Below are 112,690 nucleotides of genomic sequence, written 5' to 3' on the forward strand. Positions count from 1 at the left end.
GTTGATTGCGTGGTCGATTTAAGGTTGATTTAAGTTTTTTACCGTTGTCACATTCCTGTGCGGCGCGCCACATTTTTGAGTTGAAAAACCCTTCGAATCTTATGTGACAGAAGCCGGAAAAAGACTAAATCCGCGCCCGCGGAGAAACTTCCCAATTAGCGGAAACCCGCATGGGATGGGGCTTTCCGGCTCGCTCGCCCAAGCCGCGAGCGGCTCGCGCAGGAACTGCGCTATTAGTGTTGTTCCCACTTTCTCAAAAAACTCCCGCAAATTAATTTGTTGGCCTACACTTGCGCGCAAGTACGGTTTGCCAACTGTCACAAACAGTCCGGTAAACGTACTGGCCAAGTGCATGAACGATGCAACCGGCGTGGTCGTCCACGGGACTGAGCGACACGTGTAGGGGAAGCGGGGCACAGGGCGATTACGTTGTTTTGACCGAAACTGGAGACTTACATGAGCATCAAAATTCAAAAGCTGTTGCCGATCAGCGCTGCCGCTCTGCTGTTCGCGACGTTGGCAACATCGGCCGCGGCCGACACGGTCATCAAGATCGGTCACGTTGCGCCGTTGACTGGCGGTATCGCTCACCTGGGTAAGGACAACGAGAACGGCGCGCGCCTGGCCGTTGAAGAAATCAACGCGAAGGGTCTGACGATCGGCGGCCAGAAGGTCACGCTGCAACTCGACGCGCAAGACGACGCGGCTGACCCCCGCACGGCTACGCAGGTTGCGCAGAAGCTCGTCGACGACAAGGTCGTCGCCGTGGTCGGCCACCTGAACTCGGGCACCTCGATCCCGGCATCGAAGATCTATAGCGATTCGGGCATCGTGCAGATCTCGCCGTCGGCAACGAACCCGGCCTACACGCAGCAAGGCTTCAAGACGACCTACCGCGTCGTCGCGACCGACGCTCAGCAAGGCCCGGCACTCGCGAACTACGCGGCGAAGGGCATGAAGGTGAAGAGCGTCGCGATCGTCGACGACTCGACCGCTTACGGGCAGGGTCTCGCGAACGAGTTCGAGAAGACGGCGAAGGCGCTCGGTCTGAACGTCGTATCGCACGACGCGACGAACGACAAGGCCGTCGACTTCCGCGCGATTCTGACGAAGATCAAGGGTGAAAACCCCGACGCGATCATGTACGGCGGCATGGACGCAACCGGCGGCCCGTTCGCCAAGCAGGCAAAGCAGCTCGGCCTGCGCGCGAAGGTGCTGGCAGGTGACGGCGTGTGTACCGACAAGCTGTCGGACCTGGCCGGCGACGCAACCGACAACATCGTCTGCTCGGAAGCCGGCATGGCGCTCGAAAAGATGGCAGGCGGCAAGGCGTTCGAAACGAAGTACGAAAAGCGCTTCGGCCAGCCGATCCAGATTTACGCGCCGTTCACGTATGACGCTGTGTACATCATCGTCGACGCGATGAAGCGCGCCAACTCGACCGAACCGGCGAAGATCCTGGCAGCGATGCCGGCGACCGACTACAAGGGCGTGATCGGCGAAACGACGTTCGACTCGAAGGGCGACCTGCAGCACGGCGTGATCTCGCTGTACAACTACAAGCAAGGCAAGAAGACGCTGCTCGACGTGGTGAAGATGTAAATTCAGTGTGATCGAAGGCGGCGTCGCGCCGCACTTCGATTCGCAGCTTGAGAGGCACGTGGGCCGCGAGGCTTGCGTGCCTTTTCTTTTGTTCACCGCTCCTGTCAGATCTTCAAACGCCGCAGCACCTTCGGCCCGGCGAAGGCGATCATCGCGGCGCACACCGCGACGACCGACAGTCCGATCGTCAGATTGGTCACCTGCGCGACGGCGCCGATGATCACCGGTCCGAGCAGCAAGCCGAAATAGGCCAGCCCCGCCACGTGCGCGAGCCCTTCGGCCGCGTGGATGCCCTTCACGCTCGCCGCCGCCGCGAACAGCACCGGCATCATGTTCGCGAGGCCCAGGCCGATCAGCGCAAAGCCGGCGAGCGCTGCCACCGGATTCGGCAGCAGCAGCGCGTCGACCATCCCGGCGCAGGCGAGCGCCGCGCTGATCATCACGAGCTGGGGTGCGCCGAAGCGGGCGCGCACCGCGTCGCCGGCAAAACGCGCGACTGCCATGCCGCCGGAAAACGCCGCGTAGGCGGCGCTGGCGAGCGCGGGCGTCGAGAGCACGACATCGCGCATATAGACCGTGGCCCAGTCGTACATCGCGCCTTCGGCGATCAGCGCGACCAGCGCCATCGTGCCGAGCGCCCACAGCGCCGGCGAGCGCCAGCGGCTCGCACGTGGCGTCGCCGCATCGGGATGCTCGGCGTGCGGCACGTGCGGCAGCACCGACGGGCACGCGAGCAGCAGCACGAGCGCACTGCTCGCCGCGGCGAGCGCGAGATGCAGAGCCGGCGCCATGCCACGCGACAGCAGCGCCCCACCGACCGCTGCGCCGAACATGCCGCCAAGACTGAACATGCCGTGCAGCGAGGACATGATCGGCTTGCCGAGCGCCTTTTCGACGGCGCTCGCTTCGGCGTTCATCGCGACGTCGAGAGTGGCCATGCCGGCGCCGAAGACGGCCAGCACGACCAGCAGAATCCAGTACGCGGGCACGGCCAGAATCAGCGCCGCGCAGGCGGCCATCGCGAGGCCGCCGGCCAGGCAGGCCCGGCGCGTGCCGACCCGCGCGATCCACGACGCATTGGTCACCATCGCGCCGATCGATCCGCCCGCCACCGCGAACAACGCGAACGACAGCATCGCCGGATTCAGATGGAAGCGGTCGCGCACCGTCGGCACGTGCACGCCCCACGACGCGTACATCATGCCGGCGATGAAAAACAGCGCCATCGTGGCGATCCGTGCGCGTTGCCGTGCGGTGACGGACAAGTTGCGATGGGCGGCGGGGAGGACGGCGAATTCGGAGGCGTGGTGATCGGGCACGGAGGTCTCGAGGCGGAGGGCGCGAGAAAGCGCATTGAAAGCGGATCTCCGATTTTATCGAAGCGTGGTGGCTAACGCTTGGAGCCGTGGGATCGGGCGCATACGATTGATGGGCTGGAGATGCAACGAAGCGGGATTGCTGGATGTCATGCTTTGGTGCGTCGCTCTCGCTTTTTGCATTGCTGCGCGTGACGGCTTTTGTGCCGCTCACCGCTCTCCTGTTCATTCCAAATTCACCCGAGGAACGCTCAGTTGAACATTCCCGCTCACGCTCCGCTGCATCTGCTGCACACGGCTGCGGTCGGCACGCTCGCCACGCACGCTCGCCAGCCCGAGGGCTTTCCGTATCCGTCGGTGCTGCCGTTCGCGCCGGACGCACGGCATCGTCCGACGATCCTCGTGAGCCGGCTCGCGGAGCACACGCACAACCTGCACGCCGATCCGCGCACCGGTTTCCTGGCCGTCGACGCACCCGATGGCGACGTGCTGGGCGGCCAGCGCGTCACGCTGCTCGGCCGCTTCGAGCCGGTCGACTCGAACCCGGAACTGGTGCGGCGCTACCTGCGCTATCACCCGGACGCGGAGCGCTATCTGGCGTTGGGCGATTTCACGTTCTGGATCATGGAGATCGAGCGGCTGCGCTACATCGGCGGCTTCGGCGCGATGGGCTGGCTCGACGGCGCGCAACTCGATCCGCTGCCACCGCTTGCCGCCAGCGACGAGGACGCGCTGATCGCGGAGTTCGGTCGCCGGTTTAGTGGCGCGGGCGGCGTCGAATTGCTGGGCGTCGACCGTTATGGCGCCGATCTGAAACGCGACGGTGTGCGCCGCCGCTTCGCATTCGATGACGCGCGATCCGATACCGGAACATTGCACGCGGCGCTCGAAGTCTGCATCGAGCGGCATGCGGATTAAGCATTTATCGTTTATCGGAAAAACAAGCGTGCGCCAGTCGCAACGAACGGACGCCTGTATCAAAAGTGCGTGCTTATCCGAGCCAAAGCTTTCATGCCGTGAAATGTTTGATGCGCAATAGACGGCTCAAGTCTCATTTTCTGATAGTTAAATCGGATCAATATGCAGACTGGGGAATTTTTTCAGCGACGTGCGAAATCACCTATTTGAAAGGCCGTAGTCCGACGCACAAGGGACGCAGGAAACTTTTTGAAACGAATTTAAATTAATTTTTCCGGGCGCTTATCCAGCCTTTCTATTTTGTGTTAATCTCGCCATCAAATTCCGAGGCATGAAACCTTCAAAGGCGAGTCGGCAAAAGACCGGCGTCATTTATCCATACCACAAGGGAACCTATGTCTTCTTACAAGGAACTACTCGCGCAGCGCGAGAAGCTCGAAAAGCAGATTGAAGAAGCGAAGTCGCGCGAATACGCGGAAGTCTTGAATGAAATCAAGCAGAAAATGGCCGACTACGGCATTTCGCTGAGCGAACTCGGCGGCGGCCGCGCACCGAAGGGCGCTAAAGCGAGCCGGCCGCGCGCAGGCGTCGCGCCTAAATATCGTGATCCTGAAAGCGGCAGCACGTGGTCCGGTCGCGGCAAGCCGCCGCGCTGGATCGCCGGTCTTGATCGCGAAAAGTTTCTGATCCAGAAGTAATCGCGATCCGGCGGATGGTAAGGGTTTGCCTGCACGTAATGCGAATACTGGCGGTCCACCGCGTTTATAGCCTGCTGCAGGATCTCAAAAAGCCGCGCACCGTTCAGGGCGCGGTTTTGTCATTTGCGGCACCGGGTTTCTGTCGCATGCACTTCAGGTAGCTGGAACGCGAATGCTTTTCGTTTAGATAAGCGACTGATTTAAAAAGGTTTTTTTCGGGCTTCCCTGCGCAGGCGAATCGTGGCGGGTACAATAGCAACAACTGACCTTTCCGCCTTTTCAGCATGCCGTCCGCCGCGATCGCCCAAACCGCCGAGAAACAACGCGTTGCACGCAAGAGTACCTTTGCGAGTATTGCGGTCAATACCGTATTGATGACGCTGCAAATCATCATCGGTACGATCGCGCACTCGCAGGCGCTGGTTGCCGACGGTGTCCATTCGCTCGCCGATCTCATTTCCGATTTTGTCGTGCTGATTGCCAATCGGCATAGCGGGGCAAAACCCGACGCCGATCACAATTACGGACATAGCCGTTATGAGACGGTGGCGTCGTTATTTCTCGGCGCGCTGCTGATCTCGGTCGGCGTCGGTATGTTGTGGCGCGCCGGTACGCGGCTCGCCGATCTACAAAATATTCCCGCCGTGCATATGAGCGCGCTCGCGGTCGCGGCGCTCGTACTGGTCTCGAAGGAAGCGCTGTTCCGCTACATGCTGCACGAGGCGAACCGGGTGCGTTCCGCGATGCTGATCGCGAACGCATGGCACGCCCGCTCGGACGCGGCGTCGTCTCTGGTGGTGGGGATCGGCGTGGTCGGCAGTCTCGCCGGCCTGCGGTTGCTCGACCCGATCGCGGCGGCTATCGTCGGCTTCATGGTCGCGCGCATGGGCTGGACCTTCGGTTGGGACGCGTTGCAGGATCTGTCGGACCGTGCGCTCGACGAAACCGCCGCCGCCGACATGCGCGCGCTGCTGATGTCCACCCCGGGCGTGCGTGACGTGCACGAAATGCGCACGCGCAAGACGGGCGATTTCGCGCTCGTCGACGCGCATATCCTCGTCGATCCGATGATTTCGGTGTCGGAAGGCCATTACATCGCGGAGTCGGCGCGTCTGCGCGTGCTGACCGACAAGCGCGTGCTCGACGCGCTGATTCACGTTGACCCGGAAAACGACGCGCTCGCGCATCCACCGGTCGATCTGCCGCCGCGCGAGCGCGTGACCGCCGAGGTCGACGAAGCGCTGGCTGCCGGTGGCTTGCGGGCCGCTGCGGTGAATCTGCACTACCTGAGCACCGGGCTCGACGTGGAGGTGGTGTTGCCGGCGGCGGGGTCTGCTGAAGGGCGCGCTGCGGAGGGTGCCGAAGTCGCTCGTTTGCTGGAGAGCGAGGCACAGTCGCTCGGCCGCGTCGATCTGACGGCGCTCAAGCGTCGTCTCGGCGCACGCAAGCTCGACGTGCTGCTGCAACGGGATATCTCGGCCGCGCAAGGCGGTTCGGCGGCGGAGCTCAAGACCGGCACCGCTCCCGCCGGTCGGTCAACCGCCACCGAGCCTCACAACGCCACCTGAGTTTGGTCAGTTTCGGACGCCCGAAACCGCGAACTTCCATGCCGCCCGCGGCGGCGGCATCCGTCACAACGGCAACTGCGTATCGAACTTGATTTCGCGTAGCACCACGCTCGTGCGCACCTGCGCGACGGCCGGAATCTTGAAAATGCGTTCGTGCAGGAAGCTGTCGTACGCCTTGATGTCGGGCGCGACGATCTTCAGGATGTAATCGGATTCACCCGTCGTGCTGTAGCACTCGGTCACTTCGGGGCAGGTAGCGATTTCCCGCTCGAACTGCTCGACGCCGCCTTCGGTGTGACGAGTCAGATGGATATGCGCGAGCGCGCACACGTGCAAGCCGAGCTTTTCGCGATCGAGCAGCGCCGTGTAGCGCTGGATCACGCCCGACTGTTCCATATCCTTGATGCGCCGCCAGCACGGCGTGCTCGACAACCCGACCTGGTCGGAGATTTCCTGCACGGAACGGCGTGCGTCGAGCTGCAGCAGGCGCAGGATCTTCTGTGAGAACGTATCGAGTGTCAACTGCGCCTCCGTTAGCGTCGCCGTATCAACGAATGGTAGAGGGCGCGAAAACGAAACGCAATGTAAAACGGCTCGCGCGAGCGAGATTGCCTAATTTACCGGGTCCGGAGCGGCGTTTTGCCCTGAGCCGTCCCCATCATCCTTGCCGTCCCCCGACAGCTCGGGCTGACGCGCGCGCAAGTCCTTCAGCATGTTGCAAAAGAGGGCACCCTGCTCGATTGCGTCGTCGAGCGCGACGTGCGTGTGCGGATGCTCGTCGAACCAATGTTTCGGAAAGCGCGGCTTGATGTTCTTGCGGTACGGCAGGCCAGTCATCGCAAAGGCGAGCGTCTTGATATCGAGCGCCGACCACGAGAACGGGCAGCGGCCGACGAAGCGCATCATGTACCAGAACATATAGGTGAAGTCGAAGCCAGCCGGCATCGCGACAAACACGGGCTTGCCCGGCAGCGCCTCGACCCAGTCGACATAGGCGCTCAGGGCGGCCTCGGGCTTCTGCAAGTCCTGACGGCAGGCCGCCCATGCTTCCGGCTGGGTCTTCCACCACGCTTCTTGCACTGGATGCGGCGCCGCGCCTTCCAGTAGTTCGAGATTCGCCGAGAACGTCGCGATCAACTGCTTGTCCTCGGTGTATGCGGCGGATGCGAAGCTCAGCATCGAATGCGGGCCTGGGATCGGGCCGTCCGCTTCGACGTCGGTACTGACATAGATTTCGCTGCTCATGCGCCCACTCCGTCGGCGACATAGGGATTCGTGCGGCGCTCGGCGCCGAACGTCGAGGTCGGGCCGTGGCCCGGCACGAACGTGATGTCGTCGCCGAGCGGCCAGAGTTTGTCGCGGATCGAGCGGATCAGATCCGCGTGGTTGCCGCGCGGGAAATCCGTGCGGCCGATCGAGCCGGCGAACAGCACGTCGCCGACCAGCGCAAGCCGGTGCGCCCGGCTGAAGAAGACCACGTGGCCCGGTGTGTGGCCGGGGCAGTGGTACACCTCGAAGGTTTCGTCGCCGAACTGCACGGTGTCGCCGTCTTGTAGCCAGCGGTCCGGCTCGAAGGCATCGGCCGCGGGGAAGCCGAAGCGCGTGCTTTGATCCGGCAGTTTGTCGAGCCAGAAGCGTTCGTCGGGATGCGGACCTTCGATCGGCACGCCGTAATGGGTGGCGAGCGTCTTCGCGCCGGCGCAGTGATCGATGTGGCCATGTGTCAGCAAGACCTTCTCGACCGTCACGTTCTGCCGCGCGACTTCGCGTTGGATCATGTCGAGGTCGCCGCCCGGATCGACGACGGCCGCGCGCCCGGTGGTCTCGCATACGAGCAGCGAGCAGTTCTGCTGGAACGGCGTGACGGGGATCAGGGTGACTTTCATGGCTGGAACGACGCGATGGAAAAACGTTGATTGTACCGGCCTCGCGACAGTCGCCGTCGCCGACGCGACGGGCTTGCGCATGGCATTGTCGCGCCTGTCGCATGCCCATTTTTGCGATAAATGTGAAGATTGATCAAGGATTGTGGGTGCTCGCCATCCGAAAATTTTTTTTTGGGTATAATGGAGTCCATGCACAAGAGTTGTGCAGCCACAAGGCGACGCATCCCCACAAAACGGAGATGCCGCTCGCTATTCAAGTAAGGGCTGTCGGAATGCCGACGGCCATCAAGTATCGATGCGTTCGATGCACACGTCTTGCCCAGCCAGGCGCCGCGCGCCTGCTACGGAAGTAACCTCCGTGACGCTGGGTGGGGCCTACGCCGCCGTTCCTGCGCGCTGAGTTGCGCGCGCAAGAACGTGTTTGCCACGTTCGATTGGCGGCATGTGGGGTCTGGTCAGGCTGCCGGGGACAGGTTGCGCCAGACGTGAAAATTAACCGTGCGGTAGCGGCTGAGTGAGCCGTATCCGGGCTTTGACGTACTGCGCTTTTTCGCGCGGCGCGTTGTCGTCCCTACCGCCGGAGCCGCAAGCAACATGCCCAGCAGTTTCGCGGGTGACGCGGCTCGACTATGTGTTTGCACGTCTTATGAAAACTCGGCTATCCCGTGGTCTAGGGACTCTTTTTGCCTTTTTTGTGCTGGCCGGCTGCGCCACGCCTCCGGGTGCGAGCGACACGTCCGCGAACGACACGCCGCAACGTACGAAGAACATGCACCTGAGTTCTTTTGGACCGCAATCGTTCGGTAGCGCGCCGGCCTCGAGCCCGAGCACGTCGGACGCGCCTGCGCCGTCGCTGGCTGACGCAAAGCCGCTCACCGACGACGGCGTCGACGTTCCGGACTTCCATCAGATTGGACGTGCGTCGTGGTACGGACGCTTCTTCCACGGCCGCCGCACCGCCAACGGCGAGCGTTACGACATGCACGCCCTGACGGCCGCGCATCGTACGCTGCCGCTCGGCTCGTACGTGCGCGTGACCAATCCGGCCAATTCGCGCTCGGTGATCGTACGGATCAACGACCGCGGTCCGTACGCGCGCGGCCGCGTGATCGACCTGTCGATGGCGGCCGCCGGCATGCTCGACATGCGCCACAGCGGCACCGCGCGGGTCAAGATCGAAGGGCTCACGCAGCAGGAAGCGCGTGCCGAGCTGAACGAGACGCTCGCGTCGAACTCGGATCCGAACAAGTGATGTGACGTGACGGCGGCGGTGATGCCGCGTCGGCTGAACCAACCGTCTGTAGACAAGCGAAGGGCCGCGACATGCGGCCCTTTTCTCTTTCTCTTCCGCCTTTTGCCCGCCCGGCTTTGTCCTCAGGTGTCGGGCTTGTCTTGCTTCAGCGCGAGCGCGCGCGTGTACAGCGCGTTGCGCGATGCGCCCGTCAGCGCCGCCGCGACCTTCGCGGCGCTGCTCACCGTCAATTCTTCGAGCAGGATGCCGAGCAGCGCGTCGTGATCGTGCTCGCCGACCTCTTCGGGCGACGCGCCTTCGACCACCAGCACGAATTCGCCCCGCTGCCGGTTTGCATCGGCGGCGAGCCACGTTGGCCCTTCGGCCAGGGTGCTCTGGTGCAGCGCTTCGTGTAACTTCGTTAGTTCTCGCGCGATCAGCAGACGACGCGTGCCGCCGAACGCATCGGCGAGCGCCTGCACCGTCTCGATGATCCGGTGCGGTGCTTCGTAGAACACCATCGCGTGAGGGTGCTGCGCGAGCGCTTGCAAGGCGGCGGCGCGCGCCTTCGGCTTCGGCGGCAGGAAGCCGAGGAACGAGAACGTCGCGACCCAGTCGCCGGTCGCGCTGAGCGCGGTGGCGAGCGCGCTCGCGCCGGGCAGCGGGACCACCGCGAAGCCGGCCTCGCGCACGGCATCGACGAGCTTGGCCCCCGGGTCCGAGATGCCCGGCGTGCCCGCGTCGGACACATAGGCCACACGCTCTCCGGCCTGCAGATACTCGATCACGCGCTGCGCGGCGGCGCGCTCGTTGTGCTGATGCACGGCGACGAGCGGCTTCGAGATGCCGTAGCGCGCGAGCAGTTGACCGGTGTTGCGGGTGTCCTCGGCGGCGATGCGATCCGCGAGTCCGAGCACGTGCAGCGCGCGCAGCGTGATGTCGGCGATGTTGCCGATCGGCGTGGCCACCACATACAGCGCGGCGGCGGGGTACTGCTGCCCTTGCGCGAGTTCGGAGAGAGGAGTCATGACACGGAAGACACAAAGAGACGGAACGAGGCCGACATTGTGCCATGTGGGCTTGCGCGAGCAGGTCGCGCCGAAGACTGCGCAAAAGACCTCCATCAACGTCAGGCCAAAAACCGCCCACAACTTTTCCTGCGCGCATCAGTCCAAATCCGTCGGCGCCGCTTTCGAAGCACGCGCACGAGAGTTTTTGCAGCGTCAGCGTCTGCGCTTCGTCGCGAGCAACGTGACGTGTCGGGGAGGCGAGATCGATCTCGTGATGAGTGATCGCGACGGCGCGCTGGTGTTCGTGGAAGTTCGCGCGCGTGCGCAGCGGCATTACGGCGGTGCTGCCGCGAGCATCGGTTGGCAGAAGCGGCAGCGCATCGTGCGAGCGGCGCGGCACTATCTCGCGACTCGCGCCGCGACGAACCGCGCCCCGCGCGATGAACCCGCGTGCCGTTTCGACGTCGTCGCGTTCGAGAGCGGCAGGCTCGTGTGGTTGCGCGATGCATTTCACGCCGACGAACTCTGACGGCCCGCGCGGACAACGCGCGTGAGTGCGATAAACTTGCGCTCGCGTGCCGCGCGAGCGCAAGTTTATCGGCGGCCACAGCCTGGCAGTATGACTTCACAACACGGCCGCACAGTGCGGTCCATTCGCGGTAGAAGATAGAGACTCGATGTCAGTCGAACGCATCCAACAACACTTCCGCGACAGCGCGGCAGTCAAACTCGAAGCCCTCGAAACCCTCTCGATGCCGATCGCCGCCGCGATCGACACGATGTTCGCCGCGCTCGCCAACGGCAATCGCATCCTCGCGTGCGGCAACGGCGGTTCGGCCGCCGACGCGCAGCATTTCGCGGCCGAGCTGATCGGGCGCTTCGAGCGCGAGCGGCCAGGTCTGCCTGCCATTGCGCTCAGCACCGACACCTCCGTGCTCACCGCGATCGCCAACGACTATTCGTTCGAACAGATTTACGCGAAACAGGTCTGGGCGCTCGGTCAGCCCGGCGACGTGTTGCTCGCGATCACCACATCTGGCAATTCCGCGAACGTGCTCGCCGCGATCGAAGCCGCGCATGAGCGCGAAATGATCGTCGTTGCGCTGACCGGCAAGGGCGGCGGACGCGCGCAGGAAGTGCTGAGCGACACCGACATCCACGTATGCGTGCCGTCCGAACGCACCGCGCGCATCCAGGAAGTGCACCTGCTGACCATCCATTGCCTGTGCGACGGCATCGATGCCATGTTGCTCGGCGAAGACTGAGACTGATTTCGAAGGAGAGCTAGTTGATGAGCGTATTCCGCATCAAGAAGACACTGGTGAGAACCGTGCTCGTGGTCGGGTTCGCGGCGGGGCTGTCGGCCACGCTGCAAGGCTGCTTTCTCGCCGTCGGGGCCGCGGCGGGCGGCGGCGCGCTGATGGCGACGGACCGCCGCACGCTCGGCGCGCAGACCGAGGATCGCGAGATTCAGGTGAAGGCGCTGTCGCAGATCAGCCAGAATCTGCCGGACTCGGCGCACGTCAACGTCACGGTGTTCAACCGACGCGTGCTGCTGACCGGCGAGGTCGCTGGCGAGGCGTCGAAGCAGCGCGCCGAGAGCATCGTGCGGAACCTGAACAACGTGAATACGATCGTCAATGAACTGGCGATCATGCCGGCGAGTTCATTCTCGTCGCGCACCAACGACACCTATCTCGAAACGCGCGTGAAGACCGCGCTGATTGCCGAGAAGAACATTTCGGCGAACAACTTCAAGGTCGTGGCCGAGCGCGGCAACGTTTATCTGATGGGCCTTGTCACAATGGATGAGGGCAAAATCGGAGCCGACGTCACGAGTCGCGTGCCGGGCGTCGTGCAGGTCGTCAAGGTGTTCCAGTACATCCAGCCGCAGGAAGCGGAGGCCGCTGCGGCCGCGAGCGCGACGGCGCCGGTGGGCGCCTCGCAGCCCGAGGTTGGTGAGCCGACCGTCGGCGCGATTCCCGATTCGGGGGTGAGCGCGCGACCGCTCGATCAACAGGCGCCTGCGCCGGTTAATTCGTCGACGGCGGTTCGGCCGGGCAATCCGAAGGCGGTGCCTTGATGCGGGGTGTGACGCTTGGGGGTGTTGTATTCGCGGTGGTGGTCGGTGCGATGGCGGGCACGATGACGTCGGGTGCTTGCGCGGCTGAGGCCGCACCTCGCGGCCAGCAGGTCGCCGCGGCGAATGCGTGCATGGGCTGTCACGCGGTGGATCGCAAGTTGGTCGGGCCGTCGTTCCACCAGGTCGCCGCGAAATATAAGGGTGACGCGCAGGCGCCGGCCAAACTCGCGCGCAAGGTGAAGGACGGCGGCGTCGGCGTATGGGGCATGATTCCGATGCCAGCCCATCAATCGATGAGCGATGCGGATATCCGCACGGTGGTCGACTGGGTGCTCGCGGGCGCGCCGTCCAGATGAGGTTTTCCCGAGGCTGGAGGCTTGGCAAAAGGGAAAATGGCTGTGCTAGAATTATTTTCGTCGGGGGGGTAGCTCAGCTGGGAGAGCGTCGCGTTCGCAATGCGAAGGTCGAGGGTTCGATCCCCTTCCTCTCCACCATCGATTTCCCTTTAAAACCGGTCACTTAGGCCGGTTTTTTCATTTGGGCGCTACTTCCGTCGTCTTCGGTTTGACACCCCGCAGGGTGACATCAGGGTGACAGACAGATGCCTGTCTGGTGCCAAGGATGACATAGGGTCTGCGGCAGGGTCAATCCTCCGCTTGGCGTCGCCGCGTTGCGTCCCGCGATCCGACCGCCGCGCCTAGATCGGCCTCACTTCCGATGCGCTTCCTTTCGGGTATGCCTAGACTTGATCTTTCAGGTCGGAGCACAAGGGAGGTCGGCATGCGCGAACGAAGGCTTGGACCACTCAACCATGAAGCCGCTTCTTCCCAACTTCGAGGTATGCAGGGCAGCTTTAGCAATCCCAATCCGGGTGATGCGCGGCTGCTGGCACGTTTATCTCCTAACGCAGTAACCCACTGGCCCAGTGTGGCACGACAGTTGTCAGACGCAGGTCTGCTTGATTCAGTAGACGGGGAACTGCTGCTTTGCTACTGCGAAGCATACGCAAAGTGGTGCGCAGCTGGAGACCAGCTTGCAACGATGCTGATTGCCTTGGGATTGTCGGCAGGCCACCATGCACCTGAGCGAGCAGATCATGTGCAAAATGTCTCACGTCCTACTTCGGGGACGGAAGCAAAACCGGAGCCGATCCAACGAGCGCCTAACGCCATCATGCGTCGTGCCCAGGTCGAAAGGGAAACAGGCTTGTCTCGGTCAACCATTTATCAGCGCATGAAAGCCGGAACCTTTCCGCCCTCTGTGCGGCTTGGAGCCGGAGCGGTGGGCTGGCGTGCCGCCGACATCGACGCATTCCTGGCATCGCTGGCCGACTACAAGGCGCCGGACGGTGGCCTCGAAGAAGCGAACGATGGACGTGGCCTACCCGGTGCGCACCGTCCTGCTGTCCATAGAGGCTGAGCCGTACTGAGAGGCTCTTCCGAAGCGCCGACGGTCCTGCATTTTCGCTCCAAGGCCGCCGCATGTTACCGGGTGACAGACCCGCGCTGCCACCCTTCTCCTCAGATGACCTCTTTCCAGTACAGCTCGTGTCCTCACTGGGGAGGTGTGTAGGCTGGCAGCAAGAACCCGTCTCCTCGTCGCCTCGCGTCTCGTCCGCCAACCGCTGCGAAGATAGCCGCACTCTCAATGGAAATACAGTGTCCTCTAAGGTTAATTCGTACGCTGATTGCAAGTCGACCGCAAACGGCATAATGTCGGCCTGCACCAATCTAGAAGAAGACCAGCAATGATCGAGGACATTAGAAAAACGCTGTGGGCCGCAGCCGACAAGCTTCGTGCCAACATGGACGCGGCCGAGTACAAGCACATCGTGCTGGGGCTTATTTTTGTCAAGTATATTTCAGATACCTTTCAGTCCCGGCGAGAGGAACTGACCTGCCGCTTTCTCGACAGCGACGATGACTACTTCCTGCAGGATAGCGACGACGAAACTATCGCTACCGAGCTCGAAGATCGCGACTACTACACGGAGGTCAATGCGTTCTGGGTGCCGGAGGCTGCACGTTGGGAAAGCCTGCGGGCCCAAGCGAAGCAGGCGGATATAGGGAAGCGCATTGACGAAGCTTTGGCTGCCATTGAAGGCGAGAACCCAAAGCTCAAGGGCATTCTTGATAAGCGCTACGCCCGTGCGCAGTTGCCGGACGGCAAGCTCGGCGAACTCGTCGACCTGATTTCACAGATCGGCTTCGGCAGCGACGCAAACATCGCCCGCGACATTCTCGGCCAGGTCTATGAGTACTTCCTCGGTCAGTTCGCAAGCGCCGAGGGCAAAAAGGGCGGCCAGTTCTACACGCCCGCAAGCATCGTCAAGACGCTCGTTGCTGTCCTGGCTCCGCATCACGGCAAGGTCTATGACCCATGCTGCGGTTCGGGCGGGATGTTCGTGCAGTCAGAGAAGTTCATCGAAGCTCATGGCGGCAAACTGGGCGACGTGTCCATCTATGGCCAGGAGTCGAACCCGACTACGTGGCGACTCGCAGCGATGAATCTGGCGATTCGTGGGATCGACTCGAACTTGGGTAAGGAACCTGCCGACAGTTTCACTCGCGATCAGCACCCAGATCTTCGTGCTGACTTCATCCTAGCGAATCCGCCTTTCAATGTGTCGGACTGGTGGCACGGAAGTCTCGAAGGTGATCCTCGCTGGGCTTATGGCACACCGCCGCAGAGTAATGCGAACTATGCGTGGTTGCAGCACATGCTCTATCACCTGAAGCCCAATGGGCGAGCAGGCATCGTGCTGGCGAACAGTTCGATGAGTTCAAGCCAGAACGGCGAAGGTGAAATTCGAGCCGCGATGGTCGAGGCCGATATGGTCGAGTGCATGGTCGCGTTGCCGGGGCAATTGTTTTTCAATACGCCGATCCCGGCCTGCCTTTGGTTCCTCGCCAAGCAGAAGACGACGCGCAAGGGCGAAATACTGTTTATCGACGCTCGCAAACTTGGACGGCCCGTCAGTCGCGTGCAGATCGAGCTACCAGACGAAGACATCGCGAAGATTGCCGACACCGTATCCGCGTGGCGTCGCGACTTCGAGGCGAAGTACACGTATAGCGACGTGCCGGGATTCTGCCGCAGCGTGAGCCTCGCCGAAATCGCTGAACATGGGCATGTTTTGACGCCGGGCCGTTACGTCGGTGCGCAGGAGGTGGAGGATGACGATGAAGCTTTCGCTGACAAAATGCAGAAGCTGACAGAGAAGTTGGGCGAGCAGATGGCGAAGGGGACCGAACTGGACGCGTTGATTCGCCAGAAGCTGGGGGGGCTGGGGTATGAGTTCTGACTTTGAGCTGCCGCCGGGCTGGTCATGGGAAACGATCGACACGTTGAAGGCGGAAGGTCGGTCAGTCGTCTCGGGGCCTTTCGGTTCGAATATTGGAAAGAGGTTTTTCGTCGAACACGGCGTTCCCGTCATCCGAGGCAATAACCTAACCCTTGACATGGAGCGCTTCCTCGACGTTGGATTCGTGTTCCTGACGGATGAAAAGGCCGCTGAGTTCACAAATTGCGAGGCACACCCGGGCGATCTGATTTTTACTGCGGCAGGCACAATTGGGCAGGTTGGAATCATTCCCCGCACGCCGAGATATTCGAAGTACATCATCTCCAACAAACAGCTGCGGGCTCGGTTGGATTCGGCAAAGATCTTGCCGTTGTACGCGTACTATTGGCTGGCATCGCCTCCAATGGTCGCAATGATACAAAGCAGAAATACGGGATCGACGATTCCCCTTATAAACCTATCGGTATTGAAATCGCTGCCTGTACCGGTTCCTCCGCTTGCGGTTCAAAACGAAATCGTGGGCGTTCTGTCTTCACTCGATGACCGAATCACCCTGCTTCACGAGATCAACGCTACTCTCGAAGCCATCGCCGAGGCTTTATTTAAATCTTGGTTCGTCGACTTCGACCCGATTCGAATGAAGGCAGAAGGCCGTGAGCCGGACGGGCTTGACGCGGATACGGCTGCGCTGTTCCCGGATGGGTTTGAGGAGTCGGCGCTGGGGCCGGTGCCGACAGGGTGGAGCGTCGGCAAGCTAGGCGACCTTGCCGAAACAGTTCGTAGTCAGCGTCAACCGTCCGAACTGAACGATGACACTTACTACATCGGGTTGGAGCATATCCCTCGTAAGTCGTTGAGTCTCGAAAACTGGGGTACGGCGGGCGGTCTTGAGAGCGCAAAGTTTTCGTTTACGCGCGGCAATATACTGTTCGGGAAGCTGCGACCGTATTTCCACAAGGTGGTGATTGCACCGTTTGATGGGGTTTGCTCGACGGACATCCTTGTTTGCAAGCCTAAGGCGCAGTCATATTATGGCATGGTGACGATGCATCTTTTCAGCGAAGCATTGATCGATTATGCGGACCGCTTATCGAACGGTGCGAAGATGCCACGAGTAAATTGGAAGGACCTCGCCGCTTACCCAATTGTCGTCCCACCGATAGCCATTGCTGAGCAATATTGGATCACAATTCGCCCGCTGCTCGATGGAATCGTTGACAACGTCCACAAAGCGACGACTCTTGCTGCACTACGCGATGCGCTACTACCACGCCTTATTTCCGGGCAGCTTGATATTGTTGAGGCAGAGGCAATGCTGGAAGGCGTCGCATAGAGCAAAGCACAAAAGGGGGCCGAGAGAGCCATGACCGAAGATCAATTAGAACAAGAAGCACTCGACTGGCTGAGGCAAGTTGGTTACAACCATCTCTACGGCCCCGATATCGCCCCCGATGGCGACTCGCCGGAACGTCACGACTACCGACAGGTATTGCTTGTCGATCGAGTACGCGATGCCATCGCGCGGCTAAACCCTACGATCCCTTTTGCAGCTCGCGAAGATGCATTGCGACAGGTTCTCAACCTCGATACGCCGGTCCTGCTTTCGGCCAACCGCAACTTCCACAATCTGCTCGTGAACGGCGTTCCAGTGGAGTACGAGAAGGGTGGCGAGACGCGTGGCGACTTCGTGAAGCTTGTCGACTTCGAAGATGAATCTGCTAACGAGTGGGTTGCCGTTAACCAAATGCGCATCGAAGGGCCGAGGCAGCCTCGCCGCCCTGACATCATCCTCGTCGTGAACGGCTTACCGCTAGTCCTGCTGGAACTGAAGAACCCGGCTGATCAGAATGCCGACATTTGGAGGGCGTACGACCAGATCCAGACATACAAGGAGCAAATTCCCGACATCTTCGAGTACAACGAGATCCTCGTCATCTCCGATGGTAGCGAGGCGCGGATGGGCTCGCTATCCGCGAACGCGGAGCGCTTCCTTGCATGGCGAACCATCGACGGCAAGACGCTCGACCCGCTGGGTCAATTTAACGAACTCGAAACATTGATTCGTGGCGTCCTCGCTCCCGGTTACCTGCTCGACTACCTTCGCTTCTTCGTGCTCTTTGAGGACGACGGCGGCCTAGTTAAGAAGATCGCCGGATACCATCAGTTCCACGCGGTCCGAGCGGCTATTGCACAAGTGGTCGAATCATCGAGACCGGGCGGTAGCCAGAAGGGCGGAGTTGTTTGGCATACGCAGGGTAGCGGCAAGAGCATCACGATGACCTGTTTCGCTGCTCGAGTCATGCGGGAAGAGGCGATGAGGAATCCCACCGTCGTTGTCATCACCGATCGCAACGACCTCGACGGCCAGCTATTCGGTGTGTTCTCGCTTGCGCAGGACCTTCTTCGTGAGGAGCCGGTTCAAGTTACCACCCGGCAGGACTTGCGGGACAAGCTGGCGAATCGTCCATCGGGCGGCATCGTTTTCGCCACGATCCAGAAGTTCATGCCGGGCGAGGATGAGGATACGTTCCCTGTACTCTCTGACCGTCACAACATCGTCGTCATCGCGGACGAAGCACACCGCACGCAGTACGGATTCTCAGCCAAGTTCAAGGGTGAGGAGAAGGGCTATCAGGTCGGCTATGCGCAGCACCTACGCGATGCACTGCCTAACGCTACCTTCGTAGCCTTCACGGGCACGCCTGTCTCGAAAGAAGATCGTGATACCCGCGCGGTGTTCGGCGACTACATCCATGTCTACGACATGCAGCAGGCCCGCGATGACGGGGCCACGGTTCCTATCTACTATGAGTCGCGCCTTGCGAGGCTCGGGCTGAAGGAGGAGGCGTTGCCTGAGATCGACGAAGAGGTCGATGAGCTGGCAGAGGATGAAGAGGCCGACGAACAATCGAGGCTGAAGACGCGTTGGGCCGCGCTCGAAAAGGTGGTCGGTGCCGAGCCCCGAATCAAGAGCATTGCGGCCGATCTCGTCGCGCACTTCGAAGAGCGTAACAAGGCTATGCCTGGAAAGGCCATGCTCGTCGCTATGAGCCGGGAGATATGCGTTCATCTCTATGACGAGATCGTGAAGCTGCGCCCCGAGTGGCACGACCCCGATCCTGAGAAGGGGGCCGTCAAGATCATCATGACCGGGTCGGCGTCGGATAAGGCATTGCTGCGCCCGCATATCTACCCGAAGCAGGTCAAGAAGCGGCTAGAGAAGCGTTTCAAGGATCCTGCCGACCCACTGCGGCTCGTGATCGTGCGTGACATGTGGCTCACCGGCTTCGACGCGCCGTGCGTACACACCCTTTATGTCGACAAGCCGATGAAGGGGCACAACCTGATGCAGGCCATCGCCCGCGTCAATCGAGTCTTCAAGGACAAGCAAGGCGGCTTGGTGGTCGACTACATCGGCATCGCCAATGACCTGAAACAAGCTCTCAAGGAATACACAGCCAGCAACGGCCGTGGGCGGCCTACTGTCAATGCACATGAAGCCTACTCCGTGCTCGAAGAGAAGCTCGATGTGCTGCGGGCCATGCTTCACGGTTTCGACTACAGCGACTTCATGACTGGCGGGCACAGGCTGCTAGCTGGTGCGGCCAACTTCGTCTTGGGGCAGAAGGACGGCAAGAAACGATTCGCCGATGTTGCGCTGGAGATGAGTAAGGCGTTCACGCTGTGCTGTACGCTCGATGAGGCGAAGGCAGTGCGTGAGGAAGTGGCCTTCTTTCAAGCTGTAAAGGTGCTGCTGACAAAGCGGGAGATCAGCGAGAAGAAGCGCACGGACGAGGAGCGAGAGCTAGCAATCCGGCAGATCATCGGCTCTGCTGTAGTGTCGGAAGACGTTGTCGATATCTTTCAGTCAGTCGGCCTCGACAAGCCGAACATCGGTATCCTCGACGATGACTTCCTCGCCGAAGTGCGGAACCTTCCCGAACGTAACCTCGCCGTCGAGCTGCTAGAGCGTCTGCTCGAAGGGGAGATAAGGAGTCGCTTCGGCAGCAGCGTCGTGCAGGAGAAGAAGTTCTCGGAGCTGCTCGTCAGCGTCATCACCCGGTATCAGAATCGCTCGATTGAGACCGCGCAGGTGATCGAAGAGCTGATCGAGATGGCAAAAAAATTTCGAGAGGCCGCGAATCGAGGCGAGGAGCTAGGGCTCACTGACGATGAACTGCGCTTCTACGATGCGCTCGCAAACAACGAGGCCTCTGTGCGGCTACTGGGCGACGAGACATTGAAGAAGATCGCCCACGAGCTGACGGAGAATCTTCGAAAAAGCGTGAGCGTCGACTGGGAGAAACGCGAGAGCGTGCGGGCAAAACTGCGGCTGATGGTGAAGCGGATTCTGCGAAAATACAAGTATCCGCCTGATCAGCAGGACGAGGCCGTGCAGACGGTTCTGCAGCAGGCTGAAAAGCTGAGTGCGGAGTGGGCGGCGTAGAGGGCAGCCTAACAACGTAAGTGGAGCGGGCTGATTGCTGGAAACGGCCAATAGTCACATTCCGAACTCGGGCCCCTACCCTGGGTCTCCCCTTTGGAAAGCATAGTGTCCCTGTTCTGCAAGTGCCCCCCGGAGGGTGTGGGGGTACCTTGTCAGCTAGTCTTGAAATCTTGTGGCGGCGGACTCTCATTCACAAAGCTCAACAACAACGAACAACCGAGAGCCTTTAGCGGGTTTTTTGAAGTCGTCTGGAATCGAGCATGGGGGGTACTACGCGCCGCCGGATTCGCAACCAAGCGAGCACGCGGGCGAGAAGCATGTGAGTATCGACCGGCGCAGATAAATTTTCCTGCATCCAAATGTCGAACTCGTCTTAAATGCTAGGATGACTCGAGAGGTAAACCCTCGCCTAAAGTGCTGTGAAAACGGTGAAAAACCTCTAATAGGCGATACCGTGCCGCGACGGATAAAACTGTACAAAACCATGTTGTACAGAAACAAGAATAAACGTTGGGAAGAGCAGACCGCAGACGCTACTAAGTACCCCCAGGGATATTTCAATCCGAAACCCTGCCGCCGCTGTGGCACTGTCTTCACGCCGAAGGCGCCGAGCAACCTTTATTGCTCGCAAGCGTGCTCAGACTACGGAGTGGTGTCTGCGTACCTAAATCGCTGCTACGGTATCGACTACGATGCCTACCTGTCGATGCTTGCCGAGCAGAGCGGGGTCTGCGCGTTGTGTGGCGGTGAGGGATTCGTCATGGCGGGGCACCACAAGCTGAAGCTGGTTGTCGACCATTGTCACAAGACCGGACGCATACGCGGGCTTCTGTGTCACAACTGCAACCGTGCGCTCGGGCTTCTCCAAGACGATACCGACGTGATTCGCAAAGCTGTTGGCTATCTGGAAGGTGTAGCGACCATCCCGCAAGGGCGTAGGCCCAAGCGGGCCAAAGCGCAGCGCCCCCGCTAACTCGCGGAGTGGTGAGATAGTCGGCGACATGCAGTGGTGCCGCAATGGCACAGGGCGGAATTAGCGAAGCGGCGTCATGAACCCACTGATGCCGTGGAATTTCTGTGGCTCACAAGGTGTACCAATTGCGCTATCGCAACAGTGGGTAAGATCGTTGGCTCAAAAGGTTGACTGTGATTTGAGCCACCCGTAGTATTGAGCTATCGGAGTTTTGAGCTATCTACGGACGAGACCACTATGAAGACTGTCTACTACGGGCGCATTTCGACGACTGACGGCCAAACGTCAGCGAGCCAGTACGATGACGCAGCGAAGCAGGGCGTGCATGCCAAGCACGTTCACATAGACGAGGGCGTAAGCGGCTACCACGTAGCCCCAGAGGAGCGCCTCGAATGGAAGCGCGTGCTCGACAAGCTCTCGGACGGGGGTGTGCTCTATGTTCGCTGGCTCGACCGCATCTCTCGCCGTTATGACGAACTCCACCGCACCATGCGTCAGCTGATGGACGCGGGTGTTAAGGTCGTCTGCACTATGAACGGGATGGTCTTCGACGGCACTGCTACAGATGCGATATCGAAGGCCACTCGGGACGCCGTGCTGGCGTTTATGGCCGCACAGGGTGAAGCGGACTACCTGAATCGCCGTGAAATGCAAAAGCGCGGAATTGAGACTGCCAAGGCGGCAGGAAGGGACATGGGGCGACCCAAGGTGGCTGACGCCGTTACGGTCGCGGCTTGGCGTCAAGAGCAGGGAGCGAGCATTGTGCAGACTGCGGAGAACTTCGGGATTAGCGTTGCTACGGTGAAGCGGTACTGCGCGGACCAGAAGCAGGTCGCGTGAACGGCACGGCCAAGGCGGCTTCCGAACTGCCACCCGTTGCCTCGTCTTCACTGTCGCAATCCCCCGGCGTTCTTCGACCGGCGGCGAGTTACACCACGGCCGTCATAGGCGCGATTGGTAATACTTATTGCGGTTCTGGCAGGCTTCTTTGTGCACTAAACACAGGTTCGTTAACATATTCGACGACGAATTCACGGCTTGTTATCGGAAAAGCGAAGAAAAATGGTGACCTGTTAACAGGAACCGCGACGAATATGCGATTTCCTGGAACGCCATTGTTATTTCATCGGTGAGCGCCGGAAACGGTAGTAAACGTGCGGGCGCACTGTTAACCTTCGATCTCCCAGGGCCCATGGGGGAGTTGCTTCACCGCCAGACCGGACACGGTGTGAGCGACAGTGAGGCCAGACCATTTCGGAGAGTTATGAACGATGAAACCAACCAAGTCGGCAATGGCCCGTGCCGCCCGCGAGCGCGGCGAGCGAACCTTTATGGCGACCTGCATCCGCCACGGGGAACAGTCGCACTACGCAAGCACCCGAGCATGTTTGTTGTGCCAGTCGGAGCGTAACGCACCCAAAAATGTAACAGCCGCTGAGCGCTACCGAAGCGACCCCGAGTACCGCGCCCGCTGGCGCGAGCGATCGACGACAGCACGGAGGAAACGCAGGAAGGACCCGGAGTACCGTGAAGCAGAGAACGCAAAGGAACGGGAATGGAGGTCGCATCGCTTCGCCAACAATGCCGAATTCCGGGGGCGCAAGCGCGAGGGTGTCGCAGCAAATAATTGGCGCAAGGCCACAGGCGGCAACATGACCGGATGGTATGGCCTAGAACGCGAAGCGCTCCAGCAAAAATACGGGGAATGCCCCGAGGGATTCGACATGGACCACGCGATCCCGAAGATCGCCAAGGCTGTCCGGGGTAAGCAGGTCGCGAGCGGGCTCCATTGCTGGGCGAACGTGATTCAGACACCACGAGCGGTCAACAATATGAAGCGAACGCAATTTAACCCCGATAACAACCGCCTTCAGAGGCCTGCCAACCGATTTCCGGGCGGTGCATTCGACCCAACACCCACGGAGCCAGAGTGGTCACTGATCAAGGCCGCCGCTGAAGACCTCAAGTCAGTGGTGAACATCGATGGCGTGGAGTACGTGGCCGACGTAATACCAGGAACCCCTGTGGAGGTCTGCTTGGCGGTCCTACGAGAGGCGCTGGACCGGGAAGCCCTAGCCTACGAGGACCATGTAGCGATGATCGAGCAGAAGCTGCCGGAGTGTTAAGGGCTTACAGGGCAACGTAGGTGGAAGACCATCAATGGCGACCATCGAAACGAGATACTAACGCAAACCAAAGCTACCCTGGAAACGTCTGTGGCATAACATAAGTACTCCTAATGTAATGAGATGTGATTCCGGGGTCAGTGGGTATGCCTTAGTTGATCCAGTATCGGTGATTCCGTTATCGGTTATCCACCTAAGATGTAATTCCGTAAGGTTGCTGATATGTGTCTGGACTTAGGGTTACTCAATTTACGTCAAATTGACGGTCTTTTTGGGGCGGCTCATTGCTGACAGCGTCAATCAACAGGTGAAAATTCAACGATATGGCAAGCAATAAAGCAAAGATCATTCAATCTGTCCGCAACCAGGCCGAGGAGGTTGCCAAGGAACTAACGGAGGCGGCAGCACAGCAGGACGTCAAGCTGGTCGCGAAAGTGTCGGTCGTACCAGCCAGCAACTTCCCCGACTGGCCGACCAGACTGGCCGAGGCGCTATGCGATAACCCAGCACTGGCAGGACAATCCAACCAACAATTGGCGTCTGTGATCGAGGCCAGGAGCGGAAAGACCGGGTTTAACACCACGCTGATCTCCAAAGACCTAAGCCAAGGGCAACGCACTCACGCAGCCGCTATCCTGAGCAAGCACGGGTACTCGACGACAACGCTGGTCAAGGGAACGGACATCAAGCGCATTGTCAGAGACCAGGTGCGCGACGCAACGCCAGAGGCGGCGACTGCGGAAATCAGCACGGTCTTCTTTCCGGATGGAGTCGCCATTGATGGCAAGACCTACAAGTACCGGCAGAGAAACAACACGCCCACCGGCCTTCCATGGAATGACCTGTGTATCCGTCTGGCGGGAGTTGAGATTCCCCTGAACTCGGTACTGAAGCTGCGTGGCGTCAGTATCGGAGAGTTCCAACTCAAGGACGCAGCCGCAAGGGAGTTCGCACGTACGGAGCAGACAGTGCGTAGGCAGGAGTTGGACAGGGAGCCCAAGACGGCACGGACCCTTTCGGAGCTTGCCAGGGCCGTCACAGCGAACCACCGTACGGTGAGCCCAGCTGCCTACACCGGCAGCCAGCTTGCCGAGCTTATCCGTACGTGGTTCTACAATGTCACGGTGGAACAAGGCCAGTATGTATGCCTTGGCGACCTGTTGAACTCCATGCAGGAGAACCCTGAGATGGTAAAGGCGTTGGAGGCTTTCGTTAGTCGGTCTTATGACGATGCTGCCAATGATGGAGAAACGGAGGCAGCTTAATCCAGCGGCAAACGCTGCGCGATAGCGCCAATCCGCCAAATTTTCCACGGAAAGATACTCGATGAAGATTTGTGCATCGGCCATTAAACAAGAAAGCAGGACTGGGGAGCGACGCGTCCCTACCGTCGCCAGAGTCTGAATACGAGGTAGAACAATATGAAACGAACACTGTGGACGGCTGCGCTAGGTCGCGACTGGTGCCCACCGTGGACTTGCCCTGTCTGCGATACGGGGACGGTGGCGCTGCTAAAGGACTCCATGGTTTTTGAGGAGACGGCGGAATCGCGTCGGTGGCAAGCTGATGACGACTGGGATCCGGACTGGACTCGATACACCTTCACGGCTTGGGGCGAATGTCAGCACTCGACCTGCAAACAGCGGTTTGCCATATCTGGGACTGGCGGGGTTGGGCCGGAAGTTGGAGAGGAGGGCGAGACAATTTGGGACGATTACTTTTTGCCGGCTGCTTGCCACCCCATGCCGAGGATTATTGATCTGCCCAATAAATGTCCCGACGAAGTGAAACGAGAGCTTCGATCCGCGTTTGAACTCTTCTGGTCGCATCCCGAAGCCTGTGCGGGGCGCATCCGCGTTGCCCTCGAACTTCTTATGGATCATGTCGGGGTGCCTCGGAAGAAAACGGACGACAAGGGAAAGGAACGTCCGCTCGATCTCCATGCTCGAATTGATTTCTATTCGTCGCGAGCTACCGAAGCTGGCGCACAGTTGATGGCGCTGAAGTGGTTGGGTAACACAGGCAGTCACGGTGGGGCTGTCGGCAAGTCAGATCTGTTGGACGCCTTCGAGGTCTTGGAGCACACATTGGCGGAAATCATAGAAAAGCGCTCAGAAAAAGTAGCGCTCCTCGCAAAGAAACTGACGCAGAAGCACTCAAAGAAGAAGTAGCGCGTCATTAACCTTCGCCAGTGTTATGGATGCGGCGCATGGACAAGACCAAGGAGAAGCATCGGCATCGACGGCAGCGCGAACTGCTGAGCCGGTACGGGCGTATCACAGATTGGAATGTGAGTCTGTCCGAACGTGCAGACCGGCCTCGGGGACTTCCTCCGGTGCGAGCGAGCCGTGCAACCGTTCTGATCGAGGGAGAGTTCACCGAACCGGTAGGCGAGGTGGCCCGATTTCTGATCCAGGTCTCGCCGACCGAGAAGCCCGAACTTGGTAACGTCGAAGTCCCAAACGTTGGGGTGTTCATATCGGTTAAACCGGAAATGCAGGGCGTCGTTGATATGACGGAGGTCCGGTTGCAGGAGTTGCTGACCCTCGCCGCGTCCGGTCGTCTGGCTTGGTGCTTCGTTGCATTCACGGCGCCGTTTCGCCGCTCAGCCTTTATCGTCAATATCGACTTCAACACGCAAGGGCCGGAAGACGAGGGTTAGCTGGCTAGAGCTGAATTGACCCGCCCCACATCGGCGACGGGCCATGGGAGTCCGAGATGCTCAGCCGAGCTTCATCGCCAAATCGCCAGCGTCAATCGAGACATACCGCTGGAGCATGTTCGCGGTCGTGTGACCGGATATGGCGCGAAGTTCGAGGACCGAGAGGCCCTGCCGCGCCAGTCTTGTCAGCGCATCATGTCTCAGGTCGTGGAACGTGAAGTCCGTGATACCAGCCCTCGCAACTGCTCGCTGGTACGCTTGCTTTACGGCTTCCATGGAAACAGGGAAGACCCGTCCGTCAAGGCTGCGAGGTAGCGATTCGAGCATTCCGGCACACGTCGACGAGAGCGGAATCCGTCTCGGCTGTCCGGTCTTCGTCACCTGTAGCCTGGCCGTTCGGTGCGCCAGATCGACGTCTTTCCATAGCAGCGCAAGGATTTCACCGCGTCGAGCTGCGGTCTCCAGCGCGAAGATGACGACGGGCTTGATCCACGGGTTCTGGCACTGATCGCAAGCGGAGATGAGTGCGGCCCTTTCCGGTGCTGTCAGTACTCGGTCCCGAGGCTTGCCGGATTTCGGCTTTCTGATGAGGCCGACAGGATTGGTCGGGATGCGAAAGCCCCATTCCCGGATGGCGATGCTGAAAACGTGTCCTAGCAGCTGGATTTCCCGCAATGCAGTCCCCGACGAAACTTCGCTCAGACGCGCATCGCGCCAGGCCGCGACCATCTGCGGCGTGATGGTGGGCAGTGCATGTTTCGCGAGGCTGTGCTTCTTGAAGGTTTCAATCCGGTAGGACTCGGCGCGACTTCCACGCTTCCCGTTACTGACCTCCTTCGCGTACCGGTCCAGGAGTTCTCCCAGGGTCGCCTGGTGGTCCGAGGGAGTCTCGATCCACTCTCCGGCATCGATAAGGCGTTCCTGCAGTCTTGCCCACTTCTCCGCATCTTTCTTGAGGGTGAACGTCTTCGATTGGCTCGGGTAGCCTGTGCGCTTCACAATCGCTTGCCAGCGGTCGTTTCGTTGTCGAATGGTTGCCATCACTGCTCCAAGGGTGACAGCAGGGTGACAAACCAGTCTGACGAACGGGGGCACGTAACGCTAACCCCTTGATTTAACGCTTCGTCGGGGGGGTAGCTCAGCTGGGAGAGCGTCGCGTTCGCAATGCGAAGGTCGGGAGTTCGATCCTCCTCCTCACAAAATAGCCGTACGCGATGCTCACCGCAATCCAGTGACGAGCGATGCCATCTTTCACCGACAAGGCCTGCATTATCGAAGACAGGGAGCCGCCTGGCTTTCGCGGGTAGCGATTGGCTACACAACTGGGAGAGCAGCCAGGTAGCACGCAACGTTTGAACGTGACAGCCTCGATTGAATACCCAGGTGACGAGGCCAACTATCCAGCCAATACGCATTTGCCATCCAAATAATTGGACGACGCCTGGATAACCCAGCGATCAGGCGCAACCCCCCGTCGGACGGGGCTTCTGGCGCGCCGATTTTGCGCATTCGGGCGAAAATCCGTCTATGCAAACGTTTGCCGATGCGCCACGTCTGCTACGCTAACGCTTTCGTAGGTCGCGAAATTACCGGTACTGCCGGGACGCGGCCGCCTCTTCACGCGCCACCTTCAGCGCAAGCCAAAAACCAAAAACGCATGTTGACGCGCGGACCGAACAACGTGATTGCGATCAGCGTCTTGCTGGCCGGCGCGATCCTCGCGATCGCCGTGTCGCTGCTCGCACAGATGCGCGAAGATGCGTTGCGCCGCGCGCAAGACTCCATCGCCAACATATCCCTGCTGGTCCAGCGCGACGTGTCGCGCAATCTCGAGATCTACGACCTGTCATTGCGCGCGGTGATCGACGGACTGAAGCAGCCGGGCGTCCTCGATCTGCCGCCGGCGATCCGCCAGATGGTGCTGTTCGACGGCTCGATCAGCGCACAGGACATGGGCTCGGTATTCGTGCTCGACGAGAACGGCAACGTGCGTTTCGATTCACGCGCGTGGCCGCCGCGCGAACAGAGCCATGCCGACCGCGACTACTTCAAGACACAGCGCGCTTCGCCCGACGTCGGGCTGTACATCAGCCGCCCGTTCAGCCGGAACGGTACCGACGAGGACCTGCGCATCGCGCTGAGCCGGCGCATCTCGAGGCCGGACGGCAGCTTCGGCGGCGTGGTGGTCGGCACGCTGCGGCTCACGTATTTCCATCGGCTGTTCGACGGCATGAAGCTCGGGCCGAGCGGCTCGATGGCATTGATGCTCAGCGACGGCACGATGCTGATGCGCCGTCCTTACGACCCGAAAACGATCGGCATCAACCTGACCGGCACGGCCAACTTCTCGCGCTTCGTCAAGCAGCCGAGCGGCGACTTCTTCGGCACCGCGGCGATCGACCGCGTCGAGCGCTGGTACGCGTTCCGCCATATCGACGGCTTTCCGCTGATCCTCGACGTCGCGCTGTCCACGCGCGACATCTACGTCCAATGGCGGCGGCGCGCATGGGTCATCGGCACGCTGATCGTCGCGCTCGACGTGACGATCATCGCGCTCGCGATCCTGTTCTCACGTCAGTTGCGTCTGCGCCGCGCGGCCGAGGAAGAGTTGCGCGAACTGGCACGCACGGACGGGCTGACCGGCCTGAACAACCGCCGCACCTTCGAGGAGCACGTGAACGACGAATGGCGACGCGCACAGCGCAACGGCAGGCCGCTGTCGCTGCTGCTGATCGATGTCGACAACTTCAAGGGCTTCAACGACCTGTACGGTCATTCGGCCGGCGACGAAGCGCTGATTGGCGTCGCGCGCTGCATCGCGCAGAACGCGCGGCGTCCGGGCGACACGGCCGCCCGCTTCGGCGGCGAGGAGTTCGCGGTGCTGCTGCCGGACACGGATGCGACGGGCGCGCAGCGGATCGCCGAGCAGATCCGCGCGGCGGTGCAGGCGCTGCAATGCCGCCACGTGGCCAGCACGCATCACGTGCTGACGGTGAGTGCCGGAGCAGTAACGGCGCAGGACGCGGCGTTCGCGACCAGCCGCGCACTCGTCGACGCCGCCGACCAGGCGCTGTATCGCGCGAAGGATGCCGGTCGCAATCGGGTGATGGCCTACGGCGCGGCGACGGACAACTCCTCGCGGGCCGGCTCCGCGGTGACGCCGGACATCGACGCGCGCGGCGCGAAGTGACGCGCACCCGGGCCGTGCTTGTCGGCCCGCTTCATGGCCTGCTTCATAGCCTGCTTGCCAGCCCTTATTGCTCTCCGTAAACTCGCGCGTAACTTTGCCGGACCCACGCCGCAGCGCGTGATCGGCACACACCACGCCGACCCAGAGGAGAATCCCCGCGATGGCCGCATCCTATTTCCCCCGCTGGCGCCGCCAGCCTGCCGCCGCCGAGGGCGGCATCGTCGGCATCGACGAGAGGCTCGGGTGGCCGCAGATGTTCGCGATGGGCGTCCAGCACGTCGTCGCGATGTTCGGCTCGACGGTGCTCGCGCCGCTGCTGATGGGCTTCGATCCGAATCTGGCCATCTTCATGTCGGGGATCGGCACGCTGCTGTTCTTCGTGCTCGTCGGCGGGCGCGTGCCGAGCTATCTCGGTTCGAGCTTCGCGTTCATCGGTCTCGTGATCGCGGTCACCGGCTACGGCGGACACGGAGCGAATCCGAACATTCCGGTCGCGTTGGGCGGCATCATCGCGTGCGGTGTTGCGTACGGGGTGATCGGTCTGATCGTGGCGGCGGTGGGAACGGGCTGGATAGAAACGCTGATGCCGCCGGTCGTGACCGGCGCGATCGTCTGCGTGATCGGTCTGAACCTCGCGCCGATCGCCGTGCATGGCGTGAGCGGCAGCAATTTCGAGTCGTGGATGGCGCTCGTCACGGTGCTGTGCGTCGGCGCGGTCGCGGTATTCACGCGCGGCATGCTGCAGCGTCTCTTGATCCTGGTCGGCCTGCTGCTCGCCTACGTGATCTACGCGATCGTCACGAACGGCCTCGGCATGGGCAAGCCGATCGATTTCTCGATCGTCGCGAACGCTGCGTGGTTCGGCATGCCGCACTTCATGTCGCCGGTGTTCGACCCGCACGCGATGACGCTGCTTGCACCGATCGCGGTGATCCTCGTCGCGGAAAACCTCGGCCACATCAAGGCGGTCAGCGCGATGACGGGCCAGAACCTCGACCGCTACATCGGCCGCGCGTTTCTCGGCGACGCGCTCGCCACGATCGTGTCGGGCTTCGCGGGCGGCACCGGCGTGACCACGTACGCGGAAAACATCGGCGTGATGGCGGTCACGAAGATCTATTCGACGCTGGTATTCGTGATCGCCGCGTTGATCGCTCTCGTGCTCGGCTTCTCGCCGAAGTTCGGCGCGGTGATCCAGACGATTCCGGGACCGGTGCTGGGCGGCGTGTCGATCGTCGTGTTCGGCCTGATCGCGGTGACGGGCGCACGCATCTGGGTCGTCAACAAAGTCGACTTCTCCGATAACCGCAACCTGATCGTCGCGGCAGTCACACTCGTGCTCGGCGCCGGCGACTTCTCGCTGAAGCTCGGCAGCTTCGGGCTCGGCGGCATCGGCACCGCGACGTTCGGCGCGATCATTCTGTACGCGCTGTTGAGAAGGAAGCCAACGCAAGGGCCGGTGGCCTGAGCTTCTTTTACCGGCACCGGCGTTTCGAGCGCCGGTGCCGAGCCTGATCCAGCAGCGACCTCCTACCTTTTGCGCGCGGTCAGCGCTGTCTCCGACAGATCCACTTCACGCATCAGCTTGTTCATCGTCTCGTCGTTGATGCGCTGGGTGTCGCGCAAATCGAGCAGTGTCTTGCGCTCGGCACGCATCGCCGCGAGCTTCATGCGGAATTCGAGCGCATCGGCACGGCGCGCGAGTTCGCGTGGCGCCTGGTCGTCGTCGAGTGACGCGAGGCGGCGGCGGTACAGGTCCATCACGCGCGCAGTCACGTCGGTTGCATAGGCCTGAGCCGATTCATCGAGGTCCGCGCACTCGGTGTCGTGCAGATGATCGATCGCGCGAATCGCCGATTGAGCGGCCAGCGTGCGCGCGAGCGCTTCCTCGGCCGCGTGCGGGTCCTTGCCGCGCCGCCAGCCGCGCAGCAGCAGCGGCAACGCGGCCACCGCCACCAGCAGCGACAGCAGGATCACGCCCGACGCGATGAAGATCGCGAGATCGCGTCCCGGCAGCGGCGTGCCGTTCGGCAGAACCTCCGGCAGCGACAGCACGCCCGCGAGCGTCACCGCGCCGCGCACCCCGGCCACGGTTGTCACCGACACCATGCGCAACCCCGGCACCGCGTTCGCGACACCATGTTTCGTCGCGCCGCGGCTAGCGAACCAGCGCAGCAGCCACACCCACGCGAAGCGCATCGCATATAGCGCGAGCGCCACCGCAACGATATAGCCGATCAGCAGCACCACCTGCGCGTCGTTGGTTTCATGCGCGTCGAGCAGCGCGCGGCCGAGGATGTGCGGAAACTGCAGGCCGAGCATGATGAACACCATGCCGTTGAACACGAACTCGATCATCGTCCACGTGCTCGTGGCACGCACGCGCGAGGCGACCTGCCACTTCTCCATGATGCTTGCGTAATTCATCATCATGCCGGCGGACACCGCGGCGAGAATGCCCGACAGCTCGAAGCGCTCGGCGGTCAGATAGGCGGCGAACGGAATCAGCAGCGTCATCACGACACCCGGCGCGGGATCGCCTTCCTCGGTGAGATTCAGGAAACGCGCGGACACGAAGCTGAACACCGCGCTCACCGCTGCACCGACCGCGAGGCCGCCCACCGCGATGATCACGAAGCTAACCGACGCTGCACGCAGCGAGAACGCCCCGGTCAGCGCGGCGGCGATCGCGAACTTCAGCGCGACGAGGCCCGACGCGTCGTTCATCAGCGCCTCGCCTTCGAGGATATGCATCAGCTGCCCCGGAATCTTGCCCTTGCCGGCGATACCGGACAACGCGACCGCGTCGGTCGGCGACAGCACCGCGGCGAGCGCGAACGCGACCGGCAGCGAGATCTGCGGCACCAGCACGTGCACGAAGTGACCGACCACCAGCACCGTCATGAACACGAGGCCGAGCGCGAGCATCAGGATCGCGCGGCGCGCCATGAAGAACTCGCGCTTCGGAATGCGCCAGCCATCCGCGAACAGCAGCGGCGGAATGAACAGCAGCATGAAGATTTCCGGATCGAACGCGACGTGCAAATCGAGGCGCGGCCACGCGAGCATCGCGCCGATCGCGATCTGCATGAGCGGCAACGGCAGCTTGAACGGCAGTGCGCGGGTCAGCACGCCGGACGCGGCGACGGCCAGTAGCAGGATCAGAACGGTGAAGACAATTTCCATCGTGTATTCCGGGTGGATGAAGGGGGCAATCCGCGCACCGCAACGGTGCGCGCCACGCCCCCGGGCGGCGCACGAACGCTGTCGCCGGTGCAATCTTTCGGGCGAATTACAGCACAGTGTGCGCCAGCGTGCGCATGGAGCTTGCTTAACCGGTAACGATGACGCACATTTTGAGAGACGGTGTCGGTCTCGTTGCCGTTCTCGTTCTGACCGACCGGTTCTCGCGTGAGAGGATTGCATGACGATTGCGCAACAGGATAGGGCGGCGGGCGTGCCGCACGGCTTCGAGGTCGAGGTGACCTCGGGCCTTCGACGCTATTCGGTGCAGCACGGCGAACTGACGCTGACTAGCGTGTTTCAGCCGATTTTCAGTCTGTCGCACCTGCGCGCGGTCGGCTACGAGGGCTTGCTGCGCGCACACGACGCGCTCGATCGCGCGGTGTCGCCGCTCGACGTATTCGGCGACGCCGCGCGCCTCGGCGACGCGCTGCAGATCGACCGGCTCGCGCAGACGCTGCATCTGGAGAACTTCAAGGTGCTCGGCGCGGAGCGCGAATGGTTGTTTCTGAACGTCCACCCGGGCGTTCTGACCGACCCGTATCTGTCGGCCGCTTTGCTCGCGAATCTGCGGCGGCTCGATCTGTCGCCGCGGCGTGTGGTGCTCGAAGTGCTCGAGCAGAGCGCTGAAGATCTTGACCGTCTCGCCGACGCGGTGCGCGAGTTTCGCGAGCGCGGCTTCCTGATCGCGCTCGACGATTTCGGCGCCGGCCATTCGAACATCGAGCGGATCTGGCAACTGAATCCCGACATCGTGAAGCTCGACCGCATCATGCTGTCGCACGCCGCGCATCGCGCCGACATGGCGACGATCCTGCCGGGGCTCGTGTCGCTGCTGCATGAGGCGGGCAAGCTCGTGCTGATCGAGGGCGTCGAAACCGAGCACGAAGCGCAGATGGCGCTCGCCTGCAATGCGGACTTCGTGCAGGGGTTTTTCTTCGGCCGGCCGAGTCCGGGTATTGCCGATGCGATCCACACGGCGATTTGCATCGGCGAAGTCACCGAGCGTTATCGCGAGCAGGCCGAGGCACGCGAGCGGCGCAGCGCCAGCCGGCTCGCGCCGTATCTGCGCGCGTTCGAGCGCGCCGCGGAGCGTCTCGCCGCTGGTGAGCCGCTCGACGAGGTGTGCTGGAATTTCCTCGCGCTCGATCACGCGGCGCGCTGTTTTCTGCTCGATGCGAAGGGCCGCCAGGCGGGCCGCAACGTCGTGCTGCGCGCCGATCGCGCGGCGCAGGAAACGCGCTTCCTGCCGCTCGCCGACGCGCAGGGCGCGAACTGGCTGCGTCGCCCGTACTTCAGCGTCGCGATCAATGCGCCGGAGCGCGTGCACGTGACCCGGCCGTATCTGTCGATCAACGAGGCGTTGCCGTGCGTGACGCTGTCGGTGGCGACGCGTGTCGGCAGCGAGACCTGCGTGCTGTGCGGCGATATCGACTGGGTCGAGGAAGAACGCGACGCGCGCATCTGACATGATGTCGCTTTAATCGAAATCAGGTTGCGTTCATGTCCGTGCTGCTCGAAGTGATTGCCCCGACCGTCGCCGATGCGCGTGCGGCCGCGCAAGCCGGTGCCGATCGTCTCGAACTCGTGACCGCGATGGGCGAGGGCGGTTTGACGCCGAGTGTGGGCTTGATCGAGGCGGTGGTAGCCGCGGTCGGCATACCCGTGAACGTGATCGTGCGGCCGCATAGCCGCTCGTTCGTCTACGACGCCGACGACTACGCGGTGATGCTGCGCGACATCCGTGCGGTGAAGGCGGCCGGCGCGAACGGCATCGTGATCGGCATGCTCGATGCCGAGCGCACGATCGACCGCGAAGGTCTCGCGCGGGCGTGCGAAGCCGCCGATGGACTCGCGATCACGTTCCATCGCGCGTTCGACGAGGCGCGCGATCTACGCGAAGCGCTCGACGTACTGCTCGGCTTCGAGGCGGTGACGAATGTGCTGACGTCGGGCGGAAAGCCGTCGGTGCTGCAGGCGCAAGCCGTGGTCAGCGAACTGGTGCGGCAGGCTGACGGTTCGCCTTGCACGGTGCTCGCCGGTGCCGGCTTGACGGTCGATGCGGTCGCGGACTTCGTCAGCAACACGCACGTCGAGGCCGTCCATTTCGGCTCCGGCGTGCGCGTGAACGGCAACGGACTCGCGCCCGTCGATCAGGCGAAGGTGATGCAGGTGAGGGCGCTGCTCGACGCGACTTGAGCCGAACAGCGCAACGAACCTACTTCGCGACCACCACCGGAATGCCGCGCAACTGCCCGGCGCCTTTCATTTCCTCGAGCGACTTCTTCACCGCGACACCGGTCGCCGCATCGATGCCGAGGCGCGCGGCGAGGTCACGCTCGCCGCGCTTGACGCCCGCCAGATTCGCGAGCTTTACGTGCCCATAACCGCGCACGCGCGCATACAGTTCTGCGAGTTTCGCGACTTCGTCGAGATGGCTCGCGTCGAGTTTCGCTAGCGCACGTTGCAGCGTGGTTTCGTAATCGCTCGCGAGCTCGCGCTCCATTTTGCGCTCGAGCGTGCGGCCGAACGGATCGAGCGCCGTGCCGCGCAGACCGCGCCATTTCGCGAGCAGGCCGAGCACGGGCCACATCCACTGACCATAGGTCTTCTTCGTGGGCACGGCACCGGGCTGCGCGCGCGTAAGCGTCGGCGGCGCGAGGTTGAAGCGGATTGTGAAGTCCTTGCCGGCGACGCCCTCGAACTGCGCTTCGAGCGCATCGCGGAACGCGGCATCCGTATGCAGACGCGCGACTTCGTACTCATCCTTCACCGCGAGCAGCCGATAGAACGTCGTCGCGACCGCGCGCGTCACACGCTCGCTCGCCGCATCGACGGCGGTTTCCGCGCGCCGTGCCGCATCGACGAGCGCGCGATAGCGCTTCACATAAGTCACGCCACCATACGCGAGCAGACGTGCTTCGCGATGCGCGATCAGCTCGTCGAGCGTATCGACTCGCACGCTCGGCTTCGGCGCATGTCGCGACTGCCACAGCGATTCGAGCGCGGCGGGATCGGCCGCGGCCATGCGCCCGATCGAGAACGCGAGTTGATTCATCTGCACAGCGACGTTGTTCAGTTCGATCGCGCGCATCATCGCGGCGAACGACACCGGCACCAGACCGAGTTGCCATGCGAAGCCGAGCATCAGAATGTTCGCGCCGATCGTATCGCCGAGAAAACGCGTTGCGAGCGCTTGCGCGTCGCACGTCGACATGCGCTCTGCACCCGCCGCGTGACGCATCTTGTCGATCAGCGCATCGGCATGCAGCGTCGCGTCGGGGTTCTGCACGAAGCTCGCGTTCGGAATCGCATGCGTGTTGACGACGATGCGCGTGCGGCCATGCCGCACCGTCTGCAGTGCATCGGCACTCGCGCCGACCACCATGTCGCAGGCGAGCAGCACGTCGGCCTGCTGCGTGTCGATGCGCACCTGGTTCAGCCATTCGTCGCGCGCGGCAAAGCGCACGAACGACAGCACCGAGCCGCCCTTTTGCGCGAAGCCCATGAAGTCGAGCACCGACGCGCTCTTGCCTTCGAGGTGCGCGGCCATGCTGATCAATGCGCCGACCGTCACGACGCCGGTACCGCCCACTCCGGTGACGAGGATGTCGTACGGCGCGGCATCGAGTGGCGTCGCGGGAATCGGCAACGCGTTGACGTGGGCAGCGAGCGCCTGCGGATCGAACGCGACGCCCGCGGCCTTTTTCAATGTGCCGCCTTCGACGGTGACGAAGCTCGGGCAAAAGCCGTTCACACACGAGTAGTCCTTGTTGCACGACGACTGATCGATGCGGCGCTTGCGACCGAGCGTGGTTTCCACCGGTTCCACCGACAAACAGTTCGACTGCACGCCGCAATCGCCGCAGCCTTCGCAGACTTCTTCGTTGATGAAGAGCCGCTTGTTCGGATCGGGGAATTCGCCTTTCTTGCGCCGGCGGCGTTTTTCGGCCGCGCAGGTCTGGTCGTAGATCAGCACGGTCACGCCGTCGGTGTCGCGCAACTCGCGCTGCACGGTGTCCAACTCGCTGCGATGGTGAAACGTCGTGCCCTGCGGAAACTGGCCGTGATGACCGTCGTATTTCTCGGGCTCGTCGCTGACCACGACGAAGCGCGACACGCCTTCGGCTTCGACCTGTCGCGCGATCTGCGGCACCGAGATGCTGCCGTCGACGGGTTGACCGCCCGTCATCGCGACCGCGTCGTTATAGAGGATCTTGTAGGTGATCGTCGCTTTCGCGGCGACCGCCTGGCGAATCGCGAGAATGCCCGAGTGAAAGTAGGTGCCGTCGCCGAGATTCTGGAACACGTGGCGGGTCTTCGTGAACATCGAATGCGCGGCCCAGTCGACCCCTTCGCCGCCCATCTGAATCAGCCCGGTCGTGTCGCGCTCCATCCACGACGCCATGAAATGGCAGCCGATGCCCGCCTGCGCGATCGAACCGTCCGGCACTTTCGTCGACGTGTTGTGCGGACAGCCGGAGCAGAAGTACGGCGTGCGCTTCACGCTGTCCGCCGCGTTCGACAGGATCTGCGGAGCGACCAGATCGACGACGCGTTCGCGGCGATCGAGCGCCGGCTTGTGCTTCGCGAGCCAGTTCGCGAACACCGGCAGAATGCGCGACGGCCGCAATTCGCCGAGCGACGACAGCAGCAACGTGCCATCTTCGGCGTGCTTGCCGATCACGACCGGCCGCGTGCCTTGCGTGCGGTTGTACAGATAGTCCTTGATCTGCTGCTCGATGACGGGGCCCTTCTCTTCGATCACGAGCACTTCGGACAGGCCCGACACGAACGCGTCGATGCGCGTCATCTCCAGCGGAAACGACAGTCCGACCTTGTAGATGCGCACGCCCGCCGCGTCGAGATCGGCGACGGTCAGATCGAGCCGGCGCAGCGCTTCCATCAGATCGAGATGCGCCTTGCCGCACGTGACGATGCCGACGTTCGCGTGCGGGCTCGGCGCGATCCATTTGTCGATGCTGTTGATGCGCGCAAACTGGCGCACCGCGTCGAGCTTCGCGTGCAGACGCGCTTCGATCGTCAGGCTCGGCAGATCGGGCCAGCGGTTGTGCAAACCGCCGGCTGGTGCTTCGAATTCCTGCGGAGGTGTCCATTCGGTTTGCAGCGCGTCGAGATCGACGGTCGAGCCCGATTCGACGGTCTCCGAAATCGCCTTGTAGCCGACCCACGCGCCCGAGAAGCGCGACAACGCCCAGCCGTACAGGCCGAACTCGAGCATGTCCGCGATGTTCGACGGATTCACCACCGGCATGTGCCACGCCATCATCGCGAAGTCGCTCTGATGGGGCATCGACGACGACACGCAGCCGTGATCGTCGCCGGCGACCACCAGCACGCCGCCGTGCGGCGACGAGCCGTACGCGTTTCCGTGCTTCAGCGCATCGCCCGCGCGGTCGACGCCCGGGCCCTTGCCGTACCACATCGCGAATACGCCATCGACGGTACGCTCGGGATCGGCTTCGACGCGCTGCGTGCCGAGCACGGCGGTGCCGCCGAGTTCTTCGTTGATCGCGGGCAGAAAGCGGACGTCGCTCGCGGTGAGCAGTTTTTTCGCCTTCCACAACTGCTGATCGACCATGCCGAGCGGCGAGCCGCGATAGCCGCTGATGAAGCCGGCGGTGTTCAGGCCGCGGGTTTTGTCGAGCGCACGCTGCATCAGAGGGAGGCGCACGAGCGCCTGGGTGCCGGTCAGAAAGATCCGGCCGCGCGTCGCGGTGAGATTGTCGGAAAGCTTGTAGTCGGCGAGAGCGGGCGTGCCGTCGATGGGCAGGCGAGCGGTCATGGGGGGTCTCCAATGTTCTGGCTCGGCGCGCGGGTGGTGGGGTCACCGATACCGCGCAGCGAAAGAGACTCTATTTTTTAGCGCTCGCGGGAGTGAATTATTGCTTCTTTAATCGGGCGTGCGCGAATGGGCGCGATGACTCGCGCGTTTCGGCCCGCTTTTGAGCCGGATTTGCCAGGCGGCGGCGCGCTTCGGGTATGCCCTGGGTATCGCGGGGCGTCGAATGGGACTGTGGCTATTGCTACTGCGCGGTGTTCGCCGCGATGTCCGGTTGGAGCGGCGCCGCATCGAGCGGCACGATTTCGTCGAAGTGCGAATAGTCGATGTGGCTCACGCCGTCTTGCTCGCTCATGATGTCGACGAACCGGTGCTGCCAGACGATCTGGTCGCAGGTCCACATGTGGCGCGCCTGCATGGTTTGCGACGTCGATTCGTCGATGCCTTCGAGCGTGAGCAGCAGCGACACGTCGCGGCCCTTCAATGATTCGGCGTTTTCGCCGAACAGCGGACTCGCTTCGTCGATGATGTGCATCAGCGTCCAGCCGAGCTTGAACACCGGGTGCTGGTCGCGTACCAGCGAGAGGTCGTAGAGCTTGCGCAGCGTAAAGCCTTCGATCGACGTCTCCAGACGCATGATGCGCAGCCGCGCGCGTGCCTCGGCGATCACGTTTTGACGCGCGTTGGCCGAGCGCACCATCAACGTCATGCGGCCGTCGATCGGCCGGATCACCGCATAGCGCGCGAACATGATCTTCGCGTGCGGCCGCGAAAAGCGCGCGAAGATCAGCCCGGTCGCCAATGCGATGCTGGACATGCCGATGAAGATTTCGAGCGTCGCGATCCAGTGCGCGTAGACGGTTTGCGGATGCATGTCGCCGTAGCCGACCGTCGCGAGCGTTTCGACGCTAAAGAAGAACGCGCCGCCGAAGCCCTTCGGAAACTGATTCGCAATCGGCGCGTCGCCGAGCATGTAGAGCACGGCGAACACGGTGTTGAGCAGCAGAAACAGCAGCGCGAGCGACACGAAGAACACCGGCCAGCGCACGCCGAGCGCGCGGTGATACAGGTCTTGCCACAACGGCGTCGGCATACCGTGCGCGATCACCATGCGATCGTCGAGACGCATTTCGCGGCTGCCGCGCGGGTGGCGCCTCGGCGCGCTGGTGTCGGTGTCGGGGTCGCCGAGCGTGGAAAAACGGTCTGACGGTTCGCTTGCCATCACGCGCTCGTGGGGATCGATACAGGTACAGCGTAGCATGGCGCGAGACTCATGCAATTGACTAGAGCGTGCCGATCAGCTTGATTTCCCTCGTAACTAGCACGGTATTGACGAAGGCTATATTTTTATTCAAAAAAGCTATCTCTATTTAAAATGTTTTCGAGATAATAAAATATCTTGGTTTGTTTTGGATTTGCTGTATGATTTCTAAATCAAAATATGATCGAGATAATTTGATATGTCATGAGAAAATATCTGGCGATTTTTGTTGCCGCGCTGTTGCTGATTTTTAACGGCACCTCATATGCAGGAAACGCGACCCACGCCGAACAAGCAACTCCCGAGACCCGCGTAAGAGATTTCTACGCATGGTTCATTCCGCGCCTGGCCGCAGACCGCGACTATCCGATCATGGAAAAGGAGATATACAGGCACGTTGGAAAACCAACCGTCGATTTATTGCGAAAGCAATATCAGGCCAACAAATTGTCCGAAGATGCGGAGTACTTCACGAAAGTGCAAGACTTCGACGAGAAAGATTGGGCCGGGCATATAGCGGTGCATCCAGTCTTCATGCTCGACGGCGTGGCGCTCGTGGCTGTTACGTTCGGCTCGAAAGACAAACAGACCAATATCGTGTTTTTGCGCCAGGAGAACGGAGTCTGGAAGATCACCAAGGTCGTAGGCACGCTCGACTATCGCTGACAGCTCAGCGTTACCTTGCGTGGCGACGCGCAGCGCTCAAGGCCGCCACGGCGAATCTCGACGCGATCTCAAAAAGCGTGTCGACAACCGCTTACGGAAACACGTGCGGCTTCGGAATTCCCGCGCCATGCTCGATATCGTCGACGGCCTGCCGATGCGCGCTTTCCACCGCTTCCGCTTGCTCTGCAAAGCCCGCGTCGCCGCCGACCGTGGTCCACGGCTTGACGGCCTTCTCGCGATGACGGATTTCGTACTCCGCGTCCCAGCGCGCGCCGCTCAGTTCGAGCGGACGAACGTGAATCGAATACACGCCGTATTGGAACAGCTGTTCAGCCATGATCGCCTCCAGCCGGTCGACCCCGCAGCGGCGCGCCGATGCGCGAGCACGCGCGACGCGCTGCCCCTTGGTTCGGCCTACAGTTCGATTTCCCCGAGGATACGATGTGCGAGCGCTTTGGCTTCTTCGAGCGCTTCTCCCGGCGTCGACGACGTCGAGTCGACTTCGTAGAGCGTGGTCTCCTGATCGTCGCTGGGTTCGCCCTCGTCGCGCGCGAGGGTGACGACACCTTGAAAGGCGTCCTGTGCGACTTCCCTTATCGACGCAGTGGCCGTGTAGATCCCTTTGGTGTAGGTGACGTCCTCCATGGCCTCGCTCCTTTTCGCAAAGGTTTCGATATTTTCATCCTAGCACGGCGTGGCGGGATCGGTTCCCGCCCAGGGCGGCTTCGCGCCGCGCGACGCGCTCGGCATCCGTTACGCTACGCGCGTCCCAAGGCAGCAGAATTACAGAGCCGCGTTTTACAGCAGCGCGACCACCTCGTCGAGCGTCGGCGCGTGCGCGCCGGCGTGGCCGCAAGCCGCCGCGCCGGCCGCGAGCGCGAATGCGAGATGCTCGGGCCATCTGCGTTGCGGCGCGCTCATCAGGCTGAACAGCAGACCGCCGATCGACGCATCGCCCGCGCCGACCGTATCGACCACTTGGACGCGCGGCGGCTTCGCCTCGATCACCGCGGCGCCGTCGAGCAGCATCGCCGCGTCGGGGCCGCGCGTGACGAGCACGGTGGCGGCCGGATTCATCGCGCGCAATTGCGCGAGCGCGGCGGCTTCGTCGCTGGTCCTGAAGAACATGCGCAAGTCTTCGTCCGAAACCTTGATCAGATCCGCGAGCGCGGCCATCTGGCGCAATGTCGGCTCGTAGCCGTGCTCCATCAGATTGCGATAGTTCGGATCGAAGCTGATCTTCACGCCGTGCGAACGCAACTCGGCAGCGAGCGCCGCGAGCGTATCGCCGAGCGGCTGACGCGCGAGGCTGATGCCGCCGAAGTGCGCCCACTTCACTGCGTTCATCCAGCCGGCCGGTAGCCGGGCTGGATCGAACGCGAGATCGGCGCTGTTCTCGCCCATGAAGAAGTAGGCCGGCGGATGCGTCTGATGCACGATCGCGAGCAGCGGCGGGTGCTCGACGCGCTGCAGGAAGCGCATGTCGAGCCCGGCGGCGACGCTCGCGTCCCACAGTTCGTCGGAAAAATTATCGACACCCAGCGAGCCCGCGCACGCGGTCGGCAGGCCGAGCCGCGCGACGCAGCGCGCGACGTTCCAGCCCGCGCCGCCCGGACGCGACAGCCAGTGCGATGCGCCGGTGCGCACGAGATCGGTGAGGATGTCACCGGCGGACACGAAAACGGGGAGTTCGGTGGTCGCGCTCATTGTGCTTTCTCCGCTGAAACCGCTGCGGCGGGCGCGGTCGATCCAGCCGACGCGTCTTCGCCGAGCGCATGGGCGAGCACTTCGTAGCACGCGCCCATCGTGTGATAGTCGGTCTTGCCGGCCGGGCTCTTTTCGTCGCTGTACTTGCGGTTGTCGCAAGTCAGGATGCGATACCACGCGCCGTACTTGTGGTCGACGAAGTGCGTCCAGCTATAGCGCCAGATCTCGTCGTACCAGTCCCAGAAGCGCTCGTTGCCGGTGCGCTTGCCGAGCAGCGCGGCGGCCGCGAACGTTTCGGCCTGCACCCAGAAATACTTGTCGTGATCGCACACGGTGCCGTCGGGGCCGAAACCGTAGTAGAGGCCGCCGTGGTCTTCGTCCCATGCGTGCGTCATCGCGGCGTCGAACAGTTCGATCGCGCGCGGCAGCAGCCACGGCAACGGACGGAAGCGTTCGAGAATCAGCAGCAGCTTCGCCCATTCGGTCTGATGGCCGGGCTGAAAGCCCCACGGACGGAAGATGTCCGAGCTGTCTTCCTCGTTGTAATGCCAGTCGACCGACCAGTCCGCGTGAAAGTGCTCCCACACGAGCCCCTGCGACAGCTTCGCCTGGCGCAGCGTGATGTTCGACGCGACGCGCTCGGCGCGATCGAGATACACCAGATGACCGGTCGCCTCGTGCGCGGCGAGCAGCGCCTCGGTGGTATGCATGTTCGCGTTCTGCCCGCGATACGTGCTGACGCGCCAGTCGGCCGATGCGTCGTCGGCATAGAGGCCGGCGGCGGCGTCCCAGAAGCGGTGCTCCATCAGTTCGAAGGTCGCGCCGATCATCGGTTTCGCTTCTTCGATGCCGGCCATCGCCGCGTGCGAGTACGCGAGCAGCACGAACGCGAGGCCGTAGCAGTGGCGCGTCGCGTCGAGCGTGCGCTTTTTGCCGTCGCGCCATTCGATTTCCCAGTCGTAGCCCTCGTGCTGCGAGTCCCAGTGCGCGTCGCGCAGAAAGCGCAGGCCGTGGCGCGCGTATTCGAGGTGCTTGGGGTCGCCGAACTGCCGGTACGCCATCGCGTAGTTGAACACGTAGCGGCAGCTGCTGACCAGGTGGCGCGTGGTGCGGTTGTAGACCGAACCGTCGTCGCTGAAGAAGTGGTAGAAGCCGCCGCTCGGATCGAGCACGTTCGGCGCATAGAAGCGCAGCGTGTCCTCGATGTGCGCGAGCAAAAACTCGCGCTTGCGGAAGCTGGCGACCGGCGGCGCCTTCGCGACGTCGGTGGAAGGGTGATGCGGATCGGTTTTCGTCATGGCGTTTTCACCAAAGTACTGGCACGGGCAACGAGTTGAACGGGCAAGCGGACTTCGAGTTCGGCGGGCGAGTCTTCGAGCAGCAGTTCGACGCCGCGTCGGCCGAGCGCCTCCTTGTCGACTGCGATCGTCGATAGCGGCGGGGTGGCGTGGGCGGCGGCGGGGATGTCGTCGAAACCGATGATCGCGATGTCGTCGGGCACGGAGAGGCCGCGCGCGAGGCACACGCGCAGCGCGGCGAGCGCGGCGGCATCGTTGAATGCGAATACGGCGTCGGGGCGCGGGCCCGGCGCGTCTAGCAGGCGCTGCATCGCGCGCGCGGCGCCGGTGTCGGGATCGAGCCCGGCGTCGATGTTCACTTCGAGCGACGGGTCGAACAGCAGCCCCGCTTCGAAGAACGCGCGCCGGTAGCCGAGCGCGCGCTCGGCGATGCTGAAGTGCGCAAGCGAGCCGCCGATGAACGCGACGCGCTTGCGCTGCTGCTCGAACAGATGGCGCATCGCAAGGGTGGCGCCACCGGCGTTGTCGAGATTGACCGAGCGCAGGCCCGGCGACCATAGATCGATCAGCACCAGCGGGCGTTGCATCGCGACCAGCGTGGCGAGCGTTTCGGGCTCGACGAAGCCGGCGATCGCGACGGCGTCGGGCGCGTGCAGGCGCATCTGGTGAATCACGTCCTCGGTCGGCCCGGCGGTCAGCACCGACGGCACGATGCCGCGCTCGCGGCAAGCGTCTTCGACGCCGTGCAGCACGTGCGAGAAAAACGGGCTGGCGGCGAAGTTGTTGTGCTGACGATGCAGCAGGAAAGTCAGGCGGCGGATGCGCGGACGCAACTGCGCCGAATCGTAGCCGAGTTGGCGCGCCGCTTCGACGACGCGTTCGCGCGTGGCCTCGGAAAGGCCCGGCTGATTTTTGAGCGCGCGCGACACGGTGCCGATCGAAACGCTGGCCGCGCGGGCGACGTCGCGGATGGTTGTGGCCATCGAATGAAGCTGCCGCGCGAGGCGAGGCAGCACGGATTCAGGTCGGGCGATTGTATAGTAAAACGCTGCTAAAACAGCCCGAAAAACGCCCGCGCAACACCGGTAAATACCCGTATTTAATGGAGTTGTCTGAAGTTAGATTGTTTAGTAAAAAAGACTAAACATACGGCGAGTCGCCGTTTTAGAGGCACATCCAGAATCGTCCTATGCCATCCGGCCGAGGCGACAACGAGAGCGTTTGCGCGTGAAATAACGACAACGGCCAATGAAGAGCCAAAAGAAAAAGCCGCCCGAAGGCGGCTTGCTTCACACGATCAAAACGACGCTCAGGGAGGGCGCTTATGAATGTCCGGTTCGCATTGCGAGTGTATTCAACGGCGCGCGACGGCGGCGGCGGGTCGCCGCGCCGCTGCCTCGCTCTCGCCGCTGAGGTCGCGGGCGCCCCAGCGCTGCGCGAGCGCGGCGCAGACCATCAGCTGGATCTGGTGGAACAGCATCAGCGGCAGCACCACGGCGCCGACCGCGTGCGACGCGAAGATCACCTGGGCCATCGGCACGCCGGCGGCGAGGCTCTTCTTCGAGCCGCAGAAGATGATCGTGATCTGGTCCGCGCGGTTGAAGCCGAGCCGCTTGCTCACGAAGATCGTCACGCCCAGTGCGAGCGCGAGCAGCACGCAGCTCACCACGACGAGGCCGCCGAGCGCAGAGAGCGGAATCGTGTGCCACAGGCCTTCGGTCACGGCCTCGCTGAACGCGCCGTACACGACGAGCAGGATCGAGCCCTGGTCGACGAACTTCAGCACGCCGCGATTCTTCTCGATCCACTTGCCGATCAGCGGGCGCAACAGTTGGCCGGCCACGAACGGCACGAGCAGTTGCAGCACGATGTTGCCGATCGTATGCCACGGCGAAGTGCCGCCGCTCGCAGCCTGATTCGTCACGATGAGGCTGACGAGTGCTGGGGTGACGAAGATGCCGAGCAGGCTCGAGGCGGACGCGCTGCATACCGCGGCCGGCACGTTGCCCTTGGCAATGGACGTGAACGCGATCGACGACTGGACCGTCGATGGCAGCGTGCAGAGGAAGAGGACGCCGGCGTAGAGCGACGGCGTGACCAGCGGCGAAAGGACCGGTTTAAGCGCGAGGCCGAGCAGCGGAAACAGCGCGAACGTGCTCAGCAGCACCACCAGGTGAAGGCGCCAGTGCGTCGCGCCCGCAATGATCGCCTCGCGTGACAGCTTCGCGCCGTGCAGGAAGAACAGCAGGCCGACCGCGATATTCGTCACCCAGTTGAACCCCACCGCGGCCTGGCCATGAACGGGCAGCAGGCTGGCGAGGATCACGGTGCCGACGAGGCACAGGGTGAAGTTATCGGGAAGGAATCTCGGACGGGCCATGGCGCAATCTCAATTCAATGACGCGGTGTGAGCACGGGACGGGCCTGTCAGGGCGCGGTGCGTGCCAATGGGAAACGACTATTGTTGTCGAAAGTCGATTGAAAACGCAAATTCATTTGCCGAATCGATTAATGAAGTTTGTGCATTGACTCGCGTGGCGCACTCGATTCAGTATTGGCGACGTGCTCACGCGCCACAAACCGTTTAACCCTTGACGTTGCAAGCGGCGTTTATTTGCAACAAACGGGGTTCGCGCGGAGTAGGCGAAAACGCCTCGAAGCATGCCCCAAAGGCGTACCCGAACAAGGGCTCCAGCGCGGAAAACGCCGCAGTAACAGGGTGTTACATCCACCGACGAGACCTAACACTTTTTGGCTCGACACCCTCTGCCCACGCCCATAAATTACTCAGTCAAAGGCCGCAGGGATGCCTGCGCCGCGGCAGGCACGCGGCGCTTTTCTCCTCCCGCAACAGGTCCATCGCAGCTCGAACGGTGGATTTCAGGCAAGTCTTCGGGCGTGAGAGTCACAAGGTGGACGGGTTGTCGAGAACGAGGCACTGGGCGTGGGGCGCGGTCATCGCCGTGCTGTGCTCGTTCGCCTATGCGAAGGGGCAAGGTGTGCCACATGGCGGCGGTGGCGCCGTGGGCGGCGCTTATTCGCACCACGTTGGCGGGCACGCGCCGCGCATGGAGATCCGCGGCGACGGCCATTACGCCGTCGCGGGTGGCGCGCCTGCTCCGCGCGGCTCGCGCAATGCGACGGCTTGGCGTGACGCACGCGCACAGCGCGGCAATCCGAACATCCCGGACGCCAATTTTGGTTATGGCTTCGGCAGCTACAAGTCCGGCATGCGCCGTGTCGGCGAGCCGTCCAGCTATGCCGGCGCGATCACGCCCGTCAGTGCGGAAGCGCGTCCGGTACCGCATCCACCGTCCAACATGCCGATGCGCAACGGCTCGATCCGCGCCGACGTCGCCCGCTACAACGAAGAGCGCGGCGCCGCGCGTCCAATGCAACGTCCGTCCGACGATCCGCGGCAACCGGGCGGTTCACCCTATCGCAATTAGCTGAGCGCGATTTACCTGATCGATTCGCGTCACGTGGGCAACGTTCGCCGCTACCTGAACGGGTGAGGCTGCCGGCTTTACACGCAACGCGACCGCATATCACCTGTCGCAAAACCCGTTCTCCAGATCCCTTCCCGCGATCCCCCGCGCGCCTTCCTCTGCGCCCGAGCTCCGAATCTGACGTTTCGACGCCACACTTTTTTGAAAACGCTCGGCATCGAAGTATCGGTCAGCGTCAAATCTTGGCATTCTGCCGCGTCGCGTCATCGGCCCGTCATTTAAGGCGTTCCCGCCCCCCTGGCGCGCGGTTCGCCGCATGCCGCATGGCATCCGGGGCGCCGGCCGCAGTCCAGCTGAAAGTGTCTTATCAAGCCGATAACCGACCAAACTAATCAGACCGATATACCCGCAATAAGCAGCGATATTTTTGTTTATAAAAATGGTCCGCAAAGATGGACCCGCCCAGATTGACTCGACGATCGAACGGATAACAACAACGTTTCGCGCGAGCGCCCCCTTTCGCACAGCCACACCTTTTTGACAAAGATTGGAGAACCAATGAACACAAGCCTCAGCACCGCGCTGAAGACTACTCTCAAGGCCACCGCATGCGTCGCCGCGCTGGCGAGCGCATCGTCGGCATTCGCGCAATCGAGCGTGCAGCTCTACGGCCAGGTCGACGAATGGGTCGGTGCGCAGAAGTTTCCGGGCGGCAAGACCGCGGTAGTCGTGTCGGGCGGTGGCATGTCGACGTCTTACTGGGGCTTCAAGGGGACCGAGGATCTGGGCAACGGCTACAAGGCGATCTTCACGATCGAAGGCTTCTTCCGCGCGCAGACTGGCGAGTTCGGCCGCTTCACCGGCGACACGATGTTCTCGCGCAACGCGTACGTCGGCATCGAATCGCCGTACGGCACGGTGACGGCCGGCCGTCTGACGACGCCGCTGTTCGTGTCGACGATCCTGTTCAACCCGTTCATCGATTCGTACGTGTTCTCGCCGATGGTTACCCACGTGTACCTCGGCCTCGGCACCTTCCCGACCTACACGACCGATCAGGGCGTGACCGGCGACTCGGGCTGGAACAACGCGGTGTCGTATTCGACGCCGAACTTCAACGGCCTGTCGGCGACGGCGATGTATGCGCTCGGCAACACGACCCAGAACGGCGCGAAGAAGTGGAGCGGGCAGGTGCTGTACTTCCACGGCCCGTTCGCGGCGACCGCGGTCTACCAGTACGTGAACTTCAATAACGTGCCGGGCGACCTCGGCAGCTTCGAAACCTCGGGCGTGCCGGGTCTGCGCAGCCAGAGCGTTGCGCAGGCGGGCGTGTCGTACGACCTGAAGTTCGTCAAGCTGTACAGCCAGTACATGTACACGTACAACAACCAGCAGGTGACGAGCTGGCACGTGAACACCGGACAGGGCGGTGTCACGGTGCCGTTCGGGCCGGGCTCGGTGATGGCGTCGTACGCGTATTCGCGTAACGGCGGCGGTTCGAACCAGACGCGCCAGACGGCGGCGGTCGGCTACGACTATCCGCTGTCCAAGCGCACCGACGTCTATGCCGCGTACATGTATGACCACATCACCGGTCAGTCGAGCGGCAACACGTACGGCGCGGGGTTGCGCGCGAAGTTCTGATCCCAGCCTACGGTTTCACCGCAAAGCCCGCGTTCCGCCCGGAACGCGGGCTTTGTCGTTTTCAGCGCAGTCGAATACAGGTGTTTGCTGCCGTTCCTTTGATAAACCCGGCAAAATGGCGTCGATTGATTCCTGAAGCGAGCGACTGAGATGGACACCCTCGTCAGCATGAAAGTGTTTCGCCACGTGGTCGAAGCAGGTAGCTTCGTCGGCGCGGCGGACAAGATGGAGATGTCCGCGGCGATGGCGAGCAAGCACGTGATGCATCTGGAGCAGCAGCTCGGCGCGCGGCTGCTGAACCGCACTACGCGCCGCGTCGCACCGACCGAGGCGGGCCGCGAGTATTACGAGCGGCTCAGCCAGGCGCTCACCGAGCTCGACGAGGCAGGCCAGGCGGTCGGCGCGGCGAGCGTCGTGCCGCACGGGCGGCTGCGGGTGTCGTCGCTATCGGCGTTCGGCCTGAATCACGTGATGGCCGCGGTCGCGGACTACGCCGAGCAGTATCCGCAGGTCACCGTCGATATGACGCTGTCCGACCGCGTCGTCGAGCTGATCGACGAGGGTTTCGACGTCGCGATTCGCGCGTCGCCGGGCGGGCTCAAGTCGTCGTCGCTGATCGCGCGGCAGATCGCGACCGCGCATCTGGTGCTGTGCGCGTCGCCCGCCTATCTGCGCAAGCATGGCACGCCGAAGCGCGTCGCCGATCTCGCGCGCCACAACTATCTGCAGTACGCGGGCGTGTCGGCACTCGAAGTCGCGACCGGCGACGCGAGCTCGCGCGTGCGCCTGTCGGGCAACCTGATCGTCAATCAGCTCGAGGCGCAGCGCGTGGTCGTGCTGCACGGCGCGGGCATCGCGATGCTGGGCACCGAGGTGATCGGCAGCGATCTCGCCGAAGGGCGGCTCGTGCCGCTGCTCGTCGACGAAGTGCCGCCGCGCGAACTGCCGATCCACGTCGTCTACACGAGCCGGCGGCATCTGTCGGCCAAGGTGCGCTCGTTCGTCGATTTTCTGGCGGCGCGATTCGCGAACGAATCGCTGTGGCCGTCGCTTGATGAGATCAAGGCGTTGGCTGTGCGGTAGTGTTTCACGAAGCACCTAACAGGCGCCGCCAATCGGCCGCCCGGCGCCCCGGCGCCGTCTTACCCCGTTTCTATATACTGATTGTCAACACCCATCAGTTAAATGAATTGGGGGAGACATGACCGATCTGTCCACGCCGCAGCGTGCCGGCAGCCACGAGCTGCCCGCGGGCCGGCGCCTGCGCTTCGTCACCGCCGCCGCACTGTTCGACGGCCACGACGCGTCGATCAACATCATGCGGCGCATCCTGCAGGCGAGCGGCGTGGAGGTGATCCACCTGGGCCACAACCGCTCCGTCGCCGAAGTCGCGACCGCCGCGCTCAACGAGGACGCCGACGGCGTCGCCGTGTCGAGCTACCAGGGTGGTCACAACGAATACTTCCGCTACCTCGTCGAGTTGCTGCGTGCGCGCGGCGGCGAGCGCATCAAGGTGTTCGGCGGCGGAGGAGGCGTGATCGTCCCCGAGGAGATCGCCGCGCTGGAACGCGACGGCGTCGAAAAAATCTACTCGCCGCACGACGGTCAGCGGCTCGGCCTGCAAGGCATGATCGACGACATGATCGCGCGCTGCGTCGAAGGCGCGCGCGCGGCCGAGGCGGCGCGGCCGACGCCGGTGCGCGAATGGCTCGCCGAATTGGCCGCGCGTCCATTGCCGCTTTGCGTCGAGGCGGATGCTCCACACGGCCGCACTGCCCCCGGCTCGTACCCTGCCGATCCCGCCGCGCCGATCTTCCGCCGCCTCGCGCAACTGATCAGCGCGTTCGAAACGAACACCGTCGACGCCGCCGCACGCGATCAGCTATCGACGCTCGCGCAGACCACCCGGGTTCCCGTGCTCGGCATCACCGGGACCGGCGGCGCGGGCAAGTCGTCGCTGACCGACGAGCTGATCCGCCGCTTCCGGCTCGACTACGACGACACGCTGAACATCGCCGTGCTCGCGATCGATCCGTCGCGCCGCAAGTCCGGAGGCGCGCTGCTCGGCGACCGCATCCGCATGAACGCGATCGGCGACTGGGGCGGCGGCGCACGGGGCGGCGCACGGGTGTATATGCGCTCGATGGCGACGCGCGAGGCATCGACCGAACTCTCCGACTCTCTGCCCGCCGCGCTGATGCTGTGCAAGGTCGCGGGTTTCGATCTGATCGTCGTCGAGACCTCGGGGATTGGTCAGGGTGATGCGGCGATCGTGCCGTTCGTCGACGAATCGCTGTACGTGATGACGCCGGAGTTCGGCGCCGCGAGCCAGCTCGAGAAGATCGACATGCTCGACTTCGCGAGCTTCGTCGCGATTAACAAGTTCGATCGCAAGGGCGCGCAGGATGCGCTGCGCGATGTCGCGAAGCAGGTGCAGCGCAACCGCGCGGACTTCGCGACATCGCCCGATGCGATGCCGGTGTTCGGCACGATCGCGTCGCGTTTCAATGACGACGGCGTAACCGCGCTGTACCTGCGCATCGCCGCTGCGCTGCGCACCCACGGCCTGCGCGACGGCGGCGCCCGGCTTAGTGCTCCCGAAGGTCTGCGCTTTTCGAGTAACCTGCACGCGATCGTGCCACCCGCGCGCGTGCGCTATCTGGCTGATATCGCGCAGACGGTGCACGGCTATCGCGAGCGGGCCGACGCGCAGGCGCAGATCGCGCGCGAGCGTTGGCAGCTCGTCGAGACGCGCCGCATGCTCGGCGAAGCGGGCAACGACGCCTCATCGCTCGACGCGCTGATCGAGCAACGGAACACCGCGCTCGGCGAGCGCGAACGCAGGCTGCTCGATGCGTGGCCGCAAACGATGGCCGCCTATACCGGCGACGAACACGTGGTGCGCATCCGCGAACGCGAAATCCGCACCGCTCTGACCGTGACGACGCTGTCCGGCTCCGAAATCCGCAAAGTGTCGCTGCCGAAATTCGTCGATCACGGCGAGATCCTGCGCTGGCTGATGCTCGACAATCTGCCCGGCTATTTCCCGTTCACCGCTGGCGTGTTTCCGTTTCGCCGCGAGAACGAGGACCCGACGCGCATGTTCGCGGGCGAGGGCGATCCGCAGCGCACCAATCGCCGCTTCAAGCTGCTGTCGGAAGGCATGCCGGCCAAGCGGTTATCCACCGCATTCGACTCGGTAACGCTGTACGGCGAGGAGCCGCACGAGCGCCCGGACATCTACGGCAAGGTCGGCAATTCGGGCGTGTCGGTCGCGACCCTCGACGACATGAAGACGCTCTACGACGGCTTCGACCTGTGCTCGCCGGAAACATCGGTGTCGATGACGATCAATGGCCCCGCGCCGACGATCCTCGCGATGTTCTTCAACGTCGCGATCGACCAGCAGCTTGCTTTGAAAGAGCAACAGCAAGGCCGTCCGCTGACCGAAGCCGAACTCGCCGCAACGCGCCGTGCGGCGCTCGAAAACGTGCGTGGCACCGTGCAAGCCGACATCCTGAAGGAAGACCAGGGGCAGAACACCTGCATCTTCTCGACCGAATTCAGCCTGAAGGTGATGGGCGACATTCAGACGTATTTCGTCGAACACGGCGTGCGCAATTTCTACTCGGTGTCGATCTCCGGCTATCACATCGCCGAAGCCGGCGCGAACCCGATCTCGCAGCTCGCCTACACGCTCGCGAACGGATTCACGTACGTTGAGGCATATCTCGCGCGCGGCATGTCGATCGATGACTTCGCGCCGAATCTGTCGTTCTTCTTCTCGAACGGCATGGACCCGGAGTACACGGTGCTCGGCCGCGTCGCGCGACGCATCTGGGCGATCGCGATGCGCGAGCGCTACGGCGCGAACGAGCGCAGCCAGAAGCTGAAGTATCACGTGCAGACGTCAGGCCGCAGCCTGCACGCGCAGGAGATCGATTTCAACGACATCCGCACGACGCTGCAGGCGCTGATCGCGATCTACGACAACTGCAACTCGCTGCACACCAATGCGTTCGACGAAGCGATCACGACGCCGACCGAGGAATCGGTGCGCCGCGCGGTCGCGATCCAGCTGATCATCAATCGCGAATGGGGGTTGGCGAAGAACCAGAATCCGAATCAGGGCAGCTTCGTGATCGACGAACTGACCGATCTGGTCGAGGAGGCGGTGCTTGCCGAGTTCGAGCGGCTCACGGAGCGCGGCGGCGTGCTCGGTGCGATGGAAACCGGTTATCAGCGCGGACGAATTCAGGACGAGTCCATGTTGTACGAGCATCGCAAGCATGACGGCTCGTATCCGATCGTCGGCGTGAACACGTTCCTGAGCGCGCATCCGCACGAAGCGCCGCGTCCGCTGGTGCTGGCGCGTTCCACCGACGCGGAAAAGCAGAGTCAGCTGCGGCGGTTGCGCGATTTCCAGACGCGCCACCGCGACGCCGCGCCTGAGGCGCTCGAACGCCTGAAGCGCACGGTGATCGACGACGGCAACGTGTTCGCGGTGTTGATGGACGTGGTGCGCGTGTGTTCGCTTGGGCAGATCACCCACGCGCTGTTCGAGGTGGGCGGGCAGTATCGTCGGAATATGTAGGCCGCGAGGGGCGGCCCGGCCCGCCCCCGTTCAAGACCTTCAGCGCGCGATGCCGAGCCGCGCCTTCGCGTCGTCGTATTCCTTCTTCAGACGCCGCACGAGTTCGGCGACGTCCGGCACGTCGTCCATCAGGCCGACGCCCTGGCCCGCGCCCCAGATGTCCTTCCACGCCTTCGCCTTTTCGCTGCCGAAGTTCATCTTGGTCTTGTCCGATTCGGGCAGCGCGTCCGGGTCGAGCCCCGCGTTCTGGATGCTTTCGCGGATGTAGTTGCCGTGAACGCCGGTGAACAGGTTCGTGTAGATGATGTCCGACGCCTTCGCGTTGATGATCGCCTGCTTGTAGCTGTCAACTGCATGCGCTTCTTTGGTCGCGATGAAGCGCGTGCCCATGTACGCGAGGTCCGCGCCCATCGCCTGCGCGGCGAGAATCGAGCCGCCGTTCGCGATCGAGCCCGACAGCACGATCGGGCCGTCGAAAATGCGCCGCACCTCGCCGACCAGCGCGAACGGCGAGGTGGTGCCCGCGTGACCACCCGCGCCCGACGCGACCAGAATCAGCCCGTCGACGCCAGCGTCCAGCGCCTTCTGTGCATGGCGCAGATTGATCACGTCGTGCAGCACGATGCCGCCATAGCTATGCACCGCATCGACGATCTCGCGCGCCGGCGCGCGCAGGCTGGTGATGAAGATCGGCACTTTGTGCTCGACGCAGACGCGCACGTCATGTTCGAGCCGCGCATTCGACTGATGGACGATCTGATTGACCGCGATCGGGCCGATCACCGCATCCGGGTTCGCGGCCTTGTGCTCGGCGAGTTGCGCCTGGATCTGCGTGAGCCACTCGTCGAGCAACTCGGCCGGACGCGCGTTGAGGGCAGGGAACGAGCCGACGATACCGGCCTTGCACTGTGCCAACACGAGTTCGGGATAGCTGACGATGAACATCGGTGAAGCGACAACGGGCAGCGCGAGGTTTTGCAGAACGGCGGGCAGTGCCATGGTGCGAATCTCCAGATTGGGCCAACCGGTGCGGCGCGCGCCCGGCGGATAGATGAGTTTAGCGGCGGGACACGGCTTGCGGCGTGTCGGGCGGCGAATGCGTGTGGCAATCGCACGAAACCGGCATGCCGTAGTCGCGACAAACATTTAAGAACGATCGTTCGATTATAGGCGAAATGGACGACCACCGCGCGTTAGGGCCATCCGAAGCGGTTCGAAGGAGTATTCAGGTTCCACGTCTGCGTGGGTTATCCCACCTCGCACGGACTTGTCGGCCTTCTACAATGCACGGACCTCAAACGATCAACGAGACGTCATGGCCTTCGAAAATTTCACGCCTTTTCGTGTCGCCGTGGGCGATGTCGATATTTTCGGAGTGAAGGGCGGCGCCGGGCCGCCTCTGTTGCTGCTGCACGGCCATCCGCAATCGCATCTGATCTGGGAGCGCTGCGCCGCGCCGCTCGCGCAGCACTTCACGGTGATCGCAGCCGATCTGCGCGGCTATGGCGCGTCAGGCAAACCACCGAGCGATGCGACGCACACGCCGTATTCGAAGCGCGTCATGGCGGCCGACCAGGTCGCGGTGATGCGCCACTTCGGCTTCGAGCGCTTCCTCGTTTGCGCGCACGATCGCGGCGCGCGCGTCGCGCACCGGATGGCGCTCGATCACGCCGAGGCCGTGGAGCGTTTGATGCTGCTCGACATCGCGCCGACGCTCGCGATGTACGAAGCCACCGACCGCACGTTCGCGACGCACTACTTCCACTGGTTCTTCCTGATCCAGCCCGAGCCGCTGCCCGAAACGTTGATCGGGGCGAATCCGGCCGCCTATGTCGACGCGGTGATGGGCGGACGTCACGCGGGCCTCGCGCCGTTCGACCCCGCCGCGCTCGACGCCTATCGGGCAGCGCTCGCGCAACCGGGCGCGGTGCACGCGATGTGCGAGGACTATCGCGCGTCGGCGAGTATCGACCTCGAACATGATCGCGCGGATATCGAGCGCGGCAACAAGATCGGCTGTCCGCTGCGCGTGCTGTGGGGCGACAAGGGCGTGGTCGAAAAATGCTTCGATGCGCTCGACGAATGGCGGCATGTCGCGCGCGACGTGAGCGGCCGCGCGCTATCGTGCGGGCACTATCTGCCCGAGGAAGCGCCGGACGAACTGGTCGCCGAGATGCTGTCGTTTTTCGAGGCGGTCGAAAAATAAGCGCCGGGCCGCTTCGCGCGGCCTTGGTGCGACCTTGGTCAGCCGAGCGGCGGCAGCCGCCGCGCGACCGGCGTCGACTTGACGATCGCGGTGCTGGTTTCCGCGCGCTCGGTCACTTTCGACAGGATCTCGTCGAGCTGCTCGATCGAATGCAGGTAAAGGCGGCAGATGAAACAGTCGTCGCCGGTCACCTTGTCGCATTCGACGAACTCCGGAATGCGCCGGATCACTTCCTCCACCAGATGCAACTGGCCGGGCAGCGGCTTCACGCGCACGATCGCCTGCAGCGTGAAGCCGAGCGCACGCGGATCGATCTGCACGGTGAAGCGTTCGATCACGCGCTGCGCTTCGAGCCGCCGCACGCGCTCGGCCGTGCTTGGCGCCGACAAGCCGACGACGCGCGCGAGTTCGCTGACCGTCTGGCGCGCGTCCTGCGCGAGCGCGGCGAGCAGTGCGCGGTCGGTGTCGTCGAGTGCGACCGGTGCGATCGATGCAAGGCGTTTGCTCATGATGGCCTTCGTTTATGAGGTGAAAAAGCAATAACGCTTAAGTTTAGCCATGTATTCGCGTGGGTGGATTAATTACACTGCCAGTTATGCAGTCATCAATCCGGGATCGAATCATGGCTTCAAACAAGGCTTCAGCGACGAGCTCGAGCAGTTCGTCCAGCGACATCCGCCGCGGCGCGGCCGAGATGAGTATTGCGATGCTGATGTCGGGCACGATCGGCTGGCTCGTCGTGTCGTCGCAGCAAAGCCCTTTTAACGTGGTGTTTTTCCGCTGCATTTTCGGCGGCGCGACGCTCGCGCTCGTGTGCGCGGTGCTCGGCCTGTTTCGCCGCGAGCTGTTTTCGTGGAAGATGCTCGGCCTCGCGTTAGTCGGCGGCGCGGCGATCGTCGTGAACTGGGTGCTGCTGTTCGCCGCGTATTCACGCGCGTCGATTTCAATGGCGACGGCCGTCTACAACACGCAGCCGTTCATGCTGGTCGGGCTCGGTGCGCTGGTGTTTCGCGAGCGCATCAGCGCGTCGACGATCGCGTGGCTCGTGGTCGCGTTCGTCGGGCTCGTGTTCGTCGTGAAGGTCGAGCCGGCCGTGCTCGCGGTGCCGGGGCAATATCTGGTCGGCGTCGCCTATGCGGTCGGCGCGGCGGCGATGTACGCGGTGTCGTCGATCATCACGAAGCGGCTGAAGGGCACGCCGCCGCATCTGCTCGCGCTGATCCAGGTGTCGCTCGGCGTGTTGTTGCTCGCGCCGTTCGTGCGCTTCGACGCGTTGCCTGCAAGCGGGGTGCAGTGGCTCGAACTGGTCGTGCTCGGCGTCGTCCATACCGGTCTCATGTACGTGCTGCTGTATGGCGCGATTCAGAAGCTGCCAACGTCGATGACGGGCGCGTTGTCGTTCATCTATCCGGTGGTCGCGATCATCGTCGACCGGATTGCGTTCGGACAGACACTCGCATGGATTCAGGTGCTGGGCGCCGCGCTGATTCTGCTGGCGGCGGCGGGCGTGAATCTCGGCTGGCGGATCGTGCCGCAAAAGAAGTGCTTATCGTCCACGTAATACCGATTTGACACTCGATCGGATATTGCCAGGGATTCCGGAATAAAGTGCGCGCATTCGAACGCCTAACGCGGCTTGATGACAGAAGATGTATGCATTTGTAAAACGCGGTGTCAATTTTCTGTAGGGAAATCACCGATGCGTTGCGAATATTCGTGCGCGTATCATTGATGGCGACGCTGATCACGTCCACACAGATGTTCCGCCGCTCGCCTCGTCGAGCGGCTTTCTTTTTGTCGGTACGGTTTTGGTTCCGGTGCGCTTTTCGACTGCACCGGCTGCACGGCCCAATCACACGTTCAACGCCGCGCGAGAATGCGCGTGCCGTCCACTTCGAGCGGTCCACCATTTGCCGCGAGTTTCCCGATCATTCCCGTTAGCAACGCTGGCCATTCGCTGCGTGGCTTCAGCATCGACGCGGCGGCGCGCATCACGGACGCGTCGTCGAGCATGCGCAAAAGCGTGTCCACGCTCATCTCGCGAACTTCGAGCAGCTTGAATACGATCAGCACCTTCAGCGCGTTCCTAGCGTTGCGCGCGGGATCGGCACGCAACCAGGCTACGCGCGACATCGCGCGGTCGAGCGCCGGTTCGACATGCGTGAACGGCGCGCCGTGGCCTGGGATGACCACGCGCACGTCGAGTGTCGCGATCATGTCGAGCACGGCCTGCTGCTCGGCAAAGCCGCTTTCGCCTTCGAGTTCGGGAAAGATCACGCCGAAACCGTTTTCCCATAGCGCGTCCGCGCTGATCAGCAAGCGTTCGTCCGCGCAATAAAGCATCAGCGAATGCGGATCGTGGCCCGGTGTGCCGAGCACCTGCCAGTCGAGTGCGCCGAGCCGCAAGCGTGCGCCGGGCGCAAGCGTGCCGGTGAAGCCGAAGCGCTCGCAGGTTTGACCGGTCGCGCGAAAGCTGAGGCGCGCTTCGTCCCAGTCGCGTACGGCATCGGCTTCGGATGACGGGATCAGCGTGCGACACGACCATGTGGCCTGCAACAGCGTGTTGCCGCCGCAGTGATCCGAATGCAGATGCGTGTTGACGATCAGATCGAGCGGCCGCGTGTGCAACGCATTGCGCACCAGCGCGACCGTCTGCGAAGCGTGCGTCGCATAGCCGGTATCGACGAGCGCTGCGCATGCTTCATCGACGAGCAGCACATTGTTCGACGACAGCCAGCCGCGCTCGAACACCTGGATCGATGCGGGCAGCGCGATCATGGTGCGGCCGTTTTCGATTGCGCGTGCTCGAGCGCGTCGGGCTTCGGCATCACGAGGATCGTCGAGGTGCCCGTCAGCAGCAGTTCGCCGCGCTGATTGACCACGGTGCCTTCGAGGTAGGTCAGGTCGCCGCTCAGGCTCGGCTTCCAGTGAGCGTCGCGCACACGCCATGTGATCGTCAGCGTGTCGTGCGCCTGCACCGCCTTCTTCAGCTTGATATCGAATTCGAGGCCGAGCGGTTGCGCGTAAGTAGAAAAATGCGTGGCGAGCAGCGCCATGAAATACGCGGTGGGTTGCGTGCCCGACGCGATCAGCCCGCCAAAGCGGCTTTGCGCGGCATACGCTTCATCGTGATGCAGCGGGTTCAGATCGACGACGAGGGTTGCGAACGATTTGATCGACTCCACCGACAACGCGAGCGTCGAACTGAACGTCTCACCGAGCGTGACGACGCGCGGCGCGGCTTTCATTGCTTCTCCTTCGCCGTCGATGCGGTGCGGCCAGCAATGAACTCCGCGTGGCGCGCTTCGATCGCATCCCATACCGCGCGCTTATCGTCGTCGTCGAACGTCGACCAGCCGGCGATTTCGTCGATCGTGCGCAGGCATCCTTCGCACCAGCCGGTCGACGCATCCATCCTGCACACGTTGATGCACGGCGATGGCACGCAGACGTCGCCGGCTTTTTGTTCGTAAGGCTTACTGCTCGCCATCGTGTTCAGGCCGGCTCGCGCAACGCGACATCGACGACCGGCGCGCCCGTCAGCGCGATCAGCTCCTGCGCGGTCAGATTGAACACTGCGTGCGGATGACCAGCGGCCGCCCACAGGCTCTCCAGCTCGAGCAGATCGGCATCGATCAGCGTGACCGGCTCGGTCGCATGGCCGACCGGGCACACGCCACCGATCGCATAGCCGGTTTTTTCACGCACGAACTTCGCGTCCGCGCGGCCGATCTCGCCGACCTGCGCGGCCACCTTCTTTTCGTCGACGCGATTCGCGCCGCTCGCGATCACGAGCACCGGGGCGTCGTCTTCGCGGCGCCGGAACAGAATCGACTTCGCGATTTGCGCGACCGCGCAGCCAAGTCCAGCGGCCGCTTCGGCGGAAGTCTTGCCGGTTTCCGGCAGCATCACGATTCGCCCCGCGTGACCGCGTTCGCGCAGCAGCAGCGCGACGCGGCGTGCAGAGTCGGGCAGCGCGGCGAGATCGTCGGAGTCGAAGGACGCGAGGTCGTTCATCGTTGGAAATCCTGATTCAAAATGGATGGAGCGTTTATACGCAGGTATTCGCTTCGCTGCGCGCCTTCGCGAGCAGCGCTTTGCCGGCGCGCGACACGTTGGCCCGGCCGATCGCGTTCGAAATGAAGTCGCCGATCTCGACCACCTGGGCGAGGTCGATGCCGGTCTCGATGCCGAGGCCGTTCATCAGGTACAACACGTCTTCGGTCGCGACGTTGCCGGTCGCGCCCTTCGCGTACGGGCAACCGCCGAGCCCCGCGACCGATGCATGAAAAATCTCGATGCCTTCGAGCAGCGCAGCGTAAATGTTCGCAAGCGCCTGGCCGTAGGTGTCGTGGAAGTGTCCCGACAGATGCTCGCGCGGAAACACTTCGGTCACCGCCTCGAACACTTCGCGGGTGCGCTTCGGCGTGCCGACACCGATCGTGTCGGCGATATCGATCTCGTCGCAGCCGAGCGCCGCGAAGCGCTTGACGACGTCGACGACCGACGCGACCGGCACCTCACCCTGATACGGACAGCCGAGCGCGCACGACACGCTGCCGCGAATCCGCAGGCCATGTTGTTTCGCCGCTGCGGCAACCGGCGCGAAGCGCTCGATGCTCTCGGCGATGCTGCAGTTGATGTTCTTCTGCGAGAACGCCTCGCTCGCCGCGCCGAAGATCACGATCTCGTCGGCGCGCGCGGCGAGCGCGCCTTCGAAGCCGCGCAGGTTCGGCGTCAGCACCGAGTAGATGGTGCCGGCGCGGCGCTCGATGCCAGCCATCACATCAGCGCCGTCGGCCATCTGCGGCACCCATTTCGGCGACACGAACGACGCCGCTTCGACGTTGCGAAAACCCGCCGCCGACAGCCGGTTGATCAGTTCGATCTTGGTCGCGGTCGGCACGAATTCCTTCTCGTTCTGCAGCCCGTCGCGCGGGCCCACTTCGACGATTTTCACTTGTTGCGGTAAGGCCATGATGTGCTCCGATCCGATGCGGTTTTACCGCAGTCCCATCCAGGATGGGTGCTGCCGCATTGCTGTAATTTAGTTCAGCCCGCGCGCCTGCGACGCGCGCGGGCGTGGGAATGCACCTAGTAGCCGCGCTCCACCTGCACTATTCCGCTCACCTGCTCACCGCGCATCATCGCGCCGATCTTGTCCGCGACCTGCGCGACGCTGTCCTCGCGCAATGTCAGCGCCGACGTATGCGGCGTGATCGTGATGCGCGGCTCGCGCCAGAACGGATGATCGGCGGGCAGCGGTTCCTCGCGGAACACGTCGAGCGTCGCGGCGGCGAGCTGGCCGCTCGCGAGCGCGGCGAGCAGATCCGTTTCGACCAGATGCGCGCCGCGCGCGACGTTGATCAGATATGCGCCGCGCGCGAGCTTCGCGAAGACTCGCGCATTCAGCACGCTTTCCGTGTCGGGTGTATGCGGCAGCAGATTGACGAGCACCTTCGCGCCGTCGAGGAAGCTATCGAACTGCGCGTCGCCGGCGAACGTCGCGATGCCGTCGATCCGCTTCGCGCTGCGGCTATAGCCGCGCACGGGCACGCCGAACGAAGCGAGCGATTGCGCGACCTGCGTGCCGAGCACGCCGAGACCGAGCACGCCCACAGTGAACGTTGCGCGCGGATGCGGCTCGAGCACTTTCCAGCGGCGTTCGCCCTGCAGCATCTGGTATTCGTCGAAGCGGCGCAGATAGCGCAGCACCGCATGCGTCACATACTCGGCCATCTGCGCGCCCATGCCGGCATCTTCGAGGCGAATCAATGGCACCTCGGGCGGCAACGTGCCGGGGTGCGCGCGTTCGAGCGCGAGAATCGCATCGACGCCCGCGCCAAGATTGAAGATCGCGCGCAGCGTCGTGCGGCCGGCCAGCATCTCGCGCGGCGGACGCCAGACCACCGCGAAATCGGCTGGCGCGTTGTCGCCGGGCTGCCATTCGCGCAGATCGGCCGCGGGCAACGCGCGCGCGAAATCGTGCAGCCAGGCGGCGGCTTCGGTGTGCGGTGCGTAGAAGAGTATTTTCATGCGGTACCGATTGCGGCGGCGTCGATCTGCGCATCAGCGGGGCGGGCTGTCAGCGCGCCTCGACGATGGAGCGACGTGAGCGGCATCGGGTCTCCTCCCGTTATGAAATAGGCTTCATTCTACTTTTTCGACACAAATCGCGCGCGTCTGCGCACGGGCGTGCGCTTCGGGATGCGTGTAGTCGCGGGCGTCGAGCCCGCGCGTACCGGCGCATTTCTTCGTTTGCCCCATAACCAAAGCACAAAATCTTGGTTCGTCGACGCGCGACCGAGCGGGACAATGATGGCCCGGATTCCCTGCGCTGCGAGGCACGCACATGCTTTCATGCACCCGATCGAGCTGGCCGCCACGGCTCGTCACCGTTCCCGGCCTGCACGGCAGCGAAGGCGCGCATTGGCAAACCTGGCTGGAGCGGCAGTTCGCGCGCTCGTTGCGCGTCGAGCAGGCCAACTGGGACGCGCCCGATCTCGCGCTATGGGCAAAGTCGTTGCGCGATCTGCTCGCGCGCGAACGCGGTCCGTTCGTGCTGGCCGCGCACAGCTTCGGCTGCCTTGCGACTGCGCATGCGTTACAGCAGGGCGCACTCGCCAGCGACGTGGTCGGCGTGCTGTTCGTCGCGCCCGCGAGTCCGCGCAAGTTCGAATTCGCGGGACCGTTCGACGCGCGACGTCTGGGCGTGCCGTCGATCCTGATCGGCAGCGAAACCGATCCGTGGATGACGCTTGCCGACGCGCGCAATCTCGCGCAGCGTTTCGGCAGCGCGTTCGTCAATCTCGGCGATGCGGGGCATATCAACACGGCGGCGGGCTTCGGTCCTTGGCCGCGTGCGAAGTACTTCGTCGATACGCTCGTGCACTGCGCGGCGCCGCTGCGCTTTCGCGAGGAGGCGATCGATACGGTGCAGCATGCGCTCGTGTGAGCACCCCGCTGCGGCGCGCGCCAGGTAAGCAATCCGTTAGAATCCCGCGTCATGCCGCGTATGCGCGGCTACAGGTTTTGATCATCGACAGACGGGGAAACAATGAAGGGCAACACGGGGACATCACGCCGGCTCACAGCGGTCGCGACGGCAGGCATCACACTAGTTGCGCTCGCGTTCGGCGGCGTCACGACAGCGCGCGCGGATACGTCGCTGCTGAACGTGTCGTACGACGTGACGCGCGAGCTGTACAAGGACATCAACGCGGGCTTCATCGCGGACTACAAGCAGAAGAGCGGTGAGACGGTGTCGGTGCGGCAGTCGCACGGCGCGTCGAGCGCGCAGGCGCTGTCGGTGCTGCAGGGGTTGCAGGCCGACGTGGTGACGATGAATCAGCCGAACGACATCGACCTGCTCGCCGAAAAGGGGCACCTGGTCCCCGCCAACTGGCGCGCGCGTCTGCCGGACGATAGCGCGCCCTACACGACTACGATGGTGTTCCTCGTGCGCAAGGGCAACCCGAAGCACATCAAGGACTGGGACGACCTCGCGAAGCCCGGCGTCCAGGCGGTGATCGCGAATCCGAAGACCTCTGGCAACGGACGTTATACGTATCTCGCCGCGTGGGGTTATCGCAAGCAGCAGGGCGGCACCGACGCGCAGGCGCTCGACTTCGTGAAGGCGATCTTCCGCAACGTGCCGGTGCTCGATACCGGCGGCCGAGGAGCGACGACGACGTTCACGCAGCGCGGTATCGGCGATGTGCTCGTCACGTTCGAGAACGAAGTCTCGCTGATCGATACGGGTGTCGGCGCGGGCAGCTATGAAGCGGTGTATCCGTCGCTGAGTTTGCTCGCTGCGCCGCCGGTGTCGATCGTCGATAAGGTCGTCGACAAGCGTGGCACGCGCAAGCAAGCGCAGGCATACCTCGACTATCTGTGGTCGCCGGCCGCGCAGGAGATCATCGCGCGGCATCATCTGCGTCCGCGCGACAAGAACGTCTTCGCGAAGCATGCGGCCGAGTTCAAGCCGATCAAGACGTTCACGGTCGAGCAGATGTTCGGCAGTTGGAAGCAGGCGCAGGACACGCACTTCTCCGACGGGGGGACGTTCGATCAGATTATTGTTGATCGGAAGTGAGCTTCGGGTTTAGCGTAAAAAGTAAAAGGCTGCCTCGCAAAACGAGGCAGCCTTTTTCATTCCCGCACGCTTGGCGCATGCGAGTTACCGATGCAGCGACTCCGCGACTCAATTCGCCGCGCCGTGATCCCCATGCCCATGCGCACACCCACGCTCGCACTCACTCTGCTCGACCGGCATTTGCTGCGCAGCCTCAGCGCGAATGCCCAGACGCGCGAGCAGCTTGCGGTCCGCTTCCGCCTGCGGGTTGCTCGTGGTCAGCAACTGATCGCCGTAAAAGATCGAATTCGCGCCCGCGAGGAAGCACATCGCCTGCAACGCCTCGTCCATCTGTTCGCGGCCGGCCGATAGACGCACCATCGCGCGCGGCATCGTGATGCGCGCAACCGCGATCGTGCGCACGAATTCGAACGGGTCGATCGGTTCGGTGCCGGTCAGCGGCGTGCCTTGCACCTGCACCAGATTGTTGATCGGCACCGATTCCGGGTACGGCTCCATGTTTGCGAGTTGCGCGATCAGCCCCGCGCGTTCGCGGCGCGATTCACCCATGCCGACGATGCCGCCGCAGCACACGTTGATGCCCGCGTCGCGCACGCGTTCGAGCGTGTCGAGCCGATCCTGATAGGTGCGCGTCGAAATGATCTGGCCGTAGAACTCCGGCGACGTATCGAGGTTGTGGTTGTAGTAGTCGAGGCCCGCATCACGCAGCGCTTGTGCCTGGTGCGTTTCGAGCATGCCGAGGGTCACGCAGGTTTCGAGGCCCATTGCCTTCACGCCGCGGATCATGTCCTTGATCGGCTCGAGGTGGCGATCCTTCGGATTGCGCCACGCGGCGCCCATGCAGAAGCGCGTCGCGCCGTTGTCCTTTGCGACTTTCGCTGCGGCGAGCACTTCGTCGACCGGCATCAGCTTGTCGGCCGCGAGACCGGTGTCGTGATGCACCGACTGCGGACAGTACGCGCAATCCTCTTCGCAGCCGCCGGTCTTGATCGACAGCAGCGTAGACAGTTGTACCGCATTCGCGTCGAAATGCTCGCGATGCGTTTGCTGTGCGCGAAACAGCAGGTCGTTGAACGGCAATTCGTACAACGCGACGATATCCGCGACGCGCCAGCGCGCGAGCGGCTTCGCTTCAGTGGCGGCGCCAGTCGAATTGCCGTTGGCGGCGCTCGTGTCGGCGCTGCCCGTTGCGATGTTCAGTTGTGTCATGTGATCGATCCTCGTGTACGGATGAAATGGGGTTCGGCGCTGCTGGGCAGCGCTATGTCGCGCGCAATTGGCGCAGCGTTTGCAGAAGCCGTCGAATATCGAGCTGTTCGGCCGCAAGTTCCGGCGACAGCGGGCTGATATGCGGCACGATACCGAGCAGCGGCGCGTCGTACGCTTGCGCGAGATGCGTGCGAATCGACGCGATGTTTTCGTCGGCGAAGGTCATATCCGGGTCGATGCGATTCGCGACCCAGCCCGCGAGCGTGAGACCGCGCGCGGCGATTGCTTCGGCGCTCAGCAGCGCATGGCTGATGCAGCCGAGCCGCATGCCGACCACCAGCACCACCGGCAGCTTCAGCGCGACGGCGAGATCGGCGGTGTCCTGCGTCGCGGTCAACGGCACGCGAAAGCCGCCGACACCTTCGACCACGACGACCTCGGCGAGCTTCAGCGCCTCGCGATGGCACGCGACGATGTGATCGACATCGAACGAGACGTTTTCCAGCGCCGCAGCGATGTGCGGCGCAGCCGGTTCCTTCAGCAGATACGGCGTGCGCAACGCGGGCGGCAGCAGCACGCTCGACGCGGCATCGAGTTGGTCCGCGTCTTCGTTGTGCAGCACACCGTTCACTTCGAACGCGCCCGCCGCGATCGGCTTCATCGCGGCCGCTTGCAGACCTTCGCGCACGAAGCCGCGCAATAGCGCCGACGACACGAAGGTCTTGCCGATCTCCGTGTCGGTGCCGGTGACGAACAGCGACAGTGCGCCGCCATCGTGATTCAGGTTGCTCATGCGGCGCGCGCTCCGACTTGTTGCAGCGCGGCTTCGAGCCGGTCGAGATCCGCATGCGAGTGCGCGGCCGACAGCGAGATGCGCAGGCGCGACGTGCCGGTCGGCACGGTCGGCGGACGGATCGCGGGCACCCACAGCCCTGCGCGATCGAGCGATGCGGCGATCTCGAGCGTCGCATCGTTCGCGCCGATGATCAGCGGTTGAACGGCCGTATGCGAATCGACGGGCAGCCACGGCGTCGCCTTCAGCATCGCGCGCGTGCGCTCGATCAGTTGCTGCAGATGCGCGCGGCGCGCATCGCCTTCATCGCCGCCGATGATGCGCAGGCTCGCCGACACCGCATGCGCGGCCGCCGGCACCGACGCGGTCGTGAAGATATACGGACGCGCGCGCTGCACGAGCCATTCGATCACGGTCGCGTGCGCGACCACGAAGGCGCCGGAAACGCCCGCCGCCTTGCCGAGCGTGCCGATCGAGATCAGATGCGGCGAGCGCAGCGCGGCTTGCGCGATCGCGCCGCGGCCCTGCGGGCCGAGCACGCCGAAGCCGTGCGCGTCGTCGACGATCAGCCACGCGCCGTGCCGCTCCGCGAGTTCGAGCAAACGCGGCAGCGGCGCGATGTCGCCGTCCATGCTGAACACCGTGTCGGAGACGATCACCTTGACGTCCGCCTCAGACGCTTCGAGCATCGCGCTCAACGCATCCATGTCGCAGTGCGGATAGATCTGCACATCGGCGCGCGACAGCCGCGCACCGTCTATCAGCGATGCGTGATTGAGCGCATCGGAGAATAGCGTCGTGCCGCGGCCCGCGAGCGCGGTCAGCGTCGCGAGATTCGCCATATAGCCGGTGCTGAAATACAACGCGCGGGCATCGTCGACGAATCTGCCCGCGAATGCCGCGAGATCGTCTTCCAACTGCGCATGCGCGCGCGAATGACCGCCGAGCAGATGCGAGCCGCCGCTGCCCGCCCCATACAGCCGCGCGCCTTCCGCGATCGCCTCGATCAACTGTGGGTGCGCGGCGAGGCCCAGGTAGTCGTTGCTCGCGAAGCCGATCATTTCGCGGCCGTCGACCGTCATGTGCGCGGCGCAGGGTGTGTCCGCTGTGCGGCGGCGGCGGCGCAGGCCGCGTGCGTCGATTTCCTTCAGGCCTTCGGCGAGTGTGTCGAGCAGATGCATCAGCGGGCCTCCGCGAGCGTGGCGTCGAAGGTGTCGCGTGTGCGCGCGGCGAGCAGCGCGAGTTCTTCGTCGTCGAGAATGTACGGTGGCATCAGGTATACGGTGGTGCCGATCGGGCGCAACAGTAGCTCGCGTTGGAGCGCGTTTTCGAAGAAGCGGCGCGAGAATGTTTTGGCTCGCTGCGAATCGTCGATCACCGCATCGAACGCGAAGATCGTGCCGCGCTGACGCAGATTGCGCACCTGCGCGTGCTCGGCGAGCGGTGCGAGCGCGGCCTCGAGCGTCGCCGATTTGCGGGCGTTGGTGGGGAGCACGTCGTCGCTCGCGAACAGATCGAGCGTTGCGAGCGCGGCGCGGCACGCGAGCGGATTGCCGGTGTACGAGTGCGAATGCAGGAAGCCGCGTGCGGTGTCGTCGTGATAGAAGGCTGCGAAGATCTCGTCGTGCGACAGCACGATCGACAGCGGCAGATAGCCGCCGCTGATGCCTTTCGACAGACACAGGAAGTCGGGCCACACGCCTGCCTGTTCGCATGCGAAGAACGTGCCGGTGCGGCCGCAGCCGACCGCGATTTCGTCGGCGATCAGATGCACGCCGTACTGGTCGCACAGCGCGCGCAATCCGGCGACGTACGACGCGTCGTGCATCGCCATGCCGGCCGCGCACTGCACGAGCGGCTCGACGATCAGCGCGGCGATGCGGTTCGCGCGCGCCTCGAACAGCGCGCGCACGTTGTCGAGCGCGCGGCGCGCGACGTCGGCGGCGGTTTCGCCCGCTTGCGCGAGCCGTGCATCGGGCGACGCGACGACGTGCGCGTGACGAATCAGCGGATCGTACGCGTCCTTGAATAGCGCGACGTCGGTCACGCCGAGCGCGCCGATCGTCTCGCCGTGGTAGCTGTTGGCAAGGCAGACGAATTCCTGCTTGTCCGCGTAGCCCCGGTTGCGCCAGCTATGAAAGCTCATCTTCAGCGCGATCTCGACCGCCGACGCGCCATCCGACGCGAAGAACGCGTGGCCGAGCGTGTTGCCGGTCAACGCGTGCAGACGTTCGGCGAGCTCGACGGCGGGTTCATGCGTGCAGCCGGCGAGCATCGCGTGTTCGAGCGTATCGAGCTGCTCTTTCAGCGCCGCGTTGATGCGCGGGTTCGCGTGACCGAACAGATTGACCCACCACGAACTGATCGCGTCGAGATAGCGATGACCCGCGCGATCGTATAGCCATGCGCCTTGACCGCGCGCGACGGGGATCAGCGGCAGACGTTCGTGATGCTTCATCTGCGTGCACGGATGCCATACCGCGCGAAGGCTGCGGGCGACCCAATCTTCAGGGGCGACCCGGGGGACTGCTGAATTTTCCAAAGAGGTACTCCGAGGTGCTTTTATGCCACGCACGCGCGAGGTCGGTCTCACGCCTTTTTGAAAGGCGTTTCCGTTTTTTCCGCAGACCTATTCCGGTCGCGAGGAACGAGCCTTGGCGAGCGCGCGGGGTCGAGATTAGCGGTTTATTTCGCCGCGCGCATCAGCTGCGAAACGCGCGTTTTTCGCCGTCGCGTCGAGGTTTGCCGCTGTTCGACGCAGCTCGTTCGACTTCGGGATCAAAGCTCGCTAATCGACGGAGATAGCGACGTCAAAGTAATGGGCTATTACTGGCGAGAATTTGTGGTGAAGAGGTGCTTTTTCACAGGCACGCCGCACGAATGCTGGGTTGCTGTCATGGCGCAACGGTGGCCCGAATGCAAAAAGGCCTGCTGAATCAGCAGGCCTTCGACACGTCGGAACCGAACTCGAATCCAGATGCTATGCGTACTTCACTCCCGGCTCGCAATCGCTTTCCGGCCATTCGCATCGACATCACCCGCATCTGCCGTCTGCGAGCTCTGATTGCCCCACACGACCGAGTTATCGACTGCATACAGCCGGCACGGATCGGAGCTCTGCTTCTGGCAATTCGCCACCGCCACCGACATCGGATCGTCGCCGCCCTCGGCCCACGACCACGCGCCCGAATCCGACACCGCGAATGCGCGGCTCGGATACTGATGCAGGAAGTTGCGATAGCCATTGCGGCCCTCGTTGTCGAGGTACGGCACCGCGTCGACGGCGTCGAGCGCGGCGAAGCCGGTTGCCTGCGGCGCGGCCGGATCGGCGACGTGATACTGCACGGCCGTCGGCATGCCGGCGCGAGCGAGGAACGCTTCGACGGCCGGCCACCATACGCGCACGCCGTCGCGGTCACCGACCAGCCGATGCGCGTCGTTCTTGTACTTGCCGAAGTCGATCATCTTCACGCTCGCGCCATGCGCGCCATACGCGGCGTACATGCCGGCGACGAGCGGCGCGTTCCACACCGAATCGTTATCGCCATAGAGCCACAGCGACGGCACCGTGGTCTTCTCGCCGTACGCGCCGAATGCGCGCGTCAGATTGCCTTGCCAGTCCTCGCAGGAGTCCTGACGCAGGCCGCCCGAGAAATTGATCAGCGCACGCACGCCGGGCGCCGCTTCGGTGCCGTACGCAATCGTCGCGAGACCGCCATGCGAAGTGCCGGCCACCACGATGTGCGTCGCGTCGACATAAGGCTGCTTCGACATGTAATCGATCGTCGCGGCGACGTCGCCGGCCTGGCCGAGGCCATTGCGTTGGACGTCGCAGCCGTCCTGCTCGTACACGCCGTCAGAGTGGCCGAAGCCCTGGCGGTTCGGCGCGACGACCACGTAGCCGCGGCGCACGAATTCGCGCGCGAACGGCAGCGGGTCGCTGCGTTCCTGGGTGCGCGGATCGCCCGGAATCTTGCCGTGGTTGAACACGATCATCGGGAACGGGCCGCGGCCGTCCGGCTTGTAGATCGTGGTTTCGAGCGTGACAGTGCCGGCGGCGTCGACCGGCACGCGGATGATCTTTTCGTTCAGGTGAGCGGTGGGCAGATAGACGTCGTCGTCGAGTGCGAGGCGCGGCACGCGGGCGCGCGACAGCGGTCCCTGGGTGTCGCTGGTCGGTGTCGCGTTGTGTGCCGAAGGCGAAGAATAAGCGAGCGGATCGGCGTGCGCGATCGTGACAGCACACGTGGCCGCGGCGCAGATCGCCGCACACTTCGTCAGAACCTTGCTCAACACCATTGACGCACCTGCTTGAAAGACCTGTCCTGAACTCCGTGCTGTCCGGTGGCCAAAAACGCTGCTGACGTTCAGCTTTCGTTCGCGTTTTCGACACAAACAGACTCACTCGCGTGCGTAGTGCGCAAAGCGCACGCACGCAAATCACCATCGCACGGGATGAACCCAACGGCCGACGCGACCCCACGCGCCGAGGATGAGCGTCACTCGGTGCTACCGGAGCCCGCGCGGCGCGCTTTCGATCAGCGGCCGGTCAGGCTTCCTTTGCATCTTGCGGAACTGGTGTGACCCGCTCTCGCAATGTGACGTCATGAAACTACGGACTCATCCTGGCACGACAATTTTGTTTTGTGCAATCAAGGAGAACCCGCGACGAAAAAATTGCTGCGTCTGCGTATAAGGCCTCAAAGCCTTGCCAGGCAAGGGCCGGGGATATGTGGCGGGAAGCGGCGACTAAAGGTCGTGTAAGTGCTGTGGCGCGAGGCCAACGAAGGAGCCTGCGCGCGTGGAACGAAAAAAAGCCCGATCCGAGGGCTTTTATGAATTTTGTCGAGAGCGAGTGACAGGCATGAGAAAGCCTCGACGCGTAATGCAGCGATCACTTAATCAGCGCGTGCTACTCATTGACGTCTCCGTCTACATAACGCCAGCGACCATCATCGCAACGCAGAAAGCGGCTCAATTCATGCAGCCGATGTGCACGTCCCCCCACTTTGTAGCGGGCAATGAATTCGACAGTCGCGTGATCGGCATCGCTTTCGGCGAACGCTTTGATCTGCAGTCCGAGCCAACGAGGCGCGTCGGGTGCGGTGGGATCGACTTCGAGATCGGCGGGGCAGGTGTTGGGGTCCCACGTCGCGCGCAGGTAGTCGGTTGCACCGAGCACGTACGCGCTATAGCGCGAGCGCATCAGTTCGAGCGCGTGCGGCGCCGCTTCGCCGCCGTCGATATAGCGGCCGCAGCATTGTGCGAAACACGGGGCCTTGGTCGCGGTGCCTGGGCGTGCGGCGGGCGCGGCGCCGCCGCATGGGCAGTCGACAGGTCTTTGCAGTGACAACAATGGCTTATTCATTGAAATTTCAGTTGAGCGCGCGAGCGATCAGGATCTTCTGGATATCGCTCGTGCCTTCGTAGATCTGGCACACGCGCACGTCACGGTAAATCCGCTCGACCGGGAAGTCGCTCAGATAACCGTAGCCGCCGTGAATCTGCAACGCGGCCGAGCAGATGCGCTCGGCCGCTTCGGAAGCGAACAGCTTTGCCATCGCGGCTTCGGTCAGGCACGGTTGGCCCGCGTCCTTCAGCGACGCAGCGTGCCAGATCAATTGACGCGCGGCTTCGAGTTGCGTGGCCATGTCGGCCAGACGGAACTGCACCGCCTGGTGCGAGAACAGCGGCGCGCCGAAGCTCTCGCGTTCTTTTGCGTAAGTCAGCGCCGCTTCGAACGCGGCGCGCGCCATGCCGACGCTTTGCGCAGCGATGCCGATGCGCCCGCCTTCGAGCCCTGACAACGCGATCCGGTAGCCTTCGCCTTCCGCGCCAATCAGGTTCGCTGCCGGCACACGGCAGTCCTCGAACACGATCTGCGCGGTGTCTGACGAATGCTGGCCGAGCTTGTCTTCGACACGCGCGACTACGTAGCCCGGCGTGCTGGTGGGCACGATGAACGCACTGATGCCGCGTTTGCCGGCGGTCTTGTCGGTGACGGCCATTACGATCGCGACGTCGCCGTTCTTGCCGCTCGTAATGAACTGCTTGACGCCGTTCAGCACGTACGCGTCGCCATCGCGCGTCGCGGTAGTGCGCAGCGCCGACGCATCCGAGCCCGCTTGCGGCTCGGTCAGGCAGAACGCGCCGAGCATCTCGCCGCGCGCGAGCGGCGTGAGCCAGTCGCGCTTCTGCGCGTCGTTGCCATAGGTGAGCAGGATGCTGCACACGGGGCAGTTGTTCACCGAGATCGCGGTCGACGTGCCGCCATCGCCGGCCGCGATTTCTTCGAGGATCAGCGCGAGCGCGAGCGCGTCCATGCCGGCGCCGCCATACGCGTCGGGCACCAGCACGCCATAGGCGCCGAGTTCGGCGAGCTGCCGGTGCACGTCGCGCGGAAAGGTGCGCTCGCGATCCCATTGCGCCGCGTACGGCGTGATCGCTTCGCGCACGAAGGTGCGCAGCGCGTCGCGCACCATCAGGTGATCCTGGTCAAGCACCATGAGTGTGTCTCCGATCCGATGCAACCCGGTTGTCTACCAGTCGAGCTGCGTACCATCGTGCTGAACGAAGCGGCCGTGGAACGCGTCGCGCGATGCCGCCGCCTGCGCCAGCACCTCGCGCATGCCCGCGACGCTGCGGGCCGGATCGAGCGCGGCCTGCGCGCCACCCATGTCGGTGCGCACCCAGCCGGGATGCAGCGACACGCAGGTCGCGCGTTGCGCGTCGAGCGACGCGAGCTTCAGCACGGCGTTCAGCGCCGCCTTGCTGGTGCGATACAGCCAGCCCGTCGTGCCGCTCGCATCGGCGATGCTGCCCATGCGGCTCGAAATCACCGCGAGCACGCCGTCCGTTTCCTCGACGAGCGGCAGCAGGATCGGCAGCAGCTGCATCGGGCCGCGCACGTTCGTATGCATCACGTGATCGAAGTCCTCGGCGGTGATCGTCTCGATCCCTTCGGTGCGCGGACCGTATACGCCCGACACCAGAATCGCGACGTCGAGCCGTTCGCCGTCGAGCTTCCAGCCGAGCGCCGCGATCTCTTCGGGCGCGGTGACGTCGAGCATGAAGGTTTCGGCACCGAGCTCGTTGAGCGCGTCGAGCGCGGCGCCGTCCCGCGCGGTCGCGAGCACGCGCCAGCCGCTTTTTTTGTACTGCCGCACGAATTCCTGGCCGATGCCACGCGACGCACCGACGATCAACACTGTTTTCATCGTATTCCTCGAAGTTTGGTCAACCCTTCAGATCAGTTCGATACCCATCGCGGTGGCCTCGCCGCCGCCGATGCACAGCGACGCGACGCCGCGCTTCAGACCGCGATTCTTCAGCGCGCCGATGAGCGTAACCAGAATGCGCGCGCCCGAGGCGCCGATCGGATGGCCTAGCGCGCATGCTCCGCCGTTCACGTTGACCTTGTCGTGCGGCAAATCGTGCTCTCTCATCGCGGCCATCGTGACGACCGCGAACGCTTCGTTGATCTCGTACAGATCGACGTCGCCGGCGCGCCAGCCGTTCTTCTCGAACAGCTTGCGGATCGCGCCGACCGGCGCGGTCGTGAACTTCGCGGGCTCCTGCGCGAACGTCGAATGACCGACGACGCGTGCGAGCGGCGCGACGCCGAGCCGCTTCGCGGTCGACTCGCGCATCATCACCAGCGCGGCCGCGCCGTCCGAGATCGATGACGAGTTCGCCGCCGTCACGGTGCCGGTCTTGCTGAACGCAGGCTTCAGCGTGGGGATCTTGTCGAGGTTGGCCTTGAACGGCTGCTCGTCGCGCGCGATCGTGACGTCGCCCTTGCGGGCCGCCACCGTAACCGGCGCGATTTCCCAGTCGAACGAGCCGTCCTCGTTCGCGCGTTTCGCGCGGTTCAGCGACTCGACCGCGAACGCGTCCTGCGCCTCGCGCGTGAAGTCGAACGACGCCGCGCATTCCTCGGCGAACGTGCCCATCAGACGGCCTTTGTCGTACGCGTCTTCGAGGCCGTCGTAGAACATGTGGTCGAGCACCTGGCCGTGGCCCATGCGCATGCCGCCGCGCGCCTTCGGCAACAGATACGGCGCGTTCGTCATGCTTTCCATGCCGCCCGCGACGATCACGTCGAGCGAGCCCGCAGCCAGCATGTCGTGCGCGAACATCGCCGCGCGCATGCCGGAGCCGCACATCTTGTTGACCGTCGTGCAGCCGGTGGCGAGCGGCAGACCCGCGCCGAGCGCGGCCTGGCGCGCGGGCGCCTGGCCGAGGCCGGCGGGCAGCACGCAGCCCATCACCGCTTCCTCGATCTGCTCGGGCTTCAGCCCCGCCCGCTCGACGGCCGCCTTGATCGCGACCGCGCCGAGTTGTGGCGCGGTCAGCGACGCGAAGTCGCCCTGAAAGCCGGCCATCGGCGTGCGCGCCGCGCTGACGATCACGATCGGATCGGCATGGATACCACTTTGAATTGCGTCACTCATGTTTGAGCTCCTTGGTCATAGCTTGGATGGCTACCGCCGCGCGCGGCCTGCTGCGAACCCTCGTGAGATTCATCAAGCCACGCGCACATTCGGCTCGTTCGCCTCTGCATCGGTTGTTTCGGCGAACCGCTCCGGATAACGCACGCAGAAGCGCACGCTCTGGTCGTACGGGAAAAAATCGGGCAACTCGCCCTTCAAGAGAAAATCCTTGTATCGCTGCCACAGTTCGGGCTCGAAGAAATCCGCGTGATGCAGCATGAACGAGCGACGCACACGCGGATCGCCGAGCAGGAACGTGCTGTACGTCTCCGGGAAAATATCGTGCGGACCGACCGGGTACCACGGCTCGTCCGACATTTCGTCTTCCTCGTTGCGCGGCGCCGGCACCGCGCGCACGTTGCAGTCGGTCAGGTACTCGATCTCGTCGTAGTCGTAGAACACGACACGGCCGTGGCGCGTCACGCCGAAGTTCTTGTACAGCATGTCGCCGGGAAAGATGTTCGCCTGGATCAGCTCCTTCACCGCGTTGCCGTATTCCTTGATGCCGTGCTCGATGTCGTCGTCGTTGCCGTTCTGCAGGAACAGATTGAGCGGGATCATGCGTCGCTCGATGTACATGTGGCGAATCACGAGGTTCTCGCCGTCGTATTCGATCAGCGAAGGCACTTCCTTCTCGAGTTCGCGCAACAGCGTTTCGTCGAGCCGCGCGAGCGGCAGCGCGACGCTCGAATATTCGAGCGTGTCGGCCATGCGGCCGAGCCGGTCGTGACGTTTGACGAGCAGATACTTCTGCTGGATCTGCGCTCGCGTGGTTTCCTTCGGCGGCGGAAAGTTGTCCTTGATCAGCTTGAACACGTAGGGGAACGACGGCAACGTGAACACCAGCATCACGAGCCCCTTGATGCCGGGCGCGACGATGAAGCGGTCGCTCGAATGCTTGAGGTGATGCAGCAGATCGCGATAGAACAGATTTTTGCCCTGCTTCTGCAGGCCCACCGACGTATAGATCTCCGCCTTCGGCTTGGCCGGCATCACCGTGCGCAGAAACTCGACATACGCGGACGGCACTTCCATGTCGACCAGAAAATACGAGTGCGAGAAGCTGAAGATGATCAGCAACTGCTCGCGCTTGAGCAGCACGGTGTCCAGTGCGAGCACGCCCGGTTTCACGTGACGCAGCGGCACCGCGAATGGCAGCAGCGCGTCGCCATTGATGATGCGCCCGACGATATACGCGGCCTTGTTTCGATAAAACAGCGACGACAATACGTGAATCTGAAAATTCGCCGCTTCGTCGAACACGCCAAAAGCTTCGTGAATCGACTGCATCACGCAGGCGACGTCGCGCGTCAGATCCTCGAACGGCAGATCGAGCTGGAAGTTCGTGACGACCCGCTCGAGCGTCGCGGCAAGTCCATCGGTACCGGGGTAATACGCGCGATAGGTCGGCTTCGCGGCCGGCTCGTCGTTCTCGATGTATTCGGTCGAGAGCGCGGGGCGCACGAAAATGAAATCGTTATTGAAATACGAGCGATGCAGGATCTTGCAGGAAACCGAATTAAAAAACGTTTCCGCGCATTCGGGCTGACGGTGCGTGGTCAGAAGACCGATGTAGTGCAGCTTGATCTGCTGCCACACTTCGCTGTCGATGTTCTCCGCGTCGTACTCGTCTTCGAGCAGGTGCACGCATTCCTGCACGCGATCGTCGTACGACGCGATGCGGTCGCGCGCGAGCTTTTGCAGGCCGTGCCAGTCGCCGGCTTCGAACAGCTTCTTCGCATGGATCGCCGCGTCGCGAAAGATCCGGTAGTGACGGTCGAACCCTTCGAGCATCGTCTGCGCGACGTCGAAACCGATTTGCGACGATAACAGTTTGGGGAAGTGATTCATCACGCGCGCTCCGCAAACGCCGGTCAGAGTCAGGCAGCTTCAGGCAGGTTTCGCGTCGTGCCTCGTGCCATCGAGCAACGCGCGCGCCTGCGCTTCGTACTGCGCCAGATCTTCGAGCGTCGCGTCGAGATCTTCGCGCTGACGTTCGAGCACTTCGCGATGACGCGCGACCGTCGCGAGAAACGCGTGCAATTGCGGCACGGTGTCGGTCGGCGACTCGTAGACGTCGAGCAGATCACGGATCTCCGACAGCGTGAAGCCAAGCCGCTTGCCGCGCAGCGTGAGCTTCAGACGCGTGCGGTCGCGGCCGGAATAGACGCGTCGCAAGCCGCTCGAACCCTCGCGGCTCGGTGAGAGTAAACCCTGGTCTTCATAGAAACGAATTGCGCGTGGCGTGACGTCGAATTCGCGCGCGAGTTCGGTGATCGTGTATTGCGTATTCATCGGGACATCTCGTGGCCGCTTGGCCGGCACAAAACCGGATTGAACGATAGAATCGACGTTTACGTTATCGTCAACCTGAGCGGAACGCAACCACAACCAGGCCGACCGGCATCGCATACCTGGCCATGCCGGAGAGTCGTCGGAGGAAGACAGTCCCCATGAATGCACTCGAACACCAACTCCAATACCCGTTCAACGACACGATGCCCGACTCGGGCCGCACGATGGAAGTCGCGCCCGGCGTGCTTTGGCTGCGCATGCCGTTACCGTTCGCGCTCGACCATATCAACCTGTGGCTGCTGCGCGATGAGATCGACGGTCAGCAAGGCTGGACCGTGGTCGACTGCGGCATCACGTCGGACACGATCAAGGCGAATTGGGAGAGCGTGTTCGATTCGGTGCTCGACGGGCTGCCGGTGCTGCGCGTGATCGTCACGCATTGCCATCCGGACCACATCGGCCTCGCGCACTGGGTGTGCAGCGGCGGCGAGAAAAAGCGTTGGGACGCGCGGCTGTGGATGACGCTCGGCGAATACATGCAGGCGCGCGTGATGGCGACGGGCGACGGTTCGAACGCGGGCGGCGAGGCCGCGGCGCGGCACTTCGCGCGGCACGGTTTGAACGATGCCGAATCGGTCGACAAACTGCGCAATCGCACGAGCTATTACTCGAGCCTCGTGCCGGCGATTCCGGGGCAATACCGGCGTTTGCGCGAAGCCGAGGACGTGAGGATCGGCGGCAGGACGTGGCGCGTGGTAACAGGCTTCGGCCACTCGCCGGAACACTGCGCGCTGCACTGTGCGGAAACCGGCACGCTGATTTCAGGCGACATGGTGCTGCCGCGCATTTCGACCAACGTGTCGGTGTTCGATATCGAGCCTGAGGGCTCGCCGCTCGAACTGTATCTGGAGTCGCTTGGTCGTTACGAGACGATGCCAGAAGATACGCTCGTGCTGCCGTCGCATGGCAAGCCGTTTCGCGGCGTGCGCACGCGCATTCAGCAACTGCGTGAGCATCACGACGCGCGGCTCGCCGAAGTGCGCGAAGCGTGCGCGGAAAAGCGGCGTAGCGCCGCCGATATCGTGCCGCTGATGTTCAAGCGCCAACTCGATATCCATCAGATGACGTTCGCGATGGGTGAGGCGCTCGCGCATTTGCATCTGCTGTGGCGGGCGGGGGAATTGAAGCGGACGCAGGATGCGGATGGGGTGATCCGGTTTGCGGCGGTGTGATCTCGGACCTTCGCCGCGGGCGGAGAAGCGCGGACGAATATGTCCGCGCTGGGCGAAGGCACTGAGCGGCGCAACGATGCTGGGTGTCCTCTCATGCGAATTACTTCAAGGGCAAGTCAGACGCAGCGTTGCGTAGTTGCTCGGCCCGCCGGTTGTTGAGTTCGGAAACGCAAGCTAAACGGCTGATTTCATGCGCATTGCCGGCCGCACCACCAGTCAGCGAAGCTGCGAAGTCGCATTGAGACTCACGGTACCGAGCGAATTTTCTGTTTGATGCGGCGAGTTTTGCCTTGGCCTGGTTGACGTGCTTCTCGTCTTCATCCCATCTGGCGAGGGTGCCAGCCATCTTCTCCTCGGCTCGTCTGAGGGTCTTCTTACTCGCCTCTGCTTTTTCTGCCAGACAGTCCCGCATCCCCGCTTGCGAGAACGCGCTGCATTCCTCGCGCAAGGCCCGCTCGCTTGCGACGGGAACCGCTGAGGCTGCAAGGACCATTGTTGGCAGGCAGACGGCCAGGGCAAAACAGATCAGCTTCATTGTGCACATAGGGCCGCCTTTCCTTTCCGCACCGATGACAACGCGTAATCGAGTTTTCTGGCGTAGTTTGGGTCCCGACCTCCGTTATAGCGCCGTGCTATGAATGTCGTGACAATGGGGTGCCAGCCTGCAATTACTTTTTGAATCGAAGCTTTCCGGTACGTCAATACTTGTCCAGGGCGAAGAACAGCGGCCGTCGGGTTCAGCTTTCTCAACGTCTCGATCGTGGTGCCTTGACCCTTCGCCATCTTTCCAGACTATCGCCTGGCTTGACGGCGATTTCATAAACTTTCGGGTCAGCACCGGGTACGTTTCGGTACTCGAACTTTGCCATGCGCATAAGCAGATAGCCAATCCCGGCGCGGATGTTATGCGCCGCTATCGTTCTGACTGAGGACATTGTCAGCCGTCCTTTCCAGCCTGATAGCAGAATCAGATCGTCGCCTTCTTTGCCTGATAGCAGCGATGCTAATCCGGGATCTCCAGAAACGCCGATTTGCATCGGCTTGGCGTTCCACTGAGGATCGTGTGCACCTGTTTCGACCCACAATATCGCCTTGATAATCTGCCAATCCAAGGCCACGTACCCCGAGGTGCCGCGAAGATGGAGGTTGTACTCGTTGACTGCCATCTGGATTTCGCAATCCAAGGAATTCCATCTTGCATCGCTTACAGCCTTGCTAACACCGTCCTGCCACCGTTCGAAACCTGTCCTCGTTGGAGCTTGCATAGCCATAACCATTTCCTCTGCAAAAGTGTGGGCGGGTACTTTGCGAGCAATTATTGGCTTCTTGCATGAGGAAAATTGCATTAGGAGTCGGTATAACGGTCAAAGGCCCGAGATCACGTCGGCAAAAGGTTGCGGAATGTCAGATGGACCCAGCGCGGACTACTATGGAAGATGGTATGACAAGACTTACCCGTTCAGGTGATTGGACGAAGGCGCTTGCAGTACTTTGTCTGGCAGGGTGGTTTGGCGGATGCAGCCTCGCGGCCGGACACTACGGACAAGATCCACAGATGACTCAACCGGACATGACACTGTGGCAGACCATCGACGCCTTGGCGCAGCAAATTCCGTTCACTAAGGCAAAAGTCGAAAGCGTGCTTGCGACTCACCTTGTCGACAGAGATACCACCAAAGATCCAATTCAAAATGCCGAATTCAACTTTTACGTCGGCGGTCCGGGGAAGATGGCAGATGGTGTCGTGGGCGGCAATGTGGGTTTGCGCGTTCGCCACACTGGAGGGCGTCCTGGCTTTCTTGCACTTGGGCGGCTGAGCGGCGAATGCGTCACGCTCGCGATGGTCCGTGCGCATTACAGCAACCTCAAAATTACGGACTCTCCGCGTGGGCATTCACTGGATGAAACCACGGCATATTCAGCCTTTCTTCCGTGGGGAACCTTGTCCTTCGCTTTCGCTGAACGTAATCGTGATTGTCTCGAAGGCGTATCGTTCGATCCAAAAATCGCCGCCGCAGACAACGCGGTGAAGTAACGGACGACCTCTATCGACCAGGAAACGCTGGGCGCAAAAAAAAGCCGACCCGTGAAGGTCGGCCTTATCCTTTCCGCTTTCAACCGCAGCGCAAAATCACTGCACCACCACCGCCCCAAAATTCTGCCGTCCAAACGGACTCACGTGATACCCGCTCACGTTCGTACGCGTAATCGCGGCCGCGGTCGGATAGCCGAGCGGAATCCACAGCGCTTCGTCATGGATGATCTGCTGCGCGGCTTCATACGCTTTCGTGCGCTTGGCGATATCGGACGTTGCTCTGCCGTCGGCGATCAGCTTGTCGAGATCCTGATCGCAGAAGCGCGCGAAGTTGATGCCCGACTTCACCGCGTTGCAACTGAAGAGCGGCGACAGATAGTTGTCCGGATCGCCGTTGTCGCCGGCCCATCCCATGAACAGCGAGTCATGCTGGCCTTGCTTCGCCTGCTTGATCAGCTCGCCCCATTCGATCACCTTGACGTCCGCCTTCACGCCGATCTTCGCGAAGTCGGCCTGCAGCAGTTCGGCACCGGCCTTCGGATTCGGATTCAACACGCTGCCGTTCGGACGCACCCAGATGGTCGTTTGGAAGCCGTTCGGAAAACCTGCGTCGGTGAGCAACTGCTTCGCCTTTGCCGGGTCGTACGGCCAGCCCTTGATCGAGTGGTTGTAGCTCCACGTGTTCGGCGGAAACGGGTTCACGGCCGGCGTCGCGGTGTTGTCGAACACCGTCTTCAGATACGTCGTGCGGTCGAACGCCATGTTCAGCGCGGCGCGCACCTTCTGGTTGTCGAGCGGCTTCTGCTGCGTGTTCAGCGCGACGAAGGCCGTCATGAACGCGGGCGTCTGCACGATCGCGAGCGACTTGTCCTTCTTCGCGTCGGCGAGATCCTGCGGCTTCGGCGACAACGCGATCTGGCATTCGCCAGCCTTCACCTTCTGCGCTCGCACGGTTGCGTCCGGCGTGATCGCGTAGATCAGACGCTCGATCTTCGGCTTCGGCCCCCAGTAGGTCGGGTTCGCGTCATAACGGATCACCGCGTCTTTCGTATAGCTCTTCAGCACGAACGGGCCGGTGCCGATCGGCTTCGCGTTCAGGTCGACCTGCTTGCCGGCCTTCAGCAACTGGTCCGCGTACTCGGCCGAATAGATCGACGCGAAGCCCATCGTCAGGATCGACACGAACGTCGCGTTCGGCTCGTTCAACTCGAACTTCACCGTGTTGTCGTCGACCTTGGTAATCGACTTGATCAGCTTCGGCAGCCCCATCGATTGCGCGTGCGGGAAGCCGCTCGCGCCCGCCACCTTGTGCCACGGATTGCTGTCGTTGAGCATGCGGTCGAAGGTGAAGATCACGTCGTCGGCATTCAGCGCGCGGGTGGGCTTGAAGTAGTCGGTGGTCTGGAACTGCACGTTCGGACGCAGGTGGAACGTGTAGGTCAGGCCGTCGGGGCTCACTTCCCATTTGTCGGCGAGCGCGGGCACGACCTTCTTCGCGGCTTCGTCGAACGACACCAGCGAGTTGAAGATCACGTCGGCCGATGCATTCGTCGTGACCAGCGAATTGAACTGCACGACGTCGAAGCCGTCGGGACTCGATTCGGTACAGACGGTCAACGGTTTGGCGAGCGCGAGCGCGGGCGCCGTGAGCAGGATGGCGGCTGCGAGCAGATTGAAGCGCATAGGATCTCCGGTAACGAGCGCAGTCAGGCAGTGCGTCTGGTTGTGTTTATGGCGGCGATGCGTGAGCGGGCAGGAGAGCGCTCCCGGCGCGCGCGTCGCCACGATTGTGATACGTTCCCGGCGCCGCGGTACAGGTCGGGCGATCCCGGCCTGAGGCCGAGGGGCCTGCCTTCGAGGCATGGCCGGCGGCGCGCCTTCGCGAAAGCTTATCGAAGGGCCATTATGGCGACAACAATTTAATCGACATATCCATATGGGGGCGGCGTGGCTGTGTTGCCGCCTCAGGCCGCCGCGGCCTCGCGCAGCAGATAGCCGATGCCATCGATTGCGCGCACGCCGTACCACGACGTCATTTCCCCATCGATCAGCTCGATGCGCTTGCCGGTGAAACGCGGATCGCGCGCGAGCGCATCGCGATGCGCGGCCGTGAAGCGGTACGGCTCGCTCGACAGCAGCACGCGGTCGACTTGCGCGAGCCATGGCGCGGCGTCGAAGTCGAGCGTGGGGTAGCGCGTGGCGCCGACGCTGCCGCCGTGCAGGTCGGGCAACGTGTGCCAGTTCACGAGGCGCAGCATCGCGGCGATGTAGGTGTCGCGCGCGACGCTCATCCACGGTTCGCGCCAGATCAGGTACAGCACGTTCTGCGCGGCGAAGGTGTGAGCGGCGGCTTCGCGCAGACGCGCGTCGAGCGCGCCGCTCAAGCGCCGCGCTTCCTCTTCACGTCTGAAGATCGCGCCGAGCAGCGCGTACAGCGCGAGGTTGTCGTGCGGCGTCTGCGGATGAGTGACGACGATGTGCGGCACGAACGCGCGCAGCTGCTCGACGGTGTCGCGTTCGTTTTCGTCGATATTGACGATCAGGTGGGTGGGGCGCAGCGCGCGGATCGCGTCGAGTTTGACGGCTTTCGTGCCGCCGACCTTCGGCACCGCGCGGACCTTGTCGCGCGGATGCACGCAAAAGCCGGTGCGCCCGACGATCTGCCGCTCAAGCCCGAGCGCAAACAGGGTTTCGGTGAGGCTCGGCACCAGCGACACGATGCGCGCATCGGCGCCCGCGGATTCGTGCGCGACGCCGGCTGCATCGACCGCACGGGGTTGCATGACTTACTCGGTGGCGGCGCGCGGCTTGCGCGGCGCGCGTTCGAACACGCGGTCGTAGAGCCAGCGGGGCAGCACGTGCAGCAACATCGCGGCCACGCGCATCTGCCACGGAAACACCGCGAACGACGTCTGCCGTTCGACCGCCCGTGCGGCCTTCGCCGCGAAACGGTCGGCGTCCATCAGGAACGGCATGTTGTACGGATTGTGCTCGGTCATTGGCGTGCGGATATAGCCGGGCGCGATCGTCACGACACCGACGCCGAACGGCCGCATCTCGACGCGCAACGCTTCGAGATACTTCAGCGCCGCCGACTTCGACGCGCTATATGCACCCGAGCCCGGCAAGCCGCGCACACCGGCGACGCTCGCAACGCCGACCAGCGTGCCGCGTTTCGTGTCGGCCATCGCGGCGGCGAACGGCTCGAACGTCGCGACCATGCCGAAGTAATTGATGTCCATCACCTCGCGGAAGGTGCGCAGATCGCCGTGACCGGTCAGCGCGCCGCGGCTGATGCCGGCGTTGGCGATCACGACGTCGGGCAGGCCGTGCTCCGCGATGAAGCGGGCGGCCGCATCGGCGAGCGCTTCCGCGTCGCGCACGTCGAGCGCATAGATTGAGACGGTGTTCTGGGGATGGGACTGCTCGAACGCGGCGAGCGCGTCGCCGCGACGGGCGACGAGGCCGAGAATCGCGCCGCGCCGTGCATATTCGCCGGCGAGCGCGAGGCCGATGCCGCTCGAAGCGCCGGTAATGAAAACCTTCAGCGGAGAGGTCATACCGGCGCCTCGTGATTACATCTTTTTGGCGCGGACTTGCGAGACGAGGTAGTCGAGCACCTGGATCGTGCCCGGCAGGGTGCCGGTCGCGGCCGGGCCGGTCAAATACTTGCCCTGCACGGCGAGCGTCGGCACGCCGTCGATCTTGAACCCGTCGAGCAGTTTCTTGTCCTTCTGCAGCGCGCTTTGCGTCGAGAACGAGTTGTACGCTTCCATGTACTTCTTCGGATCGACGCCGAACTTCGCCAGGAATTTGGTCTGGTCTTCCGGCGTCAGCAGATAGTTCTTGTTGACGTGGATTTCGTTGAAGACCTTCGGCGTCAGTTCGTTCGCGAGGCCGAGCGCGTCGAGCGCGTGGAACATCTTCGAGTGCGGGATGAAGTCGTCGCGGAAGGCGACCGGCACGCGGCGGAACACGACGTCCGGGGCCTGCTTCTTGACCCATGCTTCGAGGAACGGGTTGAATTCATTGCAGTGCGGGCAGCCGTACCAGAAGAATTCGATGACTTCGATCTTGCCTGCCGGCACGTCGGTAGGTTGCGGCGAGGCCAGCACGGTGTAGTCCTTGCCGGCGACCGGAGCGCTCGGCGATGCATGCGCGCTCGCCGCGATCAGGCCCAGCGAAAGGAACAGGATGCTCAGCAGTTTTTTCATGTCGTGTAGACCCAGATAAGGCAGTAGCGCGGCGACGCCATGCGAAAGGCCCGTCACCGCTGATGGGATTCGGTGTGGTGGCCCGCCACAATACAGGTCGAAGCGGCCATCGTGCTTGTGACACGCGCGGCGCGCCGATAGTTCGACGCGCCGCGCGGGCCGGCATTACCGTTTATTTATTGTTTGGTGAAGCGGATCACCGCGGTATCGACACCCGCGTCCGACAGACGCTGACGGCTCGAATTCATGTCCTCGAACTTCGAGAACGGCCCGATGCGCACGCGGTAGTACGTGACGCCGCCGGCATCGCGCTGCGTGACCTTCGATTCGAAGCCCTGGAACGCGAGGCGCGCGCGCTGCTGTTCGGCGTCGGCGGCGGTCTTGTACGCGCCGACCTGCAGGAAGTAGCCGGTGTTCGCGTCGCCGGGTGCAGGTGCGGGCGCGGGCGCGGCAGCCGAGCCAGGCTTGACGTTGGCCAGGGTGGTCGCGCTCGTGCTCTTCGGCGCGGAGCCTGCCGCGGTGGCGGCCGGCGCGCTCGAGGTCTGCGGCTTCTTCGCCGGCGCGGGCGCGACGATGCCGCCGGTGCCGTTTTCCTGCGCGGGGTTCGGCGCGACCGCCGTACCGTTGTTATTCGCGTTGCCGCCCGACGGCGGGACTTCGACGATCTGCGGTTCTTCGAGCATGCCCGACTGGGTCTGCGCGTTGGTCTGGCCCGGCGCGGTGTTCGGCGGCGCGGGTTGCGCGGCCTGCGGCACCGGCTGGCCCGGCGTCTTGCCTTGCAGCGGACGGTTCGGATCGTATTGCGCCTGGCTCGCGCCGTTGTCGGTCGGCGCCGGTGGCGCGACCTTCGACACGAACGGCGTAGGCGCACGGGTGATATACAGCGCCACCACCACCGCGATCGCCAGGCCGACGATCAGGCCCAGCACGATGCCGAGAAAAGTGCCCCCGGTTTGCTTCGATTGCTTTGTTGTGCGGCGTGGTTTTGCCATCGTACGAATCACCTGCAAAAAGAATCCAGGAACGGCCGCCGATTATAACGACGGCCGCGCGCATATTACGCTGGAGGAGTTACATCTTGACGGGAGCGGAGACGCCGATCGTCGCGAGACCGTTGGCCAGCACCTGGCGCGTGGCCGCGAGCAGCGCGACGCGAGCGTTGCGTTCGGCCGCATCGTCGACCAGCACGCGCTCGGCACGATCATTGTAGAACGAGTGAAATTCGCCGGCGAGTTCTCGCAAGTAGAACGCGACCGCGTGCGGCGCGAGTTCGTCGGCGGCGTGCTGCAGCATGTCCGGGAATTCGGCGAGCTTGTTGAGCAGCGCCATCGAGCGCTCGCTCGCGAGCGGCGCGAGATCGATGCTCGGCAGTGCGCTTTCGTCGAGGCCGTAGCGCGCGTTGCATTCGGCGATCACCGAGCAGATGCGCGCGTGCGCATACTGCACGTAGTGCACCGGATTCTCGTCGTTCTGCTTCAGCGCGAGGTCGATGTCGAACACGAACTCGGTGTCCGCCTTGCGCGAGATCAGGAAGAAGCGCACCGCGTCGCGGCCGCGGCGGATGGTTTCCTCGTCGATCAGATCGACGGCCGCTTCCGAGCCCGGCATCGCGCCACCCGACCATTCGATCAGGTCGCGCACCGTCACGTAGCTGCCCGCGCGCTTCGAGATCTTCACCTCTTCGCCGTTGCGCATGACCGTGACCATCTTGTGCAGGATGTAGTCGGGGTAGCCCTTCGGAATGCCGATGCCGAGACCCTGCAGACCGGCGCGCACGCGCGCGATCGTGCCGTGGTGATCCGAGCCCTGCACGTTGATGACCTTCGTGAAGCCGCGCTCCCACTTCGCGACGTGATAGGCGACGTCCGGCACGAAGTACGTGTAGGTGCCGTCGGTCTTGCGCATCACGCGGTCCTTGTCGTCGCCGTCGTCGGTCGTGCGCAGCCACAGCGCGCCTTCCTGCTCGTAAGTCTTGCCTGCGGCAATCAGCGCGTCGACGGTTTTCTCCACGCGGCCTTCCGTGTACAGCGACGATTCCAGGTAGTACTGGTCGAACTTCACGCCGAACGCCTGCAAATCCATGTCCTGCTCACGACGCAGATACGTGACGGCGAAGCGGCGGATTGCCTCGAGGTCCTCGACGTCGCGCGCGCCGGTGACCGGCTCGCCGTCGCTCGCCTCGACCGTGATGCCGTTCAGATAGTCCTTGGCGATGTCGGCGATGTACTCGCCGTTGTAGGCCGACGCGGGCCAGCCTTCGTCGCCGGGGGCGAGGCCGCGTGCGCGTGCCTGGGTCGACAGCGCGAGCGTGTTGATCTGCACGCCGGCGTCGTTGTAGTAGAACTCGCGATGCACGTCCCAGCCTTGCGACTGGAGCACGTGCGCAAGCGCGTCGCCGAGCGCGGCCTGGCGGCCGTGGCCGACGTGCAGCGGGCCGGTCGGGTTGGCCGACACGAACTCGATCAGCACATGCTTGCCGGCGTCGCGCCGCGAGCGGCCGTACGCATCCTTCTCGGCGAACACGGCGGCGATCACGCCTTGCTTGGCGGCGGCCGTGAGGCGCAGGTTGATGAAGCCGGGGCCCGCCACTTCGGCAGTATCGATCAGGCCTTTGGCCTGCGGATTGACGAGCAGCGCGTCGACGATCTGTTGCGCGAGCTGGCGCGGATTGGCGCGCAGCGGCTTGGCGAGCTGCATCGCGACGTTGCACGCGACGTCGCCGTGCGCGGCGACTTTCGGGCGCTCCAGCGCGATGGCGGGCGAGACGAAAGCGGCTTCGGTCGCGCCTTGCGTGGCGGTCGCGACCTGCTTCACCGTGTCGGCGAGCAGTGTTTCGAGTGTGTGTTTATGTGCGGGCAGCATGCTTGTTGCAAGTCCAGTGAGGCAATCCGGTAAGGCGGAAGAGGCGCCGGCCGCGGCCGGTGTCGCAAGCGTGGAGCGCGGCCGCGCTTTGCGGCCGTGATGGCTGCGCCGCCGGCACAGCGTCCCCAGGCGATGCGACGACCCGCAACGCAAGCCGCGCAACGCGGTGGACTCCGCACGGCGGCTTGCCGTTACGCAGGCTCGCGCGGTATGCGGATTGCGGCCGATGATTCGACGCCCCCGGTTGCCCGCGTGCGCGATGCTCGTCGAGCCGCGCCGTACGTGGCGCTGGGCGGCGCGCTTTTCCGTTCAGACGGATTTTAGCAGGTGCTAATATGTTCAATGAGCTGCCCGCGAGGGTGTGGCCGCCGCGCCTTGCCGGCGCCACGTCAGGCGCGCGCAGTTGCAGCCCTTGGGACGCTCGTGCGCTCACCCGACATAACGAAAAAGGGAACAGTCATGCTGATTACTTTCAAGTGCCACGCCTGCCCGGACGTGATGATGCTGGAGAATCTGGCGCAGTATCTGGTCGGCATTGTCGGCAAACGCCTTGGGCAGCGGGGCGTCATCACTCACGACGAACTGGGCCCGGCCATTGAAAAGCTCGAAGCGGCGATCACATCCGATAAGCAGGAGCGCGCCGAGCACGAGGGCCATTTCCACGAGGGCGAGGACGGCCGTGATCGTCACGAGATTCCGCCCGGTCTCGCGCAGCGCGCGTATCCGTTCCTCGACATGCTGCGCGCGGCGCAGAAGGAAAACGCGGATATCGTCTGGGGGATCTGATTTCTGGCGGGTCCCGAGCGCCGCGGCCCGGACTCAGAAGGTCTCCGTAAGCGCTCTTTTGGCGCACCAAAGAAAAGAGCCCGCTCGACGCGGGCTCTTTGCCATTCAGAAGGTTTTATCCGCCGTGCCGCTCATTGGCTCTCGGAGGCCGCCGACGCTGCCGCGCCTTTCTTCATCTTTTGCTTCTTCGCCTTTTTGACATGCGCCTCGGTGGGGGGCGAGTAGGAGCTGACCGAGCTCGATCCCCCCGGCGCGGCGGGCTGCGCGAGCGCCACGGAAGCTCCGGCGGCCAGTGAAACAGCGGTCAATAACAGTGTCAGCTTCTTCATACGATTTTCTCCGTTGACGGTTGCAATCTCGGTGAGCCGGCGCGTTGTGCTCGCGCCTGAGGGGATGAAAGCCGACTCAGTCTACAAAGCCGAAATTGCCGTGGCGCCAAATATTCAGTCTTTCGGACTCGATATAGTGGCGCATGCGCGGCCCGGGCCGCGCATCGCTTCACGCTCAAAGCAACGGCGCCAACGCGCGCTCGGCGTCCGCTTTCGAGAGCGACATCCGCTGCGCGTAGTCGTCGAGCTGATCCGCGCCGATCTTGCCGACCGAGAAATAGGTGCTGTCCGGATGCGCGAGGTAGAAGCCCGAGACGCTCGCCGCCGGCAGCATCGCCAGCGATTCGGTCACGCTCATGCCGATTTCATTCGCTTGCAGCACGTCGAACATGTCTCGCTTGACGAGATGGTCGGGGCAGGCCGGGTAGCCCGGCGCCGGGCGGATGCCGCGGTATTTTTCGGCGATCAGCTCGTCGTTTGAGAGGTTTTCGCTGCTCGCGTAGCCCCACAGGTCGCGCCGCACACGCGCGTGCATCGCTTCGGCGAACGCTTCGGCGAGCCGGTCCGCGAGCGCCTTCAGCATGATCGCGCTGTAGTCATCGAGATCCTTCTCGAACTGCTTCTCCTTCGCGTCGACGCCAAGACCCGCCGTCACCGCGAACATGCCGATGTAGTCGGCGACGCCCGAGTCCTTCGGCGCGATGAAGTCGGCGAGCGACCGGTTCGGTCGCATCACCCCGTCGACCACCGGCCGTACGCTCTGTTGACGCAGGTTGCGCCACGTCAGCGCGACTTCGCTGCGCGATTCGTCCGTGTAGATTTCGATGTCGTCGTCGTTCACCGTGTTGGCCGGCAACAGCGTGATCACGCCGTTGGCCTGCAGCCAGCGGCCCTGAATCAGACGCGCGAGCATCGACTTGCCGTCGGAGAACACGCGTCGCGCCGATTCGCCGACGATCTCGTCGTTGAGGATCGCCGGATACGGGCCGGCGAGATCCCACGTCTGGAAGAACGGACCCCAGTCGATATAGTTCGCGAGTTCGTTCAGATCGAAGTTCTTGAACACGCGCCGGCCGATGAACTTCGGCTTGACCGGCTGATAGCCCGCCCAGTCGATCTTCGTCTTGTTGGCGCGCGCTTCGGCGAGTGTGACCATCGGCTGCGCTTTTTTGTTCGCGTGCTGATCGCGGATGCGGTTGTAATCGGCGTTCAGTTCGTCGATGTACTTCGCGGCGCCCTCGTCGGACAGCAGGCTCGAGGCGACCGACACCGAGCGCGATGCGTCCGGCACGTAGACCACCGGACCCTCGTACTGCGGCGCGATCTTCACCGCGGTGTGCACGCGCGAGGTGGTCGCGCCGCCGATCAGCAGCGGAATCTTCTTCACGCGGAAGTAGTCGTCGCGCTGCATTTCCGACGCGACGTAGGCCATCTCTTCGAGACTCGGCGTAATCAGGCCCGACAGCCCGACGATGTCCGCGCCCTCGACTTTCGCCTTCGCGAGGATCTCATTGCACGGGACCATCACGCCCATGTTGACCACTTCGAAGTTGTTGCACTGGAGGACGACCGACACGATGTTCTTACCGATGTCGTGCACGTCGCCCTTGACGGTCGCGATGATGATCTTGCCCTTCGCGCGCACATCGCCGCCGGCCGCCGCGAGCTGGCGCTTTTCTTCCTCGATGAAGGGGATCAGATGCGCGACCGCCTGCTTCATCACGCGCGCCGACTTCACGACCTGCGGCAGGAACATCTTGCCCTGACCGAACAGGTCGCCGACGATGTTCATGCCGTCCATCAGCGGGCCTTCGATCACATTGATCGGACGGCCGCCCTCGGCGGCGATCTTCGCGCGCACTTCCTCGGTGTCTTCGACGATGAAGGTCGTGATGCCGCTCACGAGCGCGTGCGCGAGACGCTTTTCGACCGGCTGGTTGCGCCACTCGAGGTTCTCTTCCTTCTTCGCGGCGCCGCTCTTGAACTTGTCGGCGATTTCGAGCAGACGGTCGGTACCGTCTTCACGGCGATTCAGCACGACGTCTTCGACGCGCTCGCGCAGTTCGGGATCGAGCTCGGCATAGACGCCGAGCTGACCGGCGTTGACGATGCCCATGTCCATCCCCGCCTGGATCGCGTGATAGAGGAACACGGTGTGAATCGCCTCGCGCACCGGGTCGTTGCCGCGAAACGAGAACGACACGTTCGACACGCCGCCGCTCACCTTCGCGTACGGCAGGTTCTGCTTGATCCAACGCGTCGCCTCGATGAAGTCGACCGCGTAGTTGTTGTGCTCCTCGATGCCGGTCGCGATCGCGAAGATGTTCGGATCGAAGATGATGTCTTCGGGCGGGAAGCCGACTTCGTTGACGAGTATCTCGTACGAGCGCCGGCAGATTTCCTTCTTGCGCGCGAACGTATCGGCCTGGCCCTGTTCGTCGAAGGCCATCACGACGCTGGCCGCGCCGTAGCGCCGAATCAGCTTCGCGTGGTGAACGAACTGCTCCTTGCCTTCCTTTAGCGAGATCGAATTGACGATCGCCTTGCCCTGCACGCATTTGAGCCCCGCCTCGATCACGTCCCACTTCGACGAGTCGATCATGATCGGCACGCGCGCGATGTCCGGCTCCGACGCGATCAGATTCATGAAGCGCACCATCGCCGCTTTCGAATCGAGCATCGCCTCGTCCATGTTGATGTCGATGACCTGCGCGCCGTTCTCGACCTGCTGGCGCGCGACGGCCAACGCCTCGTCGAACTGATTGTTCAGGATCATTCGCGCGAACGCTTTCGAGCCGGTCACGTTAGTGCGTTCGCCAACGTTGATGAAGAGCGTCCCGGACGTGACGTTGAACGGCTCGAGGCCGCTAAGGCGCATGGTGTGGTCGGTCATGGCGTATGTACGAGTCGGGTGCGTGCGTTAAGGGGCGTGCAGGGCGTGCTGGGCGTCGGGGTGAAGTGCGTGAGGCCGGCTCAGGCCGCGTCGCGATACTGGCTCGGCCACTTGCGCGGCTTCAGCTCGGCGAGCGCCTTCGCGATCGCCGCGATGTGCTCGGGCGTCGTGCCGCAGCAGCCGCCCGCGATGTTCACGAGCCCCGCTTCGGCGAATTCCTTCAGCAGGCCCGAGGTATCCGCGGGCAATTCGTCGAAGCCGGTGTCGCTCATCGGATTCGGCAGACCGGCGTTCGGATAGCACGAGACGTAGGTGTCGCACAGCTTGGCGAGCTCGGCGATGTACGGACGCATCAGCGCCGCGCCGAGCGCGCAGTTCAGGCCGAACGTGAGCGGCTTCGCGTGACGCAGCGAGTTCCAGAAGGCCTCGACGGTCTGGCCGGACAGAATGCGGCCTGAGGCATCGGTGACGGTGCCCGAGATCATGATCGGCAGACGCTCGCCGGTATTTTCGAACAGTTCGTCGAGCGCGAACAGCGCGGCTTTCGCGTTCAGCGTGTCGAAGATCGTCTCGACGAGGAACAGGTCCGCGCCGCCGTCGAGCAGCGCTTTCGCCTGCTCGTAGTACGCGGTGCGCAGTTCGTCGAAGGTCACATTGCGCGCGCCGGGATCGTTGACGTCCGGCGAGATGCTGGCGGTTTTCGGCGTCGGGCCGATTGCGCCGGCGACGAAGCGCGGCTTGTCCAGCGTCGCGTACTTATCGCACGCGGCGCGCGCGAGCTTCGCCGATTCGAGGTTCATCTCGACGGCGAGCGACTCCATGCCGTAGTCGGCTTGGGCGACCGTGGTCGCACCGAACGTGTTGGTCTCGATGATGTCCGCGCCCGCCGCCAGATACTGCTCGTGAATCTCGGAGATGATCTGCGGCTGGGTGATCGACAGCAGTTCGTTGTTGCCCTTGATGTCGCGCGCGTAGTCCTTGAAGCGCTCGCCGCGATAGCTGGCTTCGTCGAGCTTGTAGCGCTGGATCATCGTGCCCATCGCGCCGTCCAGGATCAGGATGCGCGAGTTCAGCAGCGCGGGCAGCGCTGCGCCGCGGGTATAGGCGGGCTCGGAACGGACTGGCGTGACGGATTGAGCAGGCTGGGTCATGGCGGACGAGGGCTTGCGCCGGCATTGGCGGAAAGCCTGTCATTGTAGCCGCTGCGGCGCGGATGCGCCCGGCGGGCGGGAGGCGGGTTTGAGGCGCGACCGGCAAAATCGACCGATACGAATGTGCCGCGTCAGCAATTCAGAACGAGCTAACAGATGAAGCAATAAAAAATAGCCCGGCAAGCCAAAGCCTGCCGGGCCGTTTTCGTTGCCGTCGACCGCAAGATGGAACCCGTCGGACAAGCCCGCGGTACGGTCGATCGATGTCGCCTGAGCGCCAGCTAAACCCCTCCGGTCAATGCAGAACAACGGGTTGGTGCATCAAGCTGTCGAATTGACCGAGGAATTCGTCGACCTCGTCGAGCGTCGGCTCGCCTTCGATCAGCTTTTGCACATGCTCGCGAAAACGCGCCGCCATTGCACCGTCGATGTAGATTTCGCGCTGCATGTTCTTGTCAACAATCTCGTAGCCGCCCGACTTCATGGCCAGCTGACCTTCCTGCGGAGGAAACTCGACGACACAGTAGTTAGGGCTGTTATAGATCATTTGCATGGCGACACTCCTTATTTCCGTTGGGCTCCCGCCCTTTTCTGCAACATAGGTGGAGCATGGGGGATGGAATTCAAGGGGTGGGTCCGGACGACGCAAGTAAAAAAACTCCGGACCTGACGGTTAGACTCGCCGCTCCAGAAACGATTCAAGCAACGCGGCAAAACGGTGAGATTGCTCGACGGGCGCGAGATGCGCGGCATCCAGCAACTCGAAGCGGGCGCCCTCGATCGCCTCCGCTATCGCCTGCGTAGCAGCAGGGGGCGTGCCCGTGTCGTGACGTCCGGCCACCGTCAGCGTCGGCACGCGGATCGCGCCGTGCTTGCCGCGCAGGTCGAAGTCGCGCAGCGCCTCGCAGGCCATCGCGAAGCCTTCCGGCGGGGTGCGCGCAAATGCCTCACGGATCGGCTCGACCGCTTCGGGATGCGCGGCCTGAAAGTCGGGTGTGAGCCAACGCGCGATCGTCGACGGCAGCAGCGCCTCCATGCCGTCGCTGCGAGCGGTGTGGGCGCGCTGATTCCACAACTCGCGGTTTTCGGGCGGAGTGCCGCCGGTGCTGTCGGCGATCGTCAGCGTGTCGAGGCGCGATGGATGGTCGAGCGCGAATTGCTGCGCGATCATGCCGCCGAGCGACAGGCCGACCAGGTGAGTCGTCGGCGCGCCGAGCGCATCGAGCAGTTTGGCGAGATCGTCGGCCAGATCGCGCATGGTGAACGGCTCGCGCGCGACCGCGCTGTGGCCGTGGCCGCGCACGTCGTAGCGCAGCACTGTGTAATCGTCGCGGAAATAGCCGGCCATCTGATCCCAGATGGAAAGATCGCCGCCCAGCTGATGGATGAACGTGAGCCACGGGCCGCCGCCTTCGTTGCTCAGCACGTAGCGTGTTTCGATACCGTTGATGTTCACTTGCATGCAGACTCCTTTGAAGGAAACGCAGTGAAAAAACGCGGTGGGTCGCCCCGTTCGCGCAAACGGAGGCTCCATTGACGTGCGAGTCAGTGCTGCAAAGTAAGTTTCGCCGATCTTGAGCAGTTCTGCTGGTGACACTGTGTCACGACAAGTGTCACGGTTTGATGATTGTTGGAGCGGTTGAATCGACCGCTGCGGCGGGGGCGGGCTCGGGCGTTACTGCCGATGCGTCGGCCGGCGCCGGCGCAGGGCTCGTGGCGGAGGGGGCTGAGGGGGCTGAGGGCGAGGCATCCACCGCCGACGCCCCATCGACATTTAGCTTGCCGCGCCACACCAGCTCGAACTGGGTACCGTTCGGCTCCGTCTGCAGAATGCGCGCGGGCAGCCAGCCGAGCGACGGCGCGAGCCACACGTCGATGCGGCGCTGGTCGCCATCGTGCCGCGGCAGACGTTTGAAATGACGCGTCTGCAGGTAGCCCTGTGCCGCGCGGATCGTTTCGTCGCCGATCGTTTCGATCGGCCAGTTCTCGCCGCTATCGGAATCGACGACGAAAAACTGTCGCGTCACGCCGGGCTTATAGGCGTCCGGTTCGCCGCGCACGAGGCTTGCGAGCTGCATCACGACGCTGAAGCGGTCCTGCGCGCCGTCGGGCAACGGCAGCGAGGCGGGCGTGCGCGTGAAGCCAATCTTCCTGTCGCTGCGATTGAAGATCGCGATGTCTTCCGCGCGACGGCCACGCTTTTCGCTGTACTGCGCCGGCGCGAGGCCAAACGCGTCGATCCCTCCGTGGCTCGAAAACACGAACGGACCGACGAACGGCAGCGGCACCGATACGACCATTTCGTAGCCTTGCCCATTGCTCGCCCAATGGATCGTGCCAGGCGCGTTGCGCACGCCGTTGTAGAACGTGTCGTAGTCGAGTTCGGCCGATGGCGGCACCGAAAACTTCACGCCCTGCGACGCCTGCGGCGCGCTGGCCGCGCCAGCGGCACTCGCCGCGGCGCCGCTGGCATTGGCATTGACCGGCGCATTCGCGCTCGCGGCGGCGGGCGGCGCGCTTGCCGCGACCTCCGATGCCGGCGTGGCCGCAGGCTCGTTCGGCTTGGCCGGCTGCAACGCGCTCAACACATGCTGCTCGTGCGGCGGGCGCGCCGGGGGCTTGCGTGTGGGCGCGGGTGGGTGCGGTGCCGGCGCGGCCGGCTTTGGCGCCGGTTGACGCTCGACCCTCTCGGGCGTCAGCAGCGCGACCTGCACCGGCACATGCTCGTGATTCGCCGGATTCAGATCCACGCGATTGCGCTCGAACCATTGCGCCGCGATCCAGTGCAAGACCGCCACGACCACGAGCACCGCGATCCAGCGTCCCGCGCGCGCCCCGCGTCCTGGCCCGCTGCCCAAAGCGGGAAGGCGATCACCACGGCGGTTGGCGGAAGCAAAATCCATCGGCGCTTGAATCTGTGAGAGCTTGAAAGGACTGGCGCGTATCAACCGTTGTCGCTACGCGGGATCGCGCTATAGCCGAGTTCGTACGACAGCTTGCGCGCGCATTCGCGCAGCGCGGTATCGATCTCGCCACCCCAGCGGATATCGAACCCGCCTTCATGGCCGAGCGCGACGAGAGCGAGTGCGAGTTCGCCGGTCGAATCGAACACCGGCATCGAAAACGCGTGGATCGTCGGCAGCAGCATGCCTTCGACTCGCGCGGCCTCGTGCTCGCGCACCTCGGCGAGCACATTGTCGACGTCTTCGCGGGTGCGCGGCGCGCCGCTATGCGACGAACGCCGCGAGTCGGCCAGCTCGCGCTCGATCATCGCCTCGGTCTTGCCGGATGGCAGGTAGGCGGCGAACAGCAGGCCTGTCGCGGAACTTAGCAAGGGCATCACGTCGCCGAGTTTCAACGATGCCTTGGCCGGATAGCTCGACTCCATCCAGTGCACCATCGTCGGCCCCTGATTGCCCCACACGGCGATGCCGACCGTTAGATCGAGCTGGTCGCGCAACTCGGCGAGCGCGATGCGCGCGAGCTTCACACCGTCGACCCGCGCAAGCCGCGCGAGCCCCAGCTGCAAAGCGAAGCCGCCGAGTTCGTAGCGGCCGGACAGCGGGTCTTGCGCGACCACGCCGAGACGCAGAAAGCTGACCAGATAGCGATGCGCCTTCGCCGGACTCATGCCCGCGCGCTGCGCGAGATCGCGCAGCATCATTGCGCGCGGCTCGTGGGTCAGCACGTCGAGCAGCCTGAACCCGACCTCGATCGATTGGATGCCTGAGCGCAGTTTTTCTTCGCCGGGTTCACCAGCTTCGTCTTCGACACCGGTTGCGTTGGTGGCATCGGCGGGGTCGGGCAGTTCGTCGGCGGACGCGGGGTCGGTGCGGGTGCGGATCGTGCCGGAGCGGGCGTTGGCGGACATTTGCAAAAGGCGCGGGCAGCGCGTTCGGTAATCGTAAAAGGCGCGTAACGGCGGTGGTGACAGTGACAACGACGAAGAACACGCACATCTTGGGCCGCGCCGATTCACCATCGTAGAATAGATTCCTTCCATCGTCACTAATACACGGTTCACAGCTCTATGAAACTTGCCTCGCTAAAGGACGGCACGCGCGACGGTCAACTGATCGTCGTGTCCCGCGACCTGCACACGGCGGCCATCGCCGACGCGATCGCGCCCACGCTGCAGCGCGTGCTCGACGACTGGGCCTTCTATGCGCCGCAACTGCACGACCTCTACGATGCGCTGAACCAGGGCCGCGCGCGCAACAGCTTTTCGTTCGACGCTAAAGAGTGCATGGCGCCGTTGCCGCGCGCGTTCCAGTGGGCCGACGGTTCATCGTACGTGAACCATGTCGAACTCGTGCGGCGCGCACGCGGCGCGGAAATGCCGCCCGAATTCTGGACCGACCCGCTGATGTACCAGGGCGGCAGCGACGACTTCATCGGCCCGCGCGACGACATCGTGTGCGCATCGGAACAGTACGGCATCGACTTCGAGGCCGAAGTCGCGGTCATCACCGGTGACGTGCCGATGGGCGCGACGCCCGAGCAGGCGCTGCGCGGCGTGCGGCTGGTTGCGCTCGTCAACGACGTGTCATTGCGCAATCTGATCCCCGCCGAACTCGCGAAGGGCTTCGGCTTTTTCGAGAGCAAGCCGGCCACGTCGTTCGCGCCGGTCGCGGTGACGCCCGACGAGCTCGGCGAACACTGGCGCGAAGGCCGCGTGCATCGGCCGATGATCGTCCACTGGAACGGCAGGAAAGTCGGCCAGCCCGACGCGGGCACCGATATGGTGTTTCACTTCGGTCAGCTGATCGCCCATGCGGCGAAAACGCGCAATCTGCGGGCTGGTTCGATCGTCGGTTCGGGCACGGTGTCGAACAAGGACGCGAAGCGCGGCTACTGCTGTATCGCGGAGAAGCGCTGCCTCGAAACGATCGAGCACGGCGCGCCGCAAACGGAGTTCATGAAGTACGGCGACACCGTGAAGATCGAAATGTTCGACGACGCGGGCAAGTCGATTTTCGGTGCGATCGAGCAGAGCATCGCGCCGCTCGAATGAAGCGCGGCGCTCACGCGGCGATGCGTTGACGCGGCGAGATGTGCGAAAGGGTTTCGCCCGATGCCACCGCCCGCGCGCGCGGCTACACTGACTGGCGCGCCGGCTGGGACGGTGCGAATGTCATAAAGCGTGCAGCAACGGATCGGTAGCACATCGGCAATACATCACAACGAAAATCCCGACGTGAGGAGACAGCATGCCGCGATTGAACTTCCCCGCAGCTGGACATCGACGCGCTGATGCGTCACTCGTTCAAGCGCGCACGAGCGCGCGCGGCTCGTATCAACGCGGCCGGCGCTTCGCGCGGCGCGCCGCGACGCTGTGCGCCGCGCTCGTCTGCGCGTTGCCGCTGACATCGTTCGCGCAGGTGAAGATCGGTCTCGTGTTGTCGCTGACCGGACCGGCCGCATCGCTCGGCATTCCCGCGCGCGACACCGTCGCGCTGCTGCCCAAACAGATCGGCGGGCAGAACGTCGAGTACATCGTGCTCGACGATGCATCGGACACGACCCAGGCGGTGCAGGACACCAAGAAGCTGATCAGCGAGAACCACGTCGACGCGATCATCGGCTCGTCGATCACGCCGAACTCGCTCGCGATGATCGACGTCGTCGCCGAGGGCGAAACGCCGATGATCTCGCTCGCGTCGTCCGCGAAAATCATCGAACCGGTCGATGCGAAACGTCGCTGGGTCTTCAAGACGCCGCAGACCGACGCGATGATGGCCTCGGCGATCGCCGAGCATGCGAGCGGACACGGCGTGAAGACGATCGCGTTCATCGGCCAGGCCGACGCGCTCGGCGAGACCTTCTACGCCGAGGTCGCGAAGTTCGCGCAGTTGCATCACATCGACGTGGTCGCGAGCGAGCGCTTCAATCGCACCGATCCGAGCGTGACCGGCCAGGTGCTGAAGATTCTCGCGACTCACCCCGACGCGGTGGTGGTCGGCGCGGCCGGCACACCTGCCGCGCTGCCGCCGAAAACGCTGCGCGAGCGCGGCTACAAAGGCGTCATCTATCACAACCACGGCGTCGGCAATAACGACTTCCTGCGCGTGTGCGGAGCCGATTGCAACGGCACTTACCTGCCCGCGAGCCCGGTGCTGGTCGCCGCGCAATTGCCGGCCGATCATCCGGCCAGGCGCCTCGCGCTCGAATACATCGCGCGCTTCGAGGCGCAGCACGGCGCGGGCAGCGTGTCGGCGTTCGGTTCGTACACCTCGGACGCGGACGCGTTGCTCGAGCACGCAATTCCGCTTGCGTTGAAGAGCGGTGCGCCAGGCACGCCGGCGTTTCGCCGCGCGCTGCGCGATGCGCTCGAAGGAACCCGCGGTCTCGCGGATACCAACGGCGTCGTCAACATGAGCGCGGCCGATCATCTCGGGCTCGATCAGCGCGCGCGCGTGATGGTCGAAATCACTAATGGCAAGTGGCTTTATCAGCCGCATTGAACGGGTCGCGACGTTCCGCGCGCGACTGAACGAATCACCTACGGACTGCTCACCATGACTCAGTCATCGCAACCGAACGATGCGTACTACGCGCACTACCAGTCGCTGCGTTTGCAGCGTCATCCGCACGGCGTGCTCGAAGTCGTGATGAGCGGCGAGGGCGCGAATAAAAGCGGCCTCGCGACCGCGGACGCACGCATGCATTACGAGCTCGCGGAAATCTGGCGCGACATCGATCGCGATCCCGACACGCGCGTCGCGATCATTCGCGGCGAGGGCAAGGGCTTTTCGGCCGGCGGCGATCTGCAGCTCGTCGAGGACATGGCGAACGATTTCGAGGTGCGCACGCGGGTGTGGCGCGAAGCGCGCGACCTCGTCTACAACGTGATCAACTGCGGCAAGCCGATCGTGTCGGCGATGCACGGGCCCGCGGTCGGCGCGGGGCTCGTCGCGGGGCTGCTCGCCGATATCTCGATCGCGGCGAAGACGGCGCGCATCATCGACGGACATACGCGTCTCGGCGTCGCCGCGGGCGACCATGCGGCGATCGTCTGGCCGCTCCTGTGCGGCATGGCGAAGGCGAAGTACTACCTGCTGCTGTGCGAGCCGGTGAGCGGCGAAGAGGCGGAGCGCATCGGGCTCGTGTCGCTCGCGGTCGACGAAAGCGCGCTGCTGCCGAAGGCGTTCGAGGTCGCGCGCAAGCTCGCCGACGGGTCGCAGACCTCCATCCGCTGGACCAAGTACGCGCTGAACAACTGGCTGCGCACGGCGGGGCCGGCGTTCGATACGTCGCTCGCGCTGGAGTTCATGGGCTTCGCGGGGCCCGATGTGCGCGAGGGCTTGAGCTCGTTGCGCGAGCGGCGCGCGCCGGATTTTGGCGCGGGCCGTCCGCGTCACGACGAACCATCGTGATGTCATACCTCAAACGGTATGATCGAATCAACGCGCGCGGCATCGCGCGCTCTACCTGTCATCCAGCACCGAGGCGACAACCATGACCGACACCACTGGCTCCGCGCCGCCCTTTCCCGGCTTTCCCGGTTTTCCGCCCGCTGAAATGCTCGATCGGATGTGGAGCATGATTCGGCTGTCACCGTTCGGCGCCGCCATGACGGGCGCGCAGCCGGGTGGCGGCACGAGTCCGTCGCTGTCGATGATGTCCGACATGATGGCGCCGCTCACGAGCGTCGAGGAGCTCGACAAGCGCATCACCGACATGCGCGCGGTCGAGCAATGGCTGAAGCTGAATCTGAGCATGCTGCAGTCGGCGATCCAGGCGCTCGAAGTGCAGCGCGCGACGCTCGCGACGCTGCGCGCGTTCGGCGCGTTCGCACAGACCTCGATGTCGCAGGCGGCGGCAGCTGCAACGGGTGCGGCCGCGACTGACGCACCGAGCCCCGCTCCGAGCCCCGCGCCGGCGCCGAGCTGGACGAAGCCCGCTGAGCCCGCGCCCGAAAGCGCCCCTCCAGCCGACAAAGACGACGAGGGAGCGCCGGCGGCACCCGGTTTCGATGCATCCGCGTGGTGGAATCTGCTGCAATCGCAGTTCAATCAGATCGCGCAGTTCGCGATGACGCAGCCGTCCGTCGCGGTCGCGGCGGCGGGCGGGGGCACGCAGGGCAAGCCGGAGTCGTCGAAAGCTGCGGACGCGTCGGGCGACGATCCGTCGGGCGGCGATCCGTCGGGAGGCAATCCGTCGGGAGGCAATCCGTCGGGCACCGGTGCGCGAAGCGCGAAGCCCGCCGCCAAACGGCCGGCCGCGAAGCGCGCCGCGACATCGGCCAAACGCGCGTCCGGCGAGGGCGCGAGCGCAGCAACGCAGAAAAAGTCGACGTGAGCAGGCGGTGCGGGCGACACGCTCACACCGTGCGACTGCGCAAGCAATCAAAAGCAGGGGCGCTCAGGTCCGCGCTTGCATCACCTCTCGCCCCCGCGAATCAGTGCCCGATGACGAGACAAGCCATCGCCTACCTTTTTGCCGTATGCCAACGCCGGCGATTTCCTGCCGCGCGAATTGCCGACTTTATTGAGAGAAGTCAATGCCATAGCGCGCTCGCACCGCTTCTGTCACGGGTTTCGCCGGAGGCGCGTGCTATCATCGTGCAAGCTTGATCTGGCTTTGGGGCGTGCGCCGAGAACAACCAATCCCGCCGCTCTCTCGTCATTCGCCGCCGGCGCTACCGGTGGAGGGCTGGACGGTGCGGTTGTCGACCCGGACTGGCTCGACCTCAGGCAAAGGGTATTCCTCACCCACGGTTGGCCGCGGCGCCTGATTCACGCTCCAGGCGCCAATACAACAGACCGGACTTCTTTGCTGCCCGATGCTTCTGGGCGGCCGGTTAACGCGTAAAATTGAATGCTTGGCCGATAAACGGCATGTCCGTTCGCCACAGGTGAAAACGGCTACACGTAGCAGCAACAGACACACACAGTATGTGCAGAACAGGGGTGGGACTATGAACACCATGCTTTATCCGGAACTTTATAAATCGCTCGAATCCGTTCGATGGGACATGGAGAAGGACATTCCCTGGGACAAATTCGATGCATCGCTGTTGACCGACGAGCAGGCCGCGACGATCAAGATGAACGCGATCACCGAATGGTCGGCGTTGCCCGCCACGGAAATGTTTCTGCGTGACAATCATCACGACAGCGATTTCTCCGCATTCATGAGCGTCTGGTTCTTCGAGGAGCAGAAACACTCGCTGGTGCTGATGGAATACCTGCGCCGCTTCAAGCCGGAACTGGTCCCGACCGAAGAGGAACTGCACGCGGTGCGCTTCGAGTTCGATCCCGCGCCGCCGCTCGAAACGCTGATGCTGCACTTCTGCGGCGAAATTCGCCTGAATCACTGGTATCGCCGCGCCGCCGAATGGCACACCGAGCCGGTCATCAAGCACATCTACGAAACCATCTCGCGCGACGAAGCGCGCCACGGCGGCGCGTATCTGCGCTACATGAAGAAGGCGATGGCGCAAACCGGCGACATCGCGCGTGCCGCGTTCGCCAAGATCGGCGTGCTGATGGCGTCGGCGCGTCGCACCGAAAAGCCGCTGCACCCCACCAACCTGCACGTGAACCAGGCGCTGTTCCCGCGCGACACGATCCAGTCGCGTCTGCCGGATCCGGAATGGCTCGAGCGCTGGCTCGACGAGCAGATCCGTTTCGACGACGGCTGGGAAAAGAAGGTCGTCGAGCGCATTCTGCACAACCTGTCGCTGCTGTTCGAACGCACGTTCACCACCGCGCAGGAACTGAACCGTTATCGCAAGGAAGTGGTCGCGCGTCTGCAAGCCGCTGAACAAAGCCCGGCGCAGCAGCAACCGGCGTAACGGCTCGGGCGGTGTCAGCACCGTTTCAAATGGCGGTCCGGCAGGCGTGAGCTTGCCGGACCGTTTTGCTTCGAGCCGCCCAGCATGTATCGTGGCGGCACCCGGCATTCCTCTTCCCGCAACTTCGCAACTCCCCAACTCTGTGACCGTGCGATGACCGCCATCTTTGAACGCAAGATTCTGACGCGCGATGCCCTGGTGAAGCTGCGTCCTTCGCTGCGCGCGCCCGTCGTATTCACGAACGGCGTGTTCGATATCCTGCATCGCGGTCACGTCACCTATCTGGCCGACGCGAAGGCGTTGGGCGCGTGCCTGATCGTCGGTGTGAATAGCGACGCATCGGTCCGGATGCTCGGCAAAGGCGACGACCGGCCGATCAACAACGAGGCTGACCGCATGGCCTTGCTCGCGGCGCTGGAAAGCGTCGACTACGTGGTGGGCTTCGGCGAGAAAACGCCGGTCGAGCTGATTTCCGCGCTGCGCCCGGACGTGCTCGTGAAGGGCGGCGACTACGACATGGACGCGCTACCCGAATCGGCGCTCGTGCGCGGTTGGGGCGGCAAGGCGCTCGCGATCGCGTTCGAGCACGATCGCTCGACGACCGCGCTGTTGAAGAAGGTGCGCACGCAGGATTGATGCTGCGTGTTGCCGCGCGAACGCGCGGCGCAATGCCGAGCGTCTAATCGACCGCGTCGCTCGGCCGATTACTGCGGCAACTCCGATGTCGAAATCTGTGCCTGCGGTGCGGGTGCGCCGACCGCTGCCTGATCGGCCGCATCGGCGGCGCTGACCGGGCGCACCTTCAGCCAGTTCGGATGAATCTGGCGGTTCAGATGATTCGGCTCGCGTCCGCTGGCGGTGGGCATCGGGCCGAAGGCGCCACGCAGCGCGACGAAAGCCAGCACGTTGACAACAATCAGAATGGCAATCGGCCAGCGAAGCATCGTGGGTGTTTCCAATCCAGAAAGAAGTTGAGCGCGGGGTCTGAGGGCGCAACTCGGCCGCACCCGCCCGGCAGGCATTCAGCCGCTTTGGCGCGCCGTATCCTCGGCGGCGATCAGCGCGAGCCCCGACAGCACCAGCGAATCGTGGCGAGTATGCGGCACTTTCAGCGCGCTCGCCACTTCGTCGGCGGCGCCGCCGCTGACCACGAGACGCACCGGCACTTGCCATTCATCCTGCAGATCCCGCCACATCCGCTCGATCAATCCGGCCTGCGCCAGCGTGCAGCCCGCTGACAGCGAGCGCGGCGTATCCGTTGCGAAAAACGGACCGCGTCGTGCCGCGTCGGCTGTAGCGGCCCCGCCGAGCAGACCGCGCGCATACTTGGCGTCGAGCGTCGGCAGTTGTGCGGTGTGCTCACCGAGCGAGCGCATCATCAGCGTCCAGCCCGGCGCAATCAATCCGCCGATGAACGCGCCGTCCGCACGCAACGCCTCGAGCGTCGTCGCGGTGCCGAAGGTCGCGAGCAGCAGATGTTCGCCGGGAAAGGCCGCGTGCGCGCCGATCAAGCCGCACCAGCGGTCGCTACCGAGCGAGCGCGGTGTCGTATAGCAATTGGTCACGCCGCATTGATGAGCGCTCGCGCGGATCGTCGCGAGCGGCAGTTGCGGCCAGTACGCTTCGACGAGCGCGGCGATGTGCGTCGCCATCTGCGTGCCCGCGACGTTGGAGAGCCACGCGCCGCAGGGCGCTTGCAAGTCGGCCCAACCGGTTTGCGAAGCAGATTGCGTGCGTGGCCCGGCAATGTCGTGATGCGCGAGCGCACCGCTCGCCAACTGCGTCCCGTCCGGCTGCACCAGCGCCCACTTGATCCGGCTATTGCCCGCGTCGATCAGCAGATAAGGCGCGCGCTGCGTCATGCGGCACCGTCGGCGAGGCGCAGCGACACGTCGCCGGTCGCGATGCTCCGGCGGCCTTCGGCCGTATCGAGCAGCAACTGGCCGCGTTCGTCGACGCCCGCCGCCACGCCGCGCGCGAGTTCTTGACCCTGCTCGAGCAGCACTACATCGCGGCCCGCGTATGCATGCACTCCGTTCCAGCGACCCTGGAACGGTGCGAAGCCTTCAGCGCCGAAGCGCTGCAGCATCGGTTCGAGCGCGTTCAATTCGGCGGCCAGCGTATCGGTCAGATTCGCGTTCGGCAGCGCGCGCTGCAACGCGGTCGGCACGGTGCCGCGCGCCTGCGGCGATACCTCGGCGTTCAGCGCGCCGACCTTCGCCGCGAGTTCGTCGGCGCCCTTCACGTTGGTGCCGATGCCGATCACGACCGCGCTCGCGTCGTCGGTGCTCCACGCGGTTTCGATCAGGATGCCGGCGAGCTTGTCGCCTTCGAGCAGCACGTCGTTCGGCCACTTCAGCGCGATCTGTCCGGGACCCGCGACCGGCAGCGAGCGCAGCCCGTCGACGAGCGCGACGCCCACCGCGAGGCTCAAGCCCGCGAGCCCTTCGAGCGGGCGCGGCAATACGCACGCGACTGAAAACAGCAGGGCGTTGCCTGGCTCCGCGTACCACGGCCGGCCACGACGGCCACGCCCGGCGGTCTGCAGGTACGCGACGCGCACGATCGGCCGCGGCAGCGCGTTCGCGTGTCGCGGTAGTGCTTTGATGTGGGCCATCAGATCGGCGTTGGTCGAACCGGTTTCTTCGACGATTTCGATCGGCCAGTCATGCGCATGCGCGCCGAACAATTTGACCGCGCGCTCGCGATCGATGCGCCAGTCGGCCGAAGCCGACGACGAGGCCGCGGCCGCGCTTGCCGCAGCGGGCGGAGAGGCGGGAGTCTTGGAGGCATTCATGCCTCGTATTGTAGCCACAGCAAACCCGGCTGGGACTCGAATGCCGACCGGCGAGGAGGCGACGCGGATCGATGCACATCCTGGCGGACCGGCGGCCGAGCCTTCGTTACAATGGCCGCTAATCCGATAACCAGATTCACGCGATCCTTGAACTACGACACTCCGCCCGGCCTTGAAGTCGCGGCCGGCAGCCAAGGCAAGATCGTCCGTCTCTCGGGCCAGTGGACGGCGCTCGCGCTCGCGCGCGATCGCGACACCGGGCACGTGATTCCGCAACTGCGTTCGCTGACCGGCGCGCAGGGCATCGGCGGGTGGGACCTGTCGCGCGTCGACAGCATGGACCACGTCGGCGGCCAGGCCCTGTGGCGCGTATGGGGCCGCAAATTGCCGCCGGGCACCGCGCTCACGGACACGCAGCGCGACATCTTCGAGCGCATCGCGCTGCTCGACACGGTGCGCGAGAGCGCCGAGCCGGTCACGCGCTTCGATCCCTTCACGCGTCTCGGCCTTGGCATCTTCTCGTTCGTCGAGCACATGCAGGGCGGCGTCACGATGCTCGGGCGCTTCGTGCTCGATCTGCTCGCGATCGTGCGCAAACCGAAACTCACGCCGTGGACCGAAATCTCCGCGAACATCTACAACGCCGGCGCCCGCGCGCTGCCGATCACCGCGCTCGTCGCGTTCCTGATCGGCATCGTGTTGAGCTATCTGTCGGCACAGCAATTGCGCATCTTTGGCGCGAACCAGTTTATCGTCAATATTCTCGGCCTCGCGGTGATTCGGGAACTCGGCCCGGTCTTGTCGGCGATTCTGGTGGCGGGCCGCTCGGGCTCGGCGATCACCGCGCAGATCGGCGTGATGCGCGTGACCGAGGAGCTCGACGCGATGCGCGTGATGGGCATCCCGCACGGCTTGCGGCTGATCCTGCCGCGCGTGATCGCACTGGCCGTCGCGATGCCGCTGCTCGTGATGTGGACCAACGTGATCTCGTTGACGGGCGGTGCGCTCGCGGCGAAGCTCGTGCTCGGCATCGACATGAGCTTCTTTGCGCGGCAGCTGCCCGTCGTCGTGCCGATCGCGAACCTGTGGATCGGCCTTGGCAAGGGCGCGGTGTTCGGCATGCTGATCGCGATCGCCGGCTGTCATTTCGGCTTCCGTATCAAGGCCAATTCGCAGAGTCTCGGCGAAGGCACGACGACCTCGGTGGTCACGTCGATCACCATCGTGATTCTCGCGGACGCGGTGTTCGCGATCCTCTTTCAGAACGTGGGGCTCGGATGATCGCGCCACTAACCGAGGCCGTACGCGGCCAGCCCGTACCGTCGATCGCCGAGCCGGTGATCGAGGTGATCGACATCACCAAGCGCTACGGCCGCAACATCGTGCATCAGCATCTGAGCCTCGACGTGCGGCGCGGCGAGATCGTGTCGATCGTCGGCGGCTCGGGCTCGGGCAAGACCACGCTGGTGCGGCAGATTCTCGGCCTCGAGCGGCCGTCGCGGGGCACGATCAAGCTGTTCGGCGAAGACCTCGCCACGATCTCGCCCGAGACCGCGCTGCTGATGCGCAGCCGCTCCGGCATGCTGTTCCAGCGCGGCGCGCTGTTCTCGTCGCTGTCCGTGTTCGACAACGTCGCGCAACCGGTGCGCGAGCTCGGCAAGGTGCCCGAAGACCTGCTGCGCGACATCGTGATGCTGAAGCTCGAAATGGTCGGACTGCCGTGCAAGCACGCGTCGAAGATGCCGTCGGCGCTGTCGGGCGGCATGATCAAGCGGGTCGGCATCGCGCGCGCGATCGCGCTCGAACCCGAACTGCTGTTCCTCGACGAACCGACCGCCGGCCTCGATCCGCAGGCGTCCGACGAATTCGTCGAGCTGATCTCGGGGCTGCATCGCGCGCTGGGTCTGACGGTCGTGATGATCACGCACGATCTCGACACGATGGTCGCGCTGTCGACGCGCGTGGCCGTGCTCGCCGATCGGAAAGTGCTCGTCAACGCGCCGGTCGAGGAGGCCGCGGGCGTCGACCATCCGTTCATCCGCGAATATTTCCTCGGCCTGCGCGGGCGCCGCGCGCTCCAGGCGCTGCCGCCCGAGCGCCGCGCGAAGCTGCCGCAGGCGGCGCTCGAGCCGGCGTCGTCCGAGTTGTCGCTGTGAGGCCGGCCGCCATCAAGCGGGCCGCTATGAATCAGGAAAACTGACCATGGAAAACAAAGCGCATGCGTTCTGGGCCGGGCTCTTTACGGTCGTGCTGACGGCGGCGATCGCGCTGACCGTGTATCTGTTCAATGTCGACCGCACCGTGCGAGTGCCGTACGACCTGATCGCGCGCACCAACGTGACCGGCCTCTTTGCGGACGCGGCGGTGCGCTTTCGCGGCCTCGACGTCGGCCGCGTACAGTCGATCAAGTTCGATCCGACACATCCGGGGCAGATCCTGATCCGCATCATGGTCGACGAGCACGCGCCGATCACGCATTCGACGTTCGGCAGCCTCGGCTTACAGGGCGTGACCGGCATCGCGTTCGTCCAGCTCGACGATACCGGGCGCGACCTGACGCCGCTGCACTCGTCGGCGCACCAGGTCGCGCAATTGCCGATGCGCCCCGGTCTGTTCGACCAGTTGCAGCAGCGCGGCGACGTGCTGCTGCGCAAGCTCGAAAAAGTCACCGACAGCGTGAACGACATGCTCTCGCCGGAAATGGTCGAACAGCTGCACGAGACGGCGGCGAGCATCGCGCAGGCGGCTTCGGGCGTCGCGACGCTGACTCGTGAGATGGCGCCGGTCGCCAGCAAGCTGCCCGGCACGATCGACCAGCTGAACCACACGCTCGCGTCGACCAACCAGATGATCACCGGCCTGAACCGTCCGGACGGACCCCTCGAGCGCAATCTGAACAAGGTCGGCACGGCCGCGCAGCAGGCGGGCGATGCGCTCACGCAGATGAACACATCGCTGCAGGACCTGTCCGCGCGGGTCGGCTTCGAGACGCTGCCGCGCGTCAATTCGCTGACCGAGGACGTGCGCTCGGCGGCGCAATCGATCGATCGCGCCGCCGACACCTTCAATACCAATCCGCGCAGCGTGCTGTTCGGCGCGCCGCGCGCGGCGCCGGGTCCGGGCGAGGCCGGCTTCGCGTGGCCCGCCGCCACGCCCGCAACCCCCGCAGCCCACTAAATTCGCAGGCTAGAACAGAGGAAGATGCCCATGTCACGCTCGATTCACCGACTGTTGTCCTCGCGCGCCGCGCTTGCGGCGCTGCTTGCGTTCGGCGTGCTGGCGGCGGGCTGCGCGGGCACGTCCGCGGTCGTGTCGGACGTCCGCTACGACTTCGGACCGCCGCCGCAGGCCGCCGCCGCGAGCCGGCTGGCGGCCGTCAAGGTGCTCGAGGTCAGCGCGCCGTCCGTGCTCGAATCGGACCGGCTGACGTATCGGCTGAGCTACGCCGATGCGCAGCAGACGGCCGCCTACGCCAACAGCCACTGGACGATGATGCCGTCGCAACTGCTGACGCAGCGCCTGCGCAACGCGCTGAGCGAGCGCGGCACCGTGCTGACGGGCGCGGACGGCGTGAGCGCGCCGGTGCTGCGGGTCGATCTGACCGAGTTCGAGCAGGTGTTCGCCAGCCCGACCGACAGCCACGGCGCGATCACCGCGCGCGCCACGCTGATGCAGGGCGGCAAGGTGCTCGCCCAGAACACCTTTGTCGCGCACGCGCCCGCGCATTCGGCGGATGCGGCCGGCGGCGCGCGGGCGCTCGCCGCGGCCAGCGACGATCTCGTCGCGCAGATCGCCACGTGGCTCGGCTCGCAGGCGCTGGTCGCCGCGCAATGACGGGCAGGCAGCGCACGCAAAGGAGCGCCGCATGAGCGAACGCCCCTGGCTGCGCCGCCCGTCGACGCTGGCACGCCGGGCGCTGCTGCTGTACGCGGCGCTGATCGTGTACGGATCGTGGTATCCGTTCTCGGGGTGGCGCTCGCTCGGCATCGCGCCGTTCGCCTATCTGTTCGATCCGATGCCGCAGTACCTGACTGCATTCGACGTCGTCACCAACGTGCTCGGCTATATGCCGTTCGGCGCGCTGGTGGTGCTCGCGGTGTATCCGCGCTGGCGCGGCACACTGGCCGTCGCGCTCGCGTTCGTGTTGGGCGGCCTGCTGTCGGGCACGATGGAAGCCGTGCAGACCTATCTGCCGACCCGCGTTGCCTCCAATCTCGACCTTGCGGCCAACACGCTCGGCGCGCTCGTCGGTGCGGCGATGATGTCGCCGTTGACCGGCGCGCTGCTCGATCGCGGCCTGCTCAGGCGTCTGCGGCTGCTGTGGTTCGAGCGCGGCCATGCGACGCTCGCGTGCATCGTCGCCGCGTGGCCGTTCGCGACGATGTTTCCGGCGCCGCGCCTGTTCGGCCTCGGCAACTGGCCGCGCGCGCTGTGGCTGAGCGTCGATCCGGCCACCCAGGACGCGCTGCTCGCGTGGACGCCGTCTGCATGGCAGGTCGGCACATGGCCGGCGGCGGCCGCCGCGTGGCTGGACGACGACACATGGGAAGCGCTGATCACGACGCTGAACCTGTTCGCGGCGCTCGCGCTCGCGTCGGTGCCGATGCGCCGTCATGCGCCGCGCGTGCGCCTGCTGTTCGTGTTCATCGTCGCGACCTTATGCGTGAAGGCCGGCGCCACGTTCCTGCAATCGCAATCGGGCCTCGCGTTCGACTGGGCGACGCCGGGCGCGTTGCTCGGACTCGTCTGCGGCACCGTCGCGGCGCTCGTCGCGCTGCCGCTGCGGCGGCGCGTGCGCGCGACGCTCGCCGGGGTCGCGCTGGTCATCGCACTCGTGTTCGTCAATCTGCTGCCGGTGAATCCGTATTTCGACGCGGTGCTCGCCGACTGGAGACAGGGACGCTACCTGCATTTCAACGGACTCGCGCGTTGGCTCGCGTGGATGTGGCCCTATGCGGCGCTGGTGTGGCTCGCGTTCGCGGTCGAGCGGGCGTGGCTGAAGCGGCGGGTGAAGCCGGCCTGACGCGCTTGCGCTGCGGCCACCAGGCCGCGGCGCGTGCCCAGCCCGGTCGCTATAATCGTCCGCACGACGGGCGCGTCGGCATACCGGATGCCGACTGCGCCATTGCACTTCCTTTCAGGCTCGCCTCCCGAACATCATGGATTCCTTTTACAAGCACCACGTTTTCTTCTGTCTGAATCAACGCGACCCCGGCGCTGAGCGTCCGAGCTGCGCGAACTGCAATGCGCAGGCGATGCAGGAGTACGCGAAAAAACGCGTGAAGCAACTCGGGCTCGCCGGTCCCGGCCAGGTGCGCATCAACAAGGCCGGCTGCCTCGATCGCTGCGAACTGGGCCCGGCGCTCGTCGTGTATCCCGAGGCGGTCTGGTACACCTACGTCGACGAGAGCGACATCGACGAGATCGTCGAATCGCATCTCGTGAACGGCAAGGTCGTCGAGCGTCTGAAGATCGATCAATAACGCGAACCACGAAACGATCCACAGGCATCCCGATGAACGTCAACACGAAGAAGTATCTGATCGACGGCCCGGTCGGCAAGATCGAGGTCGCGCTGGACCTGCCCGACGACGTGCGCGATAAAAGCGCCGCGCCGCGCGGCATTGCGCTCGTCGCGCATCCGCATCCGCTGTTTGGCGGCACGATGGACAACAAGGTTGCGCAGACACTCGCGCGCACGCTCGTGCAACTGAACTACGTCACGTACCGGTCGAATTTCCGCGGCGTCGGCCAGACTCAGGGCGAACACGACGCGGGCGTCGGCGAGCGTGACGATCTGTGCGCGGTCCTCGAGCACATGCGCGCCGATCCGGACTTTGGCGATCTGCCGCTCGTGCTCGCGGGCTTTTCGTTCGGCACCGTGGTGCTGTCGCACGTCGCGGCGAAGCTGCGCGACGAAGGCCGGGAAATCGAGCGCATCGTGTTCGTCGGTACCGCGGCGAGCCGCTGGGACGTCGCGCCGGTGCCCGAAGGCACGCTCGTGATTCACGGCGAAGTCGACGAGACCGTTCCGATCCAATCCGTGTTCGACTGGGCGCGGCCGCAGGAACTGCCGGTCGTCGTGATTCCGGGCGCCGAGCACTTTCTGCATCGTAAGCTTCACATCCTGAAGCGCATCATCGTCGACGCCTGGCGCTGAAACCGCGCGACACGCGTTTTGCGGGGGACAGGTACGCGCAAACGTGTGCAAATCAACGACACACGCACGAAGTTGACCAAGTAGCGCGCGTATAATGAGCGCTCTTTTTTTGGGCACAGCGCCGCCCAGCCGGCAGAATCGCGCGCCGCGGAATCATTTCGCGGGAGGGCGCGGCCGGGTGCTTAGCGCTGTGCTCGCGAACCGATTGCGTCGCCATCAGTCCAACGGGCGCCCGCCGTTTTACGGCCAGATGCCCCGCCGACCGGCTCCCCCAACTCCGCGCGCTGTCGCGCAACGTATTTTTCTGCACCAATCGACCCTATGCGTTTCTCCTCCTCTGGCCGCACGTCTTTCCCGTCAGTCGCTTCTTTCATTCCCACTTCGCTCAATCGTGCCATCGCCGTCGGCCTCGTGCTGCCGGCCACGCTGGTGGCGAGCACCGCGTTCGCGCAGGTGCCTCCGCCGGGCGTCAACGCGCGCTCGTGGGTGCTCGTCGATGCGACCAGCAACCAGGTGCTCGCGTCCGCCAATGCCGACGAACGCGTCGAACCGGCGTCGCTGACCAAGCTGATGACCGCGTATCTGGTGTTCGAAGCGCTCGGCACCAAGAAGATCACGATGGATCAGAGCATCGAGCCGAGCGAAGCCGTGCGGCGCGTGCGCAACGACGAGTCGCGCATGTTCATCGAGGCGCTCAAGCCGGTGACCGTGCACGACCTCGTGTACGGCATGATCGTGCAGTCGGGCAACGACGCGGCGATCGCGCTCGCCGAACTGGTGGGCGGCAACGAGGCGCAGTTCGTCGACATGATGAACAAGGAAGCGCAGAAGCTCGGCATGAAGAACACGCATTTCGCCGACGTGAACGGCATGCCCGACCCGCAGCACTACACGACCGCGGGCGATCTCGCGATCCTGTCGGCGCGCCTGATCCGCGACTATCCGGACTACTACAACATCTTCTCGGTCAAGGAATTCACGTACAACAAGATCAAGCAGCCGAACCGCAACCGTCTGCTGTGGATCGACCCGAGCGTCGACGGTCTGAAGACCGGTCACACGCAAGCGGCCGGCTACTGCCTGATCGCGAGCGCGAAGCGTCCGCTGCCCGGCACGACCGACGCGTCGCGCCGTCTCGTCTCGGTGATGATGGGCGAGACCAAGGAGCACGACCGCGTGCAGGACAGCCTGAAGATGCTGAACTACGGCTACACCGCCTACGACACGACGCGTCTGTACAAGGCGAACCAGGTCGTGGCCACGCCGCGCGTCTACAAGGGTTCGCAGGACAGCGTGCAGGTCGGCGTGAAGAGCGACCAGTACATCACGCTGCCGAAAGGCGCCGGCGACAAGGCGAAGCCGCAGATCGAACTGAACGATCCGCTGATCGCGCCGATCGCGAACGGCCAGCAGATCGGCACCGCCAAGCTGGTCGCCGACGGCAAGGTGCTCGCGCAGTTCCCGGTGCTCGCGCTGCAGCCGGTGCCGCAAGCCGGTGTGGTCGGCCGCGTATGGGATTCGCTGATGCTGATGTTCAACAAGAAAAAGTAAGGGCTACGTCGCAATGACCGCTGTCTGCGAGGTTTCGCCGGAGCCGATCGTTTTTCTGAACGGCGAACTGGTGCCGTTGTCCGAAGCGCGCGTGCCGGTGCTCGACCGCGGCTTCATTTTCGGCGACGGCATTTACGAAGTGGCGCCGTTGTACGCGCACGCGAGCGGCCGACGCACCGCGTTTCGTCTGAAGCAGCATCTGGCGCGGCTCGCGCGCTCGGTCGGCAAGACCGGCATCGCCAATCCGCTCGACGACGCCGGCTGGCGCGAGCTGATCGAGCGGGTGGTCGAGGCCAACGAAGTGGACGGCGGCTTGCGTGCCGATCAGGACGCGATCGCGTACATTCAGGTGACGCGCGGCGTCGCGAAGCGCGCTCACGCGTTTCCGGCCGGCGTGAAGCCGACCGTGTTCGTGATGGTTACCGCGCTGAGCCTGCCCGGCGCCGCGCAGCGCGCGAGCGGCGTGGCGTGCGTGAGCGCCGAGGATCGTCGCTGGCTCAATTGCGACATCAAGTCGGTGTCGCTGCTCGGCAACGTGCTGATGGCGCAATACGCGGCCGAAAACGACGCCTTCGAGGCGCTGCAGTTCCGCGATGGTTTGCTGACCGAAGGGTCGTCGTCGAACGTGTGGGTCGTGAAGGATGGCGTGCTGGCCGCGCCGCCGCGCAGCAACAAGATTCTCGAAGGAATCCGCTATGGGCTCATCGAGGAGCTGACGGCCAAATGCGGCATCCGCTTCGAGGCGCGCGACATCACCGAGGCCGAAGTGCGCGCGGCCGATGAAATCATCGTCAGCTCGGCGACCAAGGAAGTGCTGCCGGTCACGCGGCTCGACGGCGCGCCGGTCGGCGCGGGCCAGCCGGGCGCGGTGTTTGCGGCGCTGTATGCGGCGTATCAGCGAGCCAAGGCGGCCGAAGCCGCCACGGCGCAAGAAGGAGTAGAGAATGATTCCCGAGAACGACTCACTGTTTGAATTCCCCTGCGATTTCCCGATCAAGGTCATGGGCAAATCGCACCCCGAGTTTGCCGCGACGATCGTCGAAGTGGTGCGCGAGTTCGATAGCGAGGTCGATGCGGCGCGCGTCGAGACGCGGCCGTCGAGCAGCGGCACC

At 63.7% G+C, this 112,690-nt stretch carries 103 protein-coding genes, 1 tRNA gene and 2 pseudogenes (2 of these 106 cut by a window edge); 54 read left to right on the forward strand and 52 right to left on the reverse strand.

Translation table 11 applies throughout. From position 1 onward, the window contains the following. On the forward strand, window positions 1–5 hold the final stretch of the coding sequence (locus tag AB3X96_RS01830; protein WP_368588370.1) for an NAD(P)H-dependent flavin oxidoreductase. It extends 1,099 nt beyond the left edge of the window; 5 of the gene's 1,104 nt are visible here — the last part of the coding sequence; the start codon falls outside the window, past its left edge; the stop codon is at window positions 3–5. A gap of 451 nt (window positions 6–456) precedes the next feature. Further along, entirely contained in the window at window positions 457–1,602 is a 1,146-nt protein-coding gene (locus AB3X96_RS01835) for a branched-chain amino acid ABC transporter substrate-binding protein (RefSeq protein ID WP_018436890.1), read from the forward strand. Between the two features lie 104 nt (window positions 1,603–1,706). On the opposite strand, the gene AB3X96_RS01840 is transcribed toward AB3X96_RS01835, so the two are convergent. Further along, window positions 1,707–2,921: an MFS transporter gene (locus AB3X96_RS01840; RefSeq protein WP_368588371.1), complete on the reverse strand. Its 1,215-nt coding sequence runs from the start codon at window positions 2,919–2,921 to the stop codon at window positions 1,707–1,709. Between the two features lie 252 nt (window positions 2,922–3,173). On the opposite strand from AB3X96_RS01840, the gene AB3X96_RS01845 reads away from it, so the two are divergent. From AB3X96_RS01845 to AB3X96_RS01855, 3 genes are all read left to right on the forward strand, one after another. Continuing rightward, window positions 3,174–3,836, forward strand: a complete 663-nt coding sequence (locus tag AB3X96_RS01845; protein WP_368588372.1) for a HugZ family protein — start codon at window positions 3,174–3,176, stop codon at window positions 3,834–3,836. Window positions 3,837–4,231: 395 nt separating this feature from the next. Then, window positions 4,232–4,534 carry an H-NS family nucleoid-associated regulatory protein gene (locus AB3X96_RS01850; RefSeq protein ID WP_008921239.1) on the forward strand — a complete coding sequence of 101 codons (303 nt, stop codon included), beginning with the start codon at window positions 4,232–4,234 and terminating at the stop codon, window positions 4,532–4,534. A 284-nt stretch (window positions 4,535–4,818) separates the two neighbouring features. Further along, window positions 4,819–6,102 carry a cation diffusion facilitator family transporter gene (locus AB3X96_RS01855; RefSeq protein WP_176109770.1) on the forward strand — a complete coding sequence of 428 codons (1,284 nt, stop codon included), beginning with the start codon at window positions 4,819–4,821 and terminating at the stop codon, window positions 6,100–6,102. A 63-nt stretch (window positions 6,103–6,165) separates the two neighbouring features. On the opposite strand, the gene AB3X96_RS01860 is transcribed toward AB3X96_RS01855, so the two are convergent. The 3 genes from AB3X96_RS01860 to AB3X96_RS01870 all read right to left on the reverse strand — a co-directional run bounded on the left by AB3X96_RS01860 (window position 6,166) and on the right by AB3X96_RS01870 (window position 7,988). Beyond that, window positions 6,166–6,624 carry an Lrp/AsnC family transcriptional regulator gene (locus AB3X96_RS01860; RefSeq protein WP_012431468.1) on the reverse strand — a complete coding sequence of 153 codons (459 nt, stop codon included), beginning with the start codon at window positions 6,622–6,624 and terminating at the stop codon, window positions 6,166–6,168. A 90-nt stretch (window positions 6,625–6,714) separates the two neighbouring features. Next, a complete protein-coding gene (locus AB3X96_RS01865) occupies window positions 6,715–7,347 on the reverse strand; it encodes an exonuclease (RefSeq protein WP_368588373.1) in 633 nt (210 codons plus the stop codon). Next, window positions 7,344–7,988 (reverse strand): MBL fold metallo-hydrolase, encoded by a 645-nt coding sequence (locus AB3X96_RS01870; protein ID WP_176109768.1) that lies wholly within the window; start codon window positions 7,986–7,988, stop codon window positions 7,344–7,346. Before AB3X96_RS01870 ends, AB3X96_RS01865 begins: the two co-directional genes overlap by 4 nt. A 646-nt stretch (window positions 7,989–8,634) precedes the next feature. Between AB3X96_RS01870 and AB3X96_RS01875 the strand changes: the two genes are divergently transcribed. Continuing rightward, window positions 8,635–9,240: a septal ring lytic transglycosylase RlpA family protein gene (locus AB3X96_RS01875; protein ID WP_368588374.1), complete on the forward strand. Its 606-nt coding sequence runs from the start codon at window positions 8,635–8,637 to the stop codon at window positions 9,238–9,240. Between the two features lie 122 nt (window positions 9,241–9,362). Here the strand turns inward: AB3X96_RS01875 and rsmI are convergent, their stop codons facing one another. Then, a complete protein-coding gene (rsmI, locus tag AB3X96_RS01880) occupies window positions 9,363–10,247 on the reverse strand; it encodes a 16S rRNA (cytidine(1402)-2'-O)-methyltransferase (RefSeq protein ID WP_368588375.1) in 885 nt (294 codons plus the stop codon). Between rsmI and AB3X96_RS01885 the strand changes: the two genes are divergently transcribed. The 16 genes and pseudogenes from AB3X96_RS01885 to AB3X96_RS01960 all read left to right on the forward strand — a co-directional run bounded on the left by AB3X96_RS01885 (window position 10,246) and on the right by AB3X96_RS01960 (window position 25,824). Next, on the forward strand, window positions 10,246–10,758 hold the full coding sequence (locus AB3X96_RS01885) for a YraN family protein (RefSeq protein WP_368588376.1): 513 nt from the start codon (window positions 10,246–10,248) through the stop codon (window positions 10,756–10,758). The two genes, rsmI and AB3X96_RS01885, sit on opposite strands and share 2 nt — an antisense overlap. A gap of 148 nt (window positions 10,759–10,906) precedes the next feature. Continuing rightward, a complete protein-coding gene (locus AB3X96_RS01890; protein WP_176122307.1) occupies window positions 10,907–11,494 on the forward strand; it encodes a phosphoheptose isomerase in 588 nt (195 codons plus the stop codon). A gap of 26 nt (window positions 11,495–11,520) precedes the next feature. Further along, window positions 11,521–12,312: a BON domain-containing protein gene (locus AB3X96_RS01895; protein WP_368588377.1), complete on the forward strand. Its 792-nt coding sequence runs from the start codon at window positions 11,521–11,523 to the stop codon at window positions 12,310–12,312. After that, window positions 12,312–12,668: a c-type cytochrome gene (locus AB3X96_RS01900; RefSeq protein ID WP_368588378.1), complete on the forward strand. Its 357-nt coding sequence runs from the start codon at window positions 12,312–12,314 to the stop codon at window positions 12,666–12,668. The genes AB3X96_RS01895 and AB3X96_RS01900 overlap by 1 nt, the downstream gene beginning before the upstream one ends. Before the next feature lie 62 nt (window positions 12,669–12,730). Further along, window positions 12,731–12,806 (forward strand) — tRNA-Ala (locus tag AB3X96_RS01905). A 346-nt stretch (window positions 12,807–13,152) separates the two neighbouring features. Then, window positions 13,153–13,341, forward strand: a pseudogene (locus tag AB3X96_RS01910) (P27 family phage terminase small subunit); the annotation flags it as partial. Between the two features lie 144 nt (window positions 13,342–13,485). Then, window positions 13,486–13,731 (forward strand): helix-turn-helix transcriptional regulator, encoded by a 246-nt coding sequence (locus AB3X96_RS01915; protein WP_368588660.1) that lies wholly within the window; start codon window positions 13,486–13,488, stop codon window positions 13,729–13,731. A 328-nt stretch (window positions 13,732–14,059) separates the two neighbouring features. After that, the gene (locus tag AB3X96_RS01920; protein WP_368588379.1) at window positions 14,060–15,616 is read left to right on the forward strand and encodes a type I restriction-modification system subunit M; all 1,557 of its coding nucleotides are present in this window, start codon (window positions 14,060–14,062) and stop codon (window positions 15,614–15,616) included. Continuing rightward, window positions 15,606–16,949 (forward strand): restriction endonuclease subunit S, encoded by a 1,344-nt coding sequence (locus AB3X96_RS01925; protein ID WP_368588380.1) that lies wholly within the window; start codon window positions 15,606–15,608, stop codon window positions 16,947–16,949. The genes AB3X96_RS01920 and AB3X96_RS01925 overlap by 11 nt, the downstream gene beginning before the upstream one ends. Before the next feature lie 30 nt (window positions 16,950–16,979). After that, entirely contained in the window at window positions 16,980–20,063 is a 3,084-nt protein-coding gene (locus AB3X96_RS01930) for a type I restriction endonuclease subunit R (RefSeq protein ID WP_368588381.1), read from the forward strand. Between the two features lie 484 nt (window positions 20,064–20,547). Beyond that, complete coding sequence (locus AB3X96_RS01935) at window positions 20,548–21,036, forward strand: endonuclease VII domain-containing protein (RefSeq protein ID WP_368588382.1); 489 nt, start codon at window positions 20,548–20,550, stop codon at window positions 21,034–21,036. Window positions 21,037–21,273: 237 nt separating this feature from the next. Then, complete coding sequence (locus AB3X96_RS01940; protein WP_368588383.1) at window positions 21,274–21,876, forward strand: recombinase family protein; 603 nt, start codon at window positions 21,274–21,276, stop codon at window positions 21,874–21,876. Between the two features lie 431 nt (window positions 21,877–22,307). Further along, window positions 22,308–23,162, forward strand: coding sequence for a hypothetical protein (locus AB3X96_RS01945; protein ID WP_368588384.1), 855 nt, complete (start codon window positions 22,308–22,310; stop codon window positions 23,160–23,162). A gap of 323 nt (window positions 23,163–23,485) precedes the next feature. Further along, window positions 23,486–24,427: a hypothetical protein gene (locus tag AB3X96_RS01950; protein WP_368588385.1), complete on the forward strand. Its 942-nt coding sequence runs from the start codon at window positions 23,486–23,488 to the stop codon at window positions 24,425–24,427. A gap of 258 nt (window positions 24,428–24,685) precedes the next feature. After that, window positions 24,686–25,333, forward strand: coding sequence for a DUF4145 domain-containing protein (locus AB3X96_RS01955; protein ID WP_368588386.1), 648 nt, complete (start codon window positions 24,686–24,688; stop codon window positions 25,331–25,333). A 38-nt stretch (window positions 25,334–25,371) separates the two neighbouring features. Continuing rightward, a complete protein-coding gene (locus AB3X96_RS01960; RefSeq protein WP_368588387.1) occupies window positions 25,372–25,824 on the forward strand; it encodes a hypothetical protein in 453 nt (150 codons plus the stop codon). Between the two features lie 60 nt (window positions 25,825–25,884). Here the strand turns inward: AB3X96_RS01960 and AB3X96_RS01965 are convergent, their stop codons facing one another. Then, window positions 25,885–26,865, reverse strand: a complete 981-nt coding sequence (locus AB3X96_RS01965; protein WP_368588388.1) for an integrase — start codon at window positions 26,863–26,865, stop codon at window positions 25,885–25,887. 616 nt (window positions 26,866–27,481) lie between these two features. Here AB3X96_RS01965 and AB3X96_RS01970 point away from each other — a divergent pair. Next, window positions 27,482–29,014 (forward strand): diguanylate cyclase, encoded by a 1,533-nt coding sequence (locus AB3X96_RS01970; protein ID WP_368588389.1) that lies wholly within the window; start codon window positions 27,482–27,484, stop codon window positions 29,012–29,014. Window positions 29,015–29,174: 160 nt separating this feature from the next. Further along, window positions 29,175–30,482: a solute carrier family 23 protein gene (locus tag AB3X96_RS01975; RefSeq protein WP_176109749.1), complete on the forward strand. Its 1,308-nt coding sequence runs from the start codon at window positions 29,175–29,177 to the stop codon at window positions 30,480–30,482. Between the two features lie 62 nt (window positions 30,483–30,544). Here the strand turns inward: AB3X96_RS01975 and AB3X96_RS01980 are convergent, their stop codons facing one another. Next, window positions 30,545–32,200, reverse strand: coding sequence for a Na+/H+ antiporter (locus AB3X96_RS01980; protein ID WP_368588390.1), 1,656 nt, complete (start codon window positions 32,198–32,200; stop codon window positions 30,545–30,547). A 238-nt stretch (window positions 32,201–32,438) separates the two neighbouring features. Between AB3X96_RS01980 and AB3X96_RS01985 the strand changes: the two genes are divergently transcribed. Together AB3X96_RS01985 and AB3X96_RS01990 are read left to right on the forward strand one after the other, a co-directional pair. Further along, window positions 32,439–33,725 (forward strand): EAL domain-containing protein, encoded by a 1,287-nt coding sequence (locus AB3X96_RS01985; protein WP_368588391.1) that lies wholly within the window; start codon window positions 32,439–32,441, stop codon window positions 33,723–33,725. 35 nt (window positions 33,726–33,760) lie between these two features. After that, a complete protein-coding gene (locus AB3X96_RS01990) occupies window positions 33,761–34,456 on the forward strand; it encodes a copper homeostasis protein CutC (protein WP_368588392.1) in 696 nt (231 codons plus the stop codon). A gap of 19 nt (window positions 34,457–34,475) precedes the next feature. On the opposite strand, the gene AB3X96_RS01995 is transcribed toward AB3X96_RS01990, so the two are convergent. Next, window positions 34,476–38,063, reverse strand: a complete 3,588-nt coding sequence (locus AB3X96_RS01995) for an indolepyruvate ferredoxin oxidoreductase family protein (RefSeq protein WP_368588393.1) — start codon at window positions 38,061–38,063, stop codon at window positions 34,476–34,478. 241 nt (window positions 38,064–38,304) lie between these two features. After that, window positions 38,305–39,282 (reverse strand): ion channel, encoded by a 978-nt coding sequence (locus AB3X96_RS02000; RefSeq protein ID WP_368588661.1) that lies wholly within the window; start codon window positions 39,280–39,282, stop codon window positions 38,305–38,307. Window positions 39,283–39,525: 243 nt separating this feature from the next. On the opposite strand from AB3X96_RS02000, the gene AB3X96_RS02005 reads away from it, so the two are divergent. After that, window positions 39,526–39,987 (forward strand): DUF3828 domain-containing protein, encoded by a 462-nt coding sequence (locus tag AB3X96_RS02005; RefSeq protein WP_368588394.1) that lies wholly within the window; start codon window positions 39,526–39,528, stop codon window positions 39,985–39,987. A 91-nt stretch (window positions 39,988–40,078) separates the two neighbouring features. On the opposite strand, the gene AB3X96_RS02010 is transcribed toward AB3X96_RS02005, so the two are convergent. From AB3X96_RS02010 to AB3X96_RS02035, 6 genes are all read right to left on the reverse strand, one after another. Next, complete coding sequence (locus AB3X96_RS02010; protein WP_368588395.1) at window positions 40,079–40,324, reverse strand: hypothetical protein; 246 nt, start codon at window positions 40,322–40,324, stop codon at window positions 40,079–40,081. Between the two features lie 77 nt (window positions 40,325–40,401). After that, window positions 40,402–40,632 carry a hypothetical protein gene (locus tag AB3X96_RS02015; RefSeq protein ID WP_176109740.1) on the reverse strand — a complete coding sequence of 77 codons (231 nt, stop codon included), beginning with the start codon at window positions 40,630–40,632 and terminating at the stop codon, window positions 40,402–40,404. A 153-nt stretch (window positions 40,633–40,785) separates the two neighbouring features. Further along, window positions 40,786–41,694, reverse strand: a complete 909-nt coding sequence (locus tag AB3X96_RS02020; protein WP_368588396.1) for a carbohydrate kinase — start codon at window positions 41,692–41,694, stop codon at window positions 40,786–40,788. Then, window positions 41,691–42,992 (reverse strand): AGE family epimerase/isomerase, encoded by a 1,302-nt coding sequence (locus AB3X96_RS02025; protein WP_368588397.1) that lies wholly within the window; start codon window positions 42,990–42,992, stop codon window positions 41,691–41,693. Before AB3X96_RS02025 ends, AB3X96_RS02020 begins: the two co-directional genes overlap by 4 nt. Continuing rightward, window positions 42,989–43,975 carry a LacI family DNA-binding transcriptional regulator gene (locus AB3X96_RS02030; RefSeq protein ID WP_176383809.1) on the reverse strand — a complete coding sequence of 329 codons (987 nt, stop codon included), beginning with the start codon at window positions 43,973–43,975 and terminating at the stop codon, window positions 42,989–42,991. The genes AB3X96_RS02025 and AB3X96_RS02030 overlap by 4 nt, the downstream gene beginning before the upstream one ends. Window positions 43,976–44,346: 371 nt before the next feature. Further along, the gene (locus AB3X96_RS02035; protein ID WP_368588398.1) at window positions 44,347–45,372 is read right to left on the reverse strand and encodes a bile acid:sodium symporter family protein; all 1,026 of its coding nucleotides are present in this window, start codon (window positions 45,370–45,372) and stop codon (window positions 44,347–44,349) included. A gap of 532 nt (window positions 45,373–45,904) precedes the next feature. On the opposite strand from AB3X96_RS02035, the gene AB3X96_RS02040 reads away from it, so the two are divergent. From AB3X96_RS02040 to icmF, 4 genes are all read left to right on the forward strand, one after another. Next, window positions 45,905–46,441, forward strand: a complete 537-nt coding sequence (locus tag AB3X96_RS02040) for a hypothetical protein (protein ID WP_368588662.1) — start codon at window positions 45,905–45,907, stop codon at window positions 46,439–46,441. 558 nt (window positions 46,442–46,999) lie between these two features. Continuing rightward, window positions 47,000–48,085 carry a porin gene (locus AB3X96_RS02045; protein WP_368588399.1) on the forward strand — a complete coding sequence of 362 codons (1,086 nt, stop codon included), beginning with the start codon at window positions 47,000–47,002 and terminating at the stop codon, window positions 48,083–48,085. A 150-nt stretch (window positions 48,086–48,235) separates the two neighbouring features. Then, window positions 48,236–49,168 (forward strand): LysR family transcriptional regulator, encoded by a 933-nt coding sequence (locus AB3X96_RS02050; protein ID WP_176383805.1) that lies wholly within the window; start codon window positions 48,236–48,238, stop codon window positions 49,166–49,168. 118 nt (window positions 49,169–49,286) lie between these two features. Beyond that, window positions 49,287–52,679, forward strand: coding sequence for a fused isobutyryl-CoA mutase/GTPase IcmF (gene icmF, locus AB3X96_RS02055; RefSeq protein ID WP_368588400.1), 3,393 nt, complete (start codon window positions 49,287–49,289; stop codon window positions 52,677–52,679). A 39-nt stretch (window positions 52,680–52,718) separates the two neighbouring features. Here the strand turns inward: icmF and AB3X96_RS02060 are convergent, their stop codons facing one another. Then, window positions 52,719–53,678, reverse strand: coding sequence for an NAD(P)H-dependent flavin oxidoreductase (locus AB3X96_RS02060; RefSeq protein ID WP_368588401.1), 960 nt, complete (start codon window positions 53,676–53,678; stop codon window positions 52,719–52,721). Window positions 53,679–53,994: 316 nt separating this feature from the next. Here AB3X96_RS02060 and AB3X96_RS02065 point away from each other — a divergent pair, with 316 nt between their 5' ends. After that, complete coding sequence (locus AB3X96_RS02065; protein ID WP_368588402.1) at window positions 53,995–54,885, forward strand: alpha/beta fold hydrolase; 891 nt, start codon at window positions 53,995–53,997, stop codon at window positions 54,883–54,885. Window positions 54,886–54,923: 38 nt separating this feature from the next. On the opposite strand, the gene AB3X96_RS02070 is transcribed toward AB3X96_RS02065, so the two are convergent. Then, window positions 54,924–55,394, reverse strand: a complete 471-nt coding sequence (locus AB3X96_RS02070; RefSeq protein ID WP_368588403.1) for an Lrp/AsnC family transcriptional regulator — start codon at window positions 55,392–55,394, stop codon at window positions 54,924–54,926. A 113-nt stretch (window positions 55,395–55,507) separates the two neighbouring features. Here AB3X96_RS02070 and AB3X96_RS02075 point away from each other — a divergent pair, with 113 nt between their 5' ends. Then, entirely contained in the window at window positions 55,508–56,446 is a 939-nt protein-coding gene (locus tag AB3X96_RS02075; protein WP_368588404.1) for a DMT family transporter, read from the forward strand. Between the two features lie 299 nt (window positions 56,447–56,745). Here the strand turns inward: AB3X96_RS02075 and AB3X96_RS02080 are convergent, their stop codons facing one another. From AB3X96_RS02080 to AB3X96_RS02105, 6 genes are all read right to left on the reverse strand, one after another. Beyond that, window positions 56,746–57,663, reverse strand: a complete 918-nt coding sequence (locus AB3X96_RS02080; protein WP_368588405.1) for an MBL fold metallo-hydrolase — start codon at window positions 57,661–57,663, stop codon at window positions 56,746–56,748. Continuing rightward, window positions 57,660–58,133 (reverse strand): MaoC family dehydratase, encoded by a 474-nt coding sequence (locus AB3X96_RS02085; RefSeq protein WP_176368308.1) that lies wholly within the window; start codon window positions 58,131–58,133, stop codon window positions 57,660–57,662. Before AB3X96_RS02085 ends, AB3X96_RS02080 begins: the two co-directional genes overlap by 4 nt. Then, window positions 58,130–58,375: a DUF1289 domain-containing protein gene (locus tag AB3X96_RS02090; protein WP_368588406.1), complete on the reverse strand. Its 246-nt coding sequence runs from the start codon at window positions 58,373–58,375 to the stop codon at window positions 58,130–58,132. Before AB3X96_RS02090 ends, AB3X96_RS02085 begins: the two co-directional genes overlap by 4 nt. Before the next feature lie 5 nt (window positions 58,376–58,380). After that, on the reverse strand, window positions 58,381–58,902 hold the full coding sequence (locus tag AB3X96_RS02095; protein WP_176122281.1) for a YbaK/EbsC family protein: 522 nt from the start codon (window positions 58,900–58,902) through the stop codon (window positions 58,381–58,383). Between the two features lie 34 nt (window positions 58,903–58,936). Beyond that, window positions 58,937–59,863: a hydroxymethylglutaryl-CoA lyase gene (locus AB3X96_RS02100; RefSeq protein ID WP_368588407.1), complete on the reverse strand. Its 927-nt coding sequence runs from the start codon at window positions 59,861–59,863 to the stop codon at window positions 58,937–58,939. Window positions 59,864–59,979: 116 nt separating this feature from the next. Then, the gene (locus AB3X96_RS02105) at window positions 59,980–60,921 is read right to left on the reverse strand and encodes a 2-hydroxyacid dehydrogenase (RefSeq protein ID WP_368588408.1); all 942 of its coding nucleotides are present in this window, start codon (window positions 60,919–60,921) and stop codon (window positions 59,980–59,982) included. Window positions 60,922–61,237: 316 nt separating this feature from the next. On the opposite strand from AB3X96_RS02105, the gene AB3X96_RS02110 reads away from it, so the two are divergent. Together AB3X96_RS02110 and AB3X96_RS02115 are read left to right on the forward strand one after the other, a co-directional pair. Next, window positions 61,238–61,840: an alpha/beta hydrolase gene (locus AB3X96_RS02110; protein WP_176368312.1), complete on the forward strand. Its 603-nt coding sequence runs from the start codon at window positions 61,238–61,240 to the stop codon at window positions 61,838–61,840. Between the two features lie 102 nt (window positions 61,841–61,942). Next, window positions 61,943–62,980 carry a sulfate ABC transporter substrate-binding protein gene (locus AB3X96_RS02115; protein ID WP_368588409.1) on the forward strand — a complete coding sequence of 346 codons (1,038 nt, stop codon included), beginning with the start codon at window positions 61,943–61,945 and terminating at the stop codon, window positions 62,978–62,980. A 108-nt stretch (window positions 62,981–63,088) separates the two neighbouring features. Here AB3X96_RS02115 and bioB read toward each other — a convergent pair whose 3' ends face one another. The 11 genes from bioB to AB3X96_RS02170 form a co-directional block, all read right to left on the reverse strand. Further along, complete coding sequence (gene bioB, locus AB3X96_RS02120) at window positions 63,089–64,189, reverse strand: biotin synthase BioB (RefSeq protein ID WP_368588410.1); 1,101 nt, start codon at window positions 64,187–64,189, stop codon at window positions 63,089–63,091. A 52-nt stretch (window positions 64,190–64,241) separates the two neighbouring features. Further along, window positions 64,242–64,982, reverse strand: coding sequence for a dethiobiotin synthase (bioD, locus tag AB3X96_RS02125; RefSeq protein ID WP_368588411.1), 741 nt, complete (start codon window positions 64,980–64,982; stop codon window positions 64,242–64,244). Next, window positions 64,979–66,163 carry an 8-amino-7-oxononanoate synthase gene (bioF, locus tag AB3X96_RS02130; protein WP_368588412.1) on the reverse strand — a complete coding sequence of 395 codons (1,185 nt, stop codon included), beginning with the start codon at window positions 66,161–66,163 and terminating at the stop codon, window positions 64,979–64,981. Before bioF ends, bioD begins: the two co-directional genes overlap by 4 nt. Further along, window positions 66,163–67,524, reverse strand: coding sequence for an adenosylmethionine--8-amino-7-oxononanoate transaminase (gene bioA / locus AB3X96_RS02135; RefSeq protein ID WP_368588413.1), 1,362 nt, complete (start codon window positions 67,522–67,524; stop codon window positions 66,163–66,165). Before bioA ends, bioF begins: the two co-directional genes overlap by 1 nt. A gap of 449 nt (window positions 67,525–67,973) precedes the next feature. Beyond that, a complete protein-coding gene (locus tag AB3X96_RS02140) occupies window positions 67,974–69,281 on the reverse strand; it encodes a dienelactone hydrolase family protein (RefSeq protein ID WP_368588414.1) in 1,308 nt (435 codons plus the stop codon). Between the two features lie 613 nt (window positions 69,282–69,894). Continuing rightward, window positions 69,895–70,350, reverse strand: a complete 456-nt coding sequence (locus AB3X96_RS02145) for a YchJ family protein (RefSeq protein WP_368588415.1) — start codon at window positions 70,348–70,350, stop codon at window positions 69,895–69,897. A gap of 7 nt (window positions 70,351–70,357) precedes the next feature. Further along, window positions 70,358–71,488 carry an acyl-CoA dehydrogenase family protein gene (locus tag AB3X96_RS02150; RefSeq protein WP_368588416.1) on the reverse strand — a complete coding sequence of 377 codons (1,131 nt, stop codon included), beginning with the start codon at window positions 71,486–71,488 and terminating at the stop codon, window positions 70,358–70,360. 33 nt (window positions 71,489–71,521) lie between these two features. Then, window positions 71,522–72,199, reverse strand: a complete 678-nt coding sequence (locus AB3X96_RS02155) for an SDR family oxidoreductase (RefSeq protein ID WP_368588417.1) — start codon at window positions 72,197–72,199, stop codon at window positions 71,522–71,524. 27 nt (window positions 72,200–72,226) lie between these two features. Further along, window positions 72,227–73,435 (reverse strand): acetyl-CoA C-acetyltransferase, encoded by a 1,209-nt coding sequence (locus AB3X96_RS02160; protein WP_368588418.1) that lies wholly within the window; start codon window positions 73,433–73,435, stop codon window positions 72,227–72,229. 72 nt (window positions 73,436–73,507) lie between these two features. Next, on the reverse strand, window positions 73,508–75,325 hold the full coding sequence (gene aceK / locus AB3X96_RS02165; RefSeq protein WP_368588419.1) for a bifunctional isocitrate dehydrogenase kinase/phosphatase: 1,818 nt from the start codon (window positions 75,323–75,325) through the stop codon (window positions 73,508–73,510). Between the two features lie 39 nt (window positions 75,326–75,364). Further along, window positions 75,365–75,769, reverse strand: coding sequence for a MerR family DNA-binding transcriptional regulator (locus AB3X96_RS02170; RefSeq protein WP_018436808.1), 405 nt, complete (start codon window positions 75,767–75,769; stop codon window positions 75,365–75,367). A gap of 158 nt (window positions 75,770–75,927) precedes the next feature. Here AB3X96_RS02170 and AB3X96_RS02175 point away from each other — a divergent pair, with 158 nt between their 5' ends. Further along, window positions 75,928–77,001, forward strand: coding sequence for an MBL fold metallo-hydrolase (locus AB3X96_RS02175; RefSeq protein ID WP_368588420.1), 1,074 nt, complete (start codon window positions 75,928–75,930; stop codon window positions 76,999–77,001). Between the two features lie 100 nt (window positions 77,002–77,101). On the opposite strand, the gene AB3X96_RS02180 is transcribed toward AB3X96_RS02175, so the two are convergent. Both AB3X96_RS02180 and AB3X96_RS02185 read right to left on the reverse strand, forming a co-directional pair. Beyond that, window positions 77,102–77,536: a lysozyme inhibitor LprI family protein gene (locus AB3X96_RS02180; protein ID WP_368588421.1), complete on the reverse strand. Its 435-nt coding sequence runs from the start codon at window positions 77,534–77,536 to the stop codon at window positions 77,102–77,104. Window positions 77,537–77,747: 211 nt separating this feature from the next. Then, window positions 77,748–78,347: a hypothetical protein gene (locus AB3X96_RS02185; protein ID WP_368588422.1), complete on the reverse strand. Its 600-nt coding sequence runs from the start codon at window positions 78,345–78,347 to the stop codon at window positions 77,748–77,750. 95 nt (window positions 78,348–78,442) lie between these two features. Between AB3X96_RS02185 and AB3X96_RS02190 the strand changes: the two genes are divergently transcribed. After that, window positions 78,443–79,036 (forward strand): hypothetical protein, encoded by a 594-nt coding sequence (locus tag AB3X96_RS02190; RefSeq protein ID WP_368588423.1) that lies wholly within the window; start codon window positions 78,443–78,445, stop codon window positions 79,034–79,036. A gap of 96 nt (window positions 79,037–79,132) precedes the next feature. Here the strand turns inward: AB3X96_RS02190 and AB3X96_RS02195 are convergent, their stop codons facing one another. From AB3X96_RS02195 to argS, 6 genes are all read right to left on the reverse strand, one after another. Next, window positions 79,133–80,719, reverse strand: coding sequence for an ABC transporter substrate-binding protein (locus tag AB3X96_RS02195; RefSeq protein WP_368588424.1), 1,587 nt, complete (start codon window positions 80,717–80,719; stop codon window positions 79,133–79,135). Between the two features lie 281 nt (window positions 80,720–81,000). Next, the gene (locus AB3X96_RS02200; protein ID WP_368588425.1) at window positions 81,001–81,819 is read right to left on the reverse strand and encodes a helical backbone metal receptor; all 819 of its coding nucleotides are present in this window, start codon (window positions 81,817–81,819) and stop codon (window positions 81,001–81,003) included. A 3-nt stretch (window positions 81,820–81,822) separates the two neighbouring features. Further along, on the reverse strand, window positions 81,823–82,596 hold the full coding sequence (locus tag AB3X96_RS02205; protein WP_368588426.1) for an SDR family oxidoreductase: 774 nt from the start codon (window positions 82,594–82,596) through the stop codon (window positions 81,823–81,825). 15 nt (window positions 82,597–82,611) lie between these two features. Next, entirely contained in the window at window positions 82,612–83,250 is a 639-nt protein-coding gene (locus AB3X96_RS02210; protein WP_368588427.1) for a thiol:disulfide interchange protein DsbA/DsbL, read from the reverse strand. 176 nt (window positions 83,251–83,426) lie between these two features. After that, window positions 83,427–84,260: an SPOR domain-containing protein gene (locus tag AB3X96_RS02215; RefSeq protein ID WP_368588428.1), complete on the reverse strand. Its 834-nt coding sequence runs from the start codon at window positions 84,258–84,260 to the stop codon at window positions 83,427–83,429. Window positions 84,261–84,321: 61 nt separating this feature from the next. Continuing rightward, window positions 84,322–86,112 carry an arginine--tRNA ligase gene (gene argS / locus AB3X96_RS02220; protein ID WP_368588429.1) on the reverse strand — a complete coding sequence of 597 codons (1,791 nt, stop codon included), beginning with the start codon at window positions 86,110–86,112 and terminating at the stop codon, window positions 84,322–84,324. A 459-nt stretch (window positions 86,113–86,571) separates the two neighbouring features. Here argS and AB3X96_RS02225 point away from each other — a divergent pair, with 459 nt between their 5' ends. Then, window positions 86,572–86,898, forward strand: coding sequence for a DUF1840 domain-containing protein (locus AB3X96_RS02225; RefSeq protein WP_013088219.1), 327 nt, complete (start codon window positions 86,572–86,574; stop codon window positions 86,896–86,898). 131 nt (window positions 86,899–87,029) lie between these two features. On the opposite strand, the gene AB3X96_RS02230 is transcribed toward AB3X96_RS02225, so the two are convergent. The 7 genes and pseudogenes from AB3X96_RS02230 to AB3X96_RS02260 form a co-directional block, all read right to left on the reverse strand. Beyond that, window positions 87,030–87,227: an acid-shock protein gene (locus AB3X96_RS02230; RefSeq protein ID WP_368588430.1), complete on the reverse strand. Its 198-nt coding sequence runs from the start codon at window positions 87,225–87,227 to the stop codon at window positions 87,030–87,032. Between the two features lie 175 nt (window positions 87,228–87,402). Further along, window positions 87,403–90,129 (reverse strand): annotated as a pseudogene (gene metH, locus AB3X96_RS02235) (methionine synthase); the annotation flags it as partial. A 71-nt stretch (window positions 90,130–90,200) separates the two neighbouring features. Next, window positions 90,201–91,271, reverse strand: a complete 1,071-nt coding sequence (locus AB3X96_RS02240; protein WP_368588431.1) for a homocysteine S-methyltransferase family protein — start codon at window positions 91,269–91,271, stop codon at window positions 90,201–90,203. Window positions 91,272–91,566: 295 nt separating this feature from the next. Beyond that, window positions 91,567–91,824 carry a DUF3567 domain-containing protein gene (locus tag AB3X96_RS02245; protein WP_013088223.1) on the reverse strand — a complete coding sequence of 86 codons (258 nt, stop codon included), beginning with the start codon at window positions 91,822–91,824 and terminating at the stop codon, window positions 91,567–91,569. Between the two features lie 120 nt (window positions 91,825–91,944). Then, complete coding sequence (gene pcaD, locus AB3X96_RS02250) at window positions 91,945–92,733, reverse strand: 3-oxoadipate enol-lactonase (protein ID WP_368588432.1); 789 nt, start codon at window positions 92,731–92,733, stop codon at window positions 91,945–91,947. A 151-nt stretch (window positions 92,734–92,884) separates the two neighbouring features. Continuing rightward, entirely contained in the window at window positions 92,885–94,174 is a 1,290-nt protein-coding gene (locus AB3X96_RS02255) for a DUF3108 domain-containing protein (RefSeq protein WP_368588433.1), read from the reverse strand. Between the two features lie 41 nt (window positions 94,175–94,215). After that, window positions 94,216–95,142 carry an IclR family transcriptional regulator gene (locus AB3X96_RS02260; protein ID WP_368588434.1) on the reverse strand — a complete coding sequence of 309 codons (927 nt, stop codon included), beginning with the start codon at window positions 95,140–95,142 and terminating at the stop codon, window positions 94,216–94,218. A gap of 159 nt (window positions 95,143–95,301) precedes the next feature. On the opposite strand from AB3X96_RS02260, the gene AB3X96_RS02265 reads away from it, so the two are divergent. The 6 genes from AB3X96_RS02265 to rfaE2 all read left to right on the forward strand — a co-directional run bounded on the left by AB3X96_RS02265 (window position 95,302) and on the right by rfaE2 (window position 101,706). Next, complete coding sequence (locus tag AB3X96_RS02265; protein ID WP_368588435.1) at window positions 95,302–96,285, forward strand: fumarylacetoacetate hydrolase family protein; 984 nt, start codon at window positions 95,302–95,304, stop codon at window positions 96,283–96,285. A 196-nt stretch (window positions 96,286–96,481) separates the two neighbouring features. Further along, window positions 96,482–97,735: an ABC transporter substrate-binding protein gene (locus AB3X96_RS02270; RefSeq protein WP_176368332.1), complete on the forward strand. Its 1,254-nt coding sequence runs from the start codon at window positions 96,482–96,484 to the stop codon at window positions 97,733–97,735. Window positions 97,736–97,789: 54 nt separating this feature from the next. Continuing rightward, on the forward strand, window positions 97,790–98,647 hold the full coding sequence (locus AB3X96_RS02275; protein WP_368588436.1) for an enoyl-CoA hydratase/isomerase family protein: 858 nt from the start codon (window positions 97,790–97,792) through the stop codon (window positions 98,645–98,647). 82 nt (window positions 98,648–98,729) lie between these two features. After that, on the forward strand, window positions 98,730–99,572 hold the full coding sequence (locus AB3X96_RS02280) for a PhaM family polyhydroxyalkanoate granule multifunctional regulatory protein (RefSeq protein ID WP_368588437.1): 843 nt from the start codon (window positions 98,730–98,732) through the stop codon (window positions 99,570–99,572). A 619-nt stretch (window positions 99,573–100,191) separates the two neighbouring features. Continuing rightward, a complete protein-coding gene (locus tag AB3X96_RS02285) occupies window positions 100,192–101,070 on the forward strand; it encodes a ferritin (protein ID WP_013088232.1) in 879 nt (292 codons plus the stop codon). 153 nt (window positions 101,071–101,223) lie between these two features. Continuing rightward, window positions 101,224–101,706: a D-glycero-beta-D-manno-heptose 1-phosphate adenylyltransferase gene (gene rfaE2, locus AB3X96_RS02290; protein ID WP_176109690.1), complete on the forward strand. Its 483-nt coding sequence runs from the start codon at window positions 101,224–101,226 to the stop codon at window positions 101,704–101,706. A gap of 68 nt (window positions 101,707–101,774) precedes the next feature. On the opposite strand, the gene AB3X96_RS02295 is transcribed toward rfaE2, so the two are convergent. The 3 genes from AB3X96_RS02295 to AB3X96_RS02305 all read right to left on the reverse strand — a co-directional run bounded on the left by AB3X96_RS02295 (window position 101,775) and on the right by AB3X96_RS02305 (window position 103,867). Further along, on the reverse strand, window positions 101,775–102,014 hold the full coding sequence (locus AB3X96_RS02295; RefSeq protein WP_368588438.1) for a hypothetical protein: 240 nt from the start codon (window positions 102,012–102,014) through the stop codon (window positions 101,775–101,777). Between the two features lie 78 nt (window positions 102,015–102,092). Continuing rightward, on the reverse strand, window positions 102,093–102,932 hold the full coding sequence (locus AB3X96_RS02300; RefSeq protein WP_368588439.1) for a type III pantothenate kinase: 840 nt from the start codon (window positions 102,930–102,932) through the stop codon (window positions 102,093–102,095). Next, window positions 102,929–103,867 carry a biotin--[acetyl-CoA-carboxylase] ligase gene (locus AB3X96_RS02305; RefSeq protein WP_368588440.1) on the reverse strand — a complete coding sequence of 313 codons (939 nt, stop codon included), beginning with the start codon at window positions 103,865–103,867 and terminating at the stop codon, window positions 102,929–102,931. The genes AB3X96_RS02300 and AB3X96_RS02305 overlap by 4 nt, the downstream gene beginning before the upstream one ends. 147 nt (window positions 103,868–104,014) lie before the next feature. Here AB3X96_RS02305 and AB3X96_RS02310 point away from each other — a divergent pair, with 147 nt between their 5' ends. From AB3X96_RS02310 to AB3X96_RS02355, 10 genes are all read left to right on the forward strand, one after another. Next, entirely contained in the window at window positions 104,015–105,148 is a 1,134-nt protein-coding gene (locus AB3X96_RS02310) for an MlaE family ABC transporter permease (protein ID WP_368588441.1), read from the forward strand. Continuing rightward, window positions 105,145–106,023, forward strand: a complete 879-nt coding sequence (locus tag AB3X96_RS02315; RefSeq protein WP_176385431.1) for an ABC transporter ATP-binding protein — start codon at window positions 105,145–105,147, stop codon at window positions 106,021–106,023. The genes AB3X96_RS02310 and AB3X96_RS02315 overlap by 4 nt, the downstream gene beginning before the upstream one ends. 46 nt (window positions 106,024–106,069) lie before the next feature. Continuing rightward, complete coding sequence (locus AB3X96_RS02320) at window positions 106,070–107,044, forward strand: MlaD family protein (protein WP_368588442.1); 975 nt, start codon at window positions 106,070–106,072, stop codon at window positions 107,042–107,044. Window positions 107,045–107,074: 30 nt separating this feature from the next. Then, window positions 107,075–107,701 carry an ABC-type transport auxiliary lipoprotein family protein gene (locus tag AB3X96_RS02325; protein WP_368588443.1) on the forward strand — a complete coding sequence of 209 codons (627 nt, stop codon included), beginning with the start codon at window positions 107,075–107,077 and terminating at the stop codon, window positions 107,699–107,701. Between the two features lie 31 nt (window positions 107,702–107,732). After that, window positions 107,733–108,890, forward strand: coding sequence for a VanZ family protein (locus tag AB3X96_RS02330; RefSeq protein WP_368588444.1), 1,158 nt, complete (start codon window positions 107,733–107,735; stop codon window positions 108,888–108,890). Between the two features lie 136 nt (window positions 108,891–109,026). Beyond that, window positions 109,027–109,350, forward strand: a complete 324-nt coding sequence (locus tag AB3X96_RS02335) for a ferredoxin (RefSeq protein ID WP_176122244.1) — start codon at window positions 109,027–109,029, stop codon at window positions 109,348–109,350. 32 nt (window positions 109,351–109,382) lie between these two features. Beyond that, window positions 109,383–110,027: an alpha/beta hydrolase gene (locus tag AB3X96_RS02340; RefSeq protein ID WP_176368338.1), complete on the forward strand. Its 645-nt coding sequence runs from the start codon at window positions 109,383–109,385 to the stop codon at window positions 110,025–110,027. A 321-nt stretch (window positions 110,028–110,348) separates the two neighbouring features. Continuing rightward, window positions 110,349–111,578, forward strand: coding sequence for a D-alanyl-D-alanine carboxypeptidase family protein (locus AB3X96_RS02345; RefSeq protein WP_176368339.1), 1,230 nt, complete (start codon window positions 110,349–110,351; stop codon window positions 111,576–111,578). 13 nt (window positions 111,579–111,591) lie between these two features. Then, window positions 111,592–112,551 (forward strand): D-amino acid aminotransferase, encoded by a 960-nt coding sequence (locus tag AB3X96_RS02350; protein WP_368588445.1) that lies wholly within the window; start codon window positions 111,592–111,594, stop codon window positions 112,549–112,551. Continuing rightward, window positions 112,523–112,690: the 5' portion of a DUF493 family protein gene (locus tag AB3X96_RS02355; protein WP_368588446.1), read on the forward strand. Its footprint extends 102 nt past the window's final position; the window shows 168 of its 270 coding nt (coding positions 1–168); the start codon lies at window positions 112,523–112,525; its stop codon lies beyond the right edge, outside the window. Before AB3X96_RS02350 ends, AB3X96_RS02355 begins: the two co-directional genes overlap by 29 nt.

Source organism: Paraburkholderia sp. BR13439 (assembly GCF_040948805.1).
GTDB classification, from domain to species: Bacteria; Pseudomonadota; Gammaproteobacteria; order Burkholderiales; family Burkholderiaceae; genus Paraburkholderia; species Paraburkholderia youngii.

What these genes read in the sequence shown, in the direction of transcription:
- AB3X96_RS02320 (WP_368588442.1), top strand. Translation starts at nt 106,070, where the DNA reads ATGGAAAACAAAGCGCATGCGTTCTGGGCCGGGCTCTTTACGGTCGTG.
- AB3X96_RS02095 (WP_176122281.1), bottom strand. Translation starts at nt 58,902, where the DNA reads ATGAACGACCTCGCGTCCTTCGACTCCGACGATCTCGCCGCGCTGCCC.
- AB3X96_RS02075 (WP_368588404.1), top strand. Translation starts at nt 55,508, where the DNA reads ATGGCTTCAAACAAGGCTTCAGCGACGAGCTCGAGCAGTTCGTCCAGC.
- AB3X96_RS02315 (WP_176385431.1), top strand. Translation starts at nt 105,145, where the DNA reads ATGATCGCGCCACTAACCGAGGCCGTACGCGGCCAGCCCGTACCGTCG.
- AB3X96_RS01950 (WP_368588385.1), top strand. Translation starts at nt 23,486, where the DNA reads ATGGCAAGCAATAAAGCAAAGATCATTCAATCTGTCCGCAACCAGGCC.
- AB3X96_RS02295 (WP_368588438.1), bottom strand. Translation starts at nt 102,014, where the DNA reads ATGCTTCGCTGGCCGATTGCCATTCTGATTGTTGTCAACGTGCTGGCT.
- AB3X96_RS02265 (WP_368588435.1), top strand. Translation starts at nt 95,302, where the DNA reads ATGAAACTTGCCTCGCTAAAGGACGGCACGCGCGACGGTCAACTGATC.
- AB3X96_RS02340 (WP_176368338.1), top strand. Translation starts at nt 109,383, where the DNA reads ATGAACGTCAACACGAAGAAGTATCTGATCGACGGCCCGGTCGGCAAG.
- AB3X96_RS01985 (WP_368588391.1), top strand. Translation starts at nt 32,439, where the DNA reads ATGACGATTGCGCAACAGGATAGGGCGGCGGGCGTGCCGCACGGCTTC.
- AB3X96_RS01875 (WP_368588374.1), top strand. Translation starts at nt 8,635, where the DNA reads ATGAAAACTCGGCTATCCCGTGGTCTAGGGACTCTTTTTGCCTTTTTT.
- AB3X96_RS02010 (WP_368588395.1), bottom strand. Translation starts at nt 40,324, where the DNA reads ATGGCTGAACAGCTGTTCCAATACGGCGTGTATTCGATTCACGTTCGT.
- AB3X96_RS02155 (WP_368588417.1), bottom strand. Translation starts at nt 72,199, where the DNA reads ATGAAAACAGTGTTGATCGTCGGTGCGTCGCGTGGCATCGGCCAGGAA.
- AB3X96_RS02275 (WP_368588436.1), top strand. Translation starts at nt 97,790, where the DNA reads ATGACTCAGTCATCGCAACCGAACGATGCGTACTACGCGCACTACCAG.
- AB3X96_RS02005 (WP_368588394.1), top strand. Translation starts at nt 39,526, where the DNA reads ATGAGAAAATATCTGGCGATTTTTGTTGCCGCGCTGTTGCTGATTTTT.
- bioB (WP_368588410.1), bottom strand. Translation starts at nt 64,189, where the DNA reads ATGACACAACTGAACATCGCAACGGGCAGCGCCGACACGAGCGCCGCC.
- AB3X96_RS02260 (WP_368588434.1), bottom strand. Translation starts at nt 95,142, where the DNA reads ATGTCCGCCAACGCCCGCTCCGGCACGATCCGCACCCGCACCGACCCC.
- AB3X96_RS01970 (WP_368588389.1), top strand. Translation starts at nt 27,482, where the DNA reads ATGTTGACGCGCGGACCGAACAACGTGATTGCGATCAGCGTCTTGCTG.
- bioF (WP_368588412.1), bottom strand. Translation starts at nt 66,163, where the DNA reads ATGCATCTGCTCGACACACTCGCCGAAGGCCTGAAGGAAATCGACGCA.
- aceK (WP_368588419.1), bottom strand. Translation starts at nt 75,325, where the DNA reads ATGAATCACTTCCCCAAACTGTTATCGTCGCAAATCGGTTTCGACGTC.
- AB3X96_RS02050 (WP_176383805.1), top strand. Translation starts at nt 48,236, where the DNA reads ATGGACACCCTCGTCAGCATGAAAGTGTTTCGCCACGTGGTCGAAGCA.
- AB3X96_RS02300 (WP_368588439.1), bottom strand. Translation starts at nt 102,932, where the DNA reads ATGACGCAGCGCGCGCCTTATCTGCTGATCGACGCGGGCAATAGCCGG.
- AB3X96_RS02285 (WP_013088232.1), top strand. Translation starts at nt 100,192, where the DNA reads ATGAACACCATGCTTTATCCGGAACTTTATAAATCGCTCGAATCCGTT.
- AB3X96_RS01930 (WP_368588381.1), top strand. Translation starts at nt 16,980, where the DNA reads ATGACCGAAGATCAATTAGAACAAGAAGCACTCGACTGGCTGAGGCAA.
- argS (WP_368588429.1), bottom strand. Translation starts at nt 86,112, where the DNA reads ATGCTGCCCGCACATAAACACACACTCGAAACACTGCTCGCCGACACG.
- AB3X96_RS01915 (WP_368588660.1), top strand. Translation starts at nt 13,486, where the DNA reads ATGCGTCGTGCCCAGGTCGAAAGGGAAACAGGCTTGTCTCGGTCAACC.
- AB3X96_RS02160 (WP_368588418.1), bottom strand. Translation starts at nt 73,435, where the DNA reads ATGAGTGACGCAATTCAAAGTGGTATCCATGCCGATCCGATCGTGATC.
- AB3X96_RS02230 (WP_368588430.1), bottom strand. Translation starts at nt 87,227, where the DNA reads ATGAAGAAGCTGACACTGTTATTGACCGCTGTTTCACTGGCCGCCGGA.
- AB3X96_RS01965 (WP_368588388.1), bottom strand. Translation starts at nt 26,865, where the DNA reads ATGGCAACCATTCGACAACGAAACGACCGCTGGCAAGCGATTGTGAAG.
- AB3X96_RS01920 (WP_368588379.1), top strand. Translation starts at nt 14,060, where the DNA reads ATGATCGAGGACATTAGAAAAACGCTGTGGGCCGCAGCCGACAAGCTT.
- AB3X96_RS02210 (WP_368588427.1), bottom strand. Translation starts at nt 83,250, where the DNA reads ATGAAAAAACTGCTGAGCATCCTGTTCCTTTCGCTGGGCCTGATCGCG.
- AB3X96_RS02245 (WP_013088223.1), bottom strand. Translation starts at nt 91,824, where the DNA reads ATGCAAATGATCTATAACAGCCCTAACTACTGTGTCGTCGAGTTTCCT.
- AB3X96_RS02350 (WP_368588445.1), top strand. Translation starts at nt 111,592, where the DNA reads ATGACCGCTGTCTGCGAGGTTTCGCCGGAGCCGATCGTTTTTCTGAAC.
- AB3X96_RS02030 (WP_176383809.1), bottom strand. Translation starts at nt 43,975, where the DNA reads ATGGCCACAACCATCCGCGACGTCGCCCGCGCGGCCAGCGTTTCGATC.
- AB3X96_RS02305 (WP_368588440.1), bottom strand. Translation starts at nt 103,867, where the DNA reads ATGAATGCCTCCAAGACTCCCGCCTCTCCGCCCGCTGCGGCAAGCGCG.
- AB3X96_RS02150 (WP_368588416.1), bottom strand. Translation starts at nt 71,488, where the DNA reads ATGGTGCTTGACCAGGATCACCTGATGGTGCGCGACGCGCTGCGCACC.
- AB3X96_RS02225 (WP_013088219.1), top strand. Translation starts at nt 86,572, where the DNA reads ATGCTGATTACTTTCAAGTGCCACGCCTGCCCGGACGTGATGATGCTG.
- AB3X96_RS02140 (WP_368588414.1), bottom strand. Translation starts at nt 69,281, where the DNA reads ATGGTGTTGAGCAAGGTTCTGACGAAGTGTGCGGCGATCTGCGCCGCG.
- AB3X96_RS02195 (WP_368588424.1), bottom strand. Translation starts at nt 80,719, where the DNA reads ATGCGCTTCAATCTGCTCGCAGCCGCCATCCTGCTCACGGCGCCCGCG.
- AB3X96_RS02270 (WP_176368332.1), top strand. Translation starts at nt 96,482, where the DNA reads ATGCCGCGATTGAACTTCCCCGCAGCTGGACATCGACGCGCTGATGCG.
- AB3X96_RS02200 (WP_368588425.1), bottom strand. Translation starts at nt 81,819, where the DNA reads ATGCAACCCCGTGCGGTCGATGCAGCCGGCGTCGCGCACGAATCCGCG.
- AB3X96_RS02205 (WP_368588426.1), bottom strand. Translation starts at nt 82,596, where the DNA reads ATGACCTCTCCGCTGAAGGTTTTCATTACCGGCGCTTCGAGCGGCATC.
- rfaE2 (WP_176109690.1), top strand. Translation starts at nt 101,224, where the DNA reads ATGACCGCCATCTTTGAACGCAAGATTCTGACGCGCGATGCCCTGGTG.
- AB3X96_RS02180 (WP_368588421.1), bottom strand. Translation starts at nt 77,536, where the DNA reads ATGAAGCTGATCTGTTTTGCCCTGGCCGTCTGCCTGCCAACAATGGTC.
- AB3X96_RS01980 (WP_368588390.1), bottom strand. Translation starts at nt 32,200, where the DNA reads ATGGAAATTGTCTTCACCGTTCTGATCCTGCTACTGGCCGTCGCCGCG.
- AB3X96_RS01960 (WP_368588387.1), top strand. Translation starts at nt 25,372, where the DNA reads ATGGACAAGACCAAGGAGAAGCATCGGCATCGACGGCAGCGCGAACTG.
- AB3X96_RS02175 (WP_368588420.1), top strand. Translation starts at nt 75,928, where the DNA reads ATGAATGCACTCGAACACCAACTCCAATACCCGTTCAACGACACGATG.
- AB3X96_RS02045 (WP_368588399.1), top strand. Translation starts at nt 47,000, where the DNA reads ATGAACACAAGCCTCAGCACCGCGCTGAAGACTACTCTCAAGGCCACC.
- AB3X96_RS01900 (WP_368588378.1), top strand. Translation starts at nt 12,312, where the DNA reads ATGCGGGGTGTGACGCTTGGGGGTGTTGTATTCGCGGTGGTGGTCGGT.
- AB3X96_RS02185 (WP_368588422.1), bottom strand. Translation starts at nt 78,347, where the DNA reads ATGCAATTTTCCTCATGCAAGAAGCCAATAATTGCTCGCAAAGTACCC.
- AB3X96_RS01990 (WP_368588392.1), top strand. Translation starts at nt 33,761, where the DNA reads ATGTCCGTGCTGCTCGAAGTGATTGCCCCGACCGTCGCCGATGCGCGT.
- icmF (WP_368588400.1), top strand. Translation starts at nt 49,287, where the DNA reads ATGACCGATCTGTCCACGCCGCAGCGTGCCGGCAGCCACGAGCTGCCC.
- AB3X96_RS02000 (WP_368588661.1), bottom strand. Translation starts at nt 39,282, where the DNA reads ATGGCAAGCGAACCGTCAGACCGTTTTTCCACGCTCGGCGACCCCGAC.
- AB3X96_RS02190 (WP_368588423.1), top strand. Translation starts at nt 78,443, where the DNA reads ATGACAAGACTTACCCGTTCAGGTGATTGGACGAAGGCGCTTGCAGTA.
- AB3X96_RS02335 (WP_176122244.1), top strand. Translation starts at nt 109,027, where the DNA reads ATGGATTCCTTTTACAAGCACCACGTTTTCTTCTGTCTGAATCAACGC.
- AB3X96_RS02060 (WP_368588401.1), bottom strand. Translation starts at nt 53,678, where the DNA reads ATGGCACTGCCCGCCGTTCTGCAAAACCTCGCGCTGCCCGTTGTCGCT.
- pcaD (WP_368588432.1), bottom strand. Translation starts at nt 92,733, where the DNA reads ATGCAAGTGAACATCAACGGTATCGAAACACGCTACGTGCTGAGCAAC.
- AB3X96_RS02280 (WP_368588437.1), top strand. Translation starts at nt 98,730, where the DNA reads ATGACCGACACCACTGGCTCCGCGCCGCCCTTTCCCGGCTTTCCCGGT.
- AB3X96_RS01870 (WP_176109768.1), bottom strand. Translation starts at nt 7,988, where the DNA reads ATGAAAGTCACCCTGATCCCCGTCACGCCGTTCCAGCAGAACTGCTCG.
- AB3X96_RS02035 (WP_368588398.1), bottom strand. Translation starts at nt 45,372, where the DNA reads ATGGCCCGTCCGAGATTCCTTCCCGATAACTTCACCCTGTGCCTCGTC.
- AB3X96_RS02085 (WP_176368308.1), bottom strand. Translation starts at nt 58,133, where the DNA reads ATGAAAGCCGCGCCGCGCGTCGTCACGCTCGGTGAGACGTTCAGTTCG.
- AB3X96_RS02110 (WP_176368312.1), top strand. Translation starts at nt 61,238, where the DNA reads ATGCTTTCATGCACCCGATCGAGCTGGCCGCCACGGCTCGTCACCGTT.
- AB3X96_RS02170 (WP_018436808.1), bottom strand. Translation starts at nt 75,769, where the DNA reads ATGAATACGCAATACACGATCACCGAACTCGCGCGCGAATTCGACGTC.
- AB3X96_RS02100 (WP_368588407.1), bottom strand. Translation starts at nt 59,863, where the DNA reads ATGGCCTTACCGCAACAAGTGAAAATCGTCGAAGTGGGCCCGCGCGAC.
- AB3X96_RS02090 (WP_368588406.1), bottom strand. Translation starts at nt 58,375, where the DNA reads ATGGCGAGCAGTAAGCCTTACGAACAAAAAGCCGGCGACGTCTGCGTG.
- AB3X96_RS01995 (WP_368588393.1), bottom strand. Translation starts at nt 38,063, where the DNA reads ATGACCGCTCGCCTGCCCATCGACGGCACGCCCGCTCTCGCCGACTAC.
- AB3X96_RS01885 (WP_368588376.1), top strand. Translation starts at nt 10,246, where the DNA reads ATGACACGGAAGACACAAAGAGACGGAACGAGGCCGACATTGTGCCAT.
- AB3X96_RS01890 (WP_176122307.1), top strand. Translation starts at nt 10,907, where the DNA reads ATGTCAGTCGAACGCATCCAACAACACTTCCGCGACAGCGCGGCAGTC.
- AB3X96_RS01935 (WP_368588382.1), top strand. Translation starts at nt 20,548, where the DNA reads ATGTTGTACAGAAACAAGAATAAACGTTGGGAAGAGCAGACCGCAGAC.
- AB3X96_RS02065 (WP_368588402.1), top strand. Translation starts at nt 53,995, where the DNA reads ATGGCCTTCGAAAATTTCACGCCTTTTCGTGTCGCCGTGGGCGATGTC.
- AB3X96_RS02240 (WP_368588431.1), bottom strand. Translation starts at nt 91,271, where the DNA reads ATGACCCAGCCTGCTCAATCCGTCACGCCAGTCCGTTCCGAGCCCGCC.
- AB3X96_RS01945 (WP_368588384.1), top strand. Translation starts at nt 22,308, where the DNA reads ATGAAACCAACCAAGTCGGCAATGGCCCGTGCCGCCCGCGAGCGCGGC.
- rsmI (WP_368588375.1), bottom strand. Translation starts at nt 10,247, where the DNA reads ATGACTCCTCTCTCCGAACTCGCGCAAGGGCAGCAGTACCCCGCCGCC.
- AB3X96_RS01975 (WP_176109749.1), top strand. Translation starts at nt 29,175, where the DNA reads ATGGCCGCATCCTATTTCCCCCGCTGGCGCCGCCAGCCTGCCGCCGCC.
- AB3X96_RS01940 (WP_368588383.1), top strand. Translation starts at nt 21,274, where the DNA reads ATGAAGACTGTCTACTACGGGCGCATTTCGACGACTGACGGCCAAACG.
- AB3X96_RS01925 (WP_368588380.1), top strand. Translation starts at nt 15,606, where the DNA reads ATGAGTTCTGACTTTGAGCTGCCGCCGGGCTGGTCATGGGAAACGATC.
- AB3X96_RS01895 (WP_368588377.1), top strand. Translation starts at nt 11,521, where the DNA reads ATGAGCGTATTCCGCATCAAGAAGACACTGGTGAGAACCGTGCTCGTG.
- AB3X96_RS01865 (WP_368588373.1), bottom strand. Translation starts at nt 7,347, where the DNA reads ATGAGCAGCGAAATCTATGTCAGTACCGACGTCGAAGCGGACGGCCCG.
- AB3X96_RS02105 (WP_368588408.1), bottom strand. Translation starts at nt 60,921, where the DNA reads ATGAAAATACTCTTCTACGCACCGCACACCGAAGCCGCCGCCTGGCTG.
- AB3X96_RS02345 (WP_176368339.1), top strand. Translation starts at nt 110,349, where the DNA reads ATGCGTTTCTCCTCCTCTGGCCGCACGTCTTTCCCGTCAGTCGCTTCT.
- AB3X96_RS02020 (WP_368588396.1), bottom strand. Translation starts at nt 41,694, where the DNA reads ATGAGCGCGACCACCGAACTCCCCGTTTTCGTGTCCGCCGGTGACATC.
- AB3X96_RS01955 (WP_368588386.1), top strand. Translation starts at nt 24,686, where the DNA reads ATGGTTTTTGAGGAGACGGCGGAATCGCGTCGGTGGCAAGCTGATGAC.
- AB3X96_RS02325 (WP_368588443.1), top strand. Translation starts at nt 107,075, where the DNA reads ATGTCACGCTCGATTCACCGACTGTTGTCCTCGCGCGCCGCGCTTGCG.
- AB3X96_RS01855 (WP_176109770.1), top strand. Translation starts at nt 4,819, where the DNA reads ATGCCGTCCGCCGCGATCGCCCAAACCGCCGAGAAACAACGCGTTGCA.
- AB3X96_RS02080 (WP_368588405.1), bottom strand. Translation starts at nt 57,663, where the DNA reads ATGATCGCGCTGCCCGCATCGATCCAGGTGTTCGAGCGCGGCTGGCTG.
- AB3X96_RS02330 (WP_368588444.1), top strand. Translation starts at nt 107,733, where the DNA reads ATGAGCGAACGCCCCTGGCTGCGCCGCCCGTCGACGCTGGCACGCCGG.
- AB3X96_RS02145 (WP_368588415.1), bottom strand. Translation starts at nt 70,350, where the DNA reads ATGAATAAGCCATTGTTGTCACTGCAAAGACCTGTCGACTGCCCATGC.
- AB3X96_RS02025 (WP_368588397.1), bottom strand. Translation starts at nt 42,992, where the DNA reads ATGACGAAAACCGATCCGCATCACCCTTCCACCGACGTCGCGAAGGCG.
- bioD (WP_368588411.1), bottom strand. Translation starts at nt 64,982, where the DNA reads ATGAGCAACCTGAATCACGATGGCGGCGCACTGTCGCTGTTCGTCACC.
- AB3X96_RS01850 (WP_008921239.1), top strand. Translation starts at nt 4,232, where the DNA reads ATGTCTTCTTACAAGGAACTACTCGCGCAGCGCGAGAAGCTCGAAAAG.
- AB3X96_RS02255 (WP_368588433.1), bottom strand. Translation starts at nt 94,174, where the DNA reads ATGGATTTTGCTTCCGCCAACCGCCGTGGTGATCGCCTTCCCGCTTTG.
- AB3X96_RS02015 (WP_176109740.1), bottom strand. Translation starts at nt 40,632, where the DNA reads ATGGAGGACGTCACCTACACCAAAGGGATCTACACGGCCACTGCGTCG.
- AB3X96_RS02070 (WP_368588403.1), bottom strand. Translation starts at nt 55,394, where the DNA reads ATGAGCAAACGCCTTGCATCGATCGCACCGGTCGCACTCGACGACACC.
- AB3X96_RS02115 (WP_368588409.1), top strand. Translation starts at nt 61,943, where the DNA reads ATGAAGGGCAACACGGGGACATCACGCCGGCTCACAGCGGTCGCGACG.
- AB3X96_RS01835 (WP_018436890.1), top strand. Translation starts at nt 457, where the DNA reads ATGAGCATCAAAATTCAAAAGCTGTTGCCGATCAGCGCTGCCGCTCTG.